87 protein-coding genes, 1 tRNA gene, 2 pseudogenes and 1 riboswitch are annotated in these 86,248 nt (G+C 63.4%); of the genes and pseudogenes, 51 read left to right on the plus strand and 39 right to left on the minus strand.

Annotated elements, in window-relative coordinates; translation table 11 throughout:
- A pseudogene (locus JX25_RS14970) lies at positions 1-207 on the minus strand (hypothetical protein); the annotation flags it as partial.
- A 37-nt stretch (positions 208-244) separates the two neighbouring features.
- The gene (locus JX25_RS11115) at positions 245-940 is read right to left on the minus strand and encodes a uroporphyrinogen-III synthase (RefSeq protein ID WP_128255042.1); all 696 of its coding nucleotides are present in this window, start codon (positions 938-940) and stop codon (positions 245-247) included.
- Positions 941-986: 46 nt separating this feature from the next.
- On the opposite strand from JX25_RS11115, the gene tsaD reads away from it, so the two are divergent.
- From tsaD to JX25_RS11130, 3 genes are read left to right on the plus strand one after another with little or no spacing between them, the layout of a single operon-like run.
- Positions 987-2,066 carry a tRNA (adenosine(37)-N6)-threonylcarbamoyltransferase complex transferase subunit TsaD gene (tsaD, locus tag JX25_RS11120; protein ID WP_128255043.1) on the plus strand — a complete coding sequence of 360 codons (1,080 nt, stop codon included), beginning with the start codon at positions 987-989 and terminating at the stop codon, positions 2,064-2,066.
- Positions 2,067-2,078: 12 nt separating this feature from the next.
- Positions 2,079-2,351 (plus strand): YciI family protein, encoded by a 273-nt coding sequence (locus JX25_RS11125; protein WP_128255044.1) that lies wholly within the window; start codon positions 2,079-2,081, stop codon positions 2,349-2,351.
- Positions 2,351-2,764 (plus strand): EVE domain-containing protein, encoded by a 414-nt coding sequence (locus JX25_RS11130; protein ID WP_128255045.1) that lies wholly within the window; start codon positions 2,351-2,353, stop codon positions 2,762-2,764. Before JX25_RS11125 ends, JX25_RS11130 begins: the two co-directional genes overlap by 1 nt.
- Before the next feature lie 10 nt (positions 2,765-2,774).
- Here JX25_RS11130 and ilvA read toward each other — a convergent pair whose 3' ends face one another.
- Entirely contained in the window at positions 2,775-4,022 is a 1,248-nt protein-coding gene (gene ilvA, locus JX25_RS11135; protein ID WP_128255046.1) for a threonine ammonia-lyase IlvA, read from the minus strand.
- A 113-nt stretch (positions 4,023-4,135) separates the two neighbouring features.
- Between ilvA and JX25_RS11140 the strand changes: the two genes are divergently transcribed.
- Positions 4,136-5,359, plus strand: coding sequence for an argininosuccinate synthase (locus JX25_RS11140; protein ID WP_128255047.1), 1,224 nt, complete (start codon positions 4,136-4,138; stop codon positions 5,357-5,359).
- Between the two features lie 66 nt (positions 5,360-5,425).
- Here the strand turns inward: JX25_RS11140 and JX25_RS11145 are convergent, their stop codons facing one another.
- Positions 5,426-7,684, minus strand: coding sequence for an NADP-dependent malic enzyme (locus JX25_RS11145; RefSeq protein ID WP_128255048.1), 2,259 nt, complete (start codon positions 7,682-7,684; stop codon positions 5,426-5,428).
- A 95-nt stretch (positions 7,685-7,779) separates the two neighbouring features.
- Between JX25_RS11145 and mutS the strand changes: the two genes are divergently transcribed.
- Entirely contained in the window at positions 7,780-10,374 is a 2,595-nt protein-coding gene (gene mutS / locus JX25_RS11150) for a DNA mismatch repair protein MutS (RefSeq protein WP_128255049.1), read from the plus strand.
- Positions 10,375-10,403: 29 nt separating this feature from the next.
- Here mutS and JX25_RS11155 read toward each other — a convergent pair whose 3' ends face one another.
- Both JX25_RS11155 and hrcA read right to left on the minus strand, forming a co-directional pair.
- Positions 10,404-10,940: a nucleotide exchange factor GrpE gene (locus JX25_RS11155; RefSeq protein ID WP_128255050.1), complete on the minus strand. Its 537-nt coding sequence runs from the start codon at positions 10,938-10,940 to the stop codon at positions 10,404-10,406.
- Positions 10,941-10,943: 3 nt separating this feature from the next.
- Entirely contained in the window at positions 10,944-12,002 is a 1,059-nt protein-coding gene (gene hrcA, locus JX25_RS11160; protein ID WP_128255051.1) for a heat-inducible transcriptional repressor HrcA, read from the minus strand.
- 116 nt (positions 12,003-12,118) lie between these two features.
- Here hrcA and rph point away from each other — a divergent pair, with 116 nt between their 5' ends.
- From rph to JX25_RS11185, 5 genes are read left to right on the plus strand one after another with little or no spacing between them, the layout of a single operon-like run.
- Entirely contained in the window at positions 12,119-12,832 is a 714-nt protein-coding gene (gene rph / locus JX25_RS11165; RefSeq protein ID WP_128255052.1) for a ribonuclease PH, read from the plus strand.
- Complete coding sequence (rdgB, locus tag JX25_RS11170) at positions 12,829-13,437, plus strand: RdgB/HAM1 family non-canonical purine NTP pyrophosphatase (RefSeq protein WP_128255053.1); 609 nt, start codon at positions 12,829-12,831, stop codon at positions 13,435-13,437. Before rph ends, rdgB begins: the two co-directional genes overlap by 4 nt.
- A complete protein-coding gene (locus JX25_RS11175) occupies positions 13,434-13,805 on the plus strand; it encodes a RidA family protein (RefSeq protein WP_128255054.1) in 372 nt (123 codons plus the stop codon). Before rdgB ends, JX25_RS11175 begins: the two co-directional genes overlap by 4 nt.
- 2 nt (positions 13,806-13,807) lie before the next feature.
- Positions 13,808-14,959, plus strand: coding sequence for a radical SAM family heme chaperone HemW (gene hemW / locus JX25_RS11180; protein ID WP_128255055.1), 1,152 nt, complete (start codon positions 13,808-13,810; stop codon positions 14,957-14,959).
- Positions 14,959-15,309 carry a YbaN family protein gene (locus JX25_RS11185; RefSeq protein WP_128255056.1) on the plus strand — a complete coding sequence of 117 codons (351 nt, stop codon included), beginning with the start codon at positions 14,959-14,961 and terminating at the stop codon, positions 15,307-15,309. The genes hemW and JX25_RS11185 overlap by 1 nt, the downstream gene beginning before the upstream one ends.
- Here JX25_RS11185 and JX25_RS11190 read toward each other — a convergent pair.
- The 7 genes from JX25_RS11190 to hemJ form a co-directional block, all read right to left on the minus strand.
- The gene (locus JX25_RS11190) at positions 15,296-16,132 is read right to left on the minus strand and encodes a ParB/RepB/Spo0J family partition protein (protein ID WP_241557914.1); all 837 of its coding nucleotides are present in this window, start codon (positions 16,130-16,132) and stop codon (positions 15,296-15,298) included. The genes JX25_RS11185 and JX25_RS11190 overlap by 14 nt on opposite strands.
- A gap of 50 nt (positions 16,133-16,182) precedes the next feature.
- Entirely contained in the window at positions 16,183-16,980 is a 798-nt protein-coding gene (locus tag JX25_RS11195; RefSeq protein WP_128255057.1) for a ParA family protein, read from the minus strand.
- Positions 16,973-17,563 carry a 16S rRNA (guanine(527)-N(7))-methyltransferase RsmG gene (rsmG, locus tag JX25_RS11200; protein WP_241557915.1) on the minus strand — a complete coding sequence of 197 codons (591 nt, stop codon included), beginning with the start codon at positions 17,561-17,563 and terminating at the stop codon, positions 16,973-16,975. The genes JX25_RS11195 and rsmG overlap by 8 nt, the downstream gene beginning before the upstream one ends.
- 1 nt (position 17,564) lies before the next feature.
- Positions 17,565-19,424 (minus strand): tRNA uridine-5-carboxymethylaminomethyl(34) synthesis enzyme MnmG, encoded by a 1,860-nt coding sequence (gene mnmG / locus JX25_RS11205; RefSeq protein WP_164876117.1) that lies wholly within the window; start codon positions 19,422-19,424, stop codon positions 17,565-17,567.
- A gap of 11 nt (positions 19,425-19,435) precedes the next feature.
- Positions 19,436-20,707: a tRNA uridine-5-carboxymethylaminomethyl(34) synthesis GTPase MnmE gene (mnmE, locus tag JX25_RS11210; RefSeq protein ID WP_128255060.1), complete on the minus strand. Its 1,272-nt coding sequence runs from the start codon at positions 20,705-20,707 to the stop codon at positions 19,436-19,438.
- Between the two features lie 18 nt (positions 20,708-20,725).
- Positions 20,726-22,012 (minus strand): transcription termination factor Rho, encoded by a 1,287-nt coding sequence (rho, locus tag JX25_RS11215; protein ID WP_128255061.1) that lies wholly within the window; start codon positions 22,010-22,012, stop codon positions 20,726-20,728.
- A 125-nt stretch (positions 22,013-22,137) separates the two neighbouring features.
- Positions 22,138-22,575: a protoporphyrinogen oxidase HemJ gene (hemJ, locus tag JX25_RS11220; protein WP_128255062.1), complete on the minus strand. Its 438-nt coding sequence runs from the start codon at positions 22,573-22,575 to the stop codon at positions 22,138-22,140.
- A 408-nt stretch (positions 22,576-22,983) separates the two neighbouring features.
- On the opposite strand from hemJ, the gene JX25_RS11225 reads away from it, so the two are divergent.
- From JX25_RS11225 to dnaQ, 4 genes are read left to right on the plus strand one after another with little or no spacing between them, the layout of a single operon-like run.
- The gene (locus tag JX25_RS11225) at positions 22,984-23,583 is read left to right on the plus strand and encodes a Maf family protein (RefSeq protein ID WP_128255063.1); all 600 of its coding nucleotides are present in this window, start codon (positions 22,984-22,986) and stop codon (positions 23,581-23,583) included.
- The gene (locus tag JX25_RS11230) at positions 23,576-24,406 is read left to right on the plus strand and encodes a shikimate dehydrogenase (protein WP_128255064.1); all 831 of its coding nucleotides are present in this window, start codon (positions 23,576-23,578) and stop codon (positions 24,404-24,406) included. Before JX25_RS11225 ends, JX25_RS11230 begins: the two co-directional genes overlap by 8 nt.
- Positions 24,403-24,969, plus strand: a complete 567-nt coding sequence (gene coaE, locus JX25_RS11235; RefSeq protein ID WP_128255065.1) for a dephospho-CoA kinase — start codon at positions 24,403-24,405, stop codon at positions 24,967-24,969. The genes JX25_RS11230 and coaE overlap by 4 nt, the downstream gene beginning before the upstream one ends.
- Positions 24,962-25,645, plus strand: coding sequence for a DNA polymerase III subunit epsilon (gene dnaQ, locus JX25_RS11240; RefSeq protein WP_128255066.1), 684 nt, complete (start codon positions 24,962-24,964; stop codon positions 25,643-25,645). The genes coaE and dnaQ overlap by 8 nt, the downstream gene beginning before the upstream one ends.
- On the opposite strand, the gene secB is transcribed toward dnaQ, so the two are convergent.
- Together secB and JX25_RS11250 are read right to left on the minus strand one after the other, a co-directional pair.
- The gene (gene secB / locus JX25_RS11245) at positions 25,642-26,148 is read right to left on the minus strand and encodes a protein-export chaperone SecB (RefSeq protein ID WP_128255067.1); all 507 of its coding nucleotides are present in this window, start codon (positions 26,146-26,148) and stop codon (positions 25,642-25,644) included. The two genes, dnaQ and secB, sit on opposite strands and share 4 nt — an antisense overlap.
- A 43-nt stretch (positions 26,149-26,191) precedes the next feature.
- Positions 26,192-26,635: an FxsA family protein gene (locus JX25_RS11250; protein WP_128255068.1), complete on the minus strand. Its 444-nt coding sequence runs from the start codon at positions 26,633-26,635 to the stop codon at positions 26,192-26,194.
- A 102-nt stretch (positions 26,636-26,737) separates the two neighbouring features.
- On the opposite strand from JX25_RS11250, the gene JX25_RS11255 reads away from it, so the two are divergent.
- The 3 genes from JX25_RS11255 to JX25_RS11265 all read left to right on the plus strand — a co-directional run bounded on the left by JX25_RS11255 (position 26,738) and on the right by JX25_RS11265 (position 28,578).
- Entirely contained in the window at positions 26,738-27,403 is a 666-nt protein-coding gene (locus JX25_RS11255; RefSeq protein WP_128255069.1) for a Tim44/TimA family putative adaptor protein, read from the plus strand.
- 61 nt (positions 27,404-27,464) lie between these two features.
- Entirely contained in the window at positions 27,465-28,046 is a 582-nt protein-coding gene (locus tag JX25_RS11260) for a Smr/MutS family protein (RefSeq protein ID WP_128255070.1), read from the plus strand.
- A 52-nt stretch (positions 28,047-28,098) separates the two neighbouring features.
- Complete coding sequence (locus JX25_RS11265; protein WP_128255071.1) at positions 28,099-28,578, plus strand: DUF2938 domain-containing protein; 480 nt, start codon at positions 28,099-28,101, stop codon at positions 28,576-28,578.
- Here JX25_RS11265 and hslU read toward each other — a convergent pair.
- Complete coding sequence (hslU, locus tag JX25_RS11270; protein ID WP_128255072.1) at positions 28,566-29,864, minus strand: ATP-dependent protease ATPase subunit HslU; 1,299 nt, start codon at positions 29,862-29,864, stop codon at positions 28,566-28,568. The two genes, JX25_RS11265 and hslU, sit on opposite strands and share 13 nt — an antisense overlap.
- Positions 29,865-29,940: 76 nt before the next feature.
- Between hslU and JX25_RS11275 the strand changes: the two genes are divergently transcribed.
- Positions 29,941-30,423, plus strand: coding sequence for a pyridoxamine 5'-phosphate oxidase family protein (locus tag JX25_RS11275; RefSeq protein ID WP_128255073.1), 483 nt, complete (start codon positions 29,941-29,943; stop codon positions 30,421-30,423).
- A 4-nt stretch (positions 30,424-30,427) separates the two neighbouring features.
- Here the strand turns inward: JX25_RS11275 and hslV are convergent, their stop codons facing one another.
- Both hslV and trxA read right to left on the minus strand, forming a co-directional pair.
- A complete protein-coding gene (gene hslV, locus JX25_RS11280; protein WP_128255074.1) occupies positions 30,428-30,988 on the minus strand; it encodes an ATP-dependent protease subunit HslV in 561 nt (186 codons plus the stop codon).
- 151 nt (positions 30,989-31,139) lie between these two features.
- On the minus strand, positions 31,140-31,460 hold the full coding sequence (trxA, locus tag JX25_RS11285; protein WP_128255075.1) for a thioredoxin: 321 nt from the start codon (positions 31,458-31,460) through the stop codon (positions 31,140-31,142).
- 124 nt (positions 31,461-31,584) lie between these two features.
- Between trxA and rfbC the strand changes: the two genes are divergently transcribed.
- From rfbC to rfbA, 4 genes are read left to right on the plus strand one after another with little or no spacing between them, the layout of a single operon-like run.
- Positions 31,585-32,151 (plus strand): dTDP-4-dehydrorhamnose 3,5-epimerase, encoded by a 567-nt coding sequence (gene rfbC / locus JX25_RS11290; RefSeq protein WP_128255076.1) that lies wholly within the window; start codon positions 31,585-31,587, stop codon positions 32,149-32,151.
- Entirely contained in the window at positions 32,148-33,188 is a 1,041-nt protein-coding gene (rfbB, locus tag JX25_RS11295) for a dTDP-glucose 4,6-dehydratase (protein WP_128255077.1), read from the plus strand. Before rfbC ends, rfbB begins: the two co-directional genes overlap by 4 nt.
- Complete coding sequence (gene rfbD / locus JX25_RS11300; RefSeq protein ID WP_128255078.1) at positions 33,185-34,036, plus strand: dTDP-4-dehydrorhamnose reductase; 852 nt, start codon at positions 33,185-33,187, stop codon at positions 34,034-34,036. The genes rfbB and rfbD overlap by 4 nt, the downstream gene beginning before the upstream one ends.
- A complete protein-coding gene (gene rfbA, locus JX25_RS11305) occupies positions 34,033-34,905 on the plus strand; it encodes a glucose-1-phosphate thymidylyltransferase RfbA (RefSeq protein ID WP_128255079.1) in 873 nt (290 codons plus the stop codon). The genes rfbD and rfbA overlap by 4 nt, the downstream gene beginning before the upstream one ends.
- On the opposite strand, the gene addA is transcribed toward rfbA, so the two are convergent.
- From addA to regB, 7 genes and pseudogenes are all read right to left on the minus strand, one after another.
- Positions 34,887-38,150: a double-strand break repair helicase AddA gene (gene addA / locus JX25_RS11310; protein WP_128255080.1), complete on the minus strand. Its 3,264-nt coding sequence runs from the start codon at positions 38,148-38,150 to the stop codon at positions 34,887-34,889. The two genes, rfbA and addA, sit on opposite strands and share 19 nt — an antisense overlap.
- Positions 38,147-41,035, minus strand: coding sequence for a double-strand break repair protein AddB (addB, locus tag JX25_RS11315; RefSeq protein WP_128255081.1), 2,889 nt, complete (start codon positions 41,033-41,035; stop codon positions 38,147-38,149). Before addB ends, addA begins: the two co-directional genes overlap by 4 nt.
- Positions 41,028-41,687 carry a nucleotidyltransferase family protein gene (locus tag JX25_RS11320; protein WP_128255082.1) on the minus strand — a complete coding sequence of 220 codons (660 nt, stop codon included), beginning with the start codon at positions 41,685-41,687 and terminating at the stop codon, positions 41,028-41,030. The genes addB and JX25_RS11320 overlap by 8 nt, the downstream gene beginning before the upstream one ends.
- On the minus strand, positions 41,675-42,676 hold the full coding sequence (locus JX25_RS11325) for an aminoglycoside phosphotransferase family protein (RefSeq protein WP_421780814.1): 1,002 nt from the start codon (positions 42,674-42,676) through the stop codon (positions 41,675-41,677). The genes JX25_RS11320 and JX25_RS11325 overlap by 13 nt, the downstream gene beginning before the upstream one ends.
- 6 nt (positions 42,677-42,682) lie before the next feature.
- Positions 42,683-43,075, minus strand: a pseudogene (gene tsaE, locus JX25_RS15390) (tRNA (adenosine(37)-N6)-threonylcarbamoyltransferase complex ATPase subunit type 1 TsaE); the annotation flags it as partial.
- Positions 43,076-43,133: 58 nt separating this feature from the next.
- Entirely contained in the window at positions 43,134-44,591 is a 1,458-nt protein-coding gene (locus JX25_RS11330) for a PAS-domain containing protein (RefSeq protein ID WP_241557916.1), read from the minus strand.
- A gap of 69 nt (positions 44,592-44,660) precedes the next feature.
- The gene (gene regB / locus JX25_RS11335) at positions 44,661-46,016 is read right to left on the minus strand and encodes a sensor histidine kinase RegB (RefSeq protein WP_241557917.1); all 1,356 of its coding nucleotides are present in this window, start codon (positions 46,014-46,016) and stop codon (positions 44,661-44,663) included.
- Positions 46,017-46,167: 151 nt separating this feature from the next.
- Between regB and JX25_RS11340 the strand changes: the two genes are divergently transcribed.
- Together JX25_RS11340 and JX25_RS11345 are read left to right on the plus strand one after the other, a co-directional pair.
- A complete protein-coding gene (locus JX25_RS11340) occupies positions 46,168-46,722 on the plus strand; it encodes an ActR/PrrA/RegA family redox response regulator transcription factor (protein ID WP_128255085.1) in 555 nt (184 codons plus the stop codon).
- An 82-nt stretch (positions 46,723-46,804) separates the two neighbouring features.
- Complete coding sequence (locus JX25_RS11345) at positions 46,805-47,119, plus strand: H-NS histone family protein (RefSeq protein ID WP_128255086.1); 315 nt, start codon at positions 46,805-46,807, stop codon at positions 47,117-47,119.
- On the opposite strand, the gene JX25_RS11350 is transcribed toward JX25_RS11345, so the two are convergent.
- Positions 47,120-47,698, minus strand: coding sequence for an HD domain-containing protein (locus JX25_RS11350; protein ID WP_421780757.1), 579 nt, complete (start codon positions 47,696-47,698; stop codon positions 47,120-47,122).
- Between the two features lie 201 nt (positions 47,699-47,899).
- Between JX25_RS11350 and JX25_RS11355 the strand changes: the two genes are divergently transcribed.
- The 7 genes from JX25_RS11355 to JX25_RS11375 all read left to right on the plus strand — a co-directional run bounded on the left by JX25_RS11355 (position 47,900) and on the right by JX25_RS11375 (position 53,829).
- Positions 47,900-48,304, plus strand: a complete 405-nt coding sequence (locus JX25_RS11355; protein ID WP_128255088.1) for a hypothetical protein — start codon at positions 47,900-47,902, stop codon at positions 48,302-48,304.
- Positions 48,305-48,363: 59 nt separating this feature from the next.
- The gene (ahcY, locus tag JX25_RS11360; RefSeq protein ID WP_128255089.1) at positions 48,364-49,752 is read left to right on the plus strand and encodes an adenosylhomocysteinase; all 1,389 of its coding nucleotides are present in this window, start codon (positions 48,364-48,366) and stop codon (positions 49,750-49,752) included.
- Between the two features lie 68 nt (positions 49,753-49,820).
- Positions 49,821-50,627, plus strand: coding sequence for a GAF domain-containing protein (locus JX25_RS14980; protein WP_206611550.1), 807 nt, complete (start codon positions 49,821-49,823; stop codon positions 50,625-50,627).
- 33 nt (positions 50,628-50,660) lie between these two features.
- Positions 50,661-51,536, plus strand: a complete 876-nt coding sequence (locus JX25_RS14985) for a histidine kinase dimerization/phospho-acceptor domain-containing protein (protein ID WP_206611551.1) — start codon at positions 50,661-50,663, stop codon at positions 51,534-51,536.
- Positions 51,537-52,031 carry a sensor histidine kinase gene (locus JX25_RS14990; protein WP_206611552.1) on the plus strand — a complete coding sequence of 165 codons (495 nt, stop codon included), beginning with the start codon at positions 51,537-51,539 and terminating at the stop codon, positions 52,029-52,031.
- Entirely contained in the window at positions 52,019-52,492 is a 474-nt protein-coding gene (locus JX25_RS11370; RefSeq protein ID WP_128255090.1) for a response regulator, read from the plus strand. The genes JX25_RS14990 and JX25_RS11370 overlap by 13 nt, the downstream gene beginning before the upstream one ends.
- Positions 52,489-53,829, plus strand: coding sequence for a sensor histidine kinase (locus tag JX25_RS11375; protein ID WP_128255091.1), 1,341 nt, complete (start codon positions 52,489-52,491; stop codon positions 53,827-53,829). The genes JX25_RS11370 and JX25_RS11375 overlap by 4 nt, the downstream gene beginning before the upstream one ends.
- Before the next feature lie 41 nt (positions 53,830-53,870).
- Here the strand turns inward: JX25_RS11375 and JX25_RS11380 are convergent, their stop codons facing one another.
- From JX25_RS11380 to otsB, 6 genes are all read right to left on the minus strand, one after another.
- Positions 53,871-57,026, minus strand: coding sequence for an efflux RND transporter permease subunit (locus JX25_RS11380; RefSeq protein WP_128255092.1), 3,156 nt, complete (start codon positions 57,024-57,026; stop codon positions 53,871-53,873).
- A gap of 11 nt (positions 57,027-57,037) precedes the next feature.
- Complete coding sequence (locus JX25_RS11385; protein ID WP_128255093.1) at positions 57,038-58,234, minus strand: efflux RND transporter periplasmic adaptor subunit; 1,197 nt, start codon at positions 58,232-58,234, stop codon at positions 57,038-57,040.
- A gap of 29 nt (positions 58,235-58,263) precedes the next feature.
- A complete protein-coding gene (locus tag JX25_RS11390) occupies positions 58,264-58,824 on the minus strand; it encodes a TetR/AcrR family transcriptional regulator (RefSeq protein ID WP_241557918.1) in 561 nt (186 codons plus the stop codon).
- Positions 58,825-58,944: 120 nt separating this feature from the next.
- Positions 58,945-59,379, minus strand: coding sequence for a type II 3-dehydroquinate dehydratase (gene aroQ, locus JX25_RS11395; protein WP_128255094.1), 435 nt, complete (start codon positions 59,377-59,379; stop codon positions 58,945-58,947).
- Positions 59,376-60,812: an alpha,alpha-trehalose-phosphate synthase (UDP-forming) gene (gene otsA, locus JX25_RS11400; RefSeq protein ID WP_128255095.1), complete on the minus strand. Its 1,437-nt coding sequence runs from the start codon at positions 60,810-60,812 to the stop codon at positions 59,376-59,378. Before otsA ends, aroQ begins: the two co-directional genes overlap by 4 nt.
- Positions 60,800-61,546 carry a trehalose-phosphatase gene (gene otsB, locus JX25_RS11405; protein WP_128255096.1) on the minus strand — a complete coding sequence of 249 codons (747 nt, stop codon included), beginning with the start codon at positions 61,544-61,546 and terminating at the stop codon, positions 60,800-60,802. The genes otsA and otsB overlap by 13 nt, the downstream gene beginning before the upstream one ends.
- 117 nt (positions 61,547-61,663) lie before the next feature.
- Here otsB and JX25_RS11410 point away from each other — a divergent pair, with 117 nt between their 5' ends.
- The 3 genes from JX25_RS11410 to JX25_RS11420 are packed head-to-tail and all read left to right on the plus strand — an operon-like array spanning position 61,664 to position 64,214.
- Positions 61,664-62,464: an SDR family oxidoreductase gene (locus JX25_RS11410; RefSeq protein ID WP_128255097.1), complete on the plus strand. Its 801-nt coding sequence runs from the start codon at positions 61,664-61,666 to the stop codon at positions 62,462-62,464.
- Positions 62,465-62,522: 58 nt separating this feature from the next.
- On the plus strand, positions 62,523-63,920 hold the full coding sequence (gene treZ, locus JX25_RS11415) for a malto-oligosyltrehalose trehalohydrolase (protein WP_128255098.1): 1,398 nt from the start codon (positions 62,523-62,525) through the stop codon (positions 63,918-63,920).
- A 42-nt stretch (positions 63,921-63,962) separates the two neighbouring features.
- On the plus strand, positions 63,963-64,214 hold the full coding sequence (locus JX25_RS11420; protein ID WP_128255099.1) for a DUF3459 domain-containing protein: 252 nt from the start codon (positions 63,963-63,965) through the stop codon (positions 64,212-64,214).
- Here JX25_RS11420 and JX25_RS11425 read toward each other — a convergent pair whose 3' ends face one another.
- Positions 64,215-65,069, minus strand: a complete 855-nt coding sequence (locus tag JX25_RS11425; protein ID WP_128255100.1) for an SDR family oxidoreductase — start codon at positions 65,067-65,069, stop codon at positions 64,215-64,217.
- 281 nt (positions 65,070-65,350) lie between these two features.
- On the opposite strand from JX25_RS11425, the gene JX25_RS11430 reads away from it, so the two are divergent.
- From JX25_RS11430 to JX25_RS11445, 4 genes are all read left to right on the plus strand, one after another.
- Positions 65,351-66,817 carry an AMP nucleosidase gene (locus JX25_RS11430; RefSeq protein WP_128255101.1) on the plus strand — a complete coding sequence of 489 codons (1,467 nt, stop codon included), beginning with the start codon at positions 65,351-65,353 and terminating at the stop codon, positions 66,815-66,817.
- A 112-nt stretch (positions 66,818-66,929) separates the two neighbouring features.
- The gene (locus tag JX25_RS11435; RefSeq protein WP_241557919.1) at positions 66,930-67,220 is read left to right on the plus strand and encodes an HU family DNA-binding protein; all 291 of its coding nucleotides are present in this window, start codon (positions 66,930-66,932) and stop codon (positions 67,218-67,220) included.
- 59 nt (positions 67,221-67,279) lie between these two features.
- The gene (locus JX25_RS11440) at positions 67,280-68,167 is read left to right on the plus strand and encodes a DMT family transporter (protein WP_128255102.1); all 888 of its coding nucleotides are present in this window, start codon (positions 67,280-67,282) and stop codon (positions 68,165-68,167) included.
- Positions 68,168-68,182: 15 nt separating this feature from the next.
- Positions 68,183-69,436, plus strand: a complete 1,254-nt coding sequence (locus JX25_RS11445; RefSeq protein WP_128255103.1) for a DNA polymerase IV — start codon at positions 68,183-68,185, stop codon at positions 69,434-69,436.
- On the opposite strand, the gene JX25_RS11450 is transcribed toward JX25_RS11445, so the two are convergent.
- Complete coding sequence (locus JX25_RS11450) at positions 69,437-70,285, minus strand: N-formylglutamate amidohydrolase (protein ID WP_128255104.1); 849 nt, start codon at positions 70,283-70,285, stop codon at positions 69,437-69,439.
- Positions 70,286-70,404: 119 nt separating this feature from the next.
- On the opposite strand from JX25_RS11450, the gene JX25_RS11455 reads away from it, so the two are divergent.
- The 7 genes from JX25_RS11455 to JX25_RS11485 all read left to right on the plus strand — a co-directional run bounded on the left by JX25_RS11455 (position 70,405) and on the right by JX25_RS11485 (position 75,049).
- Positions 70,405-70,479: transfer RNA gene (locus JX25_RS11455), tRNA-Val, on the plus strand.
- A gap of 74 nt (positions 70,480-70,553) precedes the next feature.
- Positions 70,554-70,679 carry a type B 50S ribosomal protein L36 gene (ykgO, locus tag JX25_RS11460; protein ID WP_045388515.1) on the plus strand — a complete coding sequence of 42 codons (126 nt, stop codon included), beginning with the start codon at positions 70,554-70,556 and terminating at the stop codon, positions 70,677-70,679.
- 84 nt (positions 70,680-70,763) lie between these two features.
- The gene (locus tag JX25_RS11465; protein ID WP_164876118.1) at positions 70,764-71,666 is read left to right on the plus strand and encodes a lysylphosphatidylglycerol synthase transmembrane domain-containing protein; all 903 of its coding nucleotides are present in this window, start codon (positions 70,764-70,766) and stop codon (positions 71,664-71,666) included.
- A 98-nt stretch (positions 71,667-71,764) separates the two neighbouring features.
- A complete protein-coding gene (locus tag JX25_RS11470) occupies positions 71,765-72,496 on the plus strand; it encodes a TerC family protein (protein WP_241557920.1) in 732 nt (243 codons plus the stop codon).
- Positions 72,497-72,561: 65 nt separating this feature from the next.
- Complete coding sequence (gene petA, locus JX25_RS11475; RefSeq protein WP_128255106.1) at positions 72,562-73,134, plus strand: ubiquinol-cytochrome c reductase iron-sulfur subunit; 573 nt, start codon at positions 72,562-72,564, stop codon at positions 73,132-73,134.
- Positions 73,131-74,414, plus strand: a complete 1,284-nt coding sequence (locus JX25_RS11480) for a cytochrome b (RefSeq protein ID WP_128255107.1) — start codon at positions 73,131-73,133, stop codon at positions 74,412-74,414. The genes petA and JX25_RS11480 overlap by 4 nt, the downstream gene beginning before the upstream one ends.
- Positions 74,411-75,049 carry a cytochrome c1 gene (locus JX25_RS11485; RefSeq protein ID WP_128255108.1) on the plus strand — a complete coding sequence of 213 codons (639 nt, stop codon included), beginning with the start codon at positions 74,411-74,413 and terminating at the stop codon, positions 75,047-75,049. Before JX25_RS11480 ends, JX25_RS11485 begins: the two co-directional genes overlap by 4 nt.
- On the opposite strand, the gene JX25_RS11490 is transcribed toward JX25_RS11485, so the two are convergent.
- From JX25_RS11490 to thiB, 3 genes are read right to left on the minus strand one after another with little or no spacing between them, the layout of a single operon-like run.
- Positions 75,037-75,693, minus strand: a complete 657-nt coding sequence (locus JX25_RS11490) for a thiamine ABC transporter ATP-binding protein (RefSeq protein ID WP_128255268.1) — start codon at positions 75,691-75,693, stop codon at positions 75,037-75,039. The two genes, JX25_RS11485 and JX25_RS11490, sit on opposite strands and share 13 nt — an antisense overlap.
- A 16-nt stretch (positions 75,694-75,709) precedes the next feature.
- Entirely contained in the window at positions 75,710-77,206 is a 1,497-nt protein-coding gene (locus tag JX25_RS11495) for an ABC transporter permease family protein (RefSeq protein ID WP_128255109.1), read from the minus strand.
- Positions 77,182-78,153: a thiamine ABC transporter substrate binding subunit gene (thiB, locus tag JX25_RS11500; RefSeq protein ID WP_164876119.1), complete on the minus strand. Its 972-nt coding sequence runs from the start codon at positions 78,151-78,153 to the stop codon at positions 77,182-77,184. The genes JX25_RS11495 and thiB overlap by 25 nt, the downstream gene beginning before the upstream one ends.
- Before the next feature lie 20 nt (positions 78,154-78,173).
- Positions 78,174-78,269: riboswitch (TPP riboswitch) on the minus strand.
- A 93-nt stretch (positions 78,270-78,362) separates the two neighbouring features.
- On the opposite strand from thiB, the gene aroC reads away from it, so the two are divergent.
- Both aroC and JX25_RS11510 read left to right on the plus strand, forming a co-directional pair.
- Positions 78,363-79,463 carry a chorismate synthase gene (gene aroC, locus JX25_RS11505; protein WP_128255111.1) on the plus strand — a complete coding sequence of 367 codons (1,101 nt, stop codon included), beginning with the start codon at positions 78,363-78,365 and terminating at the stop codon, positions 79,461-79,463.
- Positions 79,464-79,584: 121 nt separating this feature from the next.
- A complete protein-coding gene (locus tag JX25_RS11510) occupies positions 79,585-79,869 on the plus strand; it encodes a hypothetical protein (protein ID WP_128255112.1) in 285 nt (94 codons plus the stop codon).
- 43 nt (positions 79,870-79,912) lie between these two features.
- Here the strand turns inward: JX25_RS11510 and pyrF are convergent, their stop codons facing one another.
- Entirely contained in the window at positions 79,913-80,608 is a 696-nt protein-coding gene (pyrF, locus tag JX25_RS11515) for an orotidine-5'-phosphate decarboxylase (RefSeq protein WP_128255113.1), read from the minus strand.
- 120 nt (positions 80,609-80,728) lie between these two features.
- Between pyrF and JX25_RS11520 the strand changes: the two genes are divergently transcribed.
- Positions 80,729-81,496, plus strand: coding sequence for a hypothetical protein (locus JX25_RS11520; RefSeq protein ID WP_128255114.1), 768 nt, complete (start codon positions 80,729-80,731; stop codon positions 81,494-81,496).
- On the opposite strand, the gene JX25_RS11525 is transcribed toward JX25_RS11520, so the two are convergent.
- Positions 81,493-81,726: a hypothetical protein gene (locus JX25_RS11525; RefSeq protein ID WP_128255115.1), complete on the minus strand. Its 234-nt coding sequence runs from the start codon at positions 81,724-81,726 to the stop codon at positions 81,493-81,495. The genes JX25_RS11520 and JX25_RS11525 overlap by 4 nt on opposite strands.
- A gap of 196 nt (positions 81,727-81,922) precedes the next feature.
- Between JX25_RS11525 and clpB the strand changes: the two genes are divergently transcribed.
- The 3 genes from clpB to msrQ all read left to right on the plus strand — a co-directional run bounded on the left by clpB (position 81,923) and on the right by msrQ (position 86,125).
- On the plus strand, positions 81,923-84,532 hold the full coding sequence (gene clpB, locus JX25_RS11530; RefSeq protein WP_128255116.1) for an ATP-dependent chaperone ClpB: 2,610 nt from the start codon (positions 81,923-81,925) through the stop codon (positions 84,530-84,532).
- A gap of 102 nt (positions 84,533-84,634) precedes the next feature.
- Positions 84,635-85,528, plus strand: coding sequence for a protein-methionine-sulfoxide reductase catalytic subunit MsrP (gene msrP / locus JX25_RS11535; RefSeq protein WP_128255117.1), 894 nt, complete (start codon positions 84,635-84,637; stop codon positions 85,526-85,528).
- The gene (msrQ, locus tag JX25_RS11540) at positions 85,529-86,125 is read left to right on the plus strand and encodes a protein-methionine-sulfoxide reductase heme-binding subunit MsrQ (protein WP_128255118.1); all 597 of its coding nucleotides are present in this window, start codon (positions 85,529-85,531) and stop codon (positions 86,123-86,125) included.
- Positions 86,126-86,248 lie beyond the last annotated feature (123 nt).

The raw sequence follows: 86,248 nt of genomic DNA on the forward strand, positions 1-86,248 counted from the left end.
CGCGGCGCCAAAGCCGATCACCGCGGCGATGATGCCCCCCAGAATCAGCGGCAGAAGGACCGAGCGGCCCTGCGATGCCGTGTCTTTATCGGCGGGTTTCGGCGGCTCTTCGGGCGTTTCCTGCGGAGGGACCGGCTGGGCCTCGGTGGCGGGGACATCCCTGACCTCGGGCTCTTGAGTCTCGGGGCGGGTGTCTTCGTTTGCCATGCCGTGCCTTTCGCGATGTGCTGCGTTAAAGTTGAACCTAGTTCTCAGTCGGTAAGGTCTCAAGCCTCTGCAACAGTGTGACAAGGTCGCACATCGCCTGCGCATCCGGGCGGGCAGCGGTTGCCGCCATCGCATCGTTTGGAAGAACATGCGCCACGGCATCGCTCAGGCAAGCAAAGCGCAAGGGTGCCGCAGCGTCCGGCGCTTCGGCCATGAAGCGCCGGGCCGATGCGGGGGAAAAAAGCGGCACCACAATCGGGCTTGTCCCCCGAAGCGCCTGCCGCGCTTCTTCCGTCAACGGCCGGGGCACCATTTCGTAAACAACAGCCTCTGCCGTGGGAATGCCGGCTTCGGTCAGGCGCCGCGCCAGATCGCCTTTGCTTTCGCGCCCGCGCAGGTGCAGCAGCGGCCCCACCTCTTTGCTGGCAAGGATGGCGCGAAACAGCGCCTCGGCATCGCCCGCGGCGGATCTGGCGGCATAGCCTGCCTGCCGCGCCACGGCAGCGGTCCGGTCGCCAACGCACCATGCATGGGTTGCAGGGGGGCTTCCAGCGGCCCGGACGGCCGTGGGGGATGTGAAGATCAGGCTGGACGCCGGCGGCAGATCGGCAGGCAGGATGCGCGGTTCCAGAAGGGGGGAAAGGATCACCGGCCCCTCCAGCATTGCGGCAAAGCGGGTGCTGCCTTCGGACGGGCGTGTCAGCAGAACGGTCGCGAAGGATTGCGGGGGCATAATGCGCAGGTTACATCTGCCCGAACCTTCCTTCAACCGGCATGCCATGACTCTTACCTTTCTGGGCATCGAAAGCAGCTGCGACGATACCGCCGCCGCCGTGGTGCGCGCCGACGGAACGATCCTTTCTTCCGTGGTGGAGGGGCAGGTCGCGCTTCATGCGGCCTTTGGCGGCGTCGTGCCCGAGATCGCCGCGCGTGCGCATGCGGAACGTCTGGATGTCTGCGTGGAACGCGCGCTGGATCAGGCGGATACCCGCCTTGCCGATCTGGACGGGATCGCCGTGACCGCAGGGCCGGGGCTGATCGGCGGCGTGCTTTCGGGGGTGATGCTGGCCAAGGGACTGGCGGCCGCAACGGGGCTGCCGCTTGTGGGTGTGAACCATCTTGCAGGCCACGCGTTGACGCCGCGGCTGACGGACGGGCTGGAGTTTCCGTATCTGATGCTCCTCATCTCGGGCGGGCATTGCCAGTTCCTGATCGCGCGGGGGCCGGAGGACTTCACCCGCCTTGGCGGATCGATCGACGATGCACCGGGGGAAGCGTTCGACAAGACGGCAAAGCTTCTGGGCCTGCCGCAGCCTGGCGGCCCCCAAGTCAGCCGTGAGGCGGAGGGCGGGGATCCCGCACGTTTCGCCCTGCCCCGCCCGCTTCTGGACCGCCCCGGCTGCGACATGAGCTTTTCTGGCCTGAAAACGGCCCTGCTGCGGGAACGTGACAAGCTGGTGGCGGCGCAAGGCGGGCTTTATCGCCAGGATCGCGCCGATCTTTGCGCCGCCTTCCAGCAGGCTGTGGCGGATGTGCTGGCCGAAAAGACCCGCCGCGCGATGGCGCTTTACATGGCCGAGGCACCCTCGCGCCCTGCCCTTGCGGTGGCGGGGGGCGTTGCGGCAAATTCGCTGATCCGGTCGCGCCTTCAGGATGTGGCGGCCGCCGCGGGGGCCGAATTCATTGCGCCGCCCTTGCGCCTTTGCACCGACAATGCCGCCATGATCGCCTTTGCAGGGATCGAGCGGTTCCGCCTTGGCGGACGCGACGGAATGGACCTGACCGCCCGCCCCCGCTGGCCGCTGGACCGTGATGCCATCCCCCTTGTCGGCGCAGGCCGCAAGGGTGCCAAAGCCTGAAAGGACAAGACAATGTATGCTGCCCTGATTTGCCGCGACAAACCGGATTCTCTTGATCTGCGCATGGGCAACCGCGAAGCCCATCTGGATTACGTGGCCCGCACGGGCGTGGTGGAATTTGCCGGCCCCTTCCTGAACGATGCGGGAGAGATGTGCGGATCGCTTATCATCCTGAACGTGGACAGCATGGAAGATGCCCACGCATGGGCCAAGGCGGATCCTTATGCCAAGGCAGGCCTCTTCGCGCAGGTCGAGGTGAACGCGTGGAAGAAGGTGATCGGCTGATGGCCTACTGGCTGTTCAAATCCGAACCCGATGCATGGAGCTGGGACCAGCAGGTTGCCAAGGGTGACGAGGGCGAGGAATGGGGCGGGGTCCGCAACTATCAGGCGCGCAACAACATGCGCGCGATGAAGGTGGGCGATCGCGGCTTCTTCTATCACTCGAACATCGGAAAAGAGATCGTGGGCATCGTCGAGGTGTGCCGCGAAAGCCAGCCCGACAGCACCGCCGATGATCCACGGTGGGATTGCGTGATGATCAGGGCTGTCCAGCCTGTGCCCAATCCGGTGAAGCTGGAGGATGTGAAGTCCGCACCGGAACTGGCCGATATGGTGCTGGTCAGGAACTCGCGCATGTCGGTGCAGCCGGTGCGCGATGAGGAGTGGGAGATCGTCTGCCGGATGGCGGGGCTTTAACCCCGCCCCGTCAGATCAGGTATTCGCTCAGCAGCGCGTCCTGCGTGATGTCGCGGAAGGCAAACCCCTCTTCCTCCATCTTTGCGAAAAGGCGGGGGAAGTTCTCCGGCGACCGCGTTTCGATCCCGATCAGGATGGAGCCGAAGTTGCGGGCGGACTTCTTCAGGTATTCGAACCGCGCAACGTCATCCTCGGGGCCCAGAAGCTGCAGGAAATCGCGCAGGGCGCCGGGCCGCTGCGGCAGGCGCAGCAGCAGGTATTTCTTCAGGCCGGTATAGCGTTGGGCACGCTCTTTCACTTCAGGCAGACGTTCGAAATCGAAGTTGCCGCCGGAAACGACGCAAACAACCGTTTTGCCGCGGATCGCAGGGCCAAGATCCGTCAGCGCGCTGACGGGCATGGCGCCAGCCGGTTCCAGAACGACGCCCTCGATGTTCAACATCTCCACCATGGTGACGCAGATCCGATCCTCGGGCGCAAGAAGCACCTGATCGGGGAAGGCCCATGACAGCGCCCGGAAGGGTGCGTCGCCGATCCGCGCCACTGCCGCCCCGTCAACGAAACTGTCAACGGTGTCCAGCGGCATCGGGCGCCCCGCCAGAAGGGCGGCGCGAAGGCTGGCACCCCCTTGCGGTTCGACGAAGCGGAACTGCGTGTCCGGTGCCTCGGCCCGCAGATAGGTGGATACGCCCGCGGCAAGCCCGCCGCCGCCAACCGACAGCAGCACCATGTCGGGGGCGCGGCCAAGCTGGTCCAGCATTTCCACCGCGACCGAAGCCTGCCCCTCGATCACGTCGTCATCGTCGAAGGGGGCAAGGAAATGTGCGCCCTCGGCTTCGCACCACGCCTTGGCCGCTGCCAGCGTCCGGTCGAAATAATCACCGGTCAGCACAACCTCCACCCACTCCCCCCCGAAGGTGCGGGTCTTGTCGATCTTCTGCTGGGGCGTGGTGATGGGCATGAAGATCGTGCCCTTCACACCGAAGTGGCGGCAGGAATAGGCCATTCCCTGCGCGTGATTGCCCGCACTGGCGCACACGAAGCGCGTTTGTTCGGGATGGCGTTCGCGCACCTTGCGCATGGCGTTGAAGGCACCGCGCAGCTTGAAACTGCGCACGGGGGAAAGATCCTCGCGCTTCAGCCAGATATCCGCCCCGAAACGGGCCGACAGGAAATCGTTGCGCTGAAGCGGTGTCGGCGGGAACAGGTCGCGAAGCGCGGCGGTGGCGGTGCGGGCGGCGGTGCAAAAATTGGTCATGATGGGCGACACTAGGCGGGCCCGCCCCAACCGTTCAAGTGGAATCTGCGGCCTTGTTTCGCAAGCACAAAGCCTTTATCGCGAACCAACGTTCATGTTCCCGGAGCCTGCCCATGCCCGCGCCCAAGAAAGTCGTCCTTGCCTATTCCGGCGGTCTGGACACGTCCATCATCCTCAAATGGCTGCAAACCGAGTATGGCTGCGAGGTGGTGACCTTCACCGCCGATCTGGGCCAGGGCGAGGAGCTGGAGCCTGCGCGCAAGAAGGCGGAGCTTCTGGGCATCAAGCCCGAGAACATCTTCATCGAAGACGTGCGCGAAGAGTTCGTGCGCGATTTCGTTTTCCCGATGTTCCGCGCCAATGCCCTTTATGAAGGCCTGTACCTGCTGGGGACCTCCATCGCGCGGCCGCTGATCTCCAAGCGGCTGGTGGAGATCGCGCGCGAGGTGGGCGCCGATGCCGTGGCGCATGGCGCGACCGGCAAGGGCAACGATCAGGTCCGGTTCGAGCTGTCGGCCTATGCCCTGAACCCCGAGATCAAGGTCATCGCGCCGTGGCGCGAATGGGACCTGACCAGCCGCACCAAGCTGCTGGAGTTTGCCGAGGCGAACCAGATCCCGATCGCCAAGGACAAGCGCGGCGAAGCGCCGTTCAGCGTGGATGCGAACCTGCTGCACACGTCCTCGGAAGGCAAGGCGCTGGAAAACCCGGCCGAGGCTGCGCCCGATTACGTTTATCAACGCACCGTGAATCCCGAGGATGCGCCCGACGCGCCCGAATTCATCGAGGTGTCGTTCGAAAAGGGTGACGCCATCGCGATCAACGGCGAGGCGATGTCGCCGGCCACGATCCTGACCAAGCTGAACGAGCTTGGCGGCAAGCACGGCATCGGCCGTCTGGACTTCGTGGAAAACCGCTTCGTCGGGATGAAATCCCGCGGCATTTATGAAACCCCCGGCGGCACCGTGCTTCTGGAAGCGCATCGCGGGATCGAACAGATCACGCTGGATTCGGGTGCAGGCCACCTGAAGGACAGCCTGATGCCGCGTTATGCCGAGCTGATCTATAACGGGTTCTGGTTCTCGCCCGAGCGGGAGATGCTGCAGGCCCTGATCGACAAGTCGCAGGAACACGTGACGGGAACTGTACGCTTGAAGCTTTACAAGGGCCTTGCCACCTGCGTGGGCCGCTGGTCCGACCATTCGCTTTATTCCGAAGCGCATGTGACGTTCGAAGATGACGCCGGTGCTTACGACCAGAAGGACGCAGCAGGCTTCATCCGCCTGAACGCGCTGCGTTTGAAGCTTCTGGCCACGCGCAACGCGCGGGTAAAATAAGAAAAGGCGGCCAGTTGGCCGCTTTCCCTTGGTTGAAAAGGGGCGTCTTGCGACGCCCCTTTTTTCTTATTCCCCGATCTTGCAGGCCGCCATCGCCGCCATGTTCAGGATGTCGTTCACGGACGATGAGGTGGAGCAGAGCTGGATCGGCTTTTCCACGCCCGTAAGGATCGGACCGATCACGGTCGCCCCCGCCATTTCCTGCATCATCTTGACAGAGATGGAGGCGGAGTGCCGCGCGGGAACGACAAGGATGTTGGCCGGTCCGGTCAGGCGGCAGAATGGATAAGCCTTCTGCTGTGCGGGGTTCAGGGCAACGTCGACCGTCATCTCTCCGTCGAACTCGAAATCGACGCCGCGCGCTTCCAGAACCTTCGGAGCTTCTGCCAGTTTCAGCGCCCGCTCGGACCGGGGGGAGCCGAAGGTGGAGAAGGAAACAAAGGCCACACGTGGAACAAGACCCAGATCACGGGCGACGCCTGCGGCGCGCTCTGCGATGGTGGCCAGATCCTCGGCTTCGGGCCATTCATGAACCAGCGTGTCGGCGACCAGCAGGATGCGACCATTGTGCAGCAGCGCCGTCACGCCGGCAGCACCGTCGCCGGGCTTTGCATCGAAAACGTGGTTGATCGCGTTCAGCACATGCGCCGATTTGCGCGTGGCCCCCGTAACCAGGCCGTCGCCATGGCCATGCGCCAGCATCAGCGCTGAAAACACGTGGCGGTCACGCCCGACCAGCCGCCGGATGTCATGCGCATCGAAGCCTTGGCGTTGCAAGCGGCGATACAGGAAGTCCTTGTAGGCATCCAGATGCGGCGAGTTGGCGGCGTTCACCACCTCCAGCTCCGATACGGCATCTGCAAGGCCTGCAGCTTCCAGCTTCTCGGCCACGTCCGCCTCGCGCCCCACGACCAGCGCATGACCAAGGCCCGCGCGCTGATAGGCGACGGCGGCGCGCAGAACGCGGGGATCGTCGCCCTCGGCGAAGATCATCCGGGCTTGCGCCGATTTCGCGCGGGCATGAACGCCCTGCAGAATGGATGCAGTCGGGTCCATCCGCGACTTCAGCGCCAGTTCATAGGCGGCCATGTCCTCGATCGGTCGACGGGCAACGCCGGTCTTCATGCCCGCTTTCGCCACCATCGGCGGCACCACGTGGATCAGGCGCGGGTCGAACGGGGTCGGGATGATATAGTCGCGCCCGAAGGTCAGCTCACGGCCATAAGCAATGGCCACTTCGTCCGGCACATCCTCACGGGCGAGTTTCGCAAGCGCCTCGGCGCAGGCGATCTTCATCTCGTCGTTGATGGCACGGGCGTGGATGTCCAGCGCACCGCGGAACAGGTAGGGAAAGCCGAGGACGTTGTTCACCTGGTTCGGATAATCCGAACGCCCCGTGGCCACGATCGCATCCTCGCGCACGGCATGGGCTTCTTCGGGCGTGATCTCCGGATCGGGGTTGGCCATTGCGAAGATGACGGGGTTCGGGGCCATGGACCGCACCATGTCCTGCGTGACCGCGCCCTTGGCCGAGACGCCAAGGAAAACGTCCGCGCCGTCCATCGCCTCGGCCAGCGTGCGCAGGGGCGTGTTGGCGGCGTGGGCCGACTTCCACTGGTTCATGCCTTCCGTCCGACCGGCATAGATCACGCCCTTGGTGTCGCACATGATGCAGTTGTCGTGCTTGGCGCCCATCGACTTCAGCAGTTCAAGGCAGGCGATGCCCGCGGCGCCCGCGCCGTTCAGCACGATCCGCACATCCTCGATCTTCTTGCCCGAGATGGACAGCGCGTTGATCAGGCCGGCGGCACAGATCACCGCCGTGCCGTGCTGGTCGTCATGGAACACGGGGATGTCCATGATTTCCTTCAGGCGCTGTTCGATGATGAAGCATTCGGGCGCCTTGATGTCTTCAAGGTTGATGCCGCCGAAGGTGGGGCCCATCAGGGACACGGCCTTGATGATCTCGTCCGGGTCTTCGGTATCCAGTTCGATATCGATGGCGTTCACGTCGGCGAAGCGCTTGAACAGCACCGCCTTGCCTTCCATGACCGGCTTGGAGGCCAGCGCGCCAAGGTTGCCCATGCCAAGGATCGCGGTGCCGTTGGAGATGACGGCCACCATGTTGCCCTTCACGGTATAATCATAGGCCGCTTCGGGATTATCGGCGATCGCCTGCACGGGAACCGCCACGCCGGGGGAATAGGCCAGCGACAGGTCGCGCTGCGTTGCCATAGGGGTGGAGGCGACGATGTCGTATTTTCCCGGCGTCGGTTCCAGGTGATAGGCAAGCGCCTCCTCGGGCGTGATCTTGGTCTTGGACATGTCGGTTCCCCTTTCAGGCCCGTGCATATCGCCCCGCCTGCGTTGCGGCAACCGCCCACGCGTCGTATGACGGGACCCGACCCAAGGAGGACGCGATGACCGAGCCCACGCCCATGATGGCGCAATATCTGGAGATCAAGGCGCAGCACCCGGCGGCGCTTCTGTTCTACCGCATGGGCGATTTCTATGAGATGTTCTTCGACGATGCCATTTTGGCCGCCGAGGCGCTGGACATCGCGCTGACCAAGCGCGGCAAGCATCTGGGCGAGGATATCGCCATGTGCGGGGTGCCCGCCCATTCCGCCGAAGGCTATCTTCTGGGGCTGATCCGCAAGGGCTTCCGTGTGGCCATCGCCGAACAGATGGAAGATCCGGCCGAAGCCAAGAAGCGCGGGTCCAAATCCGTGGTCCGGCGCGAGGTTGTTCGGCTGGTCACCCCCGGCACCCTGACCGAGGATGCCCTGCTGGAAGCACGGCGGCACAATTTCCTTGTCGCCTATGCCCGCATCCGCGACGAGGGCGCGCTGGCGTGGACCGACATCTCCACGGGCGAATTGCGGGTGATGCCCTGCCCCCTTCCGCGCCTGCTGCCCGAGCTTGCCCGCCTTGCCCCGCGCGAGGTTCTCGTGAGCGAGACGCAGGAGGCCGATCTGGTCCCGCTTCTGGCGGACCTTGATACGGCGGTGACCCCGCTGGCCAAAGCAAGCTTCGACAGCGCCTCGGCGGAAAAGCGGCTGCGTGATCTGTGGCAGGTGGGATCGCTGGAAGCGTTCGGCATGTTCGGGCGCTGCGAGGTGGCCGCCATCGGCGCGGTGGTGGATTATCTGGACCTGACCCAGCGCGGCAAGCTGCCCCTTCTGCGCCCGCCGGTGCGGGAAACACCCGGCGCGGCCATGCAGATAGATGCCGCGACGCGGCGAAACCTTGAGATTTCGCAGGCACTGTCGGGCGGGCGGGATGGATCGCTTCTGGCGGCGATGGACAGAACGGTGACCGCGCCCGGCGCGCGGCTGCTGGAACGACGGCTTTCCGCACCTTCTTGCGATCTTGCCACCATCCATGCACGGCTGGAGGGGGTTCGCTTTCTTCTGGACGGCCGTGCGCGCGAAACCCTGCGCGATGCCTTGCGGCGCGTGCCGGATATGGACCGTGCGCTGCAACGGCTGGCACTGGATCGGGCCGGCCCGCGCGACATAGCCGCCATCCGGAACGGGCTGGAACAGGCGGGACGGATCGCCCTGCCCTTCGCCCCGCCGCATCTGTCCGATGCGCTGGAGGCGCTGGCCGGCCATGACGATCTGGTCGCACATCTGGATCGCGCGCTGGAGGCCGAACCGCCCCTTCTGGCGCGGGACGGCGGCTTCATCGCCCCCGGCTTTGACGCGGAGCTGGATGAAACGCGCCGCCTTCGGGACGAAGGGCGCGGCGTCATCGCGCGGATGCAGGCCGAATACATCGACGCGACGGGCGTGCAGAGCCTGAAGATCAAGCACAACAACGTGCTGGGATACTTCATCGAGGTGACCGCCACGCATGAGGCGACGCTGCGCAATGCCGGTTTCATCCATCGCCAGACCACCGCCAACCAGATCCGCTTTACGACGGTGCAGCTTTCGGAACTGGAAACGCGCATCCTGAATGCGGGCAACCATGCGCTGGAACTTGAACGGCGGCATTTCGCCTCGCTCCGAGCCGAGATCCTGCGCCATGCCGCCGCGATCGGCACCGCCGCGCGGGCGCTGGCCGTGCTGGATGTTGCCGCCGCCCTTGCCGATCTGGCCGCAGCCGAGGATTGGGTGGAGCCGAGGATCGACAACAGCCGCGCGTTCCATGTGGAACAGGGCCGCCATCCGGTGGTGGAACGGGCGCTGCGCCGGAAAGGCGAAGCCTTCGTTGCCAATGACTGCGCCCTGACAGGTGATGCAACGCCCGCGATCTGGCTGCTGACCGGGCCGAACATGGCCGGCAAGTCGACCTTCCTGCGACAGAACGCCCTGATCGCCCTGCTAGCACAGGCGGGCAGTTTCGTTCCGGCCAGGTCGGCACATGTGGGGCTGGTCAGCCAGCTTTTCAGCCGCGTGGGGGCTGCGGACGATCTGGCCCGCGGCCGGTCCACCTTCATGGTGGAGATGGTGGAAACGGCCGCCATCCTCAATCAGGCCGATGACCGTGCGCTGGTCATTCTGGACGAAATCGGGCGCGGCACCGCCACCTATGACGGCTTGTCGATCGCCTGGGCCACGTTGGAACACCTGCATGACACCAACCGCTGCCGTGCCCTCTTCGCCACGCATTATCACGAGATGACGGCCCTGTCGCAAAAGCTGGCGGGGGTGGACAATGCCACCGTCAGCGTGCGCGAATGGAATGGCGACGTGATCTTCCTGCACGAAGTGAAGAAGGGCGCGGCCGACCGATCCTATGGCGTGCAGGTTGCGCGGCTGGCAGGTCTGCCCCCTGCGGTGATCGATCGCGCCAAGGCGGTGCTGGAGGCGCTGGAGTCGGGCGATCGCGAGGGCAACCGCAAGCAGGCGCTGATCGATGATCTGCCGCTGTTCCGCGCACCGCCCCCGCCCGCACCCGCGCCCAAAGTGTCAAACGTGGAACAACGCCTGAAGGAGATCCAGCCGGACGAAATCACGCCGATGGACGCCCTGCGGCTTTTGTACGATCTGCGTGCCATGCTTTGAAAAAGGGCGCCAGTGGCGCCCTTTCACGATCAGGATGCGGGGGTGGAGGATACCCCCACCTGCGCCGGCCGCAGCAGGCGGTCATGGATCATGAACCCTTCCGTCATCACCTGGATGATCTGGCCCGCCACCGTGCCCGGAACCGGCGCTTCAAACATCGCCTCGTGCTGCTGCGGATCGAAGGTATCACCCACCTTGGGAGAGATTGCCTTCACGCCGTGCTTGTCCATCACGTTCAGCAATTCGCGCATGGTCAACTCCACCCCTTCGAACAGGGCGGCGGCCTGGGCGCGTTGCTCTTCGCTGGCGGCCTCAAGGGCGCGGCGCAGGTTGTCATGCACCGGCAGCAGGTCACGCGCCAGACGCGTGCCGCCATAGTTCTCGGCCTCGCGGCGGTCGCGATCGGCCCGCTTGCGGGCGTTTTCGGCATCAGCCAGCGCGCGCATGAAGCGGTCACGATATTCGTCCCGCTCTGCCCGCAGCGTTTCAAGCTCGTCCAGTTCGGGGGCGTCCGCGCTCAGGACCTCTGCAGCTTCTGCCATGTCGTCTTTATGTTCGTCCGTCATCTTTCATCCTTTCCCCCGCTGCGACACGAGGCGCCCGACCAGTTGCGCGGTATAGTCCACGATCGGCACGATGCGCCCATAGTTCAGCCGCGTCGGCCCGATGACACCCACCGCGCCAATGATCTTACGATCGGCGTTCATATAGGGAGACACCACCAGAGAGGAACCCGAAAGTGAGAAAAGCTTGTTTTCGGAACCGATAAAAATGCGCACTCCGTCGCCGGTTTCCGCAAGGTGCAGATATTCGGCGATGTCGCGCTTCATCTCCAGATCCTCGAAAAGGCTGCGGATGCGGTCCACGTCGCGCGCATCGTCTTCCAGAAGGTTCGCCTGACCGCGCACGATCAGCCGTTCCGACTGTTCGCCCGGATTCTCCCAAAGGGCAAGGCCGGCATCCACCAGCGCCTGCGCCAGCGTGTCAATTTCCTGCCGGCGGCGCGTCATGTCCTGCACGATGGTCTGGCGCAGCTCGCTCAGCGTGCGACCGCCGGCCAAGGCGTTCAGGAAGTTCGCAGCCTCGCGCATGGATGATGCCGTCTGGCCGGGCGGGGGCGCGAAAACGCGGTTCTCGACCTGCCCGTCCGCAAAAACAAGAACCACCAGCGCCCGGTCGGCACCCAGGCTGACAAATTCGATATGGCGGATCGGGGCTTCCTGCTTGGGGGAAAGCACAAGACTGGCCCCGCGCGTGATGCCCGACAGGGTTTTGCCCACCCTGTCCAGCAGGGTCGCGACGTCGCCGTCCTCTCCGCTGGCGTCGATGCGGTCGCGGTCCGCGTCGGAAATCTGCCCGACCTCCAGCAGCCCGTCCACGAACATCCGCAGGCCAAGCTGCGTCGGCACCCGCCCGGCCGAGATGTGCGGGCTGTCCAGCAGGCCCAGATATTCCAGATCCTGCATCACGTTGCGGACGGTGGCCGCGCTGATCTTTTCATTCATGACGCGCGTCAGCGTGCGCGAGCCAACAGGCTCGCCGCTGTCCAGATAGCCTTCGACCACGCGGCGAAACACTTCGCGCGAGCGGTCGTTCATGTCGGACAGAAGTTTCTGCGTATCGGCCATGTGCATCCATCTGCTTGGCCTTGAAAGGTAGGGCCTGCACCCCCGCAACGTCAATGCGGCTTGCATCGCAAGGCGTCGCGGCGGTATCTGACGCGCAGCAAACAAAGGAGCCTTGCATGCGTCCCTCCGGCCGTCAGCTGAACCAGATGCGCGATGTGGTGATCGAACCCGGCGTCATGAAACATGCCGAAGGCTCCTGCCTGATCCGGATGGGCGACACCCATGTGCTGTGTTCGGCCACGATCGAGGATCGCCCGCCATCCTTTCTGCGCAATACCGGGCTTGGCTGGGTGACGGCGGAATACGGGATGCTGCCGCGTGCCACGACCAGCCGCAACCGGCGTGAAGCCGCGGTGGGCAAGCCTTCGGGCCGGACGCAGGAAATCCAGCGCCTGATCGGACGGGCCTTGCGCGCAGGCATCGACCGCAGCGCCTTGGGCGAACGCCAGATCGTGATCGACTGCGACGTGATCCAAGCCGATGGCGGCACGCGCTGCGCCTCCATCACCGGTGGGTGGGTTGCACTGCGCCTGGCCGTGAACAAGCTGCTGAAGGTAGGAAGCATCGTTTCCGATCCGATCATCGACCATGTGGCAGCCGTGTCCTGCGGCATCTATGCCGGTCAGCCGCTTCTGGACCTTGATTATGCCGAGGATTCGGCAGCAGGCACCGATGGCAACTTCATTCTGACCGGATCGAAGCGCCTGATCGAGGTGCAGATGTCGGCCGAAGGCGCGACCTTCGCACGGGCCGAGATGAACGAGCTGCTGGATCTGGCCGAAGCAGGCACCGATGCGCTGGTGGCCGCGCAGAAGGCGGCGCTGGCATGAGAGCGTTCACCGGCAGCCGCATCCTTTTCGCAACGCACAACAAGGGCAAGCTGGAAGAGATGCGCGCCCTGCTGGCGCCGCATGGCATCACGGTCGAAAGCAATGATGACCACAACCTGCCCGAGCCAGAGGAAACCGAGACGACCTTTGTCGGCAATGCGCGCATCAAGGCGCATGCTGCGGCAAAGGCGACTGGCCTGCCTGCACTGGCGGATGACAGCGGCATCACCATTGATGCGCTGGACGGCGCACCCGGTGTTTACACCGCCGACTGGGCCGAAACCCCTGACGGCCGCGATTTCGTGATGGCGATGACAAAGACGTGGAACAAGCTGGAAGCAGCAAATGCCCCCTTCCCGCGCACCGCGCAGTTCAACGCCACGCTGGTTCTGGCATGGCCTGACGGGCATGACGAGGTGTTTGTCGGTCGGCTAGAGGGTCAGGTCGTCTGGCCGATGCGCGGCGCACAGGGCCACGGATATGACCCCATCTTTCAACCGGATGGCTTCGACACCACATTGGCTGAGATGTCTGCCGAAAAGAAGAACGAAATCTCCCACCGTGCGGATGCGTTCCGCAAGCTTGTCAAAGGATGTTTCTCGTGAAACTGATCTCCTCCGGTTCGCCGTTCGAAAGCAGGATGGGTTATTCCCGTGCCGTTGTGAAAGGCGACTGGTGCTTTGTTTCCGGCACGACAGGTTATGGTGCCGATGGTGTGATGCCTGAAGGGATTGCGGATCAGGCGCGCAACTGCTTTGCCACCATCGGAAAGGCGTTGGCGGAAGGCGGCTTTGCCATGTCCGATGTGGTGCGTGTGCAATACACGGTCACGGATGCTGCGCTGGTGGATGACCTGATCCCCGCGCTTGGCGAAGTTTTTGCCGATATCCGGCCTGCTGCCACAATGGTTGTTGCCGGCCTGATCCGCCCCGAGATGCTGGTGGAGATCGAGGTTACGGCGCTGAAGGGATGATCATGGAAGATTGGAGGAACGGCGGGTTCGGGCTGTACCTGCACTGGCCGTTCTGCCAGTCGAAATGCCCTTATTGCGATTTCAACAGCCATGTCGCCTCTGCGGTCGATCAGAAGCGCTGGCAGGCCGCTTATCTGGCCGAGATCGACCGTGTTGGCCGTGAAACGGAAGGACGTGTGCTGAACACGGTCTTCTTCGGTGGCGGAACGCCCTCGTTGATGGATCCGGATGTGGTGCATGCCATTCTGGACCGCGTGCGTGCCACTTGGCCCACAGCCAATGACATCGAAATCACGCTTGAGGCCAATCCCGGATCGGTTGAGGCAGGCCGGTTTCGCGGCTATGCCCAAGCGGGCGTCAACCGGGTGTCGATGGGCGTACAGGCCCTGAATGATACCGATCTGCGCCGCCTTGGGCGCCTGCATTCCGTGGCCGAGGCAAGGGCGGCATTCGACATCGCCCGCGCCACGTTCGACCGCGTCAGCTTCGATCTGATTTATGCCCGGCAGGATCAGACATTGCCACAGTGGGAGGCGGAGCTGCGCGAGGCGCTGACGATGGCGGTTGATCACCTGTCCATGTATCAACTTACGGTTGAGGACGGGACTGCTTTTGGGGATCGCCTCGCGCGCGGGGGGCTGAAAGGCTTGCCCTCGGATGATCTGGGCGCCGACATGTATGCGCTGACACAAGAGATTTGCGAGGCCCACGGGATGCCGGCATACGAAATTTCAAATCACGCCCGTCCCGGTGCGGAAAGCAGGCATAACCGCATCTATTGGCAGGGTGGCGACTATGCGGGCATCGGACCGGGTGCGCATGGACGGCTGACGTTGGATGGGACGCGATGGGCAACTGTTGCCCCGAGAGCGCCCGGCGCATGGCTTCATGCGGCAGAAGCCGGTCACGCAGAACTTCCGCGCGAGGCGGTTCCCGCCGGTGAACAGGCAGATGAATACCTCATCATGGGGCTTCGGTTGGTTGAGGGACTGGATCTTCACCGACTGCAGGCCCTTTCCCCTGCCCCGCTGAACGAGAACGGTCTGCGCGACATGCTGGACCTGAAGATGGTTGAAACGGACGGTCAGCGCCTTTGGGCGACGCCACAGGGACGTGTGGTGCTGAACGCCGTTATCGCTGCCCTGGCGGCCTGATGCGCCTGTTGTGGGGGATTGGCGGTGGGCTGGCCCTGATCCTTGCCACGGTGGGCGCCGTTCTGCCGCTTCTGCCGACAACACCATTCCTGCTGCTTGCCGCGTTCTGCCTGTCGCGATCATCTGACCGGTGGCACCGCTGGCTTCTGAACCACGGTTGGTTGGGGCCTCCGATCCATGACTGGCGCACAAGGCGGGCCGTCAGCCGCCGCGTGAAATGGAAAGCCAGCCTGTCGATGCTGGCGGTCCTGGGGATATCCGCCCTTCTGCACGTGGACATGCGCCTGCTGGCCGTGCAGGCGCTGGTCCTGTGCGTCGTGGCCACGTTTCTATGGACTAGGCCCGAGTAGCCGAAAGCACACGGCAGAGGTTGTCCAGATCCTCAAGCGTATTGTAGCGGATGGAAAGAACGCCGCTTTCCCCACCAGCAAGGTGGTCGATCTGGACAGTCATCTTGAGGTGGGCACTCAGATCCGCCTCAAGCGCGCGAGTGTCAGCATCCTTGTCACTGGGCTTGCCAAGGCGGGGCTTTGCAGCACGCTCCGCAGTTCCCTTTACCAACTTCTCTGTCTCGCGGACGGAAAGTCCCTTCTCAACCACTTGCCGGGCAAGGGCAGAAGCATCCTCGCATGTGACAAGAGAACGGGCATGGCCTGCCGAAAGCGGCCCATCGCGCAGCATTTCCTGCACATCCGCCGGAAGATTAAGCAATCTCAACAAGTTAGCGATGTGCGAGCGACTTTTCGACAGCCCCTCGGCAAGCTTTTCCTGCGTATGCCCAAAACGATCCATCAATTGGCGGAACCCCATCGCTTCTTCGATAGGGTTCAGGTCCGCCCGCTGAATGTTTTCGATGATTGCAACTTCAAGCACTTCGGTATCGTCAAAATCCCGAACAACAACTGGAAGGTCGTGCAGTTGCGCCATCTGCGACGCGCGCCAGCGACGTTCCCCTGCCACGATTTCATAGGTATCCGTGCCGTCGATCGGCCGCACGATCAGGGGCTGGATCACGCCCTTCTGCCGGATGGATGCGGCAAGATCCGCCAGCCCTTCCGGCGCGAACTCCCGTCGTGGCTGGTTCGGGTTCGGAATGATCTTTTCGACAGGAAGGGTCATGTCGGCACGGCGCGACGTCGACTCGGTTGGTGTTTCGACGTTGATGTCGGCCATAAGCGCCGACAGACCGCGGCCCAAGCCGCGACGTTCCATCTTGCGTTCTATCACGCGCTTTTCCTCATCTGCTGACGATGACGTCCCAATATCTCGTTCGCAAGGGCACGATAAGCTTCGCTGCCTTTCGAACTCGTATCATATTCAAGAACCGGTACAGCGAAAGAGGGTGCCTCACTCACCCGAACATTTCGTGGGATGATGGTTGCGAAAACAAGTTCACCCAACGTTTGCCGCGCGTCGTTTTCAACAAGCTGCGACAGGTTGTTACGCTTGTCATACATCGTAAGTACGACACCTTCGATACGCAGCGTAGGGTTGGCAGTCTGACGCACTTCGCGGACCGTTAGCATCAACTGCGAAAGACCTTCCAAGGCAAAGAACTCTGCCTGCAACGGAACGAGAACTGAATCCGCAGCCACCAGCGCATTGATGGTCAGAAGGCTTAGCGACGGCGGGCAGTCGATCAGGATGTAATCATACAAATCGGCAGAAGAAGAACGGAGCGCATCGCGCAAAAGCACGCTTCTCTTCTCGTTCGCCAGAAGCTCCATATCTGCCGAAGAAAGATCAGCATTTGCGGGGCAAACGAAGAGTTTGGCAACGGACGTCTTAAGGGCTACGTCCTCAAGTGGTGTGCGCTCAAGCAGCAGATCGAAGGTCGTCAGGCTGCGTGCCCCCGGCTCGATACCAAGACCTGTTGAAGCGTTCCCCTGCGGATCCAGATCGACCAGAAGAACAGCATGCCCTTGTTCGGAAAGTGCTGCTGCAAGATTGATCGCCGTAGTGGTTTTACCCACCCCACCCTTCTGGTTCGCGATCGCAATGATCCTGGTAGCTTCAGACATGCGAGAAGTTCCTTACCTCCACGATGACCCCCGCCGGGTCCGTGATACTCGGGTGGATTACAGGATCGAAATGCCACGTTCTTGCAGCTTCGGCAATCTCTTCCGCATAGTTGACACCTTTCGGAAAAACGGCCTTACCATCTCCTTGGCGATGACGTGCAGCGAAACCGAGCAGATGGTCAAGCGGCGCAAGCGCACGAGCTGAGAGGATGTCGCCCCCAAGCGGCGCGACTGCTTCAATCCTTTCAGAAATGACATCGACCTTCAGATTACACAGCCGCGTCGCCTCCCGTAGGAAAGCGCATTTACGCCGATCCGACTCCACAAGAGTGAAGCGCCTATCCGGATGCTTTTCCAGCGCGATTATTGCTATGACGATACCAGGAAAACCGCCACCACTTCCGAGATCTACCCAATGCGCGCCCTCCCCGGCCAAATCATATAGCTGGGCCGAGTCCTCGATATGTCGCTTCCAGATATCTGCTTCGGTAGTTTTTGAGATCAGGTTGATCACGCGTGTCCATTTAAGAGCAAGCTCACTGAAGCGATTCAGGCGATCGGTTGTTTCACGTGAAACATCCACTTTAGACGGCCTTCTTTTCAAGCCGACGCAGGCGCGCGATGATCAACGTCAACGCAGCAGGCGTCATTCCCTCGATCAGCTTTGCACGCGCAATGCTTCCCGGTCGCTGCCGGTCCAGCTTTGTTGCCAGCTCACCTGAAAGCCCAGGAAGCCGTAAAAACTCGAAGTCAGAAGGAATAATCAGCGACTCTTCCCGTTTGAGGTTATCAGCTTCATTCTGCTGCCGACCTGCATATTGGGCATAGACAGCGTCTGTTACAATCTGTTGCCGAAGGTCATTCGACAGCTCTGCGAATGCCGGCGCAAGATCGTCAACAATGTTCATAGGAACATCAGCTATCGCAAGCGCGGCAAGACCAGTGCGTTTGCTTCCGTCTTGGCTCACTCGAACCCCGCGGCGGATAAGCTCTGAGGGCGTCACGAGGACATTCTCGAGCGCCTGTTTCCCCCTTGCCAGATCGCGCTGCTTCACCTCAAACGCTGCTGCGCGCGCCGGATGAACAAGCCCAAGCTCGATTCCCATAGGTGTCAGACGCTGGTCCGCGTTGTCTGCGCGCAGGGACAGCCTGAATTCAGCACGGGAGGTGAACATGCGGTAGGGTTCGGTTACCCCACGTGCCGTCAGGTCAGAAATCATAACGCCGATATAGCTGTCGGTCCTGCTGAATACAGCAGCATCGCGGCCTTGAACATGAAGGGCAGCATTCAAACCTGCAACCAGACCTTGAGCGCCGGCCTCTTCATAGCCAGTTGTCCCGTTGATCTGGCCCGCCAAATAGAGACCAGGGACAGCCTTCAGCTCGAGCGTCTCGGCCAGTTCACGCGGGTCAAAATAGTCATATTCAATCGCGTAGCCGGGCTGACTGATCTTCACGCTTTCAAGGCCGACGATCGACCGGACGTACGCCTCCTGAACGTCAGCCGGAAGCGAGGTCGAAATCCCGTTGGGATAGACAGTGTGATCATCCAGCCCTTCCGGTTCGAGGAAGATCTGGTGTGACTCCTTCTCCGCGAAACGGACAATCTTGTCTTCGATGGACGGGCAGTAACGGGGACCAACCCCTTCAATGTGCCCGCCATACATCGCTGAACGACCTAGATTCTGCCGAACGATCTCATGCGTCTGCACATTCGTATGGGTAATCCCGCAGGAGACTTGGGGGACGGTCGGGCTGCTGGACATGAAGGACAGCATGACAGGATGATCGTCACCATCCTGGCGATCAAGCTGGGCCCAGTCGATCGTGCGCCTGTCAAGCCGAGGTGGAGTTCCGGTTTTCAGCCGTCCCCGACGCAATCCAAGATCAGCAAGCTTCTGCGCAAGCCGAACCGAGGGACGATCCCCCATCCGGCCGCCCTTATGGCGGACGTCACCGATATGGATGATGCCGTTAAGGAAGGTGCCCGAGGTGAGAATAGCGGCAGTGCACTGAATTTGGCTTCCATCGGCCAAGATCACGCCACGAACTCTGCCTTCATTCTGAAGAAGGTCGACAACCTCCCCCTCAAGCACGTCGAGATTCCGCGTAGCTTTCACAAGCGCTTGGACAGACTGACGATATAGTTTCCGATCCGCCTGAATCCTCGGCCCCTGAACCGCGGCCCCTTTGCGCCGGTTCAACAGGCGGTATTGAATGCCCGCGCCATCCCCTGCACGTGCCATGATGCCATCAAGTGCGTCAATCTCTCGCACAAGATGGCCCTTCCCCAACCCTCCAATGGCCGGATTGCAAGACATGACGCCGATGTCGTTACGCGAAAGCGTAACAAGCACCGTTGCTGCACCCATACGTGCGGAGGCCGCTGCGGCCTCGACGCCTGCATGGCCACCACCGATCACGACGACATCATAATGTTTCACGTGAAACATCCTCATTTGCCAATACAGAAGCTGGTGAATATCTCGCCCAGCAGATCTTCCACGTCGACCCGCCCCACAAGCACATCAAGGTTTCGCAAGGCGTGGCGAAGATGCTCTGCTGCCACCTCAGCGCGGAAGTCTGCTTTTACCTCTTCCTGCGCTGATTCCATAGCCCTGATTGCACTCACGAGCGCCAGACGATGCCGTTCTCTCGTAATTGTGCCCGAGCCTGAACTGCGCTTCAAAAGCCGTTGCTCAATTTGCTGGACCAAGACATCAACGCCTTGCCCCGTCAGTCCTGAAACGCCCTCCCCCACCAGGTCTGCCTTTGCCCGAACGACAATGTCGTCATCCTTCGGAGCCAGCATCAGAGGGCTTCCGTCATCCAGAAACACCCGCAGATCACATTGTGCGGCACGATCCATCGCGCGGAAGATGCCAATTTTCTCGACCCGGTCCTCCGTCTCACGAAGGCCCGCCGTGTCAAGAAGCGTCACGGCGAGACCGCTCATGTCCATGCGAACTTCGATAACGTCGCGGGTTGTTCCGGCGATATCTGAAGTGATCGCAGCTTCGCGGCCGGCCAAAGCGTTCAGAAGGGTCGATTTCCCGGCATTAGGTGCCCCGATGATTGCCACTTCAAAGCCGTCACGAATACGTTCCGCAACATGGCTCCCCTCAACCTCTTGGTTCAGGTCGCTGATCAAGTGCGTCAACAACGCGCCTACCTCTGGCGTCACATCAACGGGCACATCTTCATCAGCAAAATCGATCGTCGCCTCGATCAAGGCAGCCGCACGGATAAGGTTATGCCGCCAGCCGTCGACCTTCTGGCCAATCGCGCCCGAAAGAACCCGCAAAGCCTGACGGCGCTGAGATTCCGTTTCAGCGTCAATCAGATCCGCGAGTCCCTCAACCTGGGCCAGATCGAGACATCCGTTTTCAAGGGCGCGACGGGTAAACTCACCAGCTTCTGCCATACGCAGGCCCGACCGCGTTGAAAGCACTCGAAGCACAGCGGAAACGGTTGCGATACTTCCGTGAAGATGCAGCTCTGCCACGTCTTCACCTGTGAAGCTGGCTCCGCGGCCGAACAACAGGATCAGAGCCTCATCCAGAAGGCGATCTTCATCGTAAATCTTGCGCAAGGCCGCTTGCCGCATTGGCGGCAGCGACCTTACGCCCAGCGATGAAACCGCCCGGTGCGCTTCGGGGCCCGAAATGCGCAGCACAGAGACCCCCGCCCGGCCGCGGGCGCTGGCAAGGGCGTAGATCGTATCCATGCTTAACCCCTTGATATATCAGGTGTTCATCGAGTCGAAGAACTCTGCGTTGGATTTCGTCTGCTTCAACTTTGAAATCAGGAACTCGACCGCATCCGTGGTTCCCATGGGGTTGAGGATACGCCGAAGCACGAATGTCTTTTGCAGATCGGACTTGTCGACCAGAAGATCCTCTTTCCGCGTACCGGACTTGAGGATGTCCATCGCCGGGAAGACACGCTTGTCCGCTACCTTGCGGTCCAGCACGATCTCCGAGTTGCCGGTGCCTTTGAACTCTTCAAAGATTACCTCGTCCATGCGGCTGCCGGTATCGATCAGCGCCGTCGCGATGATCGTCAGCGATCCACCCTCTTCGATGTTCCGGGCGGCGCCGAAGAAGCGCTTGGGACGTTGCAGCGCGTTCGCGTCCACACCGCCCGTCAGAACCTTGCCCGAGGACGGCACGACCGTGTTGAATGCACGACCCAAGCGCGTGATCGAATCCAGCAGGATCACGACATCGCGTTTGTGTTCCACAAGGCGCTTTGCCTTCTCGATCACCATCTCAGCCACGGCAACATGTCGGGTCGCGGGTTCGTCGAAAGTGGAGGAAACCACTTCCCCCTTCACCGAACGCTGCATGTCCGTCACCTCTTCAGGGCGTTCATCAATCAGCAGAACGATCAGGTAGCATTCCGGATGATTCGTCTCGATCGAATGGGCGATGTTCTGCAGAAGAACCGTCTTACCCGTCCGCGGCGGTGCAACGATCAATGCCCGCTGCCCCTTCCCGATTGGCGATACAAGGTCAATGATTCGTGCCGAGCGATCCTTGATCGTCGGATCCTCGACCTCCATCTTCAGCCGCTCATCCGGGTAAAGCGGCGTCAGGTTGTCGAAATGGACCTTGTGGCGTGCCCGCTCCGTCGTGTCGAAGTTGATCTTCTGCACACGCGTCAGGCAGAAATACCGCTCATTCTCGCTGGGAGCCTTGATCACGCCCTCAACTGTATCGCCTGTCCGCAGCGAATACTGGCGGATCATCTCAGGGCTGACATAGATGTCGTCGGGGCCTGAAAGATAATTGGCCTCCGGAGAGCGCAAAAACCCGAAACCGTCCTGCAGAACCTCCAGAACGCCGTCACCGCCGATTTCCCAACCTTCCTCGGCATGTTCCTTCAGAAGCTGGAACATCATCTCGCCCTTGCGCATGGAGGGCGCGTTCTCGATCTCCCACTCTTCCGCCATGGCCAGCAGGTCAGCCGGCGTTTTGGCCTTCAGGTCGGACAGGTTAAGGCGTTCGATGGTTTCGGGCGTATCGGTCATGGAAAACAATCTTGTGGCGCGACGCCTCGTCAAAGGCTCGCAGCGGTCACGTCAAAACGGAGAAGTGCGTCAGGCCGGACGGCCCTGCTGGGTTCGCACTTAAGCACCGTGACGGCACGAGTCAACTAGAACCGGACGATCACCGAAATCACGATCACCACCATCAGCAGCGTCGGCAGCTCGTTCATCATGCGATAGGTGCGGCCCGAGAGCTTGTTTTCACCGCGTACGAAATCCTTGCGCCGTGCAGCCAGCCAGCCGTGGAACGCGCTCATCGCAAGAACGGCAGCACCCTTGGTCCAGGGCCAGATCTGCGACCAGTCCACGACGCCGGGCGTAAAGACAAGGCACAGCCCGAAGACCCATGTCGCGATCATCGCAGGATTGATGATCGCCCGCAGCAGTCGGCGCTCCATCGTCTGGAACAGTTCCTCCGGTACGTCATTCTCGGCGTGATAAACGTAAAGCCGCGGCAGGTAAAACAGCCCGGCCATCCACGCGATGACAGAGATCACGTGAAGCGCCTTGACCCAGAGATAGGCTGAAAGAAGCAGATCGAACATGCCCGACCCATATCTTCTTAAAGTATTGAAAGAAAGAAGGATGATTAAGTAGTAGGCCCGGTGGATAACTGAATCCAGCTTGTTTTCCCGTGGGTTTGAGCGCAGCCCTCTGCCTGTGGAAAATTACGGGGAATATCCGGGCGATCCGCGAGGCATTACGCTGCATTGCCCTTATTTCACTGGGGTTGATCGTGGATAACCTGATGTGGATAACTGCGGGCATATCCTATTGATCCATGATGATTCGGAAGTTTATCAACATGAGACCGAATCACGATATCAACATGTGGATAATAACCCTTGGTCGCTTGACTCAATGCCTGAGTCGTCCCATGCCTTCCGGATGAGGAATATTTTCCCGAAGACCGTGCGCCCGATTCGACCCCGATTCCTCCACAGAGTCGCCCAATGAGCCATCGCCTTATTCTTGCCACATCATCCGATTCGCGTCGCCGCATTGTGGCAAGCGCGGGAGTGCAGGCAGAAGCCCTCCCCGCACGCATCGATGAGGAGGCAATCAGGCTGGCATTGGAGGCGGAAGCCGCCAAACCACGCGACATCGCCGACACGCTGGCCGAGATGAAGGCGCGCAAGATCGCCGAACGGCATCCTGATTCCATCGTGATCGGCAGCGATCAGGTTCTGTGTTTCGAAAACAGGGTGCACGGCAAGCCTGATTCTCTGGATTCGGCCCGCCGGATGCTGCAGCAGATGCGCGGAAAAACGCATCAGCTCATCTCGGCCGTGGTGGTTTATGAAGGGGCACGGCCGGTTTGGCGGCACGTGGATCAGGCCAGCCTGACGATGCGAACCTTCTCGGATGACTGGCTGGAAGGTTACCTTCAGCGCAATCATGATGTGGTCTGCACCTCGGCTGGAGGCTACAGGCTGGAAGAGGAAGGCGTGCGACTGTTCTCGGATATCAAGGGTGACTGGTTCACCATCATGGGCCTTCCCCTGCTGCCGCTGCTGGTGTGGCTGACACAGAGGGGATTTATCGATGGCTGACCGTATTCCGCTGGCCGGTGTCATCGGCCATCCCATCGCACACAGCCGCTCTCCACGGCTTCATGGCTTCTGGCTGCAGCGATATGGCCTTCAGGGGCACTATGTCCCCATGGATGTGGGCGGGCAGGATCTGGAACAGGTGATCCGGTCTTTGCCAAAGGCGGGTTTCGTGGGCGTTAACGTTACAATTCCGCATAAGGAGGCGATGATCAGGATCGCCGATGTCGTCACTGACCGGGCAGCCCTGATCGGCGCTGCGAACACCATTACCTTCCTGCCGGATGGCCGCATCTATGCCGATAATACGGACGGGGCAGGCTTTATCGAAAACATGTGCCAAGGCGCACCCGACTGGGATGCAAAGGCGGGGCCGGCTGCCTTGTTCGGGGCCGGCGGCGCGTCCCGCGCTGTGGTCTCTGCCCTGATCGAGGCTGGTGTGCCGGAGATACGCATCGCCAACCGTACGCGTGCCCGCGCCGAGGCGCTGCGGACGGACTTCGGCCCCCGCGTCATCGTGTATGACTGGATCCAGGCCGCGAACATGCTGGAAGATGCGATGACGGTGGTGAACACCTCCTCGCTTGGCATGACAGGTAAGGCTGCCTTCCGCGTGCCGCTGGATGCGCTGTCCCCGAAGGCGACGGTGACGGATATCGTCTATGCCCCCCTTGAAACCACTCTTCTGGCCGAAGCGCGTGCCTTGGGCTGCACCGTGGTGGACGGATTGGGCATGCTGCTGCATCAGGCCGCCCCAGGTTTCGAGCGTTGGTTCGGCCACCGCCCCGAGGTCGACGACGCAACACGCGACTTCGTCCTGGGATGATCCGTCTCGGGCTCACCGGCTCCATCGGTATGGGGAAATCGACCACCGCGGCGATGTTTGCTGCCGCGGGGGTGCCTGTCTGGGATGCGGATGCCGCAGTTCACCGCCTTTACGCGCCGGGAGGGGCGGCAGTCGCCCCGCTTGCTGCAGCGTTTCCGGAAGCCGTAAGCGATCACGTGGATCGCATGGCGCTGAAAACCGTCATAGCGCGCGATCCCGCAGCCCTGGACCGGATCGAAGCCATCGTGCATCCGCTTGTTGCCGCAGATCGCGATGCCTTCCGCCCAAGCGTTCCAATGGCCGTGTTCGACATCCCGCTACTGTTTGAGAAGAGCGTTCAGATGGACCGGACACTTCTGGTCACCGCCCCGGCGGTGCTGCAGCGTGCCCGCGTTCTGTCCCGCCCCAACATGACCGAAGCGATGCTGGACACCATCCTGTCCCGCCAGATGCCGGACCGCGACAAGCGCGCCCGCGCCGACCACATCATCGAAACGCTTGATCCCGAGGCGACCCGCTTGCAGGTCCATGCCCTCATCCGGTATCTGACGCAGCATGCGTGAGATTGTTCTGGATACCGAAACCACTGGCCTTGATCCCTTCACCGGCGACCGGATCGTGGAGATCGGCGGCGTGGAACTGCTGAACCACATGCCCACGGGGCAAACCTATCACCAGTACATCAACCCTGAACGCAACATGCCGACCGAAGCGTTCGAGGTGCACGGAATCTCCGAAGATTTCCTGCGTGACAAACCCGTCTTCGCACAGATCGGACGCGAGTTTCTGGATTTCGTGGGGGATGCTAAGCTGGTCATCCACAATGCCAGCTTCGACATGAAGTTCCTGAACTATGAACTGAAGCGGATGGGGCTGCCGGAACTGCCGATGGCACAGGCGATCGACTCGCTCGCCATCGCCCGCAGGCGGTTTCCCGGTTCTCCTGCGTCGTTGGATGCCTTGTGCCGCCGGTTCGGCATCGACAACTCCTCCCGCACGAAGCACGGCGCGCTTCTGGACAGCGAGATCCTGGCCGAGGTGTATCTGGAACTGATCGGCGGCCGGCAGCCTGACCTTGTGCTGACAACCGGGCCGGTGCGCGAAACCGGCGTGCAAACCGACTGGCGTCCGCGCCCGCGTTCCGTGCCGCTGCCATCGCGCATAACGGAAGCGGAAGCCGCCGCCCATGCTGCCTTCGTGGAAAAGCTGGGCGACGGCGCGATCTGGCTGCGCCGTTAGGAAACGGCGTCGGTGGACGGTGCGTTCTGCTGGGCTGCTGCGCGGCGCTGAAGCTCGGCGCGGTACAGCGCGAGGAAGTCCACGTTGTCCACGTTCAGCGGCGGGAAGCCACCATCACGCGTCACATCGGAAATGATGCGGCGCACGAAGGGGAACAACAGGCGCGGGCATTCGATCAGCAGGAATGGATGGATCTGGTCCTCGGCCACCCCTTCGATCTGGAACAACCCGCCATAATCCAGTTCCAGCAGGAACAGCGTCTCGCCGCCGTTCTTGTTCTTGGACGTAACCTTGAACTTGGTGATGACCTCGTACTGGTTGGCGGCCTGGCGCTTGCGTGCATCAAGGCTCACCTGCACCTGGATATCAGGCTGGACATCGGTGCCGGACACACCCTTCTGGGCGACCATGTTCTCGAACGACATGTCGCGCACATACTGGGCCAGCGCCTGCATCTTCACCTGTTGGGGTGCAGGTGTGGCGGTGCCGTTGCTTTCGGTCATGGACTTCTCCTCAGCGTCTCTGGCAACAGTTCTAGCAACAGTTTCAGTGCCGGGTCCACGCCGAAGGGGGGCGATGCGTTGCCTTTTCGGCGTCAAGGTCAATGAACTCGCCGTCGATCGTCGTCTCGCGCGGGGGGTGCGGGCGCACCACGCGCACCCGCGCGGCGATCCGCCGCATCACAAGATTGCGCACCTGCGGCAAAAGCAGCAGAAGGCCCAGCGTGTCGGTCAGGAAACCGGGCAGAATCAGCAGGCTGCCGGATGCCACCAGCATGGCCTTGTGGGCAAGGGGCGACAGCGGATCCGCCTGTGCCTGGAATTCGCGCATGCGCGACGGGCCACCCTGCGCACGGATCAGCGCCATGCCGCCAGCAGCGGTTCCAAGGATGATCAACAGGGTCAAACCAAGCCCGATCGCCGAACCAACGGTGACGAACAGGCTGATTTCGATCAGCGGCAGGCCGATCAGCAGGGCAAAAAGCCACATGCAAAGGCTCCTTTCTCGGGCGTCGCAGCGGTGGACTCGGCCGCGCTCGATCCCTACATAAGCACAACGGGGCTGATCCCAAACCCCTGACCGAGGTAACGTATGAGCTCTTCGACCATGATCCAGCTTCTCGTCCTTGCGGCGATCGCAGTCTTCCTGATCCTGAAACTGCGGTCGGTTCTTGGCACGCGCACAGGATTCGAGAAGCCGCCCGTCCAGCCCGGCACCCCCGAGGTTGCAAATCAGCGCGGCGGGTTCGAGGTGATCGAAGGCGGGCCTGATCGCGACATCACCGACCATGTGCCCGAAGGTTCGGACAGCGCAGTTGCCCTTGCCGCGATGAAGCGGGTGGAACCGTCCTTCTCTGTCACCGAGTTCCTGTCAGGCGCGCGCGGCGCTTACGAGATGATCCTGACAGCCTTTGACCGCGGGGAACTGGAGGATGTCCGCTCCTTCATTACGCCCGACGTCTTTGAGGCATTCTCGGAGGCTGTGGAGGCCCGCCGTGCGCAGGGCCTGACGGTCCAGTCCAACATCATTGGCATCCGCGAGCTTGCGGTGAACGAGGCGACCTTCTCCGAAGCCAGCAGCATCGCCGAGATCACCGTCCGCTTCATGGCCGAGATGACGACCGTGGTGAAGAACGGGGCCGGCGAAATCGTCGAAGGCAGCGAAACGGAGTTGAAACGCCAGCGCGACCTGTGGACCTTCCAGCGGGCGATGGGCGCACCCGATCCGAACTGGCGCCTCGTCGCCACAGGAGAGTGAGCGGGCGTCTTCGCCTCTGTGCCGCCGGTTCGCCGGCGGCTTTTGCATGCCAGGGGGCATGATGGCACGCCGCCGCACCTTGAGACCGGAAGAAGAGGAACTGTGGCAGGCGGTCGCAAGAACGGCCCATGCCATGCATCCTGCGCGCCGAAACCCTGCCCCCCAGCAGCCGGAACAACCGCCGGGTGCCCAGAAAGCTGACCGGCCGCCGTTGCCCGATTTCGCCATCGGAACGAAAACCGCCGGTCGTCCGCATGACATCGCGCCCACCCTGCGCGAACAGATCGCCGCCCATCCCCTGAAGATGGACGCGCGCCAGTTCGCCCGCATGTCGCGTGGCAAGCTGTCGCCCGAGGCCCGGATCGACCTGCACGGCATGACTCTGGCCGAGGCACATCCGGAGCTTGTGCATTTCATCCTCGACAGCCACCGGCGGGGGATGCGGCTTGTGCTTGTGATCACCGGCAAGGGAAAGGTGCGGGACGAAGGCGGTCCCATCCCCACCCGCACCGGCGTTCTGCGCCATCAGGTGCCGCAATGGCTGCGTCTGCCGCCACTTGGTCCCCTTGTCCAGCAAGTGGCCGAGGCGCATCTGAAACACGGCGGCATGGGCGCATATTACGTTTATCTGCGCCGCCGCTAGGCCCTTGCCCTGCCCCTGCCGCACCGTAAACATGGCGCGGAAGGAGAGTTTCATGCAGATCATCACCGCCAGCCTAGTCATCGGCGTCATCGCAACCGCCATCTTCGATCTCTGGGGTCTGCTTGTCGCGCGCCTCCGCAGGGCCGCGCCTCCGCGATGGGACCTTCCGGGCCGCTGGTTCGGGCATATGCTGCACGGGCGGTTCCGACATGATGACATGGCCGTTCCCCATCCGATCGCAGGCGAATCCGCTATCGGCTGGATCATGCATTACGTGATCGGCGTGGTTTACGCCGCGCTGATTCCGCTGATTTGGGGAAGGAAGTGGCTGGAAGAGCCGACGCTGGCACCTGCCCTGATTGTCGGTGTCGTCACGGTGCTGGCGGGGTGGCTTGTCATGTCGCCGGGCATGGGCAACGGATTTGCCGCCAGCCGCGCCCCGAACCCTTGGACGGTTCGGGGGCTGCAGCTGGCGGCACATGTCGTGTTCGGCTTCGGCCTGTGGATCGGCGCGCTGCTTTACAGCATGTAACGCGACACGTCGGTGCTGCGCGCCAGCGTGCCAAGGTTGGCCTCGACATAGGCGGCATCGACGGTCACGGCTTCGCCGCCCTTGTCGGGGGCGGTGAAGGAAAGCTCCTCGAACACCCGCTCGATCACCGTGTAAAGCCGCCGCGCCCCGATATTCTCGACCGAGCCGTTCACCTCGGCCGCGATGCGTGCCAGCGCCGCGATGCCGTCCTCGCTGAATGCCACTTCCACACCTTCCGTCGCCATCAGGGCGGTGTATTGCCGTGTCAGCGCGTTGTCGGTGTCGGTCAGGATGCGCACGAAGTCATCCTCGGTCAGCGCCTGAAGTTCCACCCGGATCGGCAGGCGGCCCTGAAGTTCCGGCAGCAGGTCCGACGGTTTCGCCACATGGAACGCGCCCGAGGCGATGAACAGGATGTGGTCCGTCTTCACCGCGCCGTGCTTTGTGGAAACGGTGGTGCCTTCGATCAGCGGCAGCAGGTCGCGCTGCACGCCTTCACGCGAAACATCGCCGCTGCGGCTGTCGGTACGGGCGCAGACCTTGTCGATCTCGTCGATGAAGACGATGCCGTTCTGCTGCACGGCTTCCAGCGCGGCCGCCTTCACGGCCTCGTCGTCCAGCAGCTTGTCTGCCTCGTCGTTCATCAGGATGTCGTGGCTGTCGGCGACGGTCATCTTCTTGCGTATGGTGCGCCCGCCAAAGGCTTTGCCGAAGATGTCGCCCAGCTGCATCATGCCCGGCTGCTGGCCGGGGATGTCCATGTTGCCAAGGGGATTGGAATTGTCGCGAACCTCAAGCTCGATCACCTGATTGTCCAGATCGCCCGCCTTCAGCTTGGCGCGGAACATCTCGCGCGTTTGTTCGCGCGCATCCTTCCCGGCAACGGCTTCGATCACGCGATCTTCGGCGGCCTTGGCGGCGCGGGCCTTCACATCCTCGCGCATCCATTCGCGCGTCTCGATCATGGCGGCATCCACCAGATCGCGGATGATGCTTTCCACGTCGCGCCCGACATATCCGACTTCGGTGAATTTCGTTGCTTCCACCTTCAGGAAGGGCGCGCGGGCAAGCTTTGCGAGACGGCGGCTGATCTCGGTCTTGCCGACACCGGTCGGGCCGATCATCAGGATGTTCTTGGGGTATACCTCGTCGCGCAGGTCGTCGCCCAGTTGCTTGCGCCGCCAGCGATTGCGCAGCGCCACGGCCACGGCCCGTTTCGCACTGGACTGGCCGATGATGAAACGGTCCAGTTCGCTAACGATCTCTCTCGGGGTCAGGTCTGTCATCGGGTCTCCTTCAGGCAGCGCGCGGAACAATGGGCGCGCCCCTTTCGTTGTCTGGGAAATAAACGGAGGATGCGTCATGCCGACACCGGCAGAACTTGAAAAGAAACTGTGGAAGGCGCTGCAGGATCACGCGACGGTTTTTCTGGGCCTGTCCAATGCAGAACACGGCCATGCCCGTCCGATGACCTTCATTGCCGATGGCGATCACGGCCCGCTTTATGTCTTCACCACCAAGGATAACGACATGGTGGAACGGGCGCATGCCGGCAGCGCGGCCTTTGCCCATTACGTGTCCAAGGGGCATGACCTTTGGGCCTGCATCCACGGCAACATTTCCATCACCGCGGATCGGGCCGTCATCGACCGCCTTTGGAACAGCCACGTCGCCGCATGGTACAGCGGCAAGGACGACCCGAAGATGGCCGTGATCCGGTTCGATGCTGACCATGCCGAGGTGTGGGAAGACAGTTCCAGCGCCCTTGCCGGGATCAAGCTGGCGCTTGGCCTGTCCGATCCCAAGAAGGACGCGCAGGGCAAGAAGGCCACCGTCCAGATGTAGGCCTTCAGCCGCGGGCAATACGTTCCACCGTCAGCTTGCCGTTGGTGTAAACGCAGATTTCCGCGGCAATGGCCATGGCCTTCCGGGCGATATCCTCGGCCGGAAGGCCGGTTTCCATCAGGCCGCGCGCTGCCGCCAGCGCGAAGTTTCCACCCGAGCCGATCGCGGCGACGTCATGCTCCGGCTCCAGCACATCGCCTGCGCCGGTGATGACCAGAAGATCGGTGCCGTCGGTCACGATCAGCATCGCTTCCAGTTTCTGCAGATACTTGTCGGTCCGCCAGTCCTTGGCCAGTTCCACGCTGGCGCGGGCCAGCTGGCCCGGAAAGGCCTCCAGCTTCGTTTCCAGCCGTTCCAGCAGGGTGAAGGCATCCGCGGTCGATCCCGCAAATCCCGCGATCACTTCGCGCCCGCCGGGGGACAAGCGGCGCACCTTGCGGGCTGTTCCCTTGATGACGGTCTGCCCAAGGCTCACCTGTCCGTCGCCTGCGATCACCACCTCGTCTCCGCGCCGCACGCCGATGATGGTGGTGCCGTGCCAGCCGGGAAATTGGTTGTCCGCCATGGGATCTCCTTTTCTTGCGGCCTGTATATGGCCGTGCGCAGCATCAGCCTCAACCCCGCCGCAGCAGGTGCGGAAGCCACAGGTCAGCGATGTGCGGGATTGTGCCGCCGGTGCGGCTGGAAAAAGGGGCGCCCGAAGGCGCCCGCTGCGATCAGATCGCGCTTTGGATCCAGTTGGCAAGCGCGGCCTTGGGGGCGGCACCGATCTTGTTGGACACGACTTCGCCGCCCTTGAACATGAACAGGGCCGGGATCCCGCGAACGCCCAGCTGGGCCGGGCTGGCGGGGTTCTCGTCCACGTTGACCTTCACGATCTTCACCTTGCCTTCGTATTCGGCCGAAAGCTCTTCCAGGGCCGGACCGATCTGACGGCAGGGACCGCACCATTCGGCCCAGAAATCCACGATCACGGGAATATCCGATTGACGGACTTCGGCATCGAAAGTGGCATCGGTAACGGGAACGGTGGCCATCGGGGCAACTCCTATCTGATTGGCATCAGACGTAGGCACCGCACCATTTGCCGTCAAGGACCGGCATTTTGCTTGCATGATGAAGGTCGAAAGGCCATCCCTTGGTGCAACGAGAGGATGGTGCATGCAGATCGAGACAACAACCCTTGAGGGTGTTCTTCTTCTGACCCCTCGCCGGTTCGGCGATGCGCGGGGTTTCTTTTCCGAAAGCTGGAACCGGCGGACGCTGCAACAGGCGGGGGTGGAGCTGCCGGACTTCGTGCAGGACAACCATTCCATGTCGGCCAAGGCGGGCACCGTGCGCGGTCTGCACTTCCAGTCGCCGCCCCATGCGCAGGGCAAGCTGGTGCGCTGCGGGCGCGGCGCGCTGTTCGACGTGGCGGTGGATGTGCGGCGCGGCAGCCCGACCTATGGCCAGTGGACGGGCGCGGAGCTGAGCTTCGAGAACGGCAAGCAGCTTTGGATTCCCGCAGGCTTCCTGCACGGCTTCGTCACGCTGACGGACGATACCGAGATCGTTTATAAATGTACCGACCACTATGCGCCCGAATGCGATGGCGCGGTGCGTTGGGACAGCGCGGGCATCGACTGGCCGCTGCCTCAGGGCGTGACGCCCGTATTGTCCGACAAGGATGCCGCCGCGCAAGTGCTGGCAGATTTTGAATCTCCCTTCTCGATGGAGCATGCATGAAACTCCTGATTACCGGCGGGGCCGGCTTTATCGGCTCGGCCGTGGTGCGCCAGGCAATCCGCGACGGCCACTCGGTCGTGAACCTTGACGCGCTGACCTATGCCGCCTGCCTTGATAACGTGGCCGAGGCAGCGGAAAGCCCGAACTATGCGTTCGAGCATGCCGATATCCGCGACCGTGCCGCGCTGGACCGGATCTTCGCGCAGCACAAGCCGGACGCGGTGATGCACCTTGCCGCTGAAAGCCATGTGGACCGGTCCATCGACGGGCCGGGCGATTTCGTGCAAACCAATGTCATCGGCACCTTCAACATGCTGGAAGCGGCCCGCGCCTATTGGACGCAGCAGGGCAAGCCGGACACATTCCGTTTCCACCACATCTCCACCGACGAAGTCTTCGGAAGTCTTGGCGAGACGGGCCAATTCACCGAAGAAACGCCATATGCGCCGAACTCTCCCTATTCGGCGTCAAAGGCGGGATCGGATCACCTGGTGCGGGCATGGCATGAAACCTACGGCCTGCCGGTGGTGATGACCAACTGCTCCAACAACTATGGCCCTTACCACTTCCCCGACAAGTTGATCCCCGTCGTCATCCTGAAGGCCTTGGCGGCTGAGCCGATCCCCGTTTATGGCAAGGGCGAAAACGTGCGCGACTGGCTGTATGTGGAGGATCATGCCGACGCGCTGCTGACCGTGGTCCAGAAGGGCCAGCTTGGCCGCAGCTACAACATCGGCGGCGAGAACGAGGCGAAGAACATCGACATCGTCCGCACCATCTGCGCCATCCTTGATGAAAAACGTCCCAAGAACGCCCCCTATGCCGACCAGATCACCTTCGTGACCGACCGGCCGGGCCACGACCTGCGCTATGCCATCGATCCGACCCGCATCAGCACGGAACTGGGCTGGCGCCCGTCCGTCACGCTGGAACAGGGGCTGGAAAAGACCGTGGACTGGTATCTGGCGAACGAGGCCTGGTGGCGTCCGCTTCAGGAACGTCAGGGCGTGGGCCAGCGCCTGGGGGTCAAGGCATGAAGATCCTCGTCTTCGGACAAACGGGTCAGGTCGCGCGGGAACTGGCGCGGCGTTTGCCAGATGCCACCTTCCTGTCGCGCGATCAGGCCGATCTTGCCGATCCCGAAGCCTGCGCCGCCGCAATCCGGAACAGCGATGCAAAGGCATTGATCAACGCTGCCGCATGGACGGCGGTGGACAAGGCCGAGGCCGAAGAAGATGCCGCCACGGTCATCAACGGCGATGCCCCTGCGGCCATGGCGAAGGTCTGCGCGGCAAAAGGCATCCCCTTTGTCCACATTTCCACCGACTATGTCTTCGATGGCAGCGGGACGATGCCTTGGAAGCCGGATGATGAAACCGCGCCCATCGGCGCCTATGGCCGGTCCAAGCTGGCGGGCGAACGGGGCGTGCAGGCCGCGGCAGGCACCCATGCGATCCTGCGCACCTCGTGGGTGTTTTCCGCCCATGGCAACAACTTCGTCAAGACGATGCTGCGACTGGGTGCCGAACGCGAAAAGCTGACCGTCGTGGCAGACCAGATCGGCGGGCCCACCGCCGCCGCCGATATCGCCGCCACCTGCATCGCCATGGCAGAGGGGCTGGCCGAGGATCCGGGAAAAACCGGCATCTACCACCTGTCTGGCGCGCCCGACGTAAGCTGGGCCGATTTCGCGCGCGAGATATTCACCCGTGCCGATCTTGGCGCGGTGGTGGAGGATATCCCCTCCTCCGCCTATCCCACGCCGGCAAAGCGGCCTGAGAATTCACGAATGGAATGCGGCACCCTTGCCGCCTTCGGCCTGACGCGCCCCGATTGGCGTGTCGGCCTGCAAGATGTGCTGGACGAGTTGGGAGCGGTGAAATGACGACACGCAAGGGTATCATTCTGGCAGGCGGCTCGGGCACGCGGCTTTATCCCATCACCATGGGCGTGTCCAAGCAGCTGCTGCCGCTTTATGACAAGCCGATGATCTATTACCCGCTGTCGGTGCTGATGCTGACCGGCATCCGCGAGATTGCGATCATCACGACGCCCCAGGATCAGGACCAGTTCCAGCGCCTGATGGGCGATGGCAGCCAATGGGGGATCGAGATCACGTGGCTGGTCCAGCCTTCCCCCGACGGGCTGGCGCAAGCCTATCTGATCGCCGAAGAATTCCTGGCAGGCGCGCCTTCGGCAATGGTTCTGGGAGACAACATCTTCTTCGGCCACGGCCTGCCGAACCTTCTGCGGGCGGCGGATGCGCAGGCCACGGGCGGGACCGTCTTCGGCTATCATGTTGCCGATCCCGAACGGTATGGCGTGGTGGCCTTCGATGAAACCGGCCGCGTCAGCACGATCATCGAAAAGCCGGACGTGCCGCCGTCAAACTATGCCGTCACGGGGCTTTACTTCCTTGACGGCTCGGCCCCGGAACGCGCGGGCCGGGTTGAACCTTCGGCACGCGGAGAGTTGGAGATCACCTCCCTGCTGGAGATGTATCTGGAAGATGGCGCACTGACGGTGCAGCAGATGGGCCGCGGTTATGCTTGGCTGGACACCGGCACCCATGCCAGCCTTCTGGATGCCGGCAACTTCGTGCGCACGCTGGAGGAGCGTCAGGGCCTGCAAACCGGCAGCCCGGACGAGATCGCCTATCAGCAGGGCTGGATCGACGAGCATCAGCTTGCCGACCGCATCCGCCTGTTCCGCAAGACCAACTATGGCAAGGCGCTTCAGGACCTGCTGCGCTGAAGCGCTTCGGCGATGGCTTTTGGCGGCAGCGGCATCAAGGTGCCGCCCCGCGTCCAAAGGATCGCCGTTTCCACCCGCCGGTCGGTCCAGACCTGCGCCAGCGCATGGGCATAAGCGCCCATCTGGCGCAGGATACCTTCGGGCACCTGTCCGGCATCGGCCGGCACCGTCATGTTCGACTTGAAGTCGATGGCCAGCACCCGATCATCACGCACGATCAGCCGGTCGATGGTGCCGTAAAGCCGCTCTCCGAACAGATCGGCGGTGATGGGCACCTCTGCCAGCGTATCGGGCGCGAAGATGGCCGGATGGGCGGCGATGACCGCCTGCGCCTCGGCCAGAAGGTCGGGATCGTCCGGCACCAGGTGGGCAGCAAGGGCGGCGGGATCGTCAGCCTGCGGCAGATGTTCCAGAAGCAGGTGCAGACGGGTTCCGCGCAACTTGGCGGCCTCCTCCTCCTGCCCCTCTCCCGCAAGAGCCTTCGCCCCGCCAAGGTTTGACGGCGAAAGAAGCACGGGATCATGGACGGGATCTGCCGCATGGCGCAGCGTCCAGTCAGGCAGCGTTGTGCGAACCGCGGCAGGTGCAGCTTCCGCGGGCCTTGGTTCGGGCCAAGTGCCGTCTTCCAGCAGAAGCCCGCCCTGATACTCCACGGCACCGGCCCGTTCCATTCCCTGCCGGATCAGGTTGAACCAGTTGCCTTCCTGTTTCACATCGCCCGCTGCGGCCGCAATCAGCCAGCACTGGGCGCGCGTCAGGGCCACATAAAGCAGCCGCAACGATTCCGCCTCCCTCGCGGCCTTGCGCGAAGCGAGTGCATCGGCCATGGCGGCCGGCGCCTCGGCCTGCGCGACTTTCCAAAGTGTGCCGCCTTCCACGGCCACCAGATCGTCCCGATCCTGTGCGCGGTGATCGGCAATGTCGGGCAGGATGACGATGGGCGCCTCCAGCCCCTTTGCGCCATGCACGGTCATCACGCGGATCATGCGGCCCGCGCTGTCCATGCGGCGCTTCACCTCCACCTCGTCGGTGGTCAGCCATGACAGGAACCCCGTCAGGCTGGGCACGTCCGTCCGTTCATAGGCCAGCGCCTGCGACAGCAACTCGTCGATGCCGTCCTCGGCCTCGGTGCCAAGGCGGGCCAGCAGGCGGCGGCGTCCGTCATGGCGTGTCAGAACCCGTTCGATCAGGTCGTAAGGGCGCAGGAAATCCGAAGTGTTGCGCAGATCGCGCAGGATGCGGGTGGCTTCCGTTTCCTCGTGCCGCAGGGCCGCCCAAAGATAGCCGTCGCGCGGCTGGGCCAAGCGGTAAAGCTGGTCCTCGCTCCACCCGAAGAGGGGAGAGCGCAGAACGGCTGCCAGCGACAGGTCATCCTCGGGCGTGGACAGGAAGGACAGCAGCGCCGTCAGATCGCGCACCGCAAGCTCTGCGCCCAGCTTCAGCCGGTCCGCGCCTGCGATGGGCAGGCCCGCAACCTTGCAGGCCCGGATCAATGGGTTGAACACGCCGCCCCGCCCGCGCACCAGGATCAGGAAATCCCCCGCATGGCAGGGACGGAAGCCGCGCCCGTCAGGAATCTGCACGCCTTTGCGGATCATCTCGCCGATGCGATCGGCGATCCGGGTTGCCAGCCGCGCATGGTGATGTTCGTCCGAAATCAGGTCGACCGGGCTGGACCAGTCCTCGTCCTCCGGTGTTTCGGAAGGTTCGACCACCGGCCAAAGCTCTGCCCGGCCCGGCATGTCGCGGAAGGCGATATGACGCATCGCGCCGCCAAGCGCTTCGGGCGGGGTATCATCGAATGTTCGGTCCACAAGCCGCAGAACCGTGGCAGACGACCGGAAGGAATGTTCCAGCTGCAGATCCTGCAGGCCCTGCCGCGCTTCGGCCAGGCGTTCGGCGAAATGAAGCTTCATGCGGTCAAACGCCGCGACATCCGCCCCTTGGAACGAATAGATCGACTGCTTCTTGTCACCCACCACGAAGATGGTCCGTTCCACGTCCCGCGCGCCCATCCCCGAGGAGAATTCCTGCGCCAGAAGCTCGATCACGCGCCATTGTTCGGGCGAGGTGTCCTGCGCTTCATCGACAAGGATGTGGTCGATGCCGCCATCCAGCCTGAACAGCACCCATTGCGCCACCGAAGGGTCCGTCAGCAGATGCACAGTCCGGCGGATCAGGTCATCGAAGTCCAGCCAGCCGCGTGCGGCCTTGCGCTTGTCGTATTCGGGCAGGAACACGGCGGCAAAGGCGTGCAGGGCGCAGCTTCTTTCCGCCGCCCGCAGGGCAAGGCGCTGGAGGCGCGCCTCCTCCACCCGCCGCATCAGGTCTTCCAGACGGTCCAGAAGGGGGCCAAGCGCGGCACGCGTCGCCTTGGTGGGAAAGCTGCCGATCTTGGCGGTGAACGGCTCCTTCGCGCCGGAGCCCGTCAGCAGCACATCTTCCAGCGCGGCAAGGCCGGCCATGTCGGGTGCGATGCGAAGTTTCGGCGCGTTCCTGACATCGGTGGCGCTGCCTGCAGCCATGATGTCGGCCACCTGCGCCAGCCACTCCGCCTCCCCTCCAAGGAAAACGCGGGAAAGAAGGATGTCGGCATCCATCCCTTCGGCCAGCCCGCAGGCGGTACGGATCTGCGCCTCGGTCATGGGCGGCACAAGCCCGTCGCGCTGGCTGGCGATCTGGGCGGAAAGATCGGCGAAATCGGTTCCCGTGAAGGCGCGGGCCAGCGTTTCCACCGCATCGGGGGCAAGGCGGTCAGCCATCTCCTCGATGATGTCCTCGCGCAGAAGGGCGGCGGCGCGGTCGTCCATTTCGGTGAAGCTGGGCGAAACGCCCGCCTCCAGCGGAAAGCGCCGCAGCAGCGTCGCGCAGAACGAGTGGATCGTCTGGATCCGCAGCCCGCCGGGCGTTTCGATAGCGCGCGCGAACAACCGACGCGCCTTGGCCAGCGTGTCGGGGGCCATCGCCCCCACGCCAAGCTGCGACAGCGCCTCGGTCAGGGCGGCATCTTCCAGCATCGCCCATTCGCCAAGGCGGCGGAACAGGCGGTTCTGCATCTCGGTCGCGGCGGCCTTGGTATAGGTCAGGCACAGGATGCGCTGGGGGGACACGTCGGCCAGCAGCAGCCGCGCCACGCGATCGGTCAGCACGCGCGTCTTGCCGGAGCCCGCATTGGCCGAGAGCCAAGTGGAGGCATCGGGCCGCGCGGCCGTCACCTGCCGAAGGGTGGCGTCGTCCATCTTCATCCCACATCCTCCGGTACGGAAGGATCCTGCATTTCCCATTCCCCGAACCGCGCAAGGTGATCGTAATCGCCCGCCATCCGATCCTCGAACACGGCGCGGCGGGCGGAATAGCCCTGACCCCGGTTCATGTACTGCCCGACCAGCGCATGAAGCTGTTCCCAGACCTGCCCCAGAATCTGCTCCGTGATTTCGGTCGCCTCTATCTTCGGTTTCGTTCCCAACCCGATATAGCTGACGCGGGAAACCGGTGTCGGCCCCAGCGCCTTGAAGCCGCCGCGTTCGGCCATAGCCGCTTCAAGCAGCAGTTGCTTTTCGAAGGCGGCCTGCTGTTTTTGCGTGGGCGGGGTTCCGGTCTTGTAATCCACGATGTGCAGCGTGCCGTCGGGCAGCCGGTCGATCCGGTCGGGGCGGGCCGTCAGGCGGAAATCCAGCGGCTCCACCGGAACGCCGCCGGATTCTTCCAGCCATACAGGCTCGGCATCCGAGGATCGCTCCAGCGCAAGGAAGAACTCGGCCGCGCGTTCCATCCGCGCCAGCCACAGGGCCCGGGCTGCGGGCCACGGCACATCCTCGGCCAGCACCTGCGCGGCGGTGGCCATCAGGCGTGCATGGGTCGGGTCGCCCCCGTCGCGCACAAAGGTTTCCAGAATGCGGTGCAGGACCGACCCGCGCAGCCGGGCATCCGGCGTTTGCCGCAGCGGATCAAGCGGCTTCAGCCGCAGCACATGGCGGGCATAGATGGCATAAGGATCGCGGATCAGCGTGCGGATGCCGGTCACGGCCAGCTGGCGCGGACGGACCTCCACCGGCGGGCGCGGTGCGGGGCGCTTTGCCAGCGGCACCGGATCGCCCGGCGCTTCCAGCTGTGCGGCCAGATCCAGCCATGCGCGACCCTTTGTGCGCATCTCGGCCAGGGCGGCGGGGCCGTTCTGCGCCGGAAGGCCCTCCATAAGGTTCTGAAGGCGGTTCAGCCAGCGCGAGGGCACTGTCTCCGCCTCGGCATCGCGGGTGGCGCGGGACAGCACCACCTCGGGCAAGGCAACCGCCTGCTGGTAATCGTGCGAGGACAGACCGATCTGCCGTTCCGGCAGCAGCAGCCCCGCCTGAAGCCGCATCTGCCGGTTCAGCCACGGGTCCGGATCGGGCAAGGCAGGCCAGATGCCATCGTTCAGCCCGCCAAGGATCACAAGGTCGGCGCCCTGCACCCGTGCCTCCAGCGTGCCCCAGATCATGATGCGCGGATGGGCGGCAACCGTTTCGCGAACCTCACCGCGCGACAGCACGCTGTCGAACAGTTCGGCATAGTCGGCGGGCCCCATCTCTCCGCCATGCTCCGCCTCGGCGCGCAGATCGCCGATGACGCGCAGGGCGGCTTCCCCTGCGGCGCCATCCCAAAGGCTGCCGCTTCCATCCGATCCGGGCCCTGCAGCCAGCCGCTCGGCCACGGCAAGGTGATGTTCCAGATGCGCGGCAAGGCTGCGGGTGCCCACCATCTCCAGCCCGTCAAGCGTTCGGCCGATCCATGCCGCCCACTCTGTCACGCCATCGGCGGGGCGGGCTTCGGCCCAGGCCACCAGATCCTCCGAGGTGGGGAAGGGCGGGCCGTTGCGGCGCAGATGCAGTTCCAGATCCCGCGTCCAGCGCAGGTGGTTACCGCGGTCCGCCCCCGTGGCCGCCAAGGGATGCTTCAGCAGCGTCAGCAGTGCCTCGGGCGTGAGGCGGCGGCCCGGAAGATGGGCAAGGTGGCGGAACAGGCGGCCTGCGGCCGTTTGCTGAAGCGGTTCCCCCGCGGAATCGTCGGGTATGATGCCCCAACGGTCCAGCGCCGCCGCCACCATCCGCGTCAGCCCCCGATCCGGAGAGATGAGGGCCGCGCGCTGCCCATCCTCGGCCGCCTTGCGCAGGATCAGCGCGATCGCCTGCGCTTCCAAGCGGGGGCGCGGCGCCTCGATCAGTGTCATGCCCTCTGACGCCTTGCGCAGGCAGCCAATGTGCCGCCCTTCCGAAAGCCACTGATCCGTCACCGGCGCGGGCCGCAGCGAAAGAGAGATCAGCCGGTTGCGCACCGGCGCAACCGGCGCGTCATCGGTCCAGTCGGTTACATCCGCAGGCGTCAGGTCCAGATCGCGCAGCAGGCGGTGGAACCGGTACTGGGGATGATCCTCGGCGGTCAGTGCATCGGTCAGGCTGTCCCAGACCGGCAGGGGCAGGTCGCGGTCAAAGCCCGGCAGCACCAGCGCCCCCTGTTCCAGTTGCGCCACGCCCCGCATGAACAAAGCCGTGGCACCGCGCGATCCGGTGGAACCGGCGATGATCACCGGCCCGTCCGGCGGAACCGCCTGCCAGCGGGCCACCAGCGCCACCGCGGCAAGGCGCAGGCGGCGGTCTGCACTTGGCTGTTCGGCGAAAATGGGGGCGACGATGGAGAGGAAAGCCTGCGTCCGCGCCCAGTGGGCCGAGTGGTGCGAGACATCCAGCGCGGCCAGCGCCTCCGGCGGGACATCCTCCTGTCCCATCTCTCCCAGAAGGGTGGCGAGGCTGTCGGCCAGATCGAAGGTGGCGGCGCGGGGGGCAAGGTCGGGCTGGGCCTTCAGCAGTGCCGTGATCAGCCGGGCCAGTTCCAGCCGCAGGCGCAGGGGCGGGATCGCATCGGGCAGGTCGGGCACAAGGGCGGGCAAATCACCCAGCAGGTGGATGCGGGGCAGAAGGCGCGCCCCCCTTGCCGTCAGGATATCCACCACCCGCCGCCGCATCCGCGCGGTGTTCAGGAACAGGCGAACCTTCGCCATCGCCTCGGGGGGCTGGCCTTCCATGCGGGCCAGAAGCCCCCTTACCAGCGCGGACGGGAAATCGACGCCCAGCGGAACGGCGGAAACCTCAGCCATGAAGCAGCGCCTCGGCCATGGGGATGCTTTCGGGCCGTCCCACGTCGCACCAGCCGCCATCATGCACGATGCCGTGCAGGCGGCCTTCCCCGATCATCCGGTCCCACAGAACGTTCAGCGAAAAGGCGCGCTGGGCGATGCCGTTCAGCCCGCCCGGCTTCAGGATCTGCGCGCCAAGATAGGCGTGGTCCCCGCCCCGCGCCAAAGGCACCCCAAGGTGGAAATCCCCCGAGCCGCGATAGCCGGTGGCCCGGCTGGCCGGCAGCAGCAGCAGCAGCGCATCCATGCGCTCCGGATCCCATGCATTCATCAGCTGGGTCAGCGGGTTCACCCCCGTCCAGACCGCATCGGTGTTCAGCGTCATCACCGGCCCTTCGCCCAACAGGGGCAGTGCGGCCCGAAGGCCGCCGCCGGTTTCCAGAAGGTCGGGTTCATGGCTGACGGCGATGTCGGGCGGCAGGTAAGCGGTGATCCGGTCCGGAAGATAGTGGGTGTTGACGACGATGCGCCTCACCCCAGCATCACGCGCGACGGACAGCGCGTGATCGATCAGCGGGCGGCCTGCCACGTTGATCATGGGTTTCGGGCAATCCGCGGTCAACGCGCCCATGCGGGTGCCCAGACCGGCGGCAAACAGCATCAGGGGCGGCATTGGGCGATCCTGTCCAGAATGTCGGCCGACGGGGCGGGAAGATCCAGCACCGCGGCAAGTTCGGCCAGCGCGGGATGCGCCATGTTGCGGCGCAAATGGCCCCAGACGCGTGGGATCAGTGGCAGATAGGCAGGCTTGCCCAACGCCACCAGCCGCGAAAACACGCCAAGGATGCGCAGGCTGCGCTGGGCACCCAGAACGGCATATTCGGCGCGGAACGTGTTCGAGGGGTCGAAGCGGTGGATCATCGCCTCCTCGGTTGCCAGATTCACGTCGCGGCGCGGGTCCTGCAAAAGCGATACGAGGTCGTATCCCCGCTGTCCCATCTGCGCCAGCTGGAAATCCAGCAGGCCGACGCGTGCCTCCTCCTTCCGCTGCGGCAGCCACAGCAGGTTGGGCGAATGGTAGTCGCGCAGGATGATCACGCGCGGGCCGTCGGCATGTGCCACGATCGCACGATGCAGCGCAGCGACGGCCGCAGTCGCATCGCCCGCCTGCCCCGTGGCGCAGCGTTGGTACCAGTCGAATGCGATCCCAGCTGCCTCTGCCCAGTCCTGCGCGGAAAGATCCGGCAGGCCTTCGGGCGCAGGTGCTGCTTGCAGTCGGGTCAGCACATCGGTCGCGGCGGCGTAAAGCTCTGCCTCCTGCTTGGGGCTTTCGGCCAGAAGGCGGGTGTAAAGGTCATCGCCAAGGTCCTCCAGCAGAAGGAAACCCCGTGGAAGATCCTCTGCGAAGATGCGGGGGGCCGACAGTCCAAGCCCCAGCAGGTGGCGTGCGATATCGGCGAAATCGCCTGCATCATCGCCATTGCGCGGCGGGGCATCCATCAGAATGGCCGTGTCATCCCCCCGCCGCAGCCGCTTATAGCTACGGGCCGAGGCATCGCCTGCCAGTGCTTCCCGATCCGCTTCGGCCCACCCTGCGGCCTGCAGCATGGCTTCGGCCTGCCGGGCGCGCAGCCGCGCGATCAGCGGTGCCGGACCGTCCAGCCGCGCCAGCCGCCCCTCGCCCTCCACCTCCAGTGCGATTCGCAGGGCGTCGGGCGGTGCAAGGTCGCCCAAGCGGTCGGGCCATTCGATCAGGCAGATCGCTTCCTGCATGGCGGCATCAAGGCCAAGCTCGATCACCTCGTCGGGGTGGGACAGGCGGTAAAGGTCGGCATGCCAGATCTCAGGCTGCCCGTCATAGGTCTGCACCAGTGTGAAGGTGGGCGAGGGGATGTCCCGTTCCCCCGTGTGGGCATGGATCAGGGCGCGCGCCAGGTGCGTCTTGCCCATCCCGATGCCGCCGGAAAGCAGCACCGTATCGCCCGCGCGAAGGATGGCAGCCAGATCGGTGCCAAGGCGGGCAGTTGCGTCATCGTCAGAAAGGGGCAGGATCAGCGTCATCGGCGCGAAGATGGCGGGGCGAGGGGGCGGACGCAAGGGGCATCGGCGGTGCAGGCGGTTATCCCACGCGCACCACCAGCGGCGCTGCTACCTGCGGCCGGAAGCCGATCAGCGTGGCGCCGCCCGCCAGCCCCGCGTAACGGCATTCGATCCAGCGCCCGTCATTCAGCCGCACGCCGCCTTCCCCTCCGCTGCGCGTGCGGGGGCCAAGGGTGGCAGCAAATGCCTCGATCTCGGCCCAAAGGGTCGAAGGGGCACTGGCGGCGCGCCATTCTGCGCAAAGGCTGGCAAGGTTCGCCTCGTCCAGCCGGCCGCCGGGATCTTCGTTCCACAGCCGTGCATAGGCGGAGTTCGAGATGACGAGCGTGCCCGAGGGAGAGAAAACGGCCACCGCCTCTTCCATCGCATCGATAACTGCCTGCCCCAGTTCCAGGTCGGCGCGGTACCGGCGGGTACGGGTTATTTCGCTGGAGATATCTTCGAACAACAGCGCCATCGCGCCGTCGGGATGGGGGCGGCCCACCACGCGCCATGTCTGGCCTGTCGGCAAGCTCCATGTTTCTTCGAACCGGCCGTGGCTTGCCGCCTCCTCCAGCCCGATCATTCGCCGGCGCCAGCTGCTGTAATCCTTGGGTTCTGGGATCAGGCTGCGTTCGCGCAGCGCGTCAAGAAAGGAATAAAGCGAGAGCTTGGACGAAAGCAGGTCCGGCGGCAGGCCCGTCAGGTCCAGAAGGGCGGGATTGAAGATCTGCAGGTGGCGCTGCCGGTCGAAGATGGCAAGGCCGGTGGGCAGGTCGGCGAAGGTACGGGCAAGCGTTTGACGAAACTCGGTCAGTTGCGCTTCGGCTTTCTTTGCGCGGGTCAGGGGCCAGGCCGCTCCGGTACGGCCGTTCCGCTGCACGGCAAGCCAGCCGCCGGAAAGCTCCACCTCATCGTCCTTGGGGAACAGACGTGGCAAGGGCCATGAGGGGGTGTCGGGTGCGGCCGCCTGCACATAGGCGGCATTGGCCCAGATCACCTCTCCGCCCGGGGTTTCCTGCCACAGCGGCACCGGAGCTTCGGCCACGATCCGGCGCAGGCGGGCCAGTTCCGTGGCCTGCGCCGTTTGGGTTGGGCCGTCCCCTGCAGGGCCTTCGCCGTCGAGCGCGATGCGGGTGATGCCGCCCGAAAGTTCTGCATGCAGGATGATCCCGTTCTGCCCGGAAAGGCGCAGATGGCCCGTCCGCTCAAGCCGGTCCAGCCCTTCGGCCACATCGGGAAACTGGCCTGCAAGATAGGAAAGAAGGCGCGCGCGCAGGTGATCGCCTTCGGCCCGCAGGGCCGTCAGCAGGCTGCGCGCACCCGCGTTGGCATCGATCAGCCGGTCCCCGTCGAACAGGAAGACGGTTGTGCTGTCCCGCACTTGTGCAGGTGCGGGCTGGCGGCGCAGAAGCTGCCGCATGACATAACCTGCGGTGCAGGCAAGAAGCGCAACGGCTTCAGCCCGCATCAGGTCGATCCAGCCGATGGTCTGCATGTTCCGGCCCCCAGCTTGTATGGGCAAAGCTTTGTTCTTATCGGTTAACAGGACGTTAAAGCCCCGTTCTCAAAGGTCAATTAGGCGGTTCTGTTGCAGCGGGCCGTCATTGGGGGTGAGGGCGCTGCGCGGCCATGCCACCTCCACCACCGCGCCCGAGCGGGAGGCGCGTTCTTCGGGATTGAGAAACGGATCGGACCCGTTGGCGAAGGCAAGGGTCGCCCCAGTTCGCTCCAGAAGCGTTTTGGCGATAAAGAGGCCAAGGCCCATGCCGTCATATTCGGGCCGCACCACATCCTGCGGCTGGCGGCGGGACCGGACGAACGGCTCCCCTATCCGGCCAAGGATCTGCGGCGAAAAGCCGGTCCCGTCATCCGAAACGCGCACCAGGATGCGCGTATCGCTCCACCTCGCGTCGATCCAGACGGTGGTTTCGGCAAAATCCACGGCGTTCTGGACAAGGTTGCGGAGGCCGTGGATCACCTCGGGGCGGCGCAGGATGGTAGGAATGCGGGCATCGGTGTCTGCCTGTTCTGGACGGGCCGAAAGCTCCACCATTTTGCCGCGGCCCATATGCGGTTCGGCGGCCTCGCGCAGAACGGTGGTCAGCGGGGCCTGGCGCATATGGCTGTCATCCTTGCCGGCGCGGCCCATGGATCGCAGGATGTCGCGGCAGCGGTCTGCCTGTTCGCGGATAAGGGCGGCATCCTCGTAAAGGTCGGGGTTATCGGCAAGCTCCTCCATCAACTCGGCGCTGACAAGCTTGATGGTGGCCAGCGGAGTTCCCAGTTCATGCGCCGCCGCGGCCACGACCCCGCCCAGATCGGTCAGCTTCTGTTCGCGCGCCAAGGCCATCTGCGTGGCCAGCAGCGCCTTGGATGTCGTTCGGATCTCGGTCGAAACGCGGCGTGCATAGACCGAGGTAAAGCCAATGCCAATCACCATCGACAGCCAGAAGCCGAAGCGGAACAGGCCGGGTGTCTGAAGCAGGGTATTGTCCGAAAGCTCCATCGGCAGATGCCAAAGCGTAACAAAACTGACCCACGCAGTGGCGCACAGCGCCAGCACGATGGTGGTGCCAAGGCTGAGGGCCGAAGCCGCGATCACCACCGGCGCAAGGATCAAAAGCACGAAAGGGTTGGACAGCCCGCCCGTCAGGAACACCAGCACCGAAAGCTGCGACATGTCGAACAACAGCGTCAGCAAGGCCTCGGCCTCGGTCAGAAGCCGGTTGCCGCGGCTGGCCCACACGAAGGCGAAATTGGCGAAGATTGCCACTGCTACCACGCTGTAGCACGCCGCCAGCGGCAGGTGCACGTCCAGCCAGCGATAACAAACGGTGATGGCCACAAGCTGCCCGAAGATCGAGATCCAGCGCAGGTTCACAAGGGTTCGCAGCCGCAGCCAGTCGCCGCGCGGCATCATGGGTCGGGAAACTCCTGGCATCGCGTCCTGTCCATCTGCGAGGTTTCGCTTCCCTAGCTGCCGGGTTTTCCCGGATCAATGCAAGCGGCGGTAATTTGACGGGGGGCGCGCGATCTTCTAACCCTTTCCGATATCTTCAGGAGACCCCGTAATGACGGAAGAGCTGCACCCGGACCTCGGTCCCGACCGGACGCTGCTGCTGGTCGATGACGACGAGCCGTTTGTGAAGCGCCTTGCAAAAGCGATGGAAAAGCGCGGATTTCAGCCTGTCACCGCTGACAGCGTGGCTGCCGGCCGTGCCTTGGCCGAGGAGGCGCCCCCCGCCTATGCCGTGGTGGACCTTCGGCTGGAGGACGGAAATGGGCTGGATGTGGTGGAAGTGCTGCGCGAGCGTCGCCCCGATTGCCGCATCGTCGTGCTGACGGGATATGGCGCGATTGCCACTGCCGTGGCTGCCGTAAAAATTGGCGCGACGGATTATCTTTCAAAGCCTGCGGATGCCAATGAACTGACACATGCGCTTCTGGCAAAAGGAGAGGCGTTTCCGGGGCCGCCGGAAAATCCCATGTCGGCCGATCGGGTTCGTTGGGAACATATCCAGCGGGTCTACGAAATGTGCGACCGCAATGTTTCGGAAACCGCGCGGCGGCTTAATATGCACCGGCGGACGCTTCAGCGGATACTTGCCAAGCGAAGCCCAAGATAGCGCCTTCGATTATTAACGTATTGTGATGTTCGCAAATGGGTTTATTTTCATTGCAGGGCAAGAACGATAACATCCCGAAGGAATCAGCATGGATATCGATGCACTTTCGCTTAAAGAACTGAAGGATTTGCGGGCGCAGGTCGATCGGGCAATCAACTCGTTCGAGGATCGCCGCAAGCGTGAAGCTGTGGCTCGGCTTGAAGCGGAAGCGCGTGAACTGGGCTTTACGCTGCAGGATCTGGTCGATGCCGCGAATTCCAAAAAGCGCGCCCCGGCCGCGCCCAAATATGCCAATCCCGAAAATCCGTCCGATACGTGGTCCGGCCGTGGCCGCAAGCCGCGCTGGTTTACCGAAGCTGTGGCCGCCGGCCGTTCGCCTGAAGATATGGCCGTCTGATCACGTCAGAAGCTGGTGATGGCGCGCCACAAAGTCGCGGCGCGTTTCCACCGGCGGACGCAAGACAAGGTCCAGCCCTTCAGTTAATTCGGGGGGCGGGGCCTTGCCGAAAAACCTTGTCGCCTCACTTTCCGAAAATCCTGCAATCCGCACTGCCTCCATTCGGGCAGATATGCGGTCTGCCTGCTTGATCCGCTTTTTCAGCGCCATCGGCAGTTTTGGCGGCAGGCCGAAACGCAGGTGGATCGCCGCTGTAAGACGGGCATCCAGATCGGCATAGGCAGGACCGATCGCGGCTTTTACGGGGCTAATCATGTCGCCGATGACATATTCCGGCGCATCGTGCAGCAATGCCGCAAGCCGGTCCGGCAGTGACGCTTTCGGTTCAAGCCGGGAAAAGATACGTTCCACCAGTAGGGAGTGTTCGGCCACGGAATAGGGCCAGTCACCCAAGGTTTGCCCATTCCAGCGCGCCACGAACGCAAGGCCATGGGCAATATCCCCGATCTCGATATCGACGGGGGTCGGGTCCAGAAGATCAAGCCTGCGGCCAGAAAGCATGCGTTGCCATGCGCGCATCAGAAACATCCCTTGCTTGCAACGCCCCAATAACGAGTCCGCGTCTTTCTGGCGAGGCTTGAATGATCGGCCATTTCGCGTTTTGCCCTTTGGTCCTGCTGATTTTTCGGGTGCCATCCCAATGCGCGATCTTGGGGGAAAACCGGCAAGGTGGAACATTACTCGCCCGTTTCCGTTATGCATGGAAAGGAGGGACCGATCATGTTCCGCAAGATGACCAGCCGTCTGGCCCTGGCAGGGGCCGCCCTGACAATTGCCGCGCTGCCGGTCTCGGCAGCGATGCCGCCGCAGGGTGACCGCGTCGATCTGGCCTATTACGACAGCATCACGCGTACCGGAAACGATCAGCTTCCGACCGATCCCTACTGCGCCGAACCCAGCACCCTTGCTGCGGATCTGGGCGAAGCCTATGGCGAGGATCTGGTGCTGAGTGCCAAGCGCGACAATGGTCGGCAGTTCGATGTCTGGGCATCGGATGCGGCCGGAACATGGACGGTCAGCTATACACGGCCCGACGGGATTTCCTGCGTCATCGGTTCGGGCACCGGATGGGATCGCGGCGAAAGCGCATCCGCCCGTCTGGAAGAGGTTGGCCTGCGCCGCTGATTGCCCCCTTGGGCAGCGGGTGGTATGTCTTGCCGCGACTGAAAACAACGGAACCTCTCATGCCCGATTACATCGTCAAGGACATCGCCCTCGCCGGGTATGGTCGCAAAGAACTGACCATCGCCGAAACCGAAATGCCGGGGCTGATGTCGCTTCGCGAGGAGTATGGCCAGGCAAAGCCGCTGGCCGGCGCCCGCATCGCCGGCAGCTTGCACATGACGATCCAGACCGGTGTGCTGATCGAAACGTTGGTCGCCCTCGGCGCAGAGGTTCGCTGGGCCTCGTGCAACATCTTTTCCACGCAGGATCACGCGGCGGCGGCCATTGCCGAGGCAGGCATCCCCGTGTTCGCCATCAAGGGTGAAACGCTGGAAGAATACTGGTCCTATACCGACCGGATCTTCCAGTTCGAGGATGGCGCGAACCTGATCCTCGACGATGGTGGCGATGCCACGATGTACATCCTGATGGGCGCGCGCGTCGAAGCCGGCGAAACCGGGCTGATCGACACCCCCACCAGCGAGGAAGAGGTTGCCCTGTTTGCCCAGATCCGCAAGCGGCTGGAGGCAAGCCCGGGCTGGTTCACCAAGCAGCGCGACATGCTGAAGGGCGTGTCCGAGGAAACGACCACGGGCGTTCACCGTCTTTACGATCTGCACAAGAAGGGCCAGCTGCCCTTCCCAGCCATCAACGTGAACGACAGCGTCACCAAGTCGAAATTCGACAACAAGTATGGCTGCAAGGAATCGCTGGTGGACGGCATCCGCCGGGCCACCGACGTGATGATGGCGGGCAAGGTCGCCGTTGTCTGCGGTTACGGGGATGTCGGCAAGGGTTGCGCCGCCAGCCTTCAGGGCGCTGGCGCCCGCGTGAAGGTTACGGAAGTCGACCCGATCTGCGCATTGCAAGCTGCGATGGACGGCTTCGAGGTGACGCTGCTGGAAGACGAGGTGGGCACCGCCGACATCTTCATCACCACCACCGGCAACAAGGACGTGATCCGCATCGAGCATATGCGCGAGATGAAGGACATGGCCATCGTCGGCAACATCGGCCATTTCGACAACGAGATCCAGGTTGCCAGCCTGAAGAACCACAAGTGGACGAACATCAAGGAACAGGTGGACATGATCGAGATGCCCTCGGGCAATCGCATCATCCTGCTGTCCGAAGGCCGTCTGCTGAACCTTGGCAATGCCACGGGCCATCCGTCCTTCGTGATGTCGGCCTCGTTCACCAACCAGACGCTTGCGCAGATCGAGCTTTGGACCAAGGGCGACGAATACCAGCCGGGCGTCTATATCCTGCCCAAGTCACTGGATGAAAAGGTCGCGCGCCTGCATTTGGCCAAGATCGGCGTGAAGCTTTCGAAGCTGAGCAAGGAACAGGCCGATTACATCGGGGTCACGGTGGAGGGGCCGTTCAAACCTGAACACTATCGTTACTGACAGCTGTTTTCGTTGAAAAACAGTCACTTCCTACCTATGTCAGCGGCATGTCAGAGCGGGAAGAGCATATGACGGCCACTGGCTCGACACCCGCCGCGCCTTCGACCATCGATTGTGCGGCGGAACCGATCCGTATTCCCGGATCAATCCAGCCCCATGGGGTGCTGGTGGTTCTGGATCCGGCGACTCATACGATCATCCAATCCAGTGCAAATGCCGGTGCCATCCTGTCACGGCGGGATGGCCCATTGGCAAAGGCACTGGTGGAATGTGGCGATGAGGTCGCATCCGATCTTGAGCAGGACCTGCCCTTTGACGATGCAGTAACCCTTCGCACCCTGTCCATCGCAGGCCGGCTTTGGACGGTGACTGCCCATCGCAACGACCGCGCCCTGATCGTGGAGTTCGAGGACACGGAAGAGGACAGCCGCACGCTGGATGTGCTTTATCCCCGCATCCGGCGTGGCATCGCACAGATGCAGTCCATGCGCGGCGTGGAGGATCTTGCCCAGACCGTGGCCAAAGAGGTGCGGGCGCTGACGGGGTTCGACCGCGCGCTTGTTTACCGGTTCGATGCTGACTGGAACGGCACGGTAATTGCCGAAGACCGCAACGACGCACTGCCGTCTTATCTGGACCTGCGGTTTCCGGCATCCGACATTCCCGCACAGGCGCGGGAGCTTTACCGCCTGAACCGGCTGCGGCTGATTCCCGATGCCGATTATACCCCTGTTCCTATTGAACCTGCAGATGAACTGGACCTCGGCTTTTCTGTGCTGCGTGCGGTGTCGCCGGTTCATCAGGAATACAGGCGCAACATGGGCACGCGGTCTTCCATGTCGATCTCTATCGTGGAGGATGGCCAGCTTTGGTGATTGATTTCCTGCCACTCTGCCGGCCCGCACAGGGTGCCGCCGCATGTCCGCAATGCCTGCGACTTCATCGCCCAGATCATGGCGATGATGATTGGCGCGCGAACCCGCAGCGCCGAAACCGCGGAACGCATGATGCGCCACCGGATCGAAACGCACCTTCTGGCGCGGATGGCGGCCGAAGCGCGGTTCATTGACGGCCTGAGTCGAAATCCCGACGATACGCTTGCTTTGGTGGATGCGAACGGCGCCGCCGTTATCATCGAGGGAACCTGCACCCTGCTTGGCAACACCCCGACCGAAAGCCAGGTGCTTCGGCTGGCTGAATGGCTGGAGGCACGGGACCATCACGAAATTCCCTTCCATACGGAAAACCTGCCGGGCGTCTTCCCCGAGGCGGAGGCATATTCCAGTGTGGCGAGCGGCCTTCTGGCTATGTCGATATCTCAGCTTCATCCGTCCTATGTGCTGTGGTTTCGACCTGAGGTGGTCGAGACTGTCACCTGGGGCGGCGATCCCACGAAGACCATGCATGGCGGGCGCATCAACCCGCGCAAATCCTTCGAAGATTGGCGCGAACAGGTTCGTGGACATTCTGTGCCGTGGACGCCTGCCGCGCTGGAAACCGTCCGCTCGCTGAGCAATGCCATCACCGGCATCGTGCTGCGCAAGGCCGAGGAAATGGCCGCGCTGACCGAAGAGCTTCGCCGCTCCAACCGGGAGCTGGAGGCTTTTTCCTATTCGGTGAGTCACGATCTTCGCGCCCCGTTCCGCCACATCGTCGGCTATGCCGAGTTGCTGAAGGAAGAAACGGATACGAGCAATCCGCTTGCCCGCCGCTATCTGGATACGATCATCGAAAGCGCGTTCTCGGCCGGCCGGCTGGTCGATGACCTGCTGAACTTTTCGTAGATGGGCCGCGCCACCCTGACCCCCATCCCCGTGGACATGAACCGGCTGATCGCCGAGGTGCGGCGGATGCTTTCCACCGGAATGCGCGATCGCAACATCGAATGGGACGTGGCGGAACTGCCGCGCGGATTCGGCGATCCTTCGTTCCTGCGCGCGGTCTGGCAGAACCTTCTGTCCAACGCGATCAAGTATACGCGCGACCGCGACCCCGCCCGGATCGTCATCGGCGGGTACGAGGGAGAGGGTGAGACGATCTGGTTCGTGAAGGATAACGGTGTCGGTTTTGACATGGCATATGTCGACAAGCTGTTCGGCGTGTTCCAGCGGCTGCACCGTATGGAGGATTACGAGGGCAGCGGGATTGGCCTTGCGAATGTGCGCCGCATCGTCGAACGTCACGGCGGACGCGCCTGGGCCGAGGGGGCACCCGAGGAGGGTGCCACATTCACGTTTTCGTTGCCCCGCCAAGTGAAGGAGCAGACATGGCGACGTTGAAGCCGATCCTCCTGGTGGAGGATAACCCCAAGGATCTGGAACTGACACTGACGGCGCTGGAACGCAGCCAGCTGGCCAACGAGGTGATCGTGGCCCGCGACGGTGCCGAGGCGCTGGATTGGCTGAACTACAGTGGCCCGCACAAGGAACGCTTCGAAGCCGATCCTGCGGTGGTGCTGCTGGATCTGAAGCTGCCCAAGGTGGACGGCCTTCAGGTGCTGGAGCATATCAAGAAGACCGACGTATTGCGCCATATTCCGGTGGTTATGCTGACAGCCTCCAAGGAGGAACGGGACCTGGTTCGCAGTTATGAGCTTGGCGTGAACGCCTTTGTCGTGAAGCCGGTGGATTTTCGTGAATTTTTCAAGGCCATTCAGGAGGTCGGCATGTTCTGGGCCATCCTGAACGAGCCGCACCCCCCGCGCCCCCGAGGGGAGCCGATGAAGGTGTCCAAAGCGTGAAAGACGTCCTGCAGGTCCGACCGATCCAGATCCTTCTGCTGGAGGATAGCGAACTTGATGCGGACCTTGTGGTTGCGCATCTGCAACGCGCGGGGATCGAACATGATGTGGCGCGGGTCTGGACGCGTGAAGATTTCACCGCTGCCCTGCAGGACGAGCCCGACCTGATCCTCGCCGATCACACGCTGCCCGCCTTTGACGGAATGAGCGCGCTGGACATCGCGCAGGACATCTGCCCGCGCATCCCGTTCGTGTTCGTTTCGGCCACTTTGGGCGAGGAAATCGCAGTTGAGGCGATGAAGCGGGGGGCGACGGATTATGTCATCAAGTCGCGGCTGACCCGCCTGCCCGGCTGCGTGATCCGCGCCTTGGCCGAGGCGCGGGAGCGGAAGGCCCGGCTGGATGCGGAGGAAGCCCTGCTTTCCAGCCGCCGCCGGCTGGATGCCGCGCTGGACATCGCCAGGCTTGGCACCTTCGAATGGCGGTCCGACACCGACCAGCTTCTGATGGACGAGCGCGCCTGCGAGATCATCCTTGGCCGGCAGGAACGCATGGCGGATCTTCTGGCGCTGATCCACGAGATGGAGCAGCCCTCCATGCACGAGGCACTGAACTGCATCGCCCGCGAAGGCGGCAAGCTGGAGCGGGAAATCACCCTTCGCTCGGCCGAGGGGGAGATGCGCAACGTGATGCTGATCTGCGACCATGCGACCGGGACCAGCGCCTATGGCATCCTGTTCGATGTCACGGAACGCCGCGCGGCCGAACGCCAGCAGCTTCTGATCATGCGGGAGCTGCATCACCGGGTGAAGAACTCTCTTGCGTCGGTGCAATCCATCATCAACTTCACGCTGCGCACGTCGGAAACGAAGGAGGAGTTCGCCTTCTCCATCCGCCGGCGCATCCGGTCGCTGGCCACAAGCCACACGCTTCTGACTGACAGCGACTGGTCGGGTATCCATCTGCGCGCCATCGTCATGAGCGAGCTTCAGCCCTATGATCCGCGCCGCGTGAGGCTGGATGGGCCGGACCTTCAGCTTCCTGCCGAAATGGCCCTGTCATTCGCCCTTGCCGTGCACGAGATGACGACAAATGCCGCGAAATACGGCGCGCTTTCGGTGCCCGGCGGCAAGGTCTGCATCGAATGGGATCTGGCCGACAAGAAGCTGTCCTTCAATTGGCGGGAAAGCGGCGGGCCACTGGTGCACCCGCCCGTCCGGCGTGGATTCGGCTCGATTCTTCTGGAACAGGCGCTGGGCCAGCAGATCGATGGAAATGTGCGGCAGGACTTTCATCCGGACGGCTTGCGGATCGAAATCATCGCCCCGCTTGACTGACATCCCCACGAAAAAGGCGCCCCGCGGGGCGCCTTTTTGTTTCAGGCATGGGCCTGCTTCGGCTGACCATCATCGTCGTCATCATGATGGTGCCGCGTCGGATCGTGATCCTTGCCCCGCAGCTTCAGCACCAGCCCCAGCACGAAAACGAAGAACACCGGCACGAAGAAGATCGCAAGGATGGTCGCGGTGATCATGCCGCCGATGACGCCTGTGCCGATCGCGTTCTGGCTTGCCGCCGAAGCGCCCGTTGCGATGGCCAGCGGCACCACGCCCAGCGTGAATGCCATCGAGGTCATCAGGATCGGGCGGAAGCGCAGCTTGGCCGCTTCCACCGCCGCGTCGATCAGGCTGTAGCCTTCGGCGCGCAGGTCCTTGGCAAATTCTACGATCAGGATGGCATTCTTGGCCGACAGGCCGATGATCGCGATCAGGCCCACCTTGAAATAGATGTCGTTGGGCATGTCGCGCAGCATAACGGCAGCGATACAGCCGATGACGCCCAGCGGCGTGACAAGCATCACCGCAAGCGGGATCGACCAGCTTTCGTAAAGCCCGGCCAGAAGCAGGAACACGAACAGGATCGACATGCCGAACAGCAGGACCATCGTGTTCCCCGAGGAGATTTCCTCGGCTGTCTGGCCCGTCCATTCATATGCGAAACCCTGATCAAGATCCCCTGCCAGCTGTTCCATCGTGGCGATGGCTTCGCCCGAGGAAACGCCTGGCGCAGCCTGACCCGAAATCCGGACCGAAGGGTAGCCGTTATAGCCGACGACCTGGCTTGGCCCCACTTCCCATTCCACCGTCGCGAAGGACGAGAAGGGGACCATCCCGCCATTGGTGTTGCGGACGGTGAGGTCGAGGATGTCCTCTGCCTGCATCCGGCTTTCCTCGCGTGCCTGCACGATCACGCGCTGCTGCCGGCCGCCGTTAGGGAAATCGTTCACATAGGCGGAGCCGAGGTTGGAGGTGATGGTGCGGTTGATATCGGCGAAGGTCACGCCGAAGGTCTGCGCCTTGTCACGATCGATGGTTACGGTGACCTGCGCCGCTGCCGGAAGCCCCTCGACCCGCAGGCCGACGACCTTGCCCGATTGCTGGGCCTGACCCATCAGCTGCTGCGCCGCCGCCTGAAGCGCATCCTGCCCGTTTCTGCCGCGATCCTCCAGCCGGAAGGAAAAGCCGCCGGTGGCGCCGAAGCCGGGGATCGGCGGGGGCGAAAGGGCGAAGGCCTGCGCGTCCTTCAGCCCGAACAGCTGCCCGTTCGCGGCGGCGGCGATGTCCTGCGCGGACTGGTCACGCTCTTCCCAGTCCTTGAAGGTCGTGAACATCAGGCCCGCGTTGGAACCCTGCCCCGAGAACGAGAAGCCGCGGATCGCGACAGTGTTCGTCACATCCTCGTTCGACAGGTACACCTGTTCGACCTGCCGAAGCACGGCATCGGTCCGCTGAGAGCTGGCGGTGGCCGGCGTCTGGATGTCGGTCAGGATGAAGCCTTGATCCTCGTTGGGAAGAAAGTCGGTGGGCAGCCGCATGAAGCCGAAGGCCGTCGCGGCAACGATCAGGACATAGAACGCCATCATCACCAGCGAACGGCGCGTGACAAAGCGCACACCCCGGGCATAGCGTTCGGTTCCCGCGTCGAAGCGGCGGTTGAACCAGCCAAAGAAGCCCTTCTTCTCGTGATGGCCCTTGATGGGCTTGAGGAAGGTTGCGCAAAGCGCGGGCGTCAGCGACAGCGCAAGGAAGGCCGAGAAGAGGATCGAGGTCACCATCGTCAGCGAGAACTGGCGATAGATGATGCCGGTTGATCCGGGGAAGAAGGCCATCGGGATGAACACCGCCGTCAGCACCAGCGTGATGCCGATGATGGCGCCCTGGATCTGGCCCATCGCCTTCTTGGTGGCCGCCTTGGGGGAAAGCCCCTCATGCGCCATGATGCGTTCGACGTTCTCGATCACGACGATGGCGTCATCGACAAGGATGCCAATGGCCAGCACCATCGCGAACATGGTCAGCACGTTGATGGAAAGGCCCAGCACCAGCATCACGGCCAGCGTTCCCGCCAGCGCGATGGGCACCACGATGGTCGGGATCAGCGTGTAGCGGATGTTCTGAAGGAACAGCAGCATCACGAGGAACACGAGGATGACGGCCTCCACCAGCGTGTGCAGCACCTTTTCAATCGATGCGGCCACGAAGGGCGTGGTGTCATAGGGGATGGAGTATTCCACGCCTTCAGGGAAAAACCGCTCAAGCTCTTCCATCTTGGCCCGGATCGCCTCGGATGTTGCAAGCGCGTTGCCCGTTGCCGAAAGCTGCACGCCAAGGGCGGCAGCAGGCTGGGCGTTCAGGCGGGATTCGAAGTTGTAGGTGTCTGCCCCCACCTCGACCCGTGCCACATCCGAAAGGCGCACGGTGGAGCCGTCGGGATTGGCGCGCAGCACGATGCTGCTGAACTCTTCGGCTGAGGACAGCTGCCCCTTCACCAGAACGGTTGCGGTAAGCTGCTGGGTGATCGGGTTGGGCGCGGCACCGATCTGGCCCGCGGCAACCTGCGCGTTCTGCGCCTCGATCGCGCTGATGACGTCGGTAGGAGACAGGTTGTAACCGGTCAGCTTGTCCGGATCGATCCAGACGCGCATCGCCTCTTCCGAGGCGAAGACCTGCGCGCGGCCCACGCCGGGGGTGCGCTGGATCTCGTTCACGACGTTGCGGTTGATGTAATCGCCAAGCGCGACATCGCTCATCGATCCGTCCGTGGAGGTGAGCGCGACCACCATGAGGAAGCCCTGGCTTGCCTCTTCGACAACGACACCCTGGTTCGTCACCGTGGCGGGCAGCACGGGTTCCACCCGCGCGACGGCATTCTGCACATCCACCTGCGCCTGGCTGACATCGGTTTCAGGCGAGAATGTCGCCGTGATCGAAATCGCGCCGGAACTGTCGGAGGTGGATTCGAAATACTGGATGCCTTCGACGCTGTTCAGCTCCTGCTCGATCGGCTGGGCAACGGCGACGTACATCTCCTCGGGGGAGGAGCCGGTATAGACCGCGGTGATAGAGATCTGGGGCGGGGCCACCTGCGGGTATTGTGCCACCGGCAGGCTTTGCAGGCCCAGAAAGCCCGCGATCACGATGAAGATTGAAACGACCCATGCAAGAACGGGCCGTACGATGAAGAATTGTGCCATGCCGATCTGCCTCAGTTGGCCGGTTGCTGGCCGGGTGCCTGTTCGCCGCCCTCGCCTGCGGGGGCAGGTTGCTCCTCGCGGGTCTGCGCTGCGGGTTCATAGGGGCTGGGTTGCACCTGTGCGTCGGGCGAAAGCTTCTGTGCGCCCTCGACCACCACGCGGTCGCCCGGCTGCAGGCCCTCGGTCACCGTCCAGCGGTTGCCGATGGAGGAGCCGAGCGTGATGGGGCGCATCTGCACCTTGTCGCCTTCGCCGATGACGTAAACGCTGGTATCGCCTTCCTTGTTACGCTGCACGGCCATCTGCGGAACGGCAAGGGCGTGCTCGCGTACCGCCTGTTCGATGCGGACGCGCACATAAAGGCCGGGAAGAAGGTATCCATCGGGGTTCGGCACCTCGGCCCGGAGCGTCACCTGTCCGGTCGACTGGTCCACCGTGGCTTCGGAAAACAGCAGCTTGCCCGGATGATCGTACATCGTGCCGTCATCATAGAAGATCTGGACGCGTGCCTCTCCGGGTGCGGCGGCGACGAGTTGGCCCGCTTCCATCGCGCGGCGCAGCATCAGCACCTGCGACGAGGATTGGGTGAAGTCGGCATAAACCGGATCAAGCTGCTGGATCGTGGCCATCACATCGGTCTGGGCTGCAACCAGTGCGCCTTCGGTGATGGTGGCACGGCCGATCACGCCGGTGATGGGCGCGCGCACCTCCGTGTAATCAAGGTTCAGTTGCGCTTCCTGCAACTGTGCCTGCGCCACGGCCACATCGGCATCGGCCTGTGCGAGCGCACTGACCGCCTTGTCGAAGGCCGAACCCGAGGAGGCGTTGCGTTCACGCAGTTCCTGCTGGCGATCGGCTTCGTTCTGGGCGTTCTGCTGCGCGGCGCGGGCACGGGCAAGAGTGCCTTCGGCGCTGGCGACCTGTACGCGATATTGCGCCGGGTCGATACGGTACAAAACATCGCCCGCCTGAACGAGGCTGCCCTGTTCGAACACGCGTTCCAGCACGATGCCGCCCACGCGGGGGCGAACCTCGGCGGTGCGCGTGGCCGAGATGCGGCCGGGAAGCTCGTTCACGATGGGCAGCGCTTCGGGCTTCACCTCAATGAAGCTGACAGGTATTGGCGGCATCTCCCCCCCGCCCTGGCCCTGGGCCAGAAGCGGCGAGGAGATAAGCGCGGCCAACGCAGCGATGAGAAGACGTTTCATGATGAACCTGTGGAAAAGGGGGAGGAAGATCAGGTTGCGGTGGAAGGTGGCGACAACAGCGAAGCGATGTCAGCCAGAAGTTCCCGACGTTCATCGGGGGGGAAGGCATAGAAACCAAGATATTCAAGTGACATGATGCCATGAAGCGCCGCCCATGCCAGCCGGCTGCGGCGGGGGTCCTTCGCTTCGTGGATGATGCGGTCAAGATCGTCGGCGAAGGCCGTGCCCATCATCTCGCGGCAGGTGCTGTTGTTGCCAAGGCTGGCTGTGATGGCCATTGCGCAGGCGATATCCTCGTCAGAAGGACGGGTGCTGCAATGGTCGATCATCCCGCGCATCAGCGCATCGGGCTGGCCTTGGTGGCGGCTGGCGGCTGAGGCAAGATCGGCTTTCTTCTGATCCAGCCGCTGACGGATGAATGCCGCCAGAAGCTGTTCCTTGGACGCGAAATCGTAAACCACGCTGGACTTGCTGATTCCAGCCTGACGCGCGACGGCATCGATGCTGAGGCCGGCCACCCCGTGCTGCCGCACGACGGCTTCGATCGCCTCCATCGTCACGTTCCGGTCGATCGTGCGCTTGCGTCCCAATCCGCCACCATCTTGTAAATAGAAACACAAGCGTTCGGATATTCCGCATCCCCTGAACGGTCAAGCGAATTTCCGCCCAATCGTTCAGGAATCGGGCGGAGGGCATAAGCTGCTGCGGGCTCAGGCAGAAATCAGGCGGTGCAGCCTTTGCAGTGCCAGTTCATACCCTTGCGTGCCAAAGCCCGCGATGACGCCATTGGCCCGGGCGGCGAGGAACGAATGATGCCGGAAGCCTTCGCGGGCATGGGTGTTGGAGATGTGAAGCTCGATCACCGGGCCGTCGAACGCATTCAGCGCATCCAGAATCGCGACAGAGGTGTGGGTATAGGCGCCCGCATTGATCAGGATGCCCCGCGCCGCATCCCGCGCCTCGTGGATCCAGTCGACAAGCTGCCCTTCGTGGTTCGATTGCAGGAATCGCAGCGTCAGCCCCAGATCGCGCGCCACATCGGTGCAGCGCGCTTCCACGTCGGCCAGCGTTTCATGCCCATAAATTTCAGGTTGCCGCTTGCCCAGCAGGTTCAGGTTCGGCCCGTTCAGAACAAAGATCGTCATTCAGTGCTTCCGGTTTGTGGCGGGGCCGACCGTTCCAGCGCCGCCAGATAAGAAGTGCACCATGTCTGGATGTCGTTGACCAGCAGATAGTCCATCATGTCGCGCCAGCGGCTGCGGCGTTCCTCCAGCGTCATGCTCAGCGCCCATTCGATGGCGCGGGCGGTCTGCTCGCTGTCATAAGGGTTGCACAGCACCGCGCCTTTCAGTTCGCGCGCCGCACCGGCGAAACGCGACAGGACCAGAACGCCGGGATCGTCCGGATCCTGCGCGGCGACGTATTCCTTGGCCACAAGGTTCATCCCGTCACGCAGCGGCGTGACCAGCCCCACACGCGCCTCGCGGTACAGGCCGGCCAGCGAATTGCGATCCACCGACTGGTTGATATAGCGGATGGGCGTCCAGTCGATGCGGCCCATCACCCCATTTACGTGACCGGCCAGCGATTCCACCTCGGCCTGCATGTCGCGGTATTCAGGAACATCCGATCGCGACGGCGGGGCCACCTGAAGCAGCGTCACATTGCCCACCCGATCCGGGTTCAGCTCCAGGAACCGTTCAAACGCCATGATTCTGTTCGGGATGCCCTTGGAATAATCCAGCCGGTCCACCCCGATGATCAGATCGCGCCCGCCCATCGACCGGCGCATGTCAAGCACCGTGTCAGTGTCGGTAGACGCGGCGGCAAGGGCGGCGAAATCCGCCGTTTCGATCCCGATGCCGAAGGTCTGGGCATGAAAGGTGCGCCCGTAGGCGGACAGCTTCGCGCGAGAGGGATCCTCTTTCGCGGTGGGGCTGTCGGCGGTCCGGTCCCCCACCCCTTCGCGGATCAGGCACGAGATGTAGTTGTCCATGTCGTGATCGGTCTGGAAGCCCACAAGGTCATAGGCCGACAGCGATTTCAGGATCTGGTCATAGATCGGGGTGGCGAACAGGATATCGGCCGGCGGCCACGGAATATGCAGGAAAAAGCCGATGCGGTTCTGCACGCCGCGGCGGCGCAATTCGTCGGCCAGCGGGATCAGGTGGTAATCGTGGATCCAGATGATGTCATCGGGTTCGATCAGGGGCATCAGGCGGTCGGCGAACATGCGGTTCACGCGGAAATAGCCGTCCTTGTCGCGCCGCGAATATTCGGCCAGATCGATGCGGCAATGGAACAGCGGCCACAGCACCCGGTTGGCAAAGCCGCTGTAATATTCATCCACGTCGCGTTCCGACAGGTCGGTCAGCACATATTCGATCGCCCCGTTGCGGCTATGTTCGACGGGACCGGGGGTCCCGTTGTCCTCCACCGAGCGGCCGGACCAGCCGAACCAGATGCCGCCGCTTTCCTGAAGCGCGGCATGCACCGCCACGGCAAGGCCTCCTGCAGGCATGTTGCCGTCCTTGTCGGGCACGGGAACCCGGTTCGATACGACGATCAGGCGACCCATTGGGAAATCCTTTGCAGACTGGCGCGCAGCGCGGCAGGCGATGGCAGATGCGCGTGCGCGGCTGTGGGTTCGGACGGATCGGCAATCCGGATGGACAGGCCGCCCGCGGCATTGGCGACGGGGAACATCGTCTCGTCGGTGACATCATCGCCGATTGTAACAGGGATGCGCCCGGCAAAGGGCGGCTCGGCCAGGAAGGCCGAAACCGCGCCGCCCTTTGTTGCGCCGGCAGGGCGCAGTTCGATCACCTTCTTGCCGAACTGAAGCTCCCACCCTTCTCCGACCTCGGCAGCCAGAGATTGCATGGCCGCGCGGGCCTCGGCCTCGCGGTGGGGCACCTGGCGATAATGCAGGGCGATGGCGATGCCCTTGTCCTCCACCAGCATGCCGGTGCCTTCGAAGCGGGCAAGGCGGCTGCGGGCGGTTTCTATGCCGGGGGGCACGGGCACCTCCACCACCTGCCCGTCGGCGCGGCGGCGCTGGAATCCGTGCAGGCCTGCCAGAGGGAAACGCTCGGGGGCGAAGGTGGCATCAACCCAGTCCGCCTTCCGGCCCGTAACCAGGGCCAGCGCGCCGCCCATCCGGTCGGACAGGCGGGCCAGCATGGCCGGAAGGCCATCGGGCACGGTGATGCCTTCGGGCGTGTCGGCCAGATCGATCAGGCAACCGTCAATGTCAAGGAAAAGCGCGTAATCGCGGGGTGCGTCATGCAGCGGTGCAAGTGGGTCGGTCATTGGATGCAAACATGTTGTTGTGCCCCTTTATCTGGTTCGCCTTCCTGTGAATTCCACAGCGGGGAACAATGCGGCCCCCCAAGCGCTGATGCGGCGATACCTGTTGAGGAGGGTCACATGGATCGCGACGCACCTGCGGATTTCACGCCGCGTTTTGCCGGAACCGGCCGGCTGAAGGACAAGGTCTGCTTCATCTCGGGTTCGTCCTCGGGCATTGGGCGGGCGGTGGCGCGGCTTTATGCGCGTGAAGGGGCGAAGGTCGTCATCACCTATCACAGCGACAGCGCCGAGGGCGACGAGGTGGCGGCCGAACTGCAACGCGAAGAAGCCGCAGAGGTGCTGGCCCTGCAGCTGGACGCCACGGAGGAGAAATCCTGCCACGACGCCATCGCCCGCACGGTCGAACATTTCGGTCGGCTGGACGTGCTGGTCTGCAATGCCGGCATCCAGCAATCGGAACCCGATTTCGCCAAGGTGGAATCGGACTGGATCGAGAAGATCTTCCGCACCAACGTCTTCGGCTATATGTGGCTGGCGCAGGCGGCGCTGCCGCATCTGCGTGAGGGGTCGGCGATGGTGTTCACCACGTCCGTCAATGCCTATCGCGGGCACAAGTACCTGATCGATTATTCTGCCACCAAGGGGGCGGAGCTGGGCTTTCTCCGGGCACTGGCCGCCAGCCTTGCCGACAAGGGCATCCGCGGGAATGGCGTTGCCCCCGGCCCGATCTGGACGCCCCTGATCGGTGAAACCATGCCCGAGGAGGATGTGGAGAGCTTCGGATCCGACGTTCCCATGAAGCGCCCCGGCCAGCCGAACGAGGTTGCGCCCGCCTATCTGTTCCTCGCCTGCGACGACAGCAGCTACATGACGGGGCAGGTTCTGCATCCCAACGGCGGTATTCCGGTCAACGGCTGATGATGCGGGAACCTTACGCGCCTTGGCTGCTTGTGGGTCAGGCAGGTCGGAGGCGCGTATGGACAGAAAGTTCGAATGGGGTGCGGAACAGGTGGCACCGGGACGGTGGAGCTTCGCGCTCTGGTCTCCCGATGCGGAAAAGGTCGAGGCCGAGGTGGACGGCCGCCGCGTGGCGATGCCCGCAGGCCCCGATGGTTGGCATATCGGCGAAGCCGAGGCGAAGGCGGGTGACACCTACCGCCTGATCGTGGACGGGCGCGCGATTCCCGATCCCGCCTCGCGCGCGCAGGCGGGGGATGTTCATGCCGCTTCGGTTCTTGTGGATCCGTCCTTCGATTTTTCGCCATGGGACGGTCGCCCATGGGAAGAATCCGTCATATTCGAACTTCACATCGGCCTGTTTACCCCGGAAGGCACCTTTGCCAGCGCTGCAAAGCGCCTGCCGGATCTGGCCGCGCTGGGCGTGACCGTGATCGAGGTGATGCCCGTGGGCCAGTTCCCCGGATCCCGGGGCTGGGGCTATGACGGGGTGCTGCCTTGGGCACCGCATCCGTCCTATGGCACGCCCGAGGACTTTCGCGCCTTTGTCGATGCCGCACATCAGGCGGGGATCAGCGTGATCCTTGATGTCGTTTACAACCATTTCGGGCCAGATGGGGCGTGGATCGGGCAGGTCACCCCGTCATTCTTCGACCCCGAGATCAAGACGCCGTGGGGCGCGGCCATTGCCTTCGACCAGCCTGCCGTGCGCCGCTTTTTCATCGGCAACGCGTTGCACTGGCTGCAAGAGTATAACCTTGATGGTTTCCGCTTCGACGCTGTGGATCAGATCAGGGATAAAATCGAACCGGAGTTCCTGGTGGAGCTTGCACAGGCCATTCGGGGCGGCGGTTTCGACCGCCCGATCCACCTGACAACCGAGGACAATCGCAACATCATCAGACTGCATGATCCCGATGCAGGCCTTTATGATGGTGAATGGAATGACGATTATCACCATTGCATCCATGTCCTGCTGACCGGCGAGACCTACGATTATTATGCTAGCTTCGGCCCCTCGCCTTTCGACGATCTGTGCCTTTCGCTGGAATGTGGATATGTGGAACAAGGCCAGCCGCGCCCGCCGCAAAAGACGGGTCGGGGCGAACGATCCTGCGATCTGCCATGGCATGCCTTCGTCAATTTCAACCAGAACCATGATCAGACCGGCAACCGTGCCAAGGGGGAGCGTTTGCTGGCGCTGGCCGATCCGGACGCGGTGAAGGTGGTGCATGCGCTGCTGCTGCTTGGCCCCTTCATCCCGCTGATCTTCATGGGCGAGGAATCGGGCGAAACGGCCCCCTTCCAGTTCTTCGCCGACTTCGAAGGGGAACTTGCCGAAGCCACGCGCAAGGGCCGGTATGCGGAGTTTCCGGGCGTAAAGGAGTTTCCGGATCCCATTTCGAAGGACACGTAGGAAACCTGCCGTCCTTATCGGCACGAAGGGCCCGAAGCAGACGTGTGGCGCACCCTGACCCGCCAGCTGCTGGCCTTCCGGCAGGACCGGGTCGTGCCCCTGATGAAAAGCGGACGCGCGGGAGATCCGGTGATCGAACGGCCCGGCCCGCGCAAGATGGTCGCATGCTGGCCCTTTGCTGCGGGCAAGCTGCGCATCGCCTTGGACCTTGGCACCGGCGGCCCCTTCCCCGATGGCGGCGATTACCGGATCGAGCAAGGCACCTTCCGCCTCGCCTGCTTTATAGAGGCCTGATCAGAGCATCGGCATCCCGCCGGTGATGGCCAGTGTCGCGCCAGAGGTATAGCTGGCGCGATCTTCGGCCAGCATGACATAGGCCGAGGCGAGTTCGGCCGGCTGGGCAGGGCGGCCCATCGGGGATTGGCTTCCGAATTCCGTCACCTCATTTTCCGGCAGGGTGGCGGGGATCAGCGGGGTCCAGACGGGGCCGGGGGCGACGCAGTTCACCCGGATGCCCTTCTTGGCCAGCATCTGCGCCAGCCCCACCGTGAAGGTGCGGATCGCGCCCTTCGTTGCAGCATAGGCCAGAAGTTCCGGCGGTGGTGTATCAGCGGTGACCGAGGTGGTGTTGATGATGCAGGCCCCCGCCTTCATGTGCGGCAGGGCTGCCTTGATCAGCCAGAACATCGCGTGGATGTTCACCCGGAAGGTCAGGTCCCATTCGGCATCGCGGATATCCATGATGTCGGAAATGGCGGTCTGATGCGCGGCATTGTTCACGAGGATGTCGATCCAGCCGAACTGGTCCACCACGCGCTGCATCACCTCGCGGCAGGTGGTGGGCGTGCCGATATCCGCGGCGATGGCCAGCGCGCGGCGTCCTTCCGCCTCGATCAGGCGGACGGTGTCCTTGGCTTCTTCGGTTTCGGACAGATAACAGATCGCCACGTCCGCGCCTTCACGGGCATAGGCGATGGCGACGGCGCGGCCGATCCCGCTATCTCCGCCGGTGATCAGCGCAACCTTCCCCTTCAGCCGACCATCGCCGGTATAGGATGCCTCGCCGCAGTCGGGCATGGGATGCATCCGTCGCGCATCGCCCGGCTGGTCTTGGTTCTGCTTGGGGAAAGGGGGGGTCGGATAATCCATCTTGCGCCTCCACTCGCTCAACTCAAGATTGAATGATAACCACAAATGGATGTTTTTCCAGATCACGCATCCGTGACTGCAATATTTTGGAACCAAAGGAGCTTCTGGCTGTTCTGATCGTGAAGCCTGCGGCGAATGCGTCCCCATCGCATGTCATGTTCATGACGTAGGCTTGTCCCCGACACCGCCCGCAGGATCTTTTCCCTCTCCTGCGGGCGGCATGGTTTTCAGGCAGTTGCCTTGTGGTTCGTGTGTATTATCCTTGGACAAAAGGACCAATGATGCACGATACGATCCGCACGCCCGAAGTTCCCGCCCCCGCCAATTTCACCGATGCGCGCGCGGCAGTTGCCCGCCTGCGCGAGCTGTATGACATCGCCACGGGTTATCTGGGCGAATCCTTCAGCGCCTTCGTTGCGGGGGAACGGCCAGCCACGCGGATCCGCGCTTTTTATCCCGAGATACGGCTGACCACGACCAGCTATACCCGTGTCGACAGCCGTCTTGCCTTTGGGTACGTGCCCGAACCGGGAACCTATGTCGCAACGATCACCCGCCCCGACCTGTTCGAGAATTACCTGATCCAGCAGATCGAGCTTTTGATGCAAAGCCATGGGATGCCGGTGCGCATCGGGGCATCCGGCACGCCGATGCCGCTACATTTCGCCTTGTCAGGCAATCCGGCGGTGCTGGTTCCGCAGGAGGGGGCGCTGAACTTCGCGCTGCGGGACGTTTTCGATGTGCCGGACCTGACCACGACCAGCGACGATATCGTGAACGGGGCCCGCGTCATGCCCTCGGGCGAGGCGCCCCTGGCCCCGTTTACCGCGCAGCGGGTGGATTATTCACTTGCCCGACTGGCCCATTACACGGCTACCGATCCGGTGCATTTCCAGAACCACGTCCTGTTTACCAACTATCAGTTCTATGTGGACGAATTCGAAGGATTCGCCCGCACAGTTCTGGCTGATCCCGAAAACGGGTATTCCGCCTTTGTCGCGCCGGGCAACCAGGAAATCACCGCCCCCGACCAGACCATCACGCCGCTGGCGCGCCTGCCGCAGATGCCCGCCTATCACCTGAAACGGGCTGACGGGCAGGGGATCACGCTGGTCAACATCGGTGTCGGACCGTCGAATGCGAAAACGGCAACCGACCATATCGCGGTGCTGCGTCCCCATGCTTGGCTGATGGTCGGCCACTGCGCCGGCCTGCGCAACAGCCAGAACCTTGGTGATTTCGTTCTTGCCCATGCCTATCTGCGCGAGGATCACGTTCTGGATGCCGATCTGCCCGTCTGGGTGCCGATCCCCGCGCTGGCCGAGATCCAGACCTCGTTGGAAGAGGCGGTGGAAGAAGTCACCAAGCTTCAGGGATACGAGCTGAAGCGCATCATGCGCACGGGCACGGTGGCAACCATCGACAACCGCAACTGGGAACTGCGCGACCAGTCGGGCCCTGTTCACCGCCTGTCCCTTTCGCGTGCGATCGCGTTGGACATGGAAAGTGCGACCATCGCCGCCAATGGTTTCCGCTTCCGCGTTCCCTATGGCACGTTGCTTTGCGTTTCCGACAAGCCGCTGCATGGGGAACTGAAGCTGCCCGGTATGGCTTCGGACTTTTACCGCACGCAGGTGTCGCGCCACCTGATGATCGGGATCCGCGCAATGGAGAAGCTGCGCGCCATGCCGATCGAGCGCATTCACAGCAGAAAGCTGCGCAGTTTCGACGAGACCGCCTTCTTGTAACGGCCAAGCGGGCTTTTTCCGCTGCAGGGGTCTTGCCACGCACGGAAAAAACGGGTGTAGCGGCTGAGGTGCCCCGTGCGGGCTTGAAGAACAAACGATCAGGAGACATCAGATGTCCACGAAACCGATGACCAAGACGCAGCTCGTCGCCACGCTGGCCGACGAAATGGGCGGCGACAAGAAGACCGCGACGGCCGCGCTGGACGCGATCGCTGCTATCGTCACGCGCGAAGTCGCTGCGGGCGGCGCGGTCACCCTTCCCGGCATCGGCAAGGTCATCTGCCGCGAGCGTCCGGAGCGTCAGGTCCGCAACCCCGCCACGGGTGAGACGATGACCAAGCCGGCAGACAAGCAGGTCAAGGTTACCATCGCCAAGGCGCTTAAAGACAGCGTCAACGGCTGATCGGTCCGCGGACAATCAGGGGCTGCCTTCGGGCGGCCCCTTTTTCATTGGGGATCGGGATGGACTGGCGCTCGCTTGCAATGGGGATCGGCTTTGCGCTGATGTGGTCATCGGCGTTCACCACAGGGCGGATGATCGTGATGGATGCGCCGCCGTTGCACGCGCTGGCGATGCGCTTTCTGGTGGCGGGGCTGATCGGGGTGGCCATTGCGGCCACAATGGGCCAGACGGCGCGCCTGACACGGGCCCAGTGGCGCGGCACCTTCCTGTTCGGCCTGTTTCAGAACGTCATCTATCTGGGCTGCAACTTCGTGGCGATGCAGTGGCTTCAGGCCAGCCTTGCGTCCATCATCGCTTCGGCCATGCCGCTGGTTGTGGCGCTGGCCGGCTGGCTGATCTTTGGCGAGCGTTTGCGCCCGCTGGGCATCGCCGGACTGGTTGCGGGGGTGACGGGCGTTTCCATCATCATGGGCAGCCGGCTGTCGGGCGGGGCGGACCCGCTGGGGGTTGCTCTTTGCCTGATCGCGGTTTTCGCACTGGCTTTCGCGGCACTGACGGTGAAGGGCGCCTCGGGCAAGGGCAACCTGCTGATGGTGGTGGGGCTGCAGATGCTGGTGGGGGCTGTCATCCTTGGCACCATCGCGTTGGTGGCCGAACCGTGGCACATCAACCCGACCCCGCGCCTGTTCTGGTCCTTCACCTATACCACGCTGGTATCCGGCCTTGTGGCCACATGGGTATGGTTCGGGCTGGTGGGCCGGATCGGGGCGGTGCGCGCCTCCACTTTCCATTTCCTCAACCCGTTCTTCGGCATCCTGATCGCCGCTGCCCTGCTGGGGGAACCCGTGACGCCATGGGATGTCGTGGGGGTGCTGATCGTCGCGGCAGGCATCTTCGCAGTCCAGATCTCCAAAGCGCGGGAGGTTGAGAACAGGGCAGGAACATGATAAAGCTGCGGCATCATGTCCAGCCTGTGCCGCGCCTGCCTGACACTGTTCGAAACCGGCACGCGCTGCCCCGCCTGCCGCAGCCCCCGCGTGCTTTCGCATCCAGAACTGCCGGGCCTGTCCATCGCGCACATGGATTGCGATGCCTTCTATGCCAGCGTTGAAAAGCGCGACAATCCGGACCTGCGCGACAAGCCTGTGATCGTCGGGGGCGGGCAGCGGGGGGTGGTGGCCACCTGCTGCTATATCGCGCGCATTTCGGGGGTGCGATCGGCGATGCCAATGTTCCAGGCGCTGCGCCTGTGCCCCGAAGCGGTGGTCGTGCCACCGCGCTTTGACGTCTACAAGCAGGTCAGCCTTGCGATCCGTGCAATGATGGCCGACCTGACGCCAGCGATCGAACCCTTGTCGCTGGACGAGGCATTTCTGGACCTGACAGGCACCGCCCGCCTTCATGGCGCGCCACCCGCCCTTCTGATGGCGCGTCTGGTCCGGCGGATGGAGGAGGAGCTGGGCATCTCCGGCTCGGTCGGGCTGTCGCATAACAAGTTCCTGGCCAAGATCGCATCGGACCTGGACAAGCCGCGCGGCTTTTCCGTGATCGGGCAGGCGGAAACGGCAGACTTCCTGTCGCGCCAGCCCGTCCGCATCATCTGGGGCGTCGGCACCGCCACGCAGACCGCGCTGGAAGGGGCAGGCATTCGCACCATCGCCGATCTGCTGCGGTGGGACCGGCGCGATCTTTCGGCCCGCTTCGGACAGATGGGGGACCGCCTGTGGCGGCTGGCACGGGGGGAGGATGCCCGAAAGGTCGCACCGGATCGGGCGGTGAAGTCGATCTCCAAGGAAACGACGTTCGACAAGGATATCGCCGATGCGGGGATCGTGGATGGGCACCTGTGGCGATTGTCGGTGCAGGTAGCGGATCGTGCGAAGGCGAAGGACTTGGCTGGCCGCACGGTGGTGCTGAAGCTGAAACGCGCCGATTTCAGCACGATCACCCGCCGCTATGCCTTGCCGGGTGCGACCCAGTCGGCCGACCGCATCTATGCCGAGGGGCACCGCCTGCTTTCCGCCTGCGCCCCGACGGGCGCGTTGCGCCTGATCGGTATCGGCATTGCCGATCTGCGGCCGGGTGATCAGGCCGATCTGGCCGGCGATCTGCTGGATCCCGACGCCGCCCGCCGCCGCAAGGCCGAGGCGGCGACAGATGCCATCCGTGCCCGCTTCGGCAGCGATGCGATCATCAAAGGGCGTGCGCTTCGCTGATCATTCGGCAGCCAGCGACAGGCTTTCCTCGCGCCCGATGTCGCAAAGGCGGGCGATCACCTCCTCCATCAGCCGCAGGAAGTCCGGAAAATCGGCACGTTTCTCGATCCGGGCTTCGTCCATGTAAAGGCTGCGGTCGATTTCCACCTGCACCGCGCTGCGCCCTTGCAAGGGCCGGCCATGGACCTGCGTTATATATGCCCCCGCGAAGGGCGCGTTCCGGCTGGTCCGCAGGCCTGCATCGCGGAAGGCGCCCTCGATCCGGTCCATCACGGCGCGGTCGCAGGCGGTTCCGAAGCGATCGCCCAGCACCACGTCGCAGCGCTGGCTGCGCGAGGGGATCGCCTCTCGGGGCATCGAATGGCAATCGATCAGCAAGACGCGTCCGAACTTGCGGTGCGTCCGGTCCAGAAGGCCGCGCAGGGCCCCGTGCCAGGGATGCCAGTGGCAGGCGATGCGCGCCTCTGCCTCGGCCCGCGGCAGCTTGCCGGTATAGATCGGGTGGCCCTGCGCCACGACGCGAGGAATCACCCCCAGCCCCGAGGCGACTCGGGGGTTGTGCGGCGCCCGCGCCAGCCCCTCGATCACGGCGGGGTCCAGTTCATCCGCAGCGCGATTGAGGTCGATGAAGGCCCGCGGGGCGCAGGCGGCCAGAAGCGGCGCGCCGTGGCGCGGGGCGGCGGCGAACACCTCGTCAATAAAGGCATCTTCGGACGACCGGATGGCCTTTGCATCAAGCCTGCTTGACGCAAGAAAGGCCGCACCATAATCGCACCCGCTGTGCGGAGAGGAGAAAACCGTGGCCGTATCCGGCACGTCCGGCAGATGCAGGCGGTAGACATCGGTCATGCGGCGCTCCTTCAGGGTTTGAATATAGGGCGCGATGCATAGATGCCGAAACCCCTTGAACACGGCCGCGACTCTCTTTATAGACGCGCCACACCGAGGCTGAAACGCCAAGGCAGAGTGGGCGGTTAGCTCAGCGGTAGAGCACTACGTTGACATCGTAGTGGCCACTGGTTCGATCCCAGTACCGCCCACCATTTCTATCGCCGCCCCCGTGACGGGGGCATGTTTGTTTTCAAGGCGCACGCGCGCCGCGAATGGGAGAAGAGAGATGAAGGTTGCGAACTCGCTCCGCTCGCTCAAGCTGCGCCACCGCGACTGCCAGGTCGTGCGCCGCAAGGGCCGCGTCTATGTGATCAACAAGACGCAGAAGCGTTTCAAGGCTCGTCAGGGCTAAGATCCGCGAAACGGATTCGCGAAAGGCCGCCGGGGCATGCCCGTGCGGCCTTTCTTGCTTGAAGGCTTCCGGCAGAGGTTTTGTTTGAAGTTCGACACCCAAGCCCCGATCTGGCGCATGATGCGTGTGGTGCTGCCGCTGGTGATTCTGGCGGCCTTGTGGGTGTTTGCCGATGGGGCGCAGATCGTGCACCAGTTGCGCCGTGCCGATTTGGGGTGGCTGATTGCCGCGGGCCTGGTGGTGAACCTTCAAACGGTGCTGTGCGGATGGCGCTGGAAGATGACAGCAAATCGATTGGGGCAGGCGCTGCCCCTGACGGTGGCAATCCGTGAATACTATCTTGCACAATTCGTGAACCAGACGATGCCGGGCGGCGTGGCGGGCGATGTGGCGCGTGCCGTGCGCGTGAAGGGCGACAGCATGGCCCGGTCCGGCGCCGCCGTTGCGATCGAACGGATCAGCGGGCAGGTCGGAATGCTTGTCATCATGATCGTTGCGCTGGCGATTGCACTTCTTACCGGTGCGGTTCCTTCAGGGACCGGGGGAATGCCCCTTGGCATCGGAATTGGCATCGCGGTGGCCTTGCCGATCGCATACCGGCTGATCCCCCAGCGGATGCGCGAGGCGATCCGGCGCGGCATCCTCGACATCTGGGCGCGGCAAAGCGTGCTGGGCCTTGCGATATCGGCCTGCAACATCCTTGCCTTTTCCTGCTGTGCCGAAGCGATCGGCGCACCTCTTGAACCGCTTGCCGCCGCTGCGCTGGTGCCCGTTGTTCTTTCTGCGATGCTGATTCCCGCCTCGGTCGCCGGCTGGGGGTTTCGCGAAGGCGCGGCGGTGCTGTTTCTTCCCGCCGCCGGTCTGGGGGCGCAGGCGGCGGTGGCCACCAGCGTTGCCTATGGCGCGGTGCTGCTGGTATCGGCCATTCCCGGTGCGTTTTTCCTGCGCCGCCCGCGCAAGCTGGCCGGCTCCGGATCAGGGGCATAACCTTCAGGCCCGGCCACTGCGACACCCCGTCACAGGGAAGAAGCGGCATCCGCACCCCACATTTCCGTGAACCCTTTCGCGCAACCGGAGCGTAGCACGTGGATATCATTGCCCTTCTTTCTGACCCGACTGTGTGGGTTGCCCTGGTCACGCTGATCGTGATGGAGGTGGTGCTGGGCATCGACAACCTTCTGTTCATTTCCATCCTGACGAACAAGCTGCCAGAGGAGCATCGCGAAAGGGCCCGCCGCATCGGCATCGGCCTTGCGCTGATCATGCGCCTCGGGCTGCTGGCCACCATCTCGTGGATCGTGCAACTGACCGAGCCCGTGTTCACCGTGCTGGGCAACGAAATCTCGTGGAAGGACATGATCCTGATCGCGGGCGGATTGTTCCTTGTCTGGAAGGCGACAAAGGAGATCCACCACGCCATGGACCCTGTTGATCACGGGGAAACGATGGTCGGCGCGGCTGGCATGAGCTTCGGGTCCGCGATCGTGCAGATCCTGGTGCTGGACCTCGTGTTCTCCATCGACAGCATCATCACGGCCGTAGGCATGACGCCGCATGTTCCGGTCATGGTCATCGCCGTTCTGGTGGCCGTGACGGTGATGCTGCTGGCTGCCACCCCGCTGGCCCGTTTCATCGAGCATAACCCCACGATCGTCATGCTGGCGCTGTCCTTCCTGATGCTGATCGGAACGACGCTGATTGCCGAAGGCCTCGGGTTCTATGTGCCCAAGGGGTATATCTATGCCGCGATGGCATTCTCGGCGCTGGTGGAGGCGCTGAACATGGTTGCGCGCAACCGGCGCAGGCGGAAGGCCTGACGCTGGACCTGCGGGCGGCCTTTGGCTATGGCTGAAGGCCAGCGAAGAAAGGGCAACCTGTTCCCGTGTCCGAAACCGAAGACCCCGCCGCGTCCCGCCGTGATCTGCTGTTTGCCGCCACCGCCTGTGCGGGATGCGTGGCAACCGGCGCCGCGGTGATCCCCCTGATCGACCAGATGAACCCCGCCGCCGACACGCGCGCGCTCGCCTCGGTTCTTGTTGATGTGTCAGGCGTGGAGGCGGGGCAGCAGATCACGGTTCAGTGGCAGGGCAAGCCCGTCTTCATCCGCCGCCGTACCGCCGAGGAGATCGCCACCGCCCGCGCCGTGGAGGTTGCCGATCTGCCCGATCCGCTGGCCGAGAATGCGAATCTGGAAGGCGCAGCGCCGGCCACGGATGAAAACCGCAGCCTTGATCCGGCAGGCGAATGGCTGGTGATGATGGGCGTGTGCACGCACCTGGGGTGCGTGCCCTTGGGAAACGAGGCTGGCGATTTCGGCGGGTGGTTCTGCCCGTGTCACGGATCGCATTATGACACGGCCGGGCGCATCCGCCGCGGCCCCGCGACCGAGAACCTGCACATTCCCGTCGCGGCCTTCATCGACGGCACCACCATCCGGCTGGGGACGGCGGCATGAGCCGCCTGCCCCGCCCGCCCTATGCCCCCGGAACGGCCCTTGGCCGCTGGATGCAGGATCGCCTTCCCTTGCCCGCGCTGGTTCATGCCACGCTGACCCTCCCCATACCGCGCAACCTGAACTGGATGTGGATCTGGGGAATGGTGCTGTTGTTCTGCCTTGTGATGCAGATCGTGACAGGCGTGGTGCTGGCGATGCATTACACGCCCCATGTCGACCATGCCTTCGACAGCGTCGAACGGATCATGCGCGATGTGAATGGCGGGCATTTCCTGCGTTACCTGCACGCCAATGGTGCCTCGTTGTTCTTTGTGGCGATCTATTTCCACATTGCGCGCGGCATCTATTACGGCAGCCACAAAAGCCCGAGAGAGCTGACCTGGATCATCGGCATGATGCTGTATCTGCTGCTGATGGCCGTGGCCTTTATGGGGTATGTCCTGCCTTGGGGCCAGATGAGCTTTTGGGGCGCCACGGTCATCACCGGCCTGTTCGGCGCGATTCCTTGGGTGGGCGAAAGCCTTCAGGCCTGGGTTCTTGGCGGGCCTGCGGTGGGCAACCCCACGCTGGTGCGCTTTTTCGTGCTGCACTGGCTGCTGCCCTTCGTGGCAGTGGCGCTGGTGCTTCTGCATATCTGGTCCTTCCACACGACGGGGAACAACAATCCGACCGGCGTTGATCCGCGGCTGGACGAGGAGGGGATGCGCCGCGACATGCTGCCCTTCTGGCCCTATTTCGTTCTGAAGGACCTTCTGGCGCTGGCGGTGGTGCTGACAGCTTTCTTCGCACTGACCGCCTTTGCGCCGAATGCGCTTGGCCATCCGGAAAACTATGTGCCGGCCAATCCGCTGGTCACCCCGGCCCATATTGTCCCGGAATGGTACTTCACCCCCTTCTACGCCATTCTTCGTGCCTTCACGTCCGATCTGTGGCTGGTGCAGGTGGCCGAGGTCGCGACCTTCGGGCTGGTGGATGCCAGGCTGTTCGGGGCGCTGGCGCTGTTTGGTTCTCTTGCCGTGCTGCTGGCGCTGCCATGGCTGGACCATTCCCCGGTGCGTTCAGGGCGCTACCGGCCCGCCTTCCGGGTGGCGTTCGCAGTGCTGGTGCTGGATTTCGCCCTGCTGACATGGTGCGGCAGCCAGATGCCCACGGCCAGGGTGGCAACCCTGTCGTTGTTGGGCACCGCCTATTGGTTCGGCTTTTTCCTGATTGTGCTGCCGCTGCTGTCGCGGCGCGAACGCACGCGCCCCCTGCCCCCGACGATTGAGGCTGCGTCATGATCCGCGCTACGCTTTTGTCGCTGTGCCTTGCCTCGCCAGCGGCGGCGTTCAGCTTCGACGGGCCGCTGGGCACCTATGATGCGGCGCAGCTTCAGCGCGGATTGCAGGTGTTCACCGAAAGCTGCGCGGCCTGCCACGGGCTGCGGCAGGTGGCGATCCGGACGCTCGGCGACGCGGATGGCCCGGCCTTGCCGCCCGAGCAGGTTCGCGCCTATGCGGACATGCTTGGGCTGGCGGCGCCCGACCGCTTTCCCGCCTCTGCCCTTCCCGAAGCCCCTGATCTGAGCCTGATTGCCAAGGCGCATGCAAAGGGGCCGGAACATGTGCGGGCCCTTCTGACCGGATATGACGGGACCGAGGTGGAGGAGGCAGGTACCCTGCTTTATGGCAACGCCGAAACCGGCCCCATCGCTATGCCGCCGCCGCTGGTGGACGGGCTTGTTTCCTACCGCGATGGAACGGAAGCAAGCGTGGCGCAGATGTCCGAAGATGTTGCCGCGTTCCTGATGTGGGCGGCGGAACCGAAGATGGTGGCGCGCAAACGCACGGGCTTTGTGTCCGTGGGTTTGCTGATCGTGCTGGCAGGGCTGTTGTGGCTGACCACGCGCGAGGTTTGGCGACGTCAGCCCAGATAGGCGCGCAAGGCGGGCGGCGGATTGTCCAGCAGGCGGGCCGTCGGGGCCGGGGGATGTGCCATTCCGTCCGAAACCACGACCGTCTGGCCTGCAAGCCGCCGCGCGTCGGCGGGATCATGCGTCACCATCAGCACGATCCGCTCCCCTGCCAGTTTGGTCACCAGATCCAGCATGTCTGCCTTCATTGCCGGGCCAAGGGCCGCGAAGGGTTCGTCCAGTGCGAGAACCGGCCTGTCCTGCAACAGTGCGCGGGCCAGCGCCACGCGCCCCTGCTGCCCCCCCGAAAGCTGGGCGGGGCGGCGCGCCTCCATTCCCTGCAACCCGACCTGCGCGAGTGCCTGCGCCACGCGGCTGCGCTGCCTCGCATCAGGCCGCAGGCGGGGGGACAGGCCAAGGCCCACGTTCTGCCCGACCGTCAGGTGCGGAAACAGGTTCTGGTCCTGAAACAGCATCGCGACCGGCCTGCGGTCGGGAGGCAGGCGGCTTATGTCCTGCCCCTCCCACGTGATCCGGCCCGCGGAAAGGGGCACGAAGCCTGCCAGCGCCATCAGCAGCGTGGATTTTCCCGCGCCCGAGGGGCCAAGGATTGCCACCCTCTCCCCCTTTCCGATCTGCCAGTCGGCGATCAGGCGGAAATCGTCCATGCGGATCAAGGTAGCATCAAAGGTCAGAGCCACGGCGGCCTCCCCAGTCGAACAGAAGAAACAGGCCGAAGGACAGCAGAACCAGCAGCAGGGCCGCCGCCGCTGCCTGCTCCATCCGGTAGGCGCCCATCAGCTGCTGGACCAGAAGTGGCAACGTGGGCCCGTCGGGTGCCGCGAACAAGGCGATGACCCCCAGATCACCCATAGACAGCGCGGCCGTGACGCCCGCCGCAAAGCCAAGCGGGCGGCGCAAGCGCGGCAGGACCAGCCAGCGCAGCCGCGACATCCCCCGCAGCCCCAGCGTGTCGGCCAAGGGGCCGTAATCCGCGCGCAAGGCCCCCATGGCGGGCGCAAGGATGCGATAGGCGAAGGGAAGTGCCAGAACCGCGTTCACCAGAAGCGTGACCGGAAGGGCCACCCGCTCGGGCGCGATAAAGGGCCAGATCGCGATGAAAAGGCCCGTACCCATGACGAGGGAGGAGGCGGCCAAGGGCAAAGTGGCCATCAGCCCCATGCCGCGCCCCCCGCCCGCCAGTGCCAAAGCCGCGGCCACCGTCAAGGCGGTGGATCCCAGCGCAACCAGAACCGACCGGCCCGCCGCCGCCCATACGGCCTGCGGCAGATCCATCATCCCCGGAAGCCCCCGCGCCGCGATCATCGCAAGGGGCGAGGCGATGAACAGCGTGGCCAGCATCAGAACCAGCGCATCGGCTATCCGCCGCCAGCCGGGGGGCGCGAAGGCCACCACCCGGTCAAGGCCCTTTCCGAATCCCGGCGGCACGCTCAGCCGCATGGCCAGCAGCACGGCGGCAGCGCAGATCAGGCATTGCAATGCGGCAAGGCTGGCGGTCCGCCCCAGATCGAACTGGAAGCGTAGCGCCTGATAGATCGCAAGCTCCACCGTGGTCGCGCGGGGGCCGCCGCCAAGCGTCAGCGCCACGGCAAAGCTGGTCAGGCAGATGGCGAAGATGACAACGGCCGTTCCGGGCAGGACCTCGCGCAGCATCGGGCGTTCCAGGTGGCGGGCAATGTCGCGCGGCCCGAACCCAAGGGAGAGCGCAAGGCGGAAGCGTTCGGACGGAATCGCCTGCCAGCCCTGAAGGATCAGCCGAACCGCAAGCGGCATGTTCAGGAACACATGCGCCAGCACCACGCCATGCAGGCCATAGATCTGCACGTTGGGCAGCCCCGCCACCCCCAGGGCCCCGTTCAGCAGGCCCGACCGTCCAAAGACGGCCAGCAGCCCCAGAACCGCCACGATCACCGGCAGAAGGAAGGGAGCCCCCAGAAGCGCGATCAACGCCCCGCGTCCGCGAAACCGCCGCCGCGCCAGCGCACGCGCCACCGGCACCGCCAGCAGGACCGACAGGCCCGCCGACACCGCCGCCTGCGTCACCGTAAAGCGAAGGGCGGGCCAGTCCGCGCCCCATCCCCCCTCGGCCCGCCACGCAACAAGCGCCAGCGGCCCAAGGGTCAGGAGCGTGACGATCAGCGCGACAACGCGGCCTGCCATTCGTCAATCGCGGCGTCACGCAGATCCTCCACCTGATCGGGTGGCAGGAACAGGGTCTTTTCAGGGCGGGGCAATCCGGCGAAAGCCTCGGGCAGGTCCACCTCGCGTGCGGGATACATCCAGTTCGTTGTCGCGATCACCTTCTGTGCCTCGTCCGACAGAAGGAAACGCAGGAAATCGTCGGCCAGATCGGGCTGGTCGCTGCCGGCCAGCTTTGCCGCCACCTCCACCTGCAGGTAATGCCCTTCGGTGAAGATCGGCGCGACCTTGCTGGAATTCCCCTCGGCCAGAATGTGATAGGCGGGGGAGGAGGTGTAGGACAGCACCGCATCCGCCTCGCCTTCGGTGAAAAGGCCGTAGGCTTCGGACCAGCCGGGGGTGACGGTCAGGATATTATCGGCAAGCCGTTCCCACATGGCCCCCGCCTGATCGCCATAAGCAGCCTTCATCCACATAACGAGGCCAAGGCCGGGGGTGGAGGAACGTGGATCCTGAATCACCACCCGCAGGTCCGAATCGGCCAGTTCAGCCATGCTGGCGGGGATGGGCATGTTGCGGTTCATCACAAAGCCGAACCAGCCCCAGTCGAAAGGCAGGAAGGTAGAATCTGTCCATTCCACGGGAAGATCGGTGGCGGGCATTCCTTCCAGTGTCGTGAACAAGCCGGACTCGCGGGCGGCCCCCATCAGGTTGGTATCAAGGCCGATGATGACATCGACCTCGCTGCGCGGCCCTTCCAGCCGCAGGCGCGACAGCATTGCCGCGGCATCGCCCGGCGCAACGAAGCGCAGATCGCAGCCGCAGGTCGCTTCGAACGAACGTTCAAGTTCGGGGCCGGGACCCCATTCGGTGACGAAGCTGTCATAGGTCATCGCCGTCAGCACAGGGCGATCCTGGGCAGCGGCCATGGCGGGCAGGAACAGAAAAGCGGACAGAAGGCGCATCATTCCTCCGTTCTGGCGAAGAGGTCCTGCGCTTGCACCTTTCCTCCGCCGGTATGAGCCGGTTCAGGTTCGACGGGTTCGCATCGCATCTCAGCCCGAAGGCACCCCGAGGTTGCGACTGATCTAGGCCCGCCCTGCCGCGCTGTCCAGCGTGAAACGGGTTTTCCAAGGCGCGGCTTTCCCCTATGCCTGCCGTGGATAGGAGACCCGCCATGAGCTTCAACACCTTCGGCCATCTGTTCCGCGTCACGACATGGGGCGAAAGCCACGGACCCGCGCTGGGCGCGACCGTGGACGGGTGCCCCCCCGGCGTTGCGATCGAGGCGGAGGCGATCCAGCATTGGATGGACCGCCGCAAGCCGGGCACCAGCCGTTTCACGACGCAGCGGCGAGAGGCGGACGAGGTGAAGATCCTTTCGGGTGTCTTCGAAGGGCGGTCGACCGGAACGCCGATCCAGCTGATGATCGAAAACACCGATCAGCGGTCCAAGGATTATGGCGATATCGCCACCAGCTTCCGCCCGGGTCATGCCGATGTGGCCTATCACATGAAATACGGGCTGCGCGATTATCGCGGTGGCGGCCGGTCTTCCGCGCGGGAAACGGCGGCGCGGGTGGCTGCGGGCGGGGTGGCGCGTGCGGCGCTGTCGGCACTGGTGCCGGATCTGCGGATCACGGGCATGATGGTGCAGATGGGCCCCCATTCCATCGACCGCGCCCGTTTCGACATGGCAGAGGTGGAAAACAACCCCTTCTGGTGCCCCGATCCCGCCGCCGCAAACCAGTGGGCGGAGTATCTGGACGATCTGCGCAAGGCGCATGATTCCGTTGGTGCCGTTATCGAGCTTGTCGCCTCGGGTGTGCCGGCGGGGCTTGGGGCCCCGCTTTACGGCAAGCTGGATACCGATCTGGCCGCCGCGATGATGTCGATCAATGCCGTGAAAGGGGTGGAGATTGGGGAAGGCATGGCCGCCGCCGCCCTGACAGGCCAGCAAAATGCCGACGAGATGCGGATGGGGCCGGATGGTCCGCACTTCCTGTCAAACCATGCAGGCGGCATTCTCGGTGGCATCTCCACGGGACAGGACGTGGTCGTGCGCTTTGCCGTGAAGCCAACGAGTTCGATCCTGACGCCGCGCCGCACCGTGAACGAGGCGGGCGAGGAGATCGAGCTGATCACCAAGGGCCGGCACGATCCCTGCGTTGGTATCCGGGCCGTTCCCGTGGCCGAGGCGATGATGGCCTGCGTCCTGCTGGATCACCTGCTGCTGGACCGGGGGCAGACGGGCGGCGTGCGCGGCCGCATCGGATAGGAAATCCCAGCGAATTCGGGCCTGGCGCTGAACGCCCTTGTTCTCAGGCGTTTCGTGCGGGCCGGTGGAACATTCGCGATGATGTGACGTTGTTGTGTCAGACAGACCAAGGAGCAGACTCATGGCTGACTTTCGCAACGATCGGGACCTTGACCGGACCCAACCGAAGACCGTCCAGGCTGAACGCTCGGGAAGTTCGATCTTCCTGATCGTGGCAGCTGTTATCGCGCTTCTGGCGATCCTGTGGTTCGCCTTCTCGGGCGGGGATGACGCTGCAACCACCACCGCCCCTACGGCGATGGAGGAAACGACCGCGACCGATCCCACCACCACCACGCCCGCCGTCCCCGAAACGACCATCGCGCCTGAAACGGGTGCAGGTACGGCAACCGGCACCGCGCCATAATGTTTCTGCAGGATTAAGAAGGGCGGCCCTTGGGCCGCCTTTTTTATGCGTGACGCATTTCTTCCAGAACCGCCCGCGCGGCCGCCTGCGGATCTGCCGCCGCGTGGATCGGGCGGCCCATCACGATGTGATCCACCCCGTCGCGTACGGCTTGGGCAGGTGTGGCGGTTCGCTTCTGATCACCCGAAGCCGCACCTGCGGGCCGCACCCCCGGCGTCACGATCAGCTTGCCGGCAGCTTGGGGCAGCGCCCGGATCAGGGCGGCTTCCTGCGGGCTGGCGATGACGCCATCCGCTCCCGCCTCCAGTGCGCGGGCCGCGCGTTCCACGGTGATCTCGACAATGTCGCCGGGGCGGATCAGGTTGGCATCCAGATCGGCACGGTCCAGCGAGGTGAGGATCGTCACGGCAAGGATCTTCGTGTCACTGCCGGATTTTCCCTGCGCTGCGGCGCGCACCACCTGCGGGTCGCCGTGAACCGTCAGAAAGTCCAGCCCATGCTGGGCGATGCCGCGAACCGCCGCCTCGACCGTGGCGCCGATGTCGAACAACTTCATGTCCAGAAAGACGCGCTTGCCGCGTTCATGCTTCAATTCGTTCGCAAGGGCAAAGCCGCCACCGGTCAGCATCCCAAGGCCGATCTTGTAGAAGGACACCGCATCGCCCAGCTTGTCGGCCAGTGTCAGCCCCTGAACCAGGTTGGGTACGTCAAGCGCTACGATAAGGCGGTCGTCGGACATGGGGAAACCTCCGGGGGCTGTGGATCGCGCTGGGGATGGGGCGATCCGGCCCGCCTGTCAACGCGGAAAGCGTTGACACCAGCGCCTGCGCGGTGATCCTTGCCGCAAAAGGGCAGGCACATGCAGATCACGATCACACATGACAGGCCGGAAGGCCCACGTTCGGGACCTGTCACGGTGGGCTGGTTCCTGACATCGGACAAAGGCGCGATCCTGTTTGACCCGCCAGAGCGGCTGATCCAGCGCCCGCCCAACCGGGGTCATGCCAAAAGCGCCGCTCGCTGCCCCGCTGTCGTGCAGATGGAAAGCCGGTACTTCGTGGTGAGGTGCCCCTACGATCTGCATCTGGGATTTGCCCGCGAGGACAAGGGCAAGGCTGTTCTTGTGAACCGGATGGGAACTGCCAGCCCCGTACGCTCCTCCAAGCTGGCGGAGATGGTGACGATGGTGAACGAAAGCGAATGGCGCTTTCCGGATCGTCCGACAGTTCAGCTTTCGCTGCCTTATTGCTTCATCGCGGATGAAACCGTTTATGTCACGCAGGTCGGGACATTCGCGCATTACCGCCCCGATCCGCTGCCGGGGACGATCTTCGGCGGGCGTTTTCCCATCGACCTTTGGCCGCGCCCGCTGATGTGGGCGTTCGAATGGCATGACCTATCAACGGACATCGTCCTTCGGCGGGGAGAGCCGCTGTTCTATGTCCAGTTCGAAGCGGACGGCCCCGACAGGCCGGTGCAGCTTGTCGAGGCCGAGCGGACCGCAGAACTGTCCGCCTATCTGGAGAAGATTTCCGGCGTGGTGAACTACGTCAACCAGACGTTTTCGCTGTTCAAGGCGGCAGAAGCGGCACGCCCGCCGAAGCTGGTCGTGCCGAAAGGCCGTTAAGCGGCCCGTTCCATGCCGTTCCCTTCGACGCGGGCGGCATAAAGGGCTTTGGCGCTGTCCAGCAGGCGCTGGCGAAGGTTCTCGCCGATGCTGGGCTCGGCGGTGCGGATGCGAACTTCGAACGGGACGGGTCGGCCCTCCTCCTTGATCAGAAGGGTCACCATCGCCTCAACCATCCCGAAATCGCGGGCATAGCGGGCATGATCAATCTGTGCAGAAAGTACGCGCATGGCTGTGGTCCTTCATCGTGCTGACCTGTCAACCCCGAATGTTCTTCATTGTTCCGACCCTGACATAAAAGTCGCATCACGACGCAGTGACGCTTGAAAGGGCGATGGAGGTTGCTCATCTGTCCCCTTGAGACCCGTGGGGTGTGCCGCAAGGGCGGGCACCGGGCGCGGGGGCTTGGTAAAAGGAGAATGGCCGATGAATTTGGAAAAGTTCACGGAGCGGTCGCGCGGCTTCTTGCAGGCGGCGCAAACCATTGCAACGCGGGAAAGCCACCAGCGGCTGGCACCCGAGCATCTGCTGAAAGCATTGATGGATGACGATCAGGGGCTTGCCTCGAACCTGATCGCGCGCGCGGGCGGTGACGCCAAGCGGGTGGTGGAGGCTGTCGATCTGGCCGTGGGCAAGCTGCCGAAGGTTTCAGGCGATGCGCAGCCCTTCATGGATCCGGCGCTGGTCCGGGTGCTGGACGAGGCGGAGCAGGTCGCCAAGAAGGCCGGTGACAGCTTCGTTCCGGTGGAGCGTGTGCTGACAGCGCTGGTGCTTGTCGCCTCCAAGGCGAAGGACGCGCTGGTGGCGGGCGGGGTTTCGGCGCAAACGCTGAATGCCGCGATCAACGATATCCGCAAGGGCCGGACAGCCGACAGCGCCAGCGCCGAAGACAGCTTTGATGCGCTGAAGAAATACGCGCGCGATCTGACCGAAGCGGCAGAGCAGGGCCGGATCGACCCGATCATCGGCCGCGACGACGAGATCCGCCGCACGATGCAGGTCCTGTCGCGGCGCACCAAGAACAATCCGGTCCTGATCGGGGAACCGGGCGTGGGCAAAACCGCGATCGCCGAGGGTTTGGCCTTGCGTATCGTGGATGGCGACGTGCCGGAATCGCTGCGCAACAAGCGTCTGATGGCGCTGGACATGGGGTCACTGATTGCCGGCGCGAAATATCGCGGTGAGTTCGAGGAGCGTTTGAAGGCCATCCTGAAGGAGATCGAGGCCGCCGCCGGTGAGATCATCCTGTTCATCGACGAGATGCACACCCTTGTCGGTGCGGGCAAGGCCGATGGCGCGATGGATGCCGCCAACCTGATCAAGCCCGCCCTTGCGCGGGGGGAGCTGCATTGCGTCGGCGCGACCACGCTGGATGAATACCGCAAGTACGTGGAAAAGGACGCCGCCCTTGCCCGCCGCTTCCAGCCCGTGATGGTGGAGGAGCCGACGGTGGAGGATACGATCTCCATCCTGCGTGGCATCAAAGAGAAGTATGAGTTGCACCACGGTGTGCGGATCTCGGACTCGGCACTTGTCGCGGCATCGACCCTGTCGCACCGTTACATCACCGACCGCTTCCTGCCGGACAAGGCGATCGACCTCGTGGACGAAGCCGCGTCCCGGCTGCGGATGGAGGTGGATTCCAAGCCCGAGGAGCTGGACGCGCTGGACCGGCAGATCCTGCAGATGCAGATCGAGCAGGAGGCGCTGAAGAAGGAAGACGATGCAGCCTCTCAGGACCGGCTGGAACGGCTTGAAAAGGATCTGGGCGATCTGCGCGACCGCGCGGCAACCATGACCGCCAAGTGGCAGGCCGAACGGGACAAGCTGCAAGCCTCGCGCAATACGCAGGAACAGCTGGACCGTGCGCGGGCCGAACTGGACGTTGCCAAGCGCGAGGGCAACTTCGCCAAGGCGGGGGAGCTGCAATACGGCACCATTCCCGCGCTGGAAAAGCAGCTGGCCGAAGCGGATGCGTCCGATGGCCTGATGGTGGAGGAAGCCGTCCGCCCCGAACAGATCGCCGAGGTGGTGGAACGCTGGACCGGCATCCCCACATCCAAGATGCTGGAAGGGGAGCGTGAGAAGCTGTTGAAGATGGAGGACGAGCTTGGCCGCCGCGTCATCGGGCAGAAGCAGGCTGTGACGGCGGTGGCGAATGCCGTGCGCCGCGCGCGGGCGGGGCTGAACGATGAAAACCGTCCGCTGGGCAGCTTCCTGTTCCTTGGCCCGACGGGCGTGGGCAAGACCGAGCTGACAAAGGCCGTTGCCGAATACCTGTTCGACGACGATCAGGCGATGGTCCGCATCGACATGAGCGAGTTCATGGAGAAGCACGCCGTCGCCCGGCTGATCGGGGCGCCTCCCGGCTATGTCGGGTATGACGAAGGCGGGGTGCTGACCGAGGCTGTGCGGCGCCGTCCCTATCAGGTGGTGCTGTTCGACGAGGTGGAGAAAGCGCATCCGGACGTGTTCAACGTTCTGCTTCAAGTTCTGGACGATGGCGTGCTGACCGATGGTCAGGGCCGGCGGGTGGATTTCAAGCAGACGCTGATCGTTCTGACCTCCAACCTCGGTGCGCATGCGCTGAGCGTTCTGCCGGACGGGGGCGACTCATCGGCGGCACGTGCGGCCGTGATGGAAGCGGTGCGCGGGCATTTCCGCCCTGAATTCCTGAACCGTCTGGACGAGACGATTATCTTCGATCGTCTGGGGCGCGCCGACATGTCGGGTATCGTCGATATCCAGCTGCGGCGGCTTGAAGCGCGCCTTGCGCAGCGCAAGATCGCGCTGGATCTGGATGCAGCGGCGAAGGACTGGCTTGCCGAGGAAGGGTATGATCCCGTCTTCGGTGCCCGCCCGCTGAAGCGCGTGATCCAGCGGCACATTCAGGACCCGCTGGCCGAGATGATCCTGTCGGGCGATGTGGGGGATGGCCAGACCATCCACATCAGCGCCGGCGCGGAGGGCCTCATCATCGGCGACCGTGTCTCCGCCTCGCGGCGGGACCGGCCGCAGGACGCAGTGGTGCATTAAGAATGGGGGCGCGGGTTGATCCCGCGCCCTACGCATTCGTGACGTGAATTTTCTTGGTGTTGCGCAGTTTCCTGCCAACATCAGCGGAAAGGGAGGACGCCCATGTTCCGCAATGATCTGAATTGGTCCGATGTGACGCCGAAGGCAAAGTGGTTGAACCGCAGGCAGATCATGGCTGCAGGGGCGGCCACGATGATTGCGCCGCGCGCTTTAGCGGCCAGTTATTCCACCACCGAAAAGCCCAACACCTTCGAAGAGATCACGAACTACAACAACTTCTATGAATTCGGGCTGGATAAATCCGATCCGGCCCGCAATGCCGGTCAACTGACGATCGATCCTTGGTCCATCCAGATCGACGGGCTGGTCGAACGCCCCGGCAATTACGATCTGGCCGACGTGATGGCGATGGGCCCGATCGAGGAGCGGATCTATCGCTTCCGCTGCGTCGAGGCATGGTCGATGGTGATTCCCTGGAACGGCTTCCAGCTGTCACATCTGCTGGACCGTGTGGGGGTGCAGCCTTCTGCCCGCTATGTTTCATTCGAAACGCTGTTTCGGCCGGAGGAGATGCCGGGACAGCGGCAGGGCTTTCTTGACTGGCCCTATCGTGAAGGCTTGCGGCTGGACGAGGCGATGCACCCGCTGACCCTCATGGCGACCGGCCTTTACGGAGAGCCGATGCCGAAGCAGAACGGTGCGCCGATCCGTTTGGTGGTTCCGTGGAAATACGGCTTCAAATCGATTAAAAGCATAGTGAAGATCACGCTGACGGCCGATCAGCCCGTGAACACGTGGAAGCGGACGAACCACCGTGAATACGGCTTTTACGCCAATGTGAATCCGAACGTCAGCCATCCTCGCTGGTCGCAGGCGACCGAGCGGCGGATTGGCGGCGGGCTGTTCAACAGCCGGGAGGATACGGTGATGTTCAACGGATACGGCGATCAGGTGGCCAGCCTTTATTCGGGGCAGGATCTGGCGAAGGACTATTAAGTGCAAAGGATCAACACCGCGCTGCGGCGGCTGCCGACCGGGGTCATCTATCTTCTAGGCCTCGTGCCACTGGGATGGCTGGTGTTGCGTGGTGTGCTGGGGGATCTGGGCGTCGATCCGGTGCGAACGGTCGAACATGACCTTGGCCTGCGTGCGTTGCAATGGATCGTGTTGGGGCTGGCCATCAGTCCGCTGCGCTGGCTGACAGGCATCAACCTTGTCCGGTTTCGCCGCGGGATAGGATTGGTTGCCTTCTTCTATGCAGCCCTGCATCTGACGGCGTGGCTTCTTCTGGACGTGCAGCTGAACTGGCCGCAGATATGGGACGATATCCTGCGCCGTCCGTACATCACCGCGGGAATGGGCGCGCTGATCCTGATGTTGCCTTTGGCACTCACCTCCAACAACCGGTCCATCAGGTGGCTCGGCAGGCGTTGGCAGAAGCTGCACAGGCTTGTTTATGTGGCGGCTGTGGCGGGGGCCCTGCATTTCCTTCTGGTAGGAAAAGTCTGGGTCGGCGAGGCGTTGATCTACTTGTCTCTGGTGGCGATTCTGCTGGCACTGCGGGTGACGCATCACCGACTTCAGTGGCCCTGAGATACAACATAGTGTGTCCGGGGGTGTGAGGCACAAGATATAGTGTTCTTAGAAGTTTTTCATGGCTGTCGCACGATTTTTGCATTTTTCCTCTTGCGGGTTTTGAGTTGTCTCCGTAAATAC

The organism is Falsirhodobacter deserti (genome assembly GCF_004015795.1).
Taxonomy (GTDB): domain Bacteria; phylum Pseudomonadota; class Alphaproteobacteria; order Rhodobacterales; family Rhodobacteraceae; genus Falsirhodobacter; species Falsirhodobacter deserti.

Excerpts from the sequence above, each read along its gene's own strand:
- JX25_RS11115 (WP_128255042.1), bottom strand. The coding sequence starts at position 940 with ATGCCCCCGCAATCCTTCGCGACCGTTCTGCTGACACGCCCGTCCGAA.
- tsaD (WP_128255043.1), top strand. The coding sequence starts at position 987 with ATGACTCTTACCTTTCTGGGCATCGAAAGCAGCTGCGACGATACCGCC.
- JX25_RS11125 (WP_128255044.1), top strand. The coding sequence starts at position 2,079 with ATGTATGCTGCCCTGATTTGCCGCGACAAACCGGATTCTCTTGATCTG.
- JX25_RS11130 (WP_128255045.1), top strand. The coding sequence starts at position 2,351 with ATGGCCTACTGGCTGTTCAAATCCGAACCCGATGCATGGAGCTGGGAC.
- ilvA (WP_128255046.1), bottom strand. The coding sequence starts at position 4,022 with ATGACCAATTTTTGCACCGCCGCCCGCACCGCCACCGCCGCGCTTCGC.
- JX25_RS11140 (WP_128255047.1), top strand. The coding sequence starts at position 4,136 with ATGCCCGCGCCCAAGAAAGTCGTCCTTGCCTATTCCGGCGGTCTGGAC.
- JX25_RS11145 (WP_128255048.1), bottom strand. The coding sequence starts at position 7,684 with ATGTCCAAGACCAAGATCACGCCCGAGGAGGCGCTTGCCTATCACCTG.
- mutS (WP_128255049.1), top strand. The coding sequence starts at position 7,780 with ATGACCGAGCCCACGCCCATGATGGCGCAATATCTGGAGATCAAGGCG.
- JX25_RS11155 (WP_128255050.1), bottom strand. The coding sequence starts at position 10,940 with ATGACGGACGAACATAAAGACGACATGGCAGAAGCTGCAGAGGTCCTG.
- hrcA (WP_128255051.1), bottom strand. The coding sequence starts at position 12,002 with ATGGCCGATACGCAGAAACTTCTGTCCGACATGAACGACCGCTCGCGC.
- rph (WP_128255052.1), top strand. The coding sequence starts at position 12,119 with ATGCGTCCCTCCGGCCGTCAGCTGAACCAGATGCGCGATGTGGTGATC.
- rdgB (WP_128255053.1), top strand. The coding sequence starts at position 12,829 with ATGAGAGCGTTCACCGGCAGCCGCATCCTTTTCGCAACGCACAACAAG.
- hemW (WP_128255055.1), top strand. The coding sequence starts at position 13,808 with ATGGAAGATTGGAGGAACGGCGGGTTCGGGCTGTACCTGCACTGGCCG.
- JX25_RS11185 (WP_128255056.1), top strand. The coding sequence starts at position 14,959 with ATGCGCCTGTTGTGGGGGATTGGCGGTGGGCTGGCCCTGATCCTTGCC.
- JX25_RS11190 (WP_241557914.1), bottom strand. The coding sequence starts at position 16,132 with ATGGCCGACATCAACGTCGAAACACCAACCGAGTCGACGTCGCGCCGT.
- JX25_RS11195 (WP_128255057.1), bottom strand. The coding sequence starts at position 16,980 with ATGTCTGAAGCTACCAGGATCATTGCGATCGCGAACCAGAAGGGTGGG.
- mnmE (WP_128255060.1), bottom strand. The coding sequence starts at position 20,707 with ATGGATACGATCTACGCCCTTGCCAGCGCCCGCGGCCGGGCGGGGGTC.
- rho (WP_128255061.1), bottom strand. The coding sequence starts at position 22,012 with ATGACCGATACGCCCGAAACCATCGAACGCCTTAACCTGTCCGACCTG.
- hemJ (WP_128255062.1), bottom strand. The coding sequence starts at position 22,575 with ATGTTCGATCTGCTTCTTTCAGCCTATCTCTGGGTCAAGGCGCTTCAC.
- JX25_RS11225 (WP_128255063.1), top strand. The coding sequence starts at position 22,984 with ATGAGCCATCGCCTTATTCTTGCCACATCATCCGATTCGCGTCGCCGC.
- JX25_RS11230 (WP_128255064.1), top strand. The coding sequence starts at position 23,576 with ATGGCTGACCGTATTCCGCTGGCCGGTGTCATCGGCCATCCCATCGCA.
- coaE (WP_128255065.1), top strand. The coding sequence starts at position 24,403 with ATGATCCGTCTCGGGCTCACCGGCTCCATCGGTATGGGGAAATCGACC.
- dnaQ (WP_128255066.1), top strand. The coding sequence starts at position 24,962 with ATGCGTGAGATTGTTCTGGATACCGAAACCACTGGCCTTGATCCCTTC.
- secB (WP_128255067.1), bottom strand. The coding sequence starts at position 26,148 with ATGACCGAAAGCAACGGCACCGCCACACCTGCACCCCAACAGGTGAAG.
- JX25_RS11250 (WP_128255068.1), bottom strand. The coding sequence starts at position 26,635 with ATGTGGCTTTTTGCCCTGCTGATCGGCCTGCCGCTGATCGAAATCAGC.
- JX25_RS11255 (WP_128255069.1), top strand. The coding sequence starts at position 26,738 with ATGAGCTCTTCGACCATGATCCAGCTTCTCGTCCTTGCGGCGATCGCA.
- JX25_RS11260 (WP_128255070.1), top strand. The coding sequence starts at position 27,465 with ATGGCACGCCGCCGCACCTTGAGACCGGAAGAAGAGGAACTGTGGCAG.
- JX25_RS11265 (WP_128255071.1), top strand. The coding sequence starts at position 28,099 with ATGCAGATCATCACCGCCAGCCTAGTCATCGGCGTCATCGCAACCGCC.
- hslU (WP_128255072.1), bottom strand. The coding sequence starts at position 29,864 with ATGACAGACCTGACCCCGAGAGAGATCGTTAGCGAACTGGACCGTTTC.
- JX25_RS11275 (WP_128255073.1), top strand. The coding sequence starts at position 29,941 with ATGCCGACACCGGCAGAACTTGAAAAGAAACTGTGGAAGGCGCTGCAG.
- hslV (WP_128255074.1), bottom strand. The coding sequence starts at position 30,988 with ATGGCGGACAACCAATTTCCCGGCTGGCACGGCACCACCATCATCGGC.
- trxA (WP_128255075.1), bottom strand. The coding sequence starts at position 31,460 with ATGGCCACCGTTCCCGTTACCGATGCCACTTTCGATGCCGAAGTCCGT.
- rfbC (WP_128255076.1), top strand. The coding sequence starts at position 31,585 with ATGCAGATCGAGACAACAACCCTTGAGGGTGTTCTTCTTCTGACCCCT.
- rfbB (WP_128255077.1), top strand. The coding sequence starts at position 32,148 with ATGAAACTCCTGATTACCGGCGGGGCCGGCTTTATCGGCTCGGCCGTG.
- rfbD (WP_128255078.1), top strand. The coding sequence starts at position 33,185 with ATGAAGATCCTCGTCTTCGGACAAACGGGTCAGGTCGCGCGGGAACTG.
- rfbA (WP_128255079.1), top strand. The coding sequence starts at position 34,033 with ATGACGACACGCAAGGGTATCATTCTGGCAGGCGGCTCGGGCACGCGG.
- addA (WP_128255080.1), bottom strand. The coding sequence starts at position 38,150 with ATGAAGATGGACGACGCCACCCTTCGGCAGGTGACGGCCGCGCGGCCC.
- addB (WP_128255081.1), bottom strand. The coding sequence starts at position 41,035 with ATGGCTGAGGTTTCCGCCGTTCCGCTGGGCGTCGATTTCCCGTCCGCG.
- JX25_RS11320 (WP_128255082.1), bottom strand. The coding sequence starts at position 41,687 with ATGCCGCCCCTGATGCTGTTTGCCGCCGGTCTGGGCACCCGCATGGGC.
- JX25_RS11330 (WP_241557916.1), bottom strand. The coding sequence starts at position 44,591 with ATGCAGACCATCGGCTGGATCGACCTGATGCGGGCTGAAGCCGTTGCG.
- regB (WP_241557917.1), bottom strand. The coding sequence starts at position 46,016 with ATGATGCCGCGCGGCGACTGGCTGCGGCTGCGAACCCTTGTGAACCTG.
- JX25_RS11340 (WP_128255085.1), top strand. The coding sequence starts at position 46,168 with ATGACGGAAGAGCTGCACCCGGACCTCGGTCCCGACCGGACGCTGCTG.
- JX25_RS11350 (WP_421780757.1), bottom strand. The coding sequence starts at position 47,698 with ATGCGCGCATGGCAACGCATGCTTTCTGGCCGCAGGCTTGATCTTCTG.
- JX25_RS11355 (WP_128255088.1), top strand. The coding sequence starts at position 47,900 with ATGTTCCGCAAGATGACCAGCCGTCTGGCCCTGGCAGGGGCCGCCCTG.
- ahcY (WP_128255089.1), top strand. The coding sequence starts at position 48,364 with ATGCCCGATTACATCGTCAAGGACATCGCCCTCGCCGGGTATGGTCGC.
- JX25_RS14980 (WP_206611550.1), top strand. The coding sequence starts at position 49,821 with ATGACGGCCACTGGCTCGACACCCGCCGCGCCTTCGACCATCGATTGT.
- JX25_RS14990 (WP_206611552.1), top strand. The coding sequence starts at position 51,537 with ATGGGCCGCGCCACCCTGACCCCCATCCCCGTGGACATGAACCGGCTG.
- JX25_RS11370 (WP_128255090.1), top strand. The coding sequence starts at position 52,019 with ATGGCGACGTTGAAGCCGATCCTCCTGGTGGAGGATAACCCCAAGGAT.
- JX25_RS11380 (WP_128255092.1), bottom strand. The coding sequence starts at position 57,026 with ATGGCACAATTCTTCATCGTACGGCCCGTTCTTGCATGGGTCGTTTCA.
- JX25_RS11385 (WP_128255093.1), bottom strand. The coding sequence starts at position 58,234 with ATGAAACGTCTTCTCATCGCTGCGTTGGCCGCGCTTATCTCCTCGCCG.
- aroQ (WP_128255094.1), bottom strand. The coding sequence starts at position 59,379 with ATGACGATCTTTGTTCTGAACGGGCCGAACCTGAACCTGCTGGGCAAG.
- otsA (WP_128255095.1), bottom strand. The coding sequence starts at position 60,812 with ATGGGTCGCCTGATCGTCGTATCGAACCGGGTTCCCGTGCCCGACAAG.
- otsB (WP_128255096.1), bottom strand. The coding sequence starts at position 61,546 with ATGACCGACCCACTTGCACCGCTGCATGACGCACCCCGCGATTACGCG.
- JX25_RS11410 (WP_128255097.1), top strand. The coding sequence starts at position 61,664 with ATGGATCGCGACGCACCTGCGGATTTCACGCCGCGTTTTGCCGGAACC.
- treZ (WP_128255098.1), top strand. The coding sequence starts at position 62,523 with ATGGACAGAAAGTTCGAATGGGGTGCGGAACAGGTGGCACCGGGACGG.
- JX25_RS11425 (WP_128255100.1), bottom strand. The coding sequence starts at position 65,069 with ATGGATTATCCGACCCCCCCTTTCCCCAAGCAGAACCAAGACCAGCCG.
- JX25_RS11430 (WP_128255101.1), top strand. The coding sequence starts at position 65,351 with ATGCACGATACGATCCGCACGCCCGAAGTTCCCGCCCCCGCCAATTTC.
- JX25_RS11435 (WP_241557919.1), top strand. The coding sequence starts at position 66,930 with ATGTCCACGAAACCGATGACCAAGACGCAGCTCGTCGCCACGCTGGCC.
- JX25_RS11440 (WP_128255102.1), top strand. The coding sequence starts at position 67,280 with ATGGACTGGCGCTCGCTTGCAATGGGGATCGGCTTTGCGCTGATGTGG.
- JX25_RS11445 (WP_128255103.1), top strand. The coding sequence starts at position 68,183 with ATGTCCAGCCTGTGCCGCGCCTGCCTGACACTGTTCGAAACCGGCACG.
- JX25_RS11450 (WP_128255104.1), bottom strand. The coding sequence starts at position 70,285 with ATGACCGATGTCTACCGCCTGCATCTGCCGGACGTGCCGGATACGGCC.
- ykgO (WP_045388515.1), top strand. The coding sequence starts at position 70,554 with ATGAAGGTTGCGAACTCGCTCCGCTCGCTCAAGCTGCGCCACCGCGAC.
- JX25_RS11480 (WP_128255107.1), top strand. The coding sequence starts at position 73,131 with ATGAGCCGCCTGCCCCGCCCGCCCTATGCCCCCGGAACGGCCCTTGGC.
- JX25_RS11485 (WP_128255108.1), top strand. The coding sequence starts at position 74,411 with ATGATCCGCGCTACGCTTTTGTCGCTGTGCCTTGCCTCGCCAGCGGCG.
- JX25_RS11490 (WP_128255268.1), bottom strand. The coding sequence starts at position 75,693 with ATGGACGATTTCCGCCTGATCGCCGACTGGCAGATCGGAAAGGGGGAG.
- JX25_RS11495 (WP_128255109.1), bottom strand. The coding sequence starts at position 77,206 with ATGGCAGGCCGCGTTGTCGCGCTGATCGTCACGCTCCTGACCCTTGGG.
- thiB (WP_164876119.1), bottom strand. The coding sequence starts at position 78,153 with ATGATGCGCCTTCTGTCCGCTTTTCTGTTCCTGCCCGCCATGGCCGCT.
- aroC (WP_128255111.1), top strand. The coding sequence starts at position 78,363 with ATGAGCTTCAACACCTTCGGCCATCTGTTCCGCGTCACGACATGGGGC.
- JX25_RS11510 (WP_128255112.1), top strand. The coding sequence starts at position 79,585 with ATGGCTGACTTTCGCAACGATCGGGACCTTGACCGGACCCAACCGAAG.
- pyrF (WP_128255113.1), bottom strand. The coding sequence starts at position 80,608 with ATGTCCGACGACCGCCTTATCGTAGCGCTTGACGTACCCAACCTGGTT.
- JX25_RS11520 (WP_128255114.1), top strand. The coding sequence starts at position 80,729 with ATGCAGATCACGATCACACATGACAGGCCGGAAGGCCCACGTTCGGGA.
- JX25_RS11525 (WP_128255115.1), bottom strand. The coding sequence starts at position 81,726 with ATGCGCGTACTTTCTGCACAGATTGATCATGCCCGCTATGCCCGCGAT.
- clpB (WP_128255116.1), top strand. The coding sequence starts at position 81,923 with ATGAATTTGGAAAAGTTCACGGAGCGGTCGCGCGGCTTCTTGCAGGCG.
- msrP (WP_128255117.1), top strand. The coding sequence starts at position 84,635 with ATGTTCCGCAATGATCTGAATTGGTCCGATGTGACGCCGAAGGCAAAG.